The sequence below is a fragment of the Paenibacillus sp. OV219 genome, from assembly GCF_900110075.1.
Classification (GTDB): domain Bacteria; phylum Bacillota; class Bacilli; order Paenibacillales; family Paenibacillaceae; genus Paenibacillus_Z.
The window spans coordinates 1-115343 of sequence record NZ_FOCJ01000009.1; the positions used below are offsets into that span (position 1 = coordinate 1).

At 48.7% G+C, this 115343-nt stretch carries 115 protein-coding genes and 1 other annotated feature (1 of these 116 running past the window's edge); of the genes, 93 read left to right on the top strand and 22 right to left on the bottom strand.

All coding sequences use genetic code 11. From position 1 onward, the window contains the following. Positions 1–141: 141 nt before the first annotated feature. Together BMY11_RS20770 and BMY11_RS20775 are read right to left on the bottom strand one after the other, a co-directional pair. Positions 142–369, bottom strand: coding sequence for a small acid-soluble spore protein H (locus BMY11_RS20770; RefSeq protein WP_090580717.1), 228 nt, complete (start codon positions 367–369; stop codon positions 142–144). A 104-nt stretch (positions 370–473) separates the two neighbouring features. Then, positions 474–1355 carry a LysR family transcriptional regulator gene (locus BMY11_RS20775; protein ID WP_090580720.1) on the bottom strand — a complete coding sequence of 294 codons (882 nt, stop codon included), beginning with the start codon at positions 1353–1355 and terminating at the stop codon, positions 474–476. A gap of 125 nt (positions 1356–1480) precedes the next feature. Here BMY11_RS20775 and BMY11_RS20780 point away from each other — a divergent pair, with 125 nt between their 5' ends. Next, on the top strand, positions 1481–2431 hold the full coding sequence (locus tag BMY11_RS20780) for an NADP-dependent oxidoreductase (RefSeq protein WP_090580723.1): 951 nt from the start codon (positions 1481–1483) through the stop codon (positions 2429–2431). Between the two features lie 86 nt (positions 2432–2517). Here the strand turns inward: BMY11_RS20780 and BMY11_RS20785 are convergent, their stop codons facing one another. Then, positions 2518–3441 (bottom strand): GH25 family lysozyme, encoded by a 924-nt coding sequence (locus BMY11_RS20785; RefSeq protein WP_090580726.1) that lies wholly within the window; start codon positions 3439–3441, stop codon positions 2518–2520. Positions 3442–3535: 94 nt separating this feature from the next. After that, complete coding sequence (locus tag BMY11_RS20790; protein WP_090580729.1) at positions 3536–4477, bottom strand: GH25 family lysozyme; 942 nt, start codon at positions 4475–4477, stop codon at positions 3536–3538. Positions 4478–4687: 210 nt separating this feature from the next. On the opposite strand from BMY11_RS20790, the gene BMY11_RS20795 reads away from it, so the two are divergent. The 12 genes from BMY11_RS20795 to BMY11_RS20850 all read left to right on the top strand — a co-directional run bounded on the left by BMY11_RS20795 (position 4688) and on the right by BMY11_RS20850 (position 15531). Further along, positions 4688–5242 carry a hypothetical protein gene (locus BMY11_RS20795; RefSeq protein ID WP_090580732.1) on the top strand — a complete coding sequence of 185 codons (555 nt, stop codon included), beginning with the start codon at positions 4688–4690 and terminating at the stop codon, positions 5240–5242. Positions 5243–5271: 29 nt separating this feature from the next. After that, on the top strand, positions 5272–6195 hold the full coding sequence (locus BMY11_RS20800) for a 5'-nucleotidase (RefSeq protein WP_090580734.1): 924 nt from the start codon (positions 5272–5274) through the stop codon (positions 6193–6195). A gap of 22 nt (positions 6196–6217) precedes the next feature. Beyond that, positions 6218–7072: an aminoglycoside 6-adenylyltransferase gene (locus tag BMY11_RS20805; protein WP_177182744.1), complete on the top strand. Its 855-nt coding sequence runs from the start codon at positions 6218–6220 to the stop codon at positions 7070–7072. A gap of 647 nt (positions 7073–7719) precedes the next feature. After that, positions 7720–8199 (top strand): DinB family protein, encoded by a 480-nt coding sequence (locus BMY11_RS20810; RefSeq protein WP_090580739.1) that lies wholly within the window; start codon positions 7720–7722, stop codon positions 8197–8199. 184 nt (positions 8200–8383) lie between these two features. Further along, complete coding sequence (locus BMY11_RS20815) at positions 8384–9499, top strand: ABC transporter ATP-binding protein (RefSeq protein ID WP_256217672.1); 1116 nt, start codon at positions 8384–8386, stop codon at positions 9497–9499. Then, the gene (locus BMY11_RS20820; protein ID WP_090580745.1) at positions 9496–10332 is read left to right on the top strand and encodes an ABC transporter permease; all 837 of its coding nucleotides are present in this window, start codon (positions 9496–9498) and stop codon (positions 10330–10332) included. Before BMY11_RS20815 ends, BMY11_RS20820 begins: the two co-directional genes overlap by 4 nt. A 9-nt stretch (positions 10333–10341) precedes the next feature. After that, positions 10342–11172 (top strand): ABC transporter permease, encoded by an 831-nt coding sequence (locus tag BMY11_RS20825; RefSeq protein WP_090580748.1) that lies wholly within the window; start codon positions 10342–10344, stop codon positions 11170–11172. Next, positions 11169–12242 (top strand): ABC transporter substrate-binding protein, encoded by a 1074-nt coding sequence (locus BMY11_RS20830; protein ID WP_090580751.1) that lies wholly within the window; start codon positions 11169–11171, stop codon positions 12240–12242. Before BMY11_RS20825 ends, BMY11_RS20830 begins: the two co-directional genes overlap by 4 nt. A gap of 93 nt (positions 12243–12335) precedes the next feature. Next, positions 12336–12815 carry a hypothetical protein gene (locus BMY11_RS20835; protein WP_090580755.1) on the top strand — a complete coding sequence of 160 codons (480 nt, stop codon included), beginning with the start codon at positions 12336–12338 and terminating at the stop codon, positions 12813–12815. Between the two features lie 143 nt (positions 12816–12958). Then, positions 12959–13936, top strand: coding sequence for an ABC transporter ATP-binding protein (locus tag BMY11_RS20840; RefSeq protein ID WP_090580758.1), 978 nt, complete (start codon positions 12959–12961; stop codon positions 13934–13936). Next, positions 13933–14739 carry an ABC transporter permease gene (locus tag BMY11_RS20845; protein ID WP_371262904.1) on the top strand — a complete coding sequence of 269 codons (807 nt, stop codon included), beginning with the start codon at positions 13933–13935 and terminating at the stop codon, positions 14737–14739. The genes BMY11_RS20840 and BMY11_RS20845 overlap by 4 nt, the downstream gene beginning before the upstream one ends. Before the next feature lie 9 nt (positions 14740–14748). Then, positions 14749–15531, top strand: coding sequence for an ABC transporter permease (locus BMY11_RS20850; RefSeq protein WP_090580761.1), 783 nt, complete (start codon positions 14749–14751; stop codon positions 15529–15531). Positions 15532–16317: 786 nt separating this feature from the next. On the opposite strand, the gene BMY11_RS20855 is transcribed toward BMY11_RS20850, so the two are convergent. Both BMY11_RS20855 and BMY11_RS20860 read right to left on the bottom strand, forming a co-directional pair. Further along, positions 16318–17127, bottom strand: a complete 810-nt coding sequence (locus tag BMY11_RS20855) for a MerR family transcriptional regulator (RefSeq protein ID WP_090580764.1) — start codon at positions 17125–17127, stop codon at positions 16318–16320. Between the two features lie 65 nt (positions 17128–17192). Further along, a complete protein-coding gene (locus BMY11_RS20860; RefSeq protein ID WP_090580767.1) occupies positions 17193–17969 on the bottom strand; it encodes an MOSC domain-containing protein in 777 nt (258 codons plus the stop codon). 146 nt (positions 17970–18115) lie between these two features. Between BMY11_RS20860 and BMY11_RS20865 the strand changes: the two genes are divergently transcribed. Further along, on the top strand, positions 18116–18571 hold the full coding sequence (locus BMY11_RS20865) for a hypothetical protein (protein ID WP_090580770.1): 456 nt from the start codon (positions 18116–18118) through the stop codon (positions 18569–18571). Between the two features lie 5 nt (positions 18572–18576). Next, a complete protein-coding gene (locus BMY11_RS20870) occupies positions 18577–19197 on the top strand; it encodes a TetR/AcrR family transcriptional regulator (protein ID WP_090580773.1) in 621 nt (206 codons plus the stop codon). Between the two features lie 65 nt (positions 19198–19262). Here BMY11_RS20870 and BMY11_RS20875 read toward each other — a convergent pair whose 3' ends face one another. Both BMY11_RS20875 and BMY11_RS20880 read right to left on the bottom strand, forming a co-directional pair. After that, positions 19263–19619: a YmaF family protein gene (locus tag BMY11_RS20875; RefSeq protein WP_090580776.1), complete on the bottom strand. Its 357-nt coding sequence runs from the start codon at positions 19617–19619 to the stop codon at positions 19263–19265. Positions 19620–19710: 91 nt separating this feature from the next. Beyond that, complete coding sequence (locus BMY11_RS20880; RefSeq protein WP_090580779.1) at positions 19711–20127, bottom strand: hypothetical protein; 417 nt, start codon at positions 20125–20127, stop codon at positions 19711–19713. Positions 20128–20313: 186 nt separating this feature from the next. Between BMY11_RS20880 and BMY11_RS20885 the strand changes: the two genes are divergently transcribed. From BMY11_RS20885 to BMY11_RS20900, 4 genes are all read left to right on the top strand, one after another. Then, positions 20314–21825 carry an alpha-N-arabinofuranosidase gene (locus BMY11_RS20885; protein ID WP_090580783.1) on the top strand — a complete coding sequence of 504 codons (1512 nt, stop codon included), beginning with the start codon at positions 20314–20316 and terminating at the stop codon, positions 21823–21825. After that, the gene (locus BMY11_RS20890) at positions 21825–22139 is read left to right on the top strand and encodes a DUF6171 family protein (RefSeq protein ID WP_090580787.1); all 315 of its coding nucleotides are present in this window, start codon (positions 21825–21827) and stop codon (positions 22137–22139) included. Before BMY11_RS20885 ends, BMY11_RS20890 begins: the two co-directional genes overlap by 1 nt. 486 nt (positions 22140–22625) lie before the next feature. Next, a complete protein-coding gene (locus BMY11_RS20895; protein WP_090580790.1) occupies positions 22626–23360 on the top strand; it encodes a glycoside hydrolase family protein in 735 nt (244 codons plus the stop codon). Between the two features lie 54 nt (positions 23361–23414). Next, a complete protein-coding gene (locus BMY11_RS20900) occupies positions 23415–24269 on the top strand; it encodes a protein phosphatase 2C domain-containing protein (protein ID WP_177182745.1) in 855 nt (284 codons plus the stop codon). Positions 24270–24282: 13 nt separating this feature from the next. Here the strand turns inward: BMY11_RS20900 and BMY11_RS20905 are convergent, their stop codons facing one another. Next, entirely contained in the window at positions 24283–25152 is an 870-nt protein-coding gene (locus BMY11_RS20905; RefSeq protein ID WP_090581360.1) for an SDR family oxidoreductase, read from the bottom strand. Between the two features lie 138 nt (positions 25153–25290). Between BMY11_RS20905 and BMY11_RS20910 the strand changes: the two genes are divergently transcribed. The 5 genes from BMY11_RS20910 (at position 25291) to BMY11_RS20930 (ending at position 30416) form a co-directional block, all read left to right on the top strand. Beyond that, entirely contained in the window at positions 25291–25905 is a 615-nt protein-coding gene (locus BMY11_RS20910) for a phosphatase PAP2 family protein (RefSeq protein ID WP_090580795.1), read from the top strand. 121 nt (positions 25906–26026) lie between these two features. Beyond that, positions 26027–27232 carry a stalk domain-containing protein gene (locus BMY11_RS20915; RefSeq protein WP_177182746.1) on the top strand — a complete coding sequence of 402 codons (1206 nt, stop codon included), beginning with the start codon at positions 26027–26029 and terminating at the stop codon, positions 27230–27232. A gap of 130 nt (positions 27233–27362) precedes the next feature. Beyond that, on the top strand, positions 27363–28496 hold the full coding sequence (locus tag BMY11_RS20920; protein ID WP_090581363.1) for a glycerate kinase: 1134 nt from the start codon (positions 27363–27365) through the stop codon (positions 28494–28496). Between the two features lie 93 nt (positions 28497–28589). After that, positions 28590–29171 (top strand): RNA polymerase sigma factor, encoded by a 582-nt coding sequence (locus BMY11_RS20925; protein WP_177182747.1) that lies wholly within the window; start codon positions 28590–28592, stop codon positions 29169–29171. A gap of 222 nt (positions 29172–29393) precedes the next feature. Continuing rightward, positions 29394–30416, top strand: coding sequence for an HD-GYP domain-containing protein (locus tag BMY11_RS20930; protein WP_090580803.1), 1023 nt, complete (start codon positions 29394–29396; stop codon positions 30414–30416). A gap of 87 nt (positions 30417–30503) precedes the next feature. On the opposite strand, the gene BMY11_RS20935 is transcribed toward BMY11_RS20930, so the two are convergent. Then, the gene (locus tag BMY11_RS20935; protein ID WP_090580808.1) at positions 30504–30836 is read right to left on the bottom strand and encodes a winged helix-turn-helix transcriptional regulator; all 333 of its coding nucleotides are present in this window, start codon (positions 30834–30836) and stop codon (positions 30504–30506) included. A gap of 156 nt (positions 30837–30992) precedes the next feature. Between BMY11_RS20935 and BMY11_RS20940 the strand changes: the two genes are divergently transcribed. Further along, a complete protein-coding gene (locus tag BMY11_RS20940) occupies positions 30993–31931 on the top strand; it encodes an aldo/keto reductase family protein (RefSeq protein WP_090580811.1) in 939 nt (312 codons plus the stop codon). An 86-nt stretch (positions 31932–32017) separates the two neighbouring features. Here the strand turns inward: BMY11_RS20940 and BMY11_RS20945 are convergent, their stop codons facing one another. From BMY11_RS20945 to BMY11_RS20960, 4 genes are all read right to left on the bottom strand, one after another. Continuing rightward, entirely contained in the window at positions 32018–32212 is a 195-nt protein-coding gene (locus BMY11_RS20945; protein WP_090580813.1) for a hypothetical protein, read from the bottom strand. Positions 32213–32494: 282 nt separating this feature from the next. Next, on the bottom strand, positions 32495–33397 hold the full coding sequence (gene ligD, locus BMY11_RS20950; RefSeq protein WP_090580818.1) for a non-homologous end-joining DNA ligase: 903 nt from the start codon (positions 33395–33397) through the stop codon (positions 32495–32497). After that, positions 33394–34425 carry an ATP-dependent DNA ligase gene (locus tag BMY11_RS20955; RefSeq protein WP_090580821.1) on the bottom strand — a complete coding sequence of 344 codons (1032 nt, stop codon included), beginning with the start codon at positions 34423–34425 and terminating at the stop codon, positions 33394–33396. Before BMY11_RS20955 ends, ligD begins: the two co-directional genes overlap by 4 nt. Beyond that, positions 34426–35364 carry a non-homologous end joining protein Ku gene (locus BMY11_RS20960; RefSeq protein ID WP_090580824.1) on the bottom strand — a complete coding sequence of 313 codons (939 nt, stop codon included), beginning with the start codon at positions 35362–35364 and terminating at the stop codon, positions 34426–34428. A 129-nt stretch (positions 35365–35493) separates the two neighbouring features. Between BMY11_RS20960 and BMY11_RS28970 the strand changes: the two genes are divergently transcribed. Both BMY11_RS28970 and BMY11_RS20965 read left to right on the top strand, forming a co-directional pair. Continuing rightward, positions 35494–35661, top strand: coding sequence for a hypothetical protein (locus tag BMY11_RS28970; protein WP_177182748.1), 168 nt, complete (start codon positions 35494–35496; stop codon positions 35659–35661). Positions 35662–35667: 6 nt separating this feature from the next. Then, positions 35668–35856, top strand: coding sequence for an H-type small acid-soluble spore protein (locus BMY11_RS20965; RefSeq protein ID WP_090580826.1), 189 nt, complete (start codon positions 35668–35670; stop codon positions 35854–35856). Between the two features lie 64 nt (positions 35857–35920). On the opposite strand, the gene BMY11_RS20970 is transcribed toward BMY11_RS20965, so the two are convergent. Together BMY11_RS20970 and BMY11_RS20975 are read right to left on the bottom strand one after the other, a co-directional pair. Next, positions 35921–36457: a chromate efflux transporter ChrA gene (locus tag BMY11_RS20970; RefSeq protein ID WP_090580829.1), complete on the bottom strand. Its 537-nt coding sequence runs from the start codon at positions 36455–36457 to the stop codon at positions 35921–35923. A gap of 14 nt (positions 36458–36471) precedes the next feature. Further along, positions 36472–37077 carry a chromate efflux transporter ChrB gene (locus BMY11_RS20975; RefSeq protein ID WP_090580831.1) on the bottom strand — a complete coding sequence of 202 codons (606 nt, stop codon included), beginning with the start codon at positions 37075–37077 and terminating at the stop codon, positions 36472–36474. Positions 37078–37244: 167 nt separating this feature from the next. On the opposite strand from BMY11_RS20975, the gene BMY11_RS20980 reads away from it, so the two are divergent. The 10 genes from BMY11_RS20980 to BMY11_RS21030 all read left to right on the top strand — a co-directional run bounded on the left by BMY11_RS20980 (position 37245) and on the right by BMY11_RS21030 (position 49503). Then, positions 37245–38144: a nucleoside hydrolase gene (locus tag BMY11_RS20980; protein ID WP_090580834.1), complete on the top strand. Its 900-nt coding sequence runs from the start codon at positions 37245–37247 to the stop codon at positions 38142–38144. A 586-nt stretch (positions 38145–38730) separates the two neighbouring features. Then, positions 38731–39597: a YitT family protein gene (locus BMY11_RS20985; RefSeq protein WP_090580837.1), complete on the top strand. Its 867-nt coding sequence runs from the start codon at positions 38731–38733 to the stop codon at positions 39595–39597. 218 nt (positions 39598–39815) lie between these two features. Next, positions 39816–40892, top strand: a complete 1077-nt coding sequence (gene thiL / locus BMY11_RS20990; RefSeq protein WP_090580840.1) for a thiamine-phosphate kinase — start codon at positions 39816–39818, stop codon at positions 40890–40892. 17 nt (positions 40893–40909) lie between these two features. Then, positions 40910–41398 (top strand): tRNA (adenosine(37)-N6)-threonylcarbamoyltransferase complex ATPase subunit type 1 TsaE, encoded by a 489-nt coding sequence (gene tsaE, locus BMY11_RS20995; RefSeq protein ID WP_090580843.1) that lies wholly within the window; start codon positions 40910–40912, stop codon positions 41396–41398. Next, a complete protein-coding gene (gene tsaB / locus BMY11_RS21000; protein ID WP_090580846.1) occupies positions 41395–42270 on the top strand; it encodes a tRNA (adenosine(37)-N6)-threonylcarbamoyltransferase complex dimerization subunit type 1 TsaB in 876 nt (291 codons plus the stop codon). Before tsaE ends, tsaB begins: the two co-directional genes overlap by 4 nt. Then, positions 42267–42767 (top strand): ribosomal protein S18-alanine N-acetyltransferase, encoded by a 501-nt coding sequence (rimI, locus tag BMY11_RS21005; RefSeq protein ID WP_256217673.1) that lies wholly within the window; start codon positions 42267–42269, stop codon positions 42765–42767. The genes tsaB and rimI overlap by 4 nt, the downstream gene beginning before the upstream one ends. Further along, the gene (gene tsaD, locus BMY11_RS21010) at positions 42754–43782 is read left to right on the top strand and encodes a tRNA (adenosine(37)-N6)-threonylcarbamoyltransferase complex transferase subunit TsaD (RefSeq protein ID WP_090580849.1); all 1029 of its coding nucleotides are present in this window, start codon (positions 42754–42756) and stop codon (positions 43780–43782) included. The genes rimI and tsaD overlap by 14 nt, the downstream gene beginning before the upstream one ends. 84 nt (positions 43783–43866) lie before the next feature. Then, positions 43867–44176: a binding site (T-box leader), on the top strand. A gap of 583 nt (positions 44177–44759) precedes the next feature. After that, positions 44760–46349 (top strand): 2-isopropylmalate synthase, encoded by a 1590-nt coding sequence (locus BMY11_RS21020; protein ID WP_256217674.1) that lies wholly within the window; start codon positions 44760–44762, stop codon positions 46347–46349. A gap of 47 nt (positions 46350–46396) precedes the next feature. After that, complete coding sequence (locus BMY11_RS21025) at positions 46397–46849, top strand: HIT family protein (RefSeq protein ID WP_090580855.1); 453 nt, start codon at positions 46397–46399, stop codon at positions 46847–46849. 410 nt (positions 46850–47259) lie between these two features. Continuing rightward, complete coding sequence (locus tag BMY11_RS21030; protein WP_177182749.1) at positions 47260–49503, top strand: YhgE/Pip domain-containing protein; 2244 nt, start codon at positions 47260–47262, stop codon at positions 49501–49503. Here BMY11_RS21030 and BMY11_RS21035 read toward each other — a convergent pair. Beyond that, the gene (locus tag BMY11_RS21035) at positions 49500–51440 is read right to left on the bottom strand and encodes an ABC-F family ATP-binding cassette domain-containing protein (protein ID WP_090580861.1); all 1941 of its coding nucleotides are present in this window, start codon (positions 51438–51440) and stop codon (positions 49500–49502) included. The genes BMY11_RS21030 and BMY11_RS21035 overlap by 4 nt on opposite strands. A 132-nt stretch (positions 51441–51572) precedes the next feature. Between BMY11_RS21035 and BMY11_RS21040 the strand changes: the two genes are divergently transcribed. The 31 genes from BMY11_RS21040 (at position 51573) to BMY11_RS21185 (ending at position 82342) form a co-directional block, all read left to right on the top strand. Further along, positions 51573–52229: a 5-formyltetrahydrofolate cyclo-ligase gene (locus BMY11_RS21040; protein ID WP_256217675.1), complete on the top strand. Its 657-nt coding sequence runs from the start codon at positions 51573–51575 to the stop codon at positions 52227–52229. Further along, a complete protein-coding gene (gene moaC / locus BMY11_RS21045) occupies positions 52220–52693 on the top strand; it encodes a cyclic pyranopterin monophosphate synthase MoaC (RefSeq protein ID WP_090580865.1) in 474 nt (157 codons plus the stop codon). The genes BMY11_RS21040 and moaC overlap by 10 nt, the downstream gene beginning before the upstream one ends. 40 nt (positions 52694–52733) lie before the next feature. After that, positions 52734–53228 (top strand): MogA/MoaB family molybdenum cofactor biosynthesis protein, encoded by a 495-nt coding sequence (locus BMY11_RS21050; RefSeq protein WP_090580868.1) that lies wholly within the window; start codon positions 52734–52736, stop codon positions 53226–53228. Beyond that, positions 53225–54253: a molybdopterin-binding protein gene (locus BMY11_RS21055; protein WP_090580870.1), complete on the top strand. Its 1029-nt coding sequence runs from the start codon at positions 53225–53227 to the stop codon at positions 54251–54253. Before BMY11_RS21050 ends, BMY11_RS21055 begins: the two co-directional genes overlap by 4 nt. A 111-nt stretch (positions 54254–54364) precedes the next feature. Beyond that, positions 54365–54616, top strand: a complete 252-nt coding sequence (gene tatA, locus BMY11_RS21060) for a twin-arginine translocase TatA/TatE family subunit (protein ID WP_090580873.1) — start codon at positions 54365–54367, stop codon at positions 54614–54616. Positions 54617–54731: 115 nt separating this feature from the next. Then, complete coding sequence (gene tatC, locus BMY11_RS21065) at positions 54732–55502, top strand: twin-arginine translocase subunit TatC (protein ID WP_090580876.1); 771 nt, start codon at positions 54732–54734, stop codon at positions 55500–55502. 202 nt (positions 55503–55704) lie between these two features. Beyond that, positions 55705–55986: a co-chaperone GroES gene (gene groES, locus BMY11_RS21070; RefSeq protein ID WP_090580879.1), complete on the top strand. Its 282-nt coding sequence runs from the start codon at positions 55705–55707 to the stop codon at positions 55984–55986. 83 nt (positions 55987–56069) lie between these two features. Beyond that, the gene (gene groL / locus BMY11_RS21075; protein WP_090580882.1) at positions 56070–57707 is read left to right on the top strand and encodes a chaperonin GroEL; all 1638 of its coding nucleotides are present in this window, start codon (positions 56070–56072) and stop codon (positions 57705–57707) included. Between the two features lie 253 nt (positions 57708–57960). After that, positions 57961–59127, top strand: coding sequence for an acyltransferase family protein (locus BMY11_RS21080; protein ID WP_090580884.1), 1167 nt, complete (start codon positions 57961–57963; stop codon positions 59125–59127). Positions 59128–59468: 341 nt separating this feature from the next. After that, positions 59469–60440, top strand: a complete 972-nt coding sequence (locus BMY11_RS21085) for a Gfo/Idh/MocA family protein (protein ID WP_177182750.1) — start codon at positions 59469–59471, stop codon at positions 60438–60440. 9 nt (positions 60441–60449) lie between these two features. Then, on the top strand, positions 60450–61358 hold the full coding sequence (iolE, locus tag BMY11_RS21090) for a myo-inosose-2 dehydratase (RefSeq protein ID WP_090580889.1): 909 nt from the start codon (positions 60450–60452) through the stop codon (positions 61356–61358). Positions 61359–61395: 37 nt separating this feature from the next. Then, entirely contained in the window at positions 61396–62394 is a 999-nt protein-coding gene (locus tag BMY11_RS21095; RefSeq protein ID WP_090580892.1) for a LacI family DNA-binding transcriptional regulator, read from the top strand. A gap of 454 nt (positions 62395–62848) precedes the next feature. Then, the gene (locus tag BMY11_RS21100) at positions 62849–64501 is read left to right on the top strand and encodes an extracellular solute-binding protein (RefSeq protein WP_177182751.1); all 1653 of its coding nucleotides are present in this window, start codon (positions 62849–62851) and stop codon (positions 64499–64501) included. 99 nt (positions 64502–64600) lie between these two features. Continuing rightward, positions 64601–65491, top strand: a complete 891-nt coding sequence (locus BMY11_RS21105; RefSeq protein WP_090580898.1) for an ABC transporter permease — start codon at positions 64601–64603, stop codon at positions 65489–65491. 20 nt (positions 65492–65511) lie between these two features. Then, a complete protein-coding gene (locus tag BMY11_RS21110) occupies positions 65512–66405 on the top strand; it encodes a carbohydrate ABC transporter permease (RefSeq protein ID WP_090580901.1) in 894 nt (297 codons plus the stop codon). Positions 66406–66427: 22 nt separating this feature from the next. Further along, on the top strand, positions 66428–67810 hold the full coding sequence (locus BMY11_RS21115; protein ID WP_090580904.1) for a hypothetical protein: 1383 nt from the start codon (positions 66428–66430) through the stop codon (positions 67808–67810). Between the two features lie 16 nt (positions 67811–67826). Then, positions 67827–68987, top strand: a complete 1161-nt coding sequence (gene dgoD, locus BMY11_RS21120) for a galactonate dehydratase (protein WP_090580907.1) — start codon at positions 67827–67829, stop codon at positions 68985–68987. A gap of 26 nt (positions 68988–69013) precedes the next feature. Then, complete coding sequence (locus BMY11_RS21125) at positions 69014–69901, top strand: dihydrodipicolinate synthase family protein (RefSeq protein WP_090580910.1); 888 nt, start codon at positions 69014–69016, stop codon at positions 69899–69901. 14 nt (positions 69902–69915) lie between these two features. Further along, positions 69916–70797, top strand: a complete 882-nt coding sequence (locus tag BMY11_RS21130) for a phytanoyl-CoA dioxygenase family protein (RefSeq protein WP_090580913.1) — start codon at positions 69916–69918, stop codon at positions 70795–70797. 39 nt (positions 70798–70836) lie between these two features. Continuing rightward, the gene (locus BMY11_RS21135; protein ID WP_090580916.1) at positions 70837–71709 is read left to right on the top strand and encodes a phytanoyl-CoA dioxygenase family protein; all 873 of its coding nucleotides are present in this window, start codon (positions 70837–70839) and stop codon (positions 71707–71709) included. 170 nt (positions 71710–71879) lie between these two features. Then, entirely contained in the window at positions 71880–72929 is a 1050-nt protein-coding gene (locus tag BMY11_RS21140; protein ID WP_256217676.1) for a LacI family DNA-binding transcriptional regulator, read from the top strand. A gap of 33 nt (positions 72930–72962) precedes the next feature. Continuing rightward, positions 72963–73826, top strand: a complete 864-nt coding sequence (locus BMY11_RS21145; RefSeq protein WP_090580921.1) for a phytanoyl-CoA dioxygenase family protein — start codon at positions 72963–72965, stop codon at positions 73824–73826. 235 nt (positions 73827–74061) lie between these two features. Next, a complete protein-coding gene (locus BMY11_RS21150) occupies positions 74062–74322 on the top strand; it encodes a hypothetical protein (RefSeq protein ID WP_090580924.1) in 261 nt (86 codons plus the stop codon). Between the two features lie 478 nt (positions 74323–74800). Beyond that, positions 74801–76021, top strand: coding sequence for an MFS transporter (locus BMY11_RS21155; RefSeq protein WP_256217693.1), 1221 nt, complete (start codon positions 74801–74803; stop codon positions 76019–76021). A gap of 192 nt (positions 76022–76213) precedes the next feature. Further along, entirely contained in the window at positions 76214–76336 is a 123-nt protein-coding gene (locus BMY11_RS29405) for a hypothetical protein (RefSeq protein WP_256217677.1), read from the top strand. Positions 76337–76356: 20 nt separating this feature from the next. After that, positions 76357–77943, top strand: coding sequence for a hypothetical protein (locus BMY11_RS21160; protein ID WP_177182753.1), 1587 nt, complete (start codon positions 76357–76359; stop codon positions 77941–77943). Between the two features lie 613 nt (positions 77944–78556). After that, positions 78557–79165, top strand: coding sequence for an MSMEG_1061 family FMN-dependent PPOX-type flavoprotein (locus BMY11_RS21165; RefSeq protein ID WP_090580930.1), 609 nt, complete (start codon positions 78557–78559; stop codon positions 79163–79165). Positions 79166–79216: 51 nt separating this feature from the next. Next, complete coding sequence (locus tag BMY11_RS21170) at positions 79217–79843, top strand: hypothetical protein (RefSeq protein WP_090580933.1); 627 nt, start codon at positions 79217–79219, stop codon at positions 79841–79843. 40 nt (positions 79844–79883) lie between these two features. Continuing rightward, a complete protein-coding gene (locus BMY11_RS21175; protein WP_090580936.1) occupies positions 79884–80801 on the top strand; it encodes an ATP-dependent DNA ligase in 918 nt (305 codons plus the stop codon). A gap of 27 nt (positions 80802–80828) precedes the next feature. After that, positions 80829–81140, top strand: coding sequence for an antibiotic biosynthesis monooxygenase (locus BMY11_RS21180; RefSeq protein WP_090580938.1), 312 nt, complete (start codon positions 80829–80831; stop codon positions 81138–81140). Further along, positions 81131–82342, top strand: a complete 1212-nt coding sequence (locus BMY11_RS21185) for an iron-containing alcohol dehydrogenase (RefSeq protein ID WP_177182754.1) — start codon at positions 81131–81133, stop codon at positions 82340–82342. The genes BMY11_RS21180 and BMY11_RS21185 overlap by 10 nt, the downstream gene beginning before the upstream one ends. Positions 82343–82453: 111 nt before the next feature. On the opposite strand, the gene BMY11_RS21190 is transcribed toward BMY11_RS21185, so the two are convergent. Next, complete coding sequence (locus tag BMY11_RS21190) at positions 82454–82909, bottom strand: hypothetical protein (protein ID WP_256217678.1); 456 nt, start codon at positions 82907–82909, stop codon at positions 82454–82456. A gap of 131 nt (positions 82910–83040) precedes the next feature. On the opposite strand from BMY11_RS21190, the gene BMY11_RS29410 reads away from it, so the two are divergent. Next, complete coding sequence (locus tag BMY11_RS29410; protein WP_256217679.1) at positions 83041–83172, top strand: hypothetical protein; 132 nt, start codon at positions 83041–83043, stop codon at positions 83170–83172. On the opposite strand, the gene BMY11_RS21195 is transcribed toward BMY11_RS29410, so the two are convergent. After that, complete coding sequence (locus BMY11_RS21195; RefSeq protein ID WP_090580948.1) at positions 83141–83485, bottom strand: helix-turn-helix domain-containing protein; 345 nt, start codon at positions 83483–83485, stop codon at positions 83141–83143. The two genes, BMY11_RS29410 and BMY11_RS21195, sit on opposite strands and share 32 nt — an antisense overlap. A gap of 172 nt (positions 83486–83657) precedes the next feature. On the opposite strand from BMY11_RS21195, the gene BMY11_RS21200 reads away from it, so the two are divergent. The 3 genes from BMY11_RS21200 to BMY11_RS21210 all read left to right on the top strand — a co-directional run bounded on the left by BMY11_RS21200 (position 83658) and on the right by BMY11_RS21210 (position 87565). Continuing rightward, the gene (locus BMY11_RS21200; protein ID WP_090580951.1) at positions 83658–84104 is read left to right on the top strand and encodes a LytTR family transcriptional regulator DNA-binding domain-containing protein; all 447 of its coding nucleotides are present in this window, start codon (positions 83658–83660) and stop codon (positions 84102–84104) included. A gap of 78 nt (positions 84105–84182) precedes the next feature. Continuing rightward, positions 84183–85289 (top strand): glycoside hydrolase family 172 protein, encoded by a 1107-nt coding sequence (locus tag BMY11_RS21205; protein WP_256217694.1) that lies wholly within the window; start codon positions 84183–84185, stop codon positions 85287–85289. A 413-nt stretch (positions 85290–85702) separates the two neighbouring features. Further along, a complete protein-coding gene (locus tag BMY11_RS21210; RefSeq protein ID WP_090580956.1) occupies positions 85703–87565 on the top strand; it encodes a stalk domain-containing protein in 1863 nt (620 codons plus the stop codon). 203 nt (positions 87566–87768) lie between these two features. Here BMY11_RS21210 and BMY11_RS21215 read toward each other — a convergent pair whose 3' ends face one another. From BMY11_RS21215 to BMY11_RS21225, 3 genes are all read right to left on the bottom strand, one after another. Continuing rightward, positions 87769–88029, bottom strand: coding sequence for a hypothetical protein (locus BMY11_RS21215; protein WP_090580957.1), 261 nt, complete (start codon positions 88027–88029; stop codon positions 87769–87771). 60 nt (positions 88030–88089) lie between these two features. Further along, positions 88090–88992 carry a hypothetical protein gene (locus tag BMY11_RS21220; RefSeq protein WP_090580960.1) on the bottom strand — a complete coding sequence of 301 codons (903 nt, stop codon included), beginning with the start codon at positions 88990–88992 and terminating at the stop codon, positions 88090–88092. Between the two features lie 83 nt (positions 88993–89075). After that, positions 89076–89522, bottom strand: coding sequence for a Calx-beta domain-containing protein (locus BMY11_RS21225; protein WP_090580963.1), 447 nt, complete (start codon positions 89520–89522; stop codon positions 89076–89078). 288 nt (positions 89523–89810) lie between these two features. On the opposite strand from BMY11_RS21225, the gene BMY11_RS21230 reads away from it, so the two are divergent. From BMY11_RS21230 to BMY11_RS21330, 21 genes are all read left to right on the top strand, one after another. Then, positions 89811–90914: an acyltransferase family protein gene (locus BMY11_RS21230; RefSeq protein ID WP_090580965.1), complete on the top strand. Its 1104-nt coding sequence runs from the start codon at positions 89811–89813 to the stop codon at positions 90912–90914. Positions 90915–91097: 183 nt separating this feature from the next. Continuing rightward, positions 91098–94226 (top strand): right-handed parallel beta-helix repeat-containing protein, encoded by a 3129-nt coding sequence (locus tag BMY11_RS21235; protein WP_143069322.1) that lies wholly within the window; start codon positions 91098–91100, stop codon positions 94224–94226. Between the two features lie 333 nt (positions 94227–94559). Next, entirely contained in the window at positions 94560–95318 is a 759-nt protein-coding gene (locus tag BMY11_RS21240; RefSeq protein ID WP_090580971.1) for a tyrosine-protein phosphatase, read from the top strand. Positions 95319–95342: 24 nt separating this feature from the next. Then, complete coding sequence (locus tag BMY11_RS21245) at positions 95343–96092, top strand: YveK family protein (RefSeq protein WP_090580974.1); 750 nt, start codon at positions 95343–95345, stop codon at positions 96090–96092. Next, complete coding sequence (locus BMY11_RS21250) at positions 96073–96765, top strand: CpsD/CapB family tyrosine-protein kinase (RefSeq protein ID WP_090580977.1); 693 nt, start codon at positions 96073–96075, stop codon at positions 96763–96765. Before BMY11_RS21245 ends, BMY11_RS21250 begins: the two co-directional genes overlap by 20 nt. A 263-nt stretch (positions 96766–97028) precedes the next feature. Beyond that, positions 97029–97919 (top strand): UTP--glucose-1-phosphate uridylyltransferase GalU, encoded by an 891-nt coding sequence (gene galU / locus BMY11_RS21255; protein ID WP_090580980.1) that lies wholly within the window; start codon positions 97029–97031, stop codon positions 97917–97919. A 16-nt stretch (positions 97920–97935) separates the two neighbouring features. Beyond that, positions 97936–98634, top strand: a complete 699-nt coding sequence (locus BMY11_RS21260) for a sugar transferase (protein ID WP_090580983.1) — start codon at positions 97936–97938, stop codon at positions 98632–98634. 30 nt (positions 98635–98664) lie between these two features. Continuing rightward, the gene (locus tag BMY11_RS21265; RefSeq protein WP_090580986.1) at positions 98665–99603 is read left to right on the top strand and encodes a GDP-L-fucose synthase family protein; all 939 of its coding nucleotides are present in this window, start codon (positions 98665–98667) and stop codon (positions 99601–99603) included. 25 nt (positions 99604–99628) lie between these two features. Continuing rightward, positions 99629–100624 (top strand): GDP-mannose 4,6-dehydratase, encoded by a 996-nt coding sequence (gene gmd, locus BMY11_RS21270; protein WP_090580989.1) that lies wholly within the window; start codon positions 99629–99631, stop codon positions 100622–100624. An 86-nt stretch (positions 100625–100710) separates the two neighbouring features. Further along, positions 100711–101805, top strand: coding sequence for a glycosyltransferase (locus BMY11_RS21275; RefSeq protein ID WP_090580992.1), 1095 nt, complete (start codon positions 100711–100713; stop codon positions 101803–101805). 1 nt (position 101806) lies between these two features. After that, a complete protein-coding gene (locus BMY11_RS21280; RefSeq protein ID WP_090580995.1) occupies positions 101807–103111 on the top strand; it encodes a hypothetical protein in 1305 nt (434 codons plus the stop codon). An 18-nt stretch (positions 103112–103129) separates the two neighbouring features. After that, complete coding sequence (locus tag BMY11_RS21285; protein ID WP_090580997.1) at positions 103130–104290, top strand: glycosyltransferase; 1161 nt, start codon at positions 103130–103132, stop codon at positions 104288–104290. Between the two features lie 59 nt (positions 104291–104349). Then, complete coding sequence (locus BMY11_RS21290; RefSeq protein WP_090581000.1) at positions 104350–105279, top strand: ATP-grasp fold amidoligase family protein; 930 nt, start codon at positions 104350–104352, stop codon at positions 105277–105279. A 32-nt stretch (positions 105280–105311) separates the two neighbouring features. Continuing rightward, a complete protein-coding gene (locus tag BMY11_RS21295) occupies positions 105312–106532 on the top strand; it encodes a glycosyltransferase family 4 protein (protein WP_090581004.1) in 1221 nt (406 codons plus the stop codon). Then, positions 106529–107632: a glycosyltransferase family 4 protein gene (locus tag BMY11_RS21300; RefSeq protein ID WP_090581007.1), complete on the top strand. Its 1104-nt coding sequence runs from the start codon at positions 106529–106531 to the stop codon at positions 107630–107632. Before BMY11_RS21295 ends, BMY11_RS21300 begins: the two co-directional genes overlap by 4 nt. 75 nt (positions 107633–107707) lie before the next feature. Beyond that, positions 107708–108319 carry a serine O-acetyltransferase gene (locus BMY11_RS21305; protein WP_256217680.1) on the top strand — a complete coding sequence of 204 codons (612 nt, stop codon included), beginning with the start codon at positions 107708–107710 and terminating at the stop codon, positions 108317–108319. Positions 108320–108454: 135 nt separating this feature from the next. Continuing rightward, positions 108455–109939, top strand: a complete 1485-nt coding sequence (locus BMY11_RS21310) for a lipopolysaccharide biosynthesis protein (protein WP_090581010.1) — start codon at positions 108455–108457, stop codon at positions 109937–109939. Between the two features lie 100 nt (positions 109940–110039). Further along, on the top strand, positions 110040–111212 hold the full coding sequence (locus BMY11_RS21315; protein WP_090581014.1) for a glycosyltransferase: 1173 nt from the start codon (positions 110040–110042) through the stop codon (positions 111210–111212). A gap of 72 nt (positions 111213–111284) precedes the next feature. Next, positions 111285–113252 (top strand): asparagine synthase (glutamine-hydrolyzing), encoded by a 1968-nt coding sequence (gene asnB / locus BMY11_RS21320; protein ID WP_090581017.1) that lies wholly within the window; start codon positions 111285–111287, stop codon positions 113250–113252. A 100-nt stretch (positions 113253–113352) separates the two neighbouring features. Then, a complete protein-coding gene (locus BMY11_RS21325) occupies positions 113353–114720 on the top strand; it encodes a UDP-glucose dehydrogenase family protein (RefSeq protein ID WP_090581022.1) in 1368 nt (455 codons plus the stop codon). Further along, on the top strand, positions 114701–115343 hold the 5' portion of the coding sequence (locus BMY11_RS21330; RefSeq protein WP_090581025.1) for an SDR family NAD(P)-dependent oxidoreductase. The gene runs 389 nt beyond the window's last position; the window shows 643 of its 1032 coding nt (coding positions 1–643); its start codon is at positions 114701–114703; its stop codon lies off the right edge, out of view. The genes BMY11_RS21325 and BMY11_RS21330 overlap by 20 nt, the downstream gene beginning before the upstream one ends.

Sequence of the window (115343 nt, forward strand, 5' to 3'; positions counted from 1 at the left end):
AAAAGCTAAACGGCCTCAGTCCAATGGAATTCCGGACGAAGGCCGCTTGATTGTTTTTAATTATTTGTACTGTCTACTTGACGGGGTGCTGTTCAGGGTGGAGGCAGCCTATAGTCGTGCTTTCTAAATACGCGACAAGGGCTAATCGCGCCTGTCACAAACCATATGGATGCCATCCGATTGGAACGGTGACGCTTCGGTCAAACTATTTAGCGAAATGGTAATCTCCTGATTGGGCTGATCGAGCGGGTAAATCCGAGCTGTCTCATTCTCAGCATCGACATGCTGAATATAGATGGGCTTGCCGTCATAGGTGACATCCACCATCGTGGCGGATTCGGCGATTTCTTGGGCGCGCTGTGCGTTCATTGTAAGTGAATTCCTCCTGCCTTTTGCTATATGCGATTCGTTATATTGCATTTTCGCGTACGTATTACATTGTTTGCGATAGCAGGCAGTGATATGCAGGGCAGTTAATTTTCGGTATCACTCGTAAAATAATGCTTAACATAATCGCGGAATGTGTGGGCAGCCTGCGATAAGTAACGCTTCTCCAGCCATGCCAGCTGGATCGTACGCTTGCTGCTCCCATCATGAATCGGCAGCAGCACAAGCGGCTTCGCATCCGACTTCTTGCATGCGGACAAGAAGGCGATGCCAAGGCCGCTACTAACGAAGCTGCGCATCGCGGCAGGATCGTCTACTTCACAGACAACTCGCGGTGTAAGTCCGCGGCGGCTGCAGAACTGGTCCATCATGGTGCGGATGCGCGAGCCTTCCTTCATGCTGACGAACGGCTCATCCCGGATCTCGTCAATCGTGACGTGCTCACGATCCGCAAGCCGGTGACCGGGAGGGACGGCGATGAAGATCTCCTCGTGCAGCAGCGAAATGCCGCTTATGCCGGGGCGGTCAATCGGCGGCGTCGTGTAGCAGAAGTCGATGTCGCCTGCTTCGATGAGCGGGATTATCTCTTCCGGAGACACCTGCGTGATGCGTAAATTCGTATCGGGATAGTCCACGAGATAGGCGCGGATCATCTCGGAGAACCGCGCCATCGTCGTCGTCGCGATATGAATCCGTCCACGTTCGGTGCCGTTCATATCCGCAATTTCACGGCGTCCTTCCTCAAGCGCATGGAGCGCAACCTCGACCTTGGCGAGGAACGCTTCTCCGAAACTATTCAGCCGGATTTGCCGGCCCTGCCGGTGGAAGAGCGGCACACCGAGATCCTGCTCTAACCTAGCGATGCTCTGGCTAAGTGCCGGCTGGGCGATGTGCAGCTCCTGCGCCGCCTTCGTCATATGTTCAAGCTTTGCCACCTTCTGAAAATATTTCAGCTGCAGCAGTTCCATCCCCTGACACCTCTCTATTCATAATGTTTATATTATAGATTGATTAGTAAATATGTATTATACATGATGGATTGAACAGCGTACACTTAGACAACAAGAGAAGGTGAAGAGGAGGCAGGGGCACAATGTCGACAATGATAAAAGCAATTCGTGTGCATCAATATGGCGGCTCGGAGGAGCTGAAGCTAGAAGAAATCCTATGCCCGCAGCCCGGCGCAGGGGAGGTGCTTGTCCGTGTCCATGCGGCAGCTGTTCTGCCGATTGAGTGGAAGGTGAGACAAGGGATGTTTAAACAATTCAGACCGTTAACTTTCCCGTATACGCCAGGCTCCTCACTTGCCGGCGTGATAGAAGCCGTCGGTCCTGGAGTAACGAAGCTAAAGGTAGGCGATGCCGTCTTCGGCCGAAGCGCGATTGGCGGAACCTATGCTGAATATACAGTCGCAGCTGAAGATTACCTGGCTGTGAAGCCGGATACGCTCAGCTTCGATGAAGCGGCTACCATCTCCGGAGGCGCACTTACGGCGTGGTCGGCATTATTCGACAGCGGCGAGCTGCAACCGGGGCAGCGCGTCCTCATTCATGGCGCAGCCGGGGGCGTAGGCTTGTTCGCCGTGCAGCTGGCGAAGTGGAGAGGGGCGGAAGTGATCGGGACATGCGGCACGGACAATGCCGCCTTCGTTTCTTCGCTCGGCGCGGATCATGTGGTGGACTATACGAAGGAGCGGTTCGAGGACGTCGCCGGACAAGGCTCGCAAGGCGTAGATTTGGTGCTTGATACGGTCGGCGGCGAGACGCAGAGCCGGTCATTCACTGTACTGAAGCCAGGCGGACGAATGATCTCGCTAGTCGGTCAGCCATCCCAAGAGAAGGCGGAAGAACAAGGCGTGAAGGCAATCTTCTCGAATAAGCTGCCAGCAGCCGAGGCGCTGGGCCAGATCGCAGGGCTGATCGACGAGGGGCATTTGAAGGCGGTTGTCGGCGCAGCTTTCCCGCTCGCCGAGGCGGCGCAGGCGCAGGATCGCAGCCAAACTGGCCACGGCCGCGGACGTATTGTGCTGCACATCGCAGACTAAGCGAACGAGAAACAAGAGTAACCCCCGTGAGCAGATGGCGGGGGTTACTCTTGCTTAATAACTCAATAACTCAATAACTCAATAACTCAATAGTAAATATAAACCTTCCTGTTCACGCTATCCCATTTTATCGTTGTCGCTCCAAGCATCTCGCCTGCGAGCCGTACACCAATATAGGTGCGGCTATCGATCAGCTTAAAGTTCGTGACTGGCTTGCCGTCGAAGTACGGCGTCGATGTCGAGGAATCCCACGACACAGGTATGCCGAGCGAGTCGCCAAGCTGGCGAAGCGGCGCAAACGTGCTGCCGTCAATGATTCGCCCGAACGCAGACAATTGATCGTTAACGACGACTTTGACGTCATCCTCCGGGCTTAGCGGCTGTGGCACATTCGGATTCGCGTATTTGTTCCAGAACGCTTGCTCCATCGCATTCATATCGACATCGCCGCCGATACCGCTCACCCGCTCGTTCTCGGAGAATTGGAACACCGACCATTCACTCCAAGTGTCGTTAGCGAGTGGAGTCGTAACGCCGTAATGGGCAATCCACAGCGGCCACTGACCGAGCGGCTGCGTCAAGTTATCTCTGGCAAAGTATGCCCCGGTGTACAGCATAGTAGGGTGATTCGTCAGCTGCTCCACTTCCTGAAGCCAATCTACGCACCACTGCGTCAGCTTGCTTACCGATACTTGCTCCGCATCTCCCTCTACATCAAGCACATGCGGGAAGTCCGTCTTCACTCCGCTCACAACGCTTGCAAAATGCGCCGCTTCCGACTTGGCATTATTCGACTCGGGATGCACGTAATGATAGAACCCGACTTTGATGCCTGCCGCCGTAGCTTCGTTCGCATTTGTCTTGAATTTATCGTCAACAAACGTAGTTCCTTCGCTAGCTTTAATGAAGACGCCCATTACTCCGTCCGCTTTAACCTTCTTCCAGTCAATTATGCCATTATGATGCGAGACGTCGATGACTTTCACATTGCTTGCACTCCTAGCTTGCATCACACTCAGCTCCTTTTCCGTAAGACGGATGTTGTACTAACCACTGTATGAACGAATGACGCTCGTTGCCCGTTTCTTCGCCCATATCGATCCGTCACTTATAGACATCCAATTGCCGCATATCCTTGTCCCATGTCACTTTGCCGCCGAGCGCTTCGACTGCCGCCCTTAAGCTGATGTACGTTTTTCCGCTGACCAGCTTGAAGTTCGTAATTGGCTTGCCGTCTACGTAAGGCGTTGCTGCCGCAGCATCCCACCTGACGGTTACTTGAAGCGCGTCGCCGAGCTGGCGGAGTGGCACATAGGCTTGACTGTCGATTATTCGCCCGAATGCTATCGTCTTACCATCCACCGCCACTTTAACCGTATCAAGCGGGTTTATGGGCTGGGGACCGACTGCTATGGGTGCTTCTACCGCTTTTACAGCGTATTTTTCAAAAAATGATTGCTCCATCGCATCGAGATCCACATTGCCATTAATTCCATTAATTCGTCCGCTCGACGTATATTGGAAGACTGCCCATGTGCTCCATATATGGTTGTCCATTGGTGTGAGGACGCCGTAATGAGCAATCCAGAGCGGCCAGCGGCCCAGATCTTTACCAAGATTGCTCCGTGCGAAGCTGGCTGAAGTGTAGATCATCACCGGATGGCTAGTTAACCGCTGCACCTCTGTAAACCATGTGATGCACCATTTGGTCAGTTCAGCGGATTTGATTTTGCTGGCATCGCCTTCTACATCGAGTACATGCGGAAACTGCGACTCATACTCTTTCACTACCTCGGCAAAATGCTTCGCTTCCGCAATCGCGTTATTTACCTCTGGATGTGCATAATGGTAGAACCCGATAGGGAGGCCGGCTGCACGCGCAGCGGTCGCATTGCGGCTGAAATTGGAATCGACGCCGAGCCGTCCATCCGTCGCCTTGATAAAAGCGCCCGCTATGCCGCTCGCACTAACCTTCACCCAATCAATCTCGTCTTGATGATGGGAGACGTCGATGATTTTGATATGGGCCGAACCTCTTGCTTGCATTGACGCACACGACTCCTCTCTTTACATTTTTAGTTCGTAATAGTTTATGAGAGTCGGGAGAGAGATGCATCCTGCAAGCGCCTAGCGGCCGACCGTAACGATTGGCAAACGGATTGATTATTCGGAAGGTGTTGTGCCTGGCGATCGCCTTGCCTTATGATGGGAAGAAGATAATGGAAACACCCAATATCTACTAACGGAGGTGGGGATATGGCTGTTTTAAGATCGAAGCGGCGGAGGAAGATTCTGCTGCTTGCTGTAGCTGTTCTGCTTATTGTTTATTATTTGTTCCATATATCTGGTTACTCGTTGAGTGCGAGAGGAGCGCTGCGCCATTCGTTCCCGCCATCAGACGGAGCGCCGCTTTATATAAAGAGCTTCGGAGACTACTCGGTTGGCATTACAGGGGAGGGAAAACAGCAGACCGCCAAGCTGATCTACAAAAAATGGGGCTTTCTCTATCAGGTGCGGTCGAGTGCAGCGTTATATAATCCTGGGGATAAAGAGCCGATGGGTATTACATGGCTTGCACACTTGGCGAATGAGCGTGAGTATAACGTGCTGCTAGCAGCCAAAGTGGAGAATCCGGCCATTCATATTGTACGGTTTAGCCACGAGGGAGATCTGGCGGACTCCTATATTGAGGTTAAAGTTGAGAACGGCTACGCGGTAACCTATCAGAGGCTGCCGATTGCGAAGGCTGGCAATTTTGTGTTTCGCGGGTTGAATGATGAGGGGAAAGTGCTTGCTGAAGTGAAAGCTTAACGAGATGTAGTGGAGGAGCAGCGAACCGTATGCCATATCCCATTGAAAATAAATTTGTCATCGCAGTCGCATCCAGCGCGCTGTTCGATCTGACGGAGTCCGACCTTGTGTTTCAGAAAAAAGGGGAGGACGAGTATCGGAGCTTTCAGCGAGCGAACGAGACCAATATTTTGCGGCCAGGCGTTGCATTCCCGCTGATCAAGCGTTTGCTGCGGGTTAACGGCGACTCTCGCGATCAACCGGTCGAGGTCGTTCTGCTGTCCCGTAACGACCCGGATACGGGCCTCCGTGTGTTCAAGTCAATTGAGCATTACAAGCTGCCGATTAGCCGTGCAGTGTTTGTGGCTGGCAGTAACCCTTTTCAATATTTAGAGGCGTTTAACGCCTCGCTGTTTCTGTCTGGCAATGCGGATGATGTGAAGGAAGCGGTCCAGCATGGCTATCCGGCCGGCTGCATCTATCCGACCGATTATATCGATGATGATGAGGACGAGGAGCTGCGGATTGCATTCGACTTCGACGGTATTATTGCCGATGACTCGGCGGAGTCGGTGTTTCAGCGGGATGGCTTTCTACCTGCTTTTCACGATCATGAGCGTCGTAAAGCGGGGGAGCCGCTGCCAGGCGGACCGCTCATCCGGTTCTTCACCGAAATCGCCAAGCTGCAGAAACGGCTTAGCGAGGAGAGTGACTCGGCGAAGAAGCCAGGCATTCGCGTTGCGATTGCGACTGCACGAAATGCGCCTGCTCATGAGCGAGTCATAACGACGCTGCGGCAGCATGACATCCGCATCGATGAAGCGTTCTTCCTCGGCGGGATTGATAAGAGCAGGGTGCTGAATATTTTTAAGCCGCATATCTTTTTCGACGATCAGGTGGGACATATTGAGGGCATTGCGCGGAGCTTCCCTTCGGTGCATGTGCCGTTCGGCATTACGAATGCGAAGCAATGATGATAAGGAGCGGGATGGTAAGATGCGAGGACAAGAAGAACTATTGCGTCAGCTGCTTGCGTGGACAGAGCGGCACAGCTTAATCCGGGCGGTCATTATGACCAGCTCTCGCGTCAATCCGAATGCGCCGGTCGATGAGCTATCGGATTACGATATCGAGCTTGTCGTGACGGACACGACGCCGTTCCGTGAGAGCGACGCATGGATTACGCAGTTCGGTACTGTGATGACCGAATACCGCGAGAATCATGAGCAGTCCATTACGCGGCTCGTTCTGTTCGATGACGGGGTACGGATTGATTTTCAAGTTTATGTGGTGAAGAAGCTGGAAGAGAAGCTCGAGCTGCCGCTGCTGCCTGAGGAGCTGGATATCGGCTACAGCGTGCTGATGGATAAGGATGGCTTGACGAAGGGGCTGAAGCCGCCGCGGCATACCGGCTATCTGATCGAGAAGCCGACCCGCGAGGCATATAACATGGCGGTGAAGGAGTTCTGGTGGGACATTACCTATGTGGCGAAGAGCTTATGGCGGGATGAGCTGCATCTTGCCAAGTATATGTTCGAGAGTATAATTCGCTTCAATTACTTCATGCCTGTGATCGAATGGCATATCGGAGAGCGCCACGACTGGGCCGTCAACCCCGGCAAACAAGGCCGATGGTTCAAGCGCTACTTGGACGAGGAAACGTGGGCAGAGCTCGAACAGACGTATGCAGGTGCGAGCCTGGAGGACAACTGGCGCGCGCTGTTCGCGATGACAGCCTTGTTCGGTAGACTCGCCTCGGACGTTGCGACGAAGCTCGGCTACGACTATCCGCATGCGCTGGATGAGCGCGTGACCGCGTATATGGAGCGCGTTCAGCGGTTGGAGCGCTGAAGGGAAGAGCGGCGGCGGGGTGGGGAGAACGGAGAACGGAGAGCTGAGTGCTGAGAGTTGGGAGCGGAAAATTCTCATCGCCAAATCGGGAGAACTACCCCGCCTTCGGAATCCGAGGGAGCAGTCAGCATTGAAATCAGGAGAACCCTGTCGCCTTCAAATGCCGATTTCGATTGTATCTGAGAGTGCTGAATCTGCACGCTCAGAGCATCAATCGGCTGATTATAGTACTGAGAGTACTAATTACGCACTCTCAGCTTCGCCAAGCTGCCGCAATCGGCAGTTTCCGTATCTGAGAGTGCTGAATCTGTACTCTCGAAGCCTCAATCGGCCGATTTTCGCGCTGAGAGCTCATATTACGCACTCTCAACATCCAATCTGTATATAGTTAGCGCAAGAAGCTGGTCTAGTGGACTACATCGACGGAAACTCGGCAGAATGAGCGTAAGAAGCTGGTCTAGTGGACTACATTGGCGGAAACCCCGCAGAATGTGAGAAACAAGCTGGTCTAGTGGACTACATCGACGGAAATTCGGCGAAATGAGCGCAACAAGCTGGTCTAGTGGACTACATTGGCGGAAACCCCGCAGAATGTGAGAAACAAGCTGTTCTAGTGGACTACTTTACCAAGAGGAGTGGGGTCGACGATGGGGCATTATCTATTCACGCAGCTGAAGTTTGTGAGGAGTCAGACGCTGAAGCTGATGGACGGCGTGACGGAAGAGATGGCGGACAGCGTACCGGAGGGCTTCCGCAATACGATTCGCTGGAACCTCGGGCATGTGTACGTCGTGCTGGAAAGGTATATTTTCCAATACCTGAACTTGCCGCAGCAGCTGCCTGCGGGATTTAAAGAGCTGTTCGAGTTCAAGACTACGCCTCTGAACTGGCCAAGTGATGCGAATATCCCGACGCTCGCGGAGCTGGAGCAGCTGCTTGCTGGTCAGCTGGAGCGGGTCGAAGCGGCGATTGCGCATCGTCTTCACGAGACGCTGCAGCAGCCTTACACCACATCGACGGGACTCACGATTGAATCTCCAGAGCAATTTTGCAGCATGAATCTCTTCCATGAGGGGATGCACCTGAGCGTCATTAAGCTGTACAAATCACTGCTAGCGCGCAACTAGCGGAATCCAAGCAACTACGACTGTCCGGGATTACCAGCCCGGATGGTTTTTTTTATGTAAACAGATCCGTACACGCTCAAAAAATACTTCATGTACTAGCCATGTTTGGTTATACTATCCAAAGGAATATACGAATAAAAATCGACATTTTTCATCTCTATCCGAAAGGGGTGTGCTAGGGCGCATGAGTCTAAACACCAATATGAACGCCAACAAGGCAGAGGCGATCATTCGCTTTGACGGCGTGACCAAGCAGTACGAGAGCGATCCCGCGGTACTGAAGCACGTCAGCTTCGAAATTGAGCGAGGTAAATTTTATACGCTGCTTGGTCCGTCAGGCTGCGGCAAAACGACGATTCTGCGTCTCATTGCCGGGTTCACGGCTCCGTCGAAGGGTAGCATTTATTTTAACGGGCAAATCATTAACCATATTCCGGCGAACAAGCGCCAAGTGAATACGGTGTTCCAGGATTACGCGCTGTTCCCGCATCTCAACGTGTTCGAGAACGTGGCATTCGGCCTGCGCATTAAAAAGCTGAAGCAGTCTGAGATAAAAGACAAGGTGCAGGAGGCGCTTCGTTTCGTTAATCTTAGCGGCTACGAGAACCGTGAGATTACTGAGATGTCGGGCGGCCAGCGGCAGCGGGTTGCGATTGCGCGGGCGATTGTGAATCGGCCGGAAATTATTTTGCTGGACGAGCCGCTCTCTGCGCTCGATCTGAAGCTTCGCACCGAAATGCAAGTGGAGCTGCGCGAGCTGCAGCGGCGCCTTGGCATTACGTTTATTTTCGTTACGCATGACCAAGAAGAGGCGCTCGCGATGTCAGATGAAATCTTCGTTCTAAGCGAAGGCCGCATTCAACAAAGTGGAACGCCAATGGACATCTATGATGAGCCGATCAACCGGTTCGTAGCTGATTTTATCGGGGAATCGAACATCGTAGACGGACGGATGAAGGCGGACTACGTCGTCGAATTCGCAGGCAAAACCTTCGAGTGTGTGGACAAAGGCTTGCAGCCAAACGAGCCGATCGACATCGTCATTCGCCCGGAGGATCTGGAGATTACGCGGCCGGAGGACGGCAAGCTGAAGGTGCGCGTGGAGGCGCAGCTGTTCCGAGGGGTTCACTTCGAGATTCAATGCGCTGATGAAGCCGGCAACAAATGGCTTGTCCACTCGACACGCAAAACGGAGGTTGGCGTGTCGATCGGGCTGACCTTTGACCCCGAGGCGATTCACGTTATGCGGTTTAACGAAACGGAAGAAGAATTCGACAGAAGGCTGGAGTCGTACTCATGAGGACGGCCGATACATACTCTTCCCAAGCTGCCGCTCCGCGCGCTCGAAATTTGTATCTGATTCCCTATATGCTATGGATGCTGCTATTCGTAGCGGCACCGATCATCCTCATCATCTATGACTCGCTGTTCGATGTGGATGGTAAGTTCACATTCGCCAACTACGGGCATTTCTTCACGCCGGTCTATATGAAGATGACGTTCAGCTCGTTCTGGTACGCCTTCCTCATTACGGCGTTCTCGCTATTGGTTAGTTACCCAGCGGCGTATTTGCTGACAAGGACGAAGCATAAGCAGCTCTGGCTGCTGCTTATCATCCTGCCAAGCTGGATCAACCTGCTACTGAAAACCTACGCGTTTATCGGATTATTCGGCACGTATGGGGCGGCGAATGCTATTCTCGAGACGATTGGGATCGGCAAGCAGCAGATATTATTTACGGATTTCAGCTTTATTTTCGTATCGGTCTATATCTTCATTCCGTTTATGATTCTACCGATCTTTAACGCGATTGAAGAGCTAAACCCGTCGCTCATCGACGCTGCGCGTGATCTTGGCGCTTCGCCATGGACGACGTTCCGCCGCGTCATCTTCCCGCTTACGATTAGTGGCGTGAAATCCGGCTGCCAAGCGGTATTTATACCAGCGCTCTCGCTGTTTATGATTACACGGCTTATTGCGGGCAACCGGGTGATTACGCTCGGCACGGCGATTGAGCAGCATTTTCTTGTCACGCAGGATTGGGGTATGGGCGCGACAATTGCGGTGTTCCTCATTATTGCGATGGCGATCATTATGATACTGACCGGCAATCGCACGAGAGGAAGGAGGTAACGGCAGCCTATGAAACGTTCACTCAAATGGTCCAATATGTATCTCTGGGTCGTATTTATTATTCTGTACGCGCCAATTCTTTACTTGTCGTATTACTCGTTCAACAGCGGCGGCAGCATGCATGGCTTTGAAGGCTTTACGCTGGAGTGGTATAAGGAAGTGTTCGCGGATACGCGGCTGCTCATTATCCTGCTGAACACGCTCGTCATTGCGCTGTTCGCGTCGGTTATCTCGACCATTCTCGGCGTCATTGGCGCCATCGCGATTCATCACGTCCGCAAGCGGTCGAATCAGAACACGCTGCTGTCGCTCAACAACGTGCTGATCGTCAGCCCAGACGTCATCATCGGGGCATCATTCCTTATTCTGTTTACGATGATTGGCATCAAGCTGGGCTTCGCTTCGGTGCTGATCTCTCATATCGCGTTCAGTGTTCCGATCGTCGTCATTATGGTGCTCCCGAGGCTGGAGGAAATGAGCCCGACGCTGCTGGATGCGGCGCGCGATCTTGGTGCGACGGAATGGGATGTACTGACTAAGGTTATGCTTCCCTTCATCAAATCAGGCATTTTTGCAGGATTCTTCATGGCGTTAACCTACTCGCTGGACGACTTCGCCGTTACGTTCTTCGTGACGGGTAACGGTTTCACGACATTATCCGTTGAGATCTACTCTAGAGCACGACAAGGTGTATCATTGTCTATTAACGCGCTATCGACTCTCATCTTTGTCTTCACGATGCTGCTCGTTGTCGGTTACTACTTCATTAACCGGCGCAGCCGGGGACAAGTATCTGGACGGCGTGGCAGCGGCAAGGAATGGGGGCTAGTGAACAAATGAACCAGCTGATGCGAATGATGGTTCTCGTCGTTCTGCTTGCTTTTGCCCTGATGTATGGTGCCTCTGCGCTTAATTCGTCACAAGGCTACTCCGGTGCCAATACGCTGACCATCTATAACTGGGGCGATTATATCGATCCTGAGCTGATCACTGAATTTGAGAAGGAGAGCGGCCTCAAGGTCATCTACTCAACCTTCGATTCCAACGAAGCGATGATGACGAAGATCGAGCAAGGGGGCACAACCTACGACATAAGCGTTCCTTCCGAATATGCGATTAGCAAAATGAAAGAGGAAAATCTGCTGCTGCCAATCGACAAATCGAAGCTGCCGAATCTCAAATATATCGATCCGCGCTACATGAATTTGTCCTTTGATCCAAATAATGAGTACTCGATCCCGTATTTCTGGGGCACGGTCGGTATCGTTTACAATCCGGAGCTTGTTAAAGGAATCGACTTCAAGAGCTGGAACGATCTTTGGAACACTAGCTTGCACAATCAAATTCTTCTCGTGGACGGCGCGCGCGAAGTCATCGGCTTCGGGCTGAACAGCCTCCATTATTCGCTTAACGATACGAACGAAGAGCACTTGCAGCAGGCGAAAAACAAGCTCAAGGAGCTGACGCCGAACGTCAAAGCGATCGTCGGTGACGAGATCAAGCTGCTGCTTGCGAACGAAGAGGCCGCGGTTGGTGTCGTCTGGTCGGGCGATGCTGCGGAGATTATCGACGAGAACGACAAGCTGACCTATGTGGTGCCGGAGGAAGGCTCGAACCTGTGGTTCGATAATATCGTCATTCCGAAGACGGCGAAGAACGTGGAAGGTGCGCACAAGTTCATCAACTTCATGCTTGATCCCGAGCATGCAGCGCAAAACGCCGAATATGTCGGCTACGCGACGCCGAACAAGAGGGCGCTCGAGCTGCTCCCGGAAGACATTTCGAGTGACGAGCGGTTCTACCCGAGCCCGGAAGTGACAGCCAAGCTAGAGGTTTACCGCAACTTGGGCAAGAGGATGCTCTCCCACTATAACGACTTGTTCCTGGAGTTCAAAATGCACCGCAAATAATATTGATGTCGGCAGGTGTACAAACCCTCTGCAGCCAAGGTCCATATACTAGTTAGCAAGTAGAGTAGAGGATTGAAAGGTGGGGTTGCAGCGATGAGTGTGCTGGTGTTCGACATGAAGGTAAGTGTGCCAAGCTCCGGACAAGGCCCAGGTGTGCCGATTCCCGTTGGTTTTATATCGACGACGCCTACGGATGATAAGTACACGATTGCGGATGGCTTCTTTCAAGCGGATGTTGGCTTATATGCTGAATTCTTTCCTCTGAATAATCGGATCGTTCTGACGGCGATGCTTGGCGTGCTCGGAACGGGCGGGAACGGGGAGATTATCGTGAAGCTGTTCAAATCGCTCGATTCAACGTCTATTGGCGTGGAGATTGCTGATACGCGAATCGGCTTTGAGTCGGGGCTTGAGCGGTATTATACGATTGAGCTTCAGACGGCGGATTTCAATACGGACAGCTCGTTTAACGTCTACAATTTGACTGCTGAGCTGGAGCCGATTGAAGAAACAAGCGCCTCTGTCATCGGTCCAATCTCACTCGTTGGCGTGTTCTATGGGCCAGTTTTATAGCTTTTGCAGAAGTCCGTTCGAAAAGGTCTGTTCATGATTTCAATGAACGGGCTTTTTTTTGTGATTGACAGCTTCAGGTAAGGGATGCTATTATCTTCTCCCTGTCATTTACTAAAATTATGTAAATATGGAGGTACAGGAAATTGATAACCGTTGAAGGTATCAGCAAAACCTTCCTGGTCGCGAAGCGCGAGCCAGGTATTAAGCATGCGATCAAATCGTTGTTCCATCGTGAGTACACCGCTGTGGAGGCGCTCAAGGACGTATCGTTCTCGATTGCACCGGGCGAAATTGTCGGCTACATCGGTCCGAATGGCGCTGGAAAATCGACCACGATCAAAGTGATGAGCGGTATCCTCGTCCCGGATCGCGGAACCTGCAAGATCAAGGGATATACCCCTTGGCTCGATCGCGTCCAGTACGTGAAGCATATCGGTGTCGTCTTCGGGCAGCGCTCACAGCTATGGTGGGACGTTCCCGTGGTTGAATCCTTCGAGCTGCTGCGCGACATCTACAACGTTCCGCAGGAGGAATACAAGAAGACGTTGACTTTGCTCGTCGAAACGCTTGACCTCAGCAATATCATGTACACGCCGGTTCGGCAGCTTAGTCTAGGACAGCGGATGCGCTGTGAAATCGCTGCCTCACTGCTGCACAGTCCGAGTATTCTGTTCCTCGATGAACCGACGATTGGACTCGATGCTGTATCGAAGATTGCGGTGCGCCATTTTATTAAGGAGATCAACAAAGAGAGAGGCGTCACAGTCATTCTGACCACGCATGACATGAATGACATTGAGGCGCTGGCAGATCGGATTCTTCTCATTGGCAAAGGCAAGCTTCTCTACGATGGCAGTGTTGCTGGGCTGAGAGGCCGGTTCGGTACACGAAGGACGATAACGGCGGATTACCACGAGAACGCGAAGCCGATTGAAATTCCAGGCGCATCGCTGCTGTCCTGGACGCCGGAGCGGGCGATCATCAGTGTCGATACCGAGCAGGTTATGATCTCCGAAGCGATCACGAGCCTCTCTTCGCAGGTCGAGCTGCTGGATGTGACCATTGATACGCAGCCAATCGAGGACATCATCGTGCAAATGTATAAGGAGTACGAGATATGATGAAGGCGTATCTGTCCGTATTCAGGCTGCGCATCAGCATAGGGCTGCAGTATCGTGCGGCGGCGCTGGCCGGCATAGCGACACAGTTTTTCTTCGGCTTTATGTTTATTATGATTTTTCAGGCGTTCTATGCGCATTCCGTTTCAACTCCCCCGATGACACTTTCTGCAGTGATCACCTACACCTGGCTCAAGCAAGCTTTTCTCGTATTTATCATGCTGTGGCTCAGGGATAATGAATTGTTTGGACTCATCACAAGCGGCAACATCGCCTACGAATTGTGCAGGCCGAGCGAGATTTACGGACTCTGGTACGCTAAGCTTCTTGCGACCCGACTATCGAGTGCTCTGCTTCGCTGCTTCCCATTACTCCTAGTTACCTTATTTCTGCCGAGACCGTATCGGCTCGAATTGCCTCCCGACCTGCTCACCCTTGTGCTCTTCGTTGTCGTGCTGCTTGTCGGGCTGCTCTTGGTCGTTGCGATCTCTATGCTGATCTACATATCCGTCTTCGTCACGATGTCGCCGGGCGGATCACTCATGCTATTCAGTATCTTCGGGGAATTTCTCGCAGGGCTCATCATTCCTGTGCCGCTGATGCCGGGCTGGATGCAAAATATCGTTTATATGCTTCCGTTCCACTGGACAGCTGATTTTCCATTCCGGGTATTCACGGGCGAGCTGTCTAAGACTGAGACGTTGTCGGGGCTGGCGGCACAAGCGGCTTGGCTGGTTGGATTGATTGCACTCGGCAAAATATTAATGAACAAAGCGCTGCGGGGTGTCGTTGTGCAGGGAGGGTGAGGTTCGAGGATGAAGCTATATTTTAAATACATGCTGCTGCTGCTGCGCTCTGAGATGCAGTACCGCGGCTCCTTTCTGCTGCTTACGCTCGGTCAGTGCTTAACGCCGTTTACAGCGTTTGCGAGCGTGTACTTTATGTTCGAACGGTTCGGGGATTTGAAGGGCTGGAGCTTCTACGAGGTGGTGTTATGTTTTGCGGTGACGCAGATGGCGTTCTCGTTCACCGAATGTTTTGCGAGGGGGTTCGATGTATTCTCGAGCCTCGTCGTGAGCGGCAACTTCGACCGGCTGCTCGTACGCCCGCGCAGCACAGCCTTGCAGGTATTCGGCTCCAAGTTCGAGTTCGCCCGTATCGGGCGGCTCCTGCTGAGCGCCGGTGTATTGGTATGGGCGACTAACCATATTGAGGCAAGCTGGACCCCACTGAAGATAGTGGCGCTCGTGCTCATGGTGGGGAGCGGAGTTGTGATCTTCACGGGCATCTTCATTCTCGCGGCGTCGATTAGCTTCTGGACCGTGCAGGGGCTCGAAGTAGCGAACATCTTCACCGACGGCGGACGGGAGATGACTCAGTATCCTCTGAACATTTATCATCGCTGGGTGAAGCGGTTCTTCACCTTCATCATCCCATTCGGATGCGTCAACTACTTGCCGCTGCTGTACATCCTCGGCCGTGACGGCGCAGATAACCCGCTGTACGCCTTGCTGCCGCTGCTCGGCTTCGTATTCCTCGCGCCATGCCTGCTCGTCTGGCGCATCGGAGTGCGGCATTACCGCTCAACCGGGTCATAATTGGGCGGGGAGGCTCTCTCACCGTAGCAACCGACCAAAATAACCAACCATTGCAGCTGAGAGAACGCATATGTTCTCTCAGCATCCAAGATGATCCGAAAGTTAGGTGAGAGAACCTATATGTGCTCTCACTGCCGAAATCCATCGCACTAACCAACATTCTGCAGCTGAGAGAACGCATACGTTCTCTCAGCATCCAAAACGTGCGGAAAGTTGGCTGAGAGAACCTATATGTGCTCTCACCGCCGAAATCCATCAAACTAACTAACAATCTGCAGCTGAGAGAACGCATATGTTCTCTCATTATCCCAAATGCGCCGAAAGTTAGGTGAGAGAACCTATATGTGCTCTCACCGCCGAAATTCATCAAGCTAACCAACAATCTGCAACTGAGAGAACGCTATGTTCTCTCAGCATCCAAAACATGCGGATAGTTGGCTGAGAGAACCTATATGTGCTCTTGTGTGGGCATAAGTGGAAGGATACCAACAAGTAGTTGGACTGAGAGAGGTGCCCCCTACTCACAACGGGGCGAAAGAGCAAATTTAATAGAGGGGGCTGCGCTCGGTGAGCACAGCTAGTGGTAATATGACAGCCTTGCGAGCCGAGAGTCGTGAAATCCGACTCTCAGGAGTGAAGAGGCGAGTGTGAGACCTCTGAGAGACGGAAAAACCGACTCTCAACAAGCAAAGTCGAGCGAATCGACTAGATTGGTGAGCTGAGAGTCGGGAAACCTAACTCTCAGCCAACAATCTCGGTTCACCAAACATCGCCCACCGCACTATGCTAGCGGCGATCTCTATACATGATCATGCTCGCCTCGCGGATGAACGACTGCTCCTCCGTGCTCATGGCGTACATCGCGGGCTGCTGCGCCGCGGGCAGCGCATTGAGTGCGGTCCATGCTCGCTTCATGCCCGCGGTGATTTCGGGATCGCCCTGCGAACGCCGGGCGTTCAGCTCCATCAGCTGCCGCGCGAGGCTTTGCGCCTCCGGGCTGCCCGGGTCGACGCCTGCTTCGCAGAGGCGCTTAAGCTCCTCTCGAAACTGCCGATACAAGCGGCCAGTTTCCTCGACGAAGGGCTGCTTCACCAGCGTCTGCAGTGCTTGCGGCGAGTAAGACTCAGTGGCAATTTGCCGCATGGTTTGCCGCTCATCTGGGGTCAAGTAAGCTGCTACCCAGCTCGGTTTCAGTTCCATATGCATCACCTCAATTAGATTCGTGAGCGCATCCGCCAGAGCTGGTCCGTCATTCGACGGGACCAGCTTTTCTGCTTTCTCAATTGCATGCAGAACTGCGTCTAGATGGGCACGCCGCTCAAGCAGCATCTGCTTCTGCACAACCAGAGCGGCGCCGAATTGTTGCGGCTCCATCTGGCGGAGCGACTTCAGTTCAGCCAACGAAAAGCCTAGAAACTTAAGCGCCAAAATATGCTGCAATTTGGCCAAATCGGCTTCACGATACAGCCGGTGTCCCGAAGCGGTGCGCGATGATGGAGACAGCACGCCAGACTTGTCGTAGAACTGCAGCGTTCGGACGGACACGCCGGCTTTCTTCGCAAAAGCACTCGAGCGATACAACTGCTCTCCGTTCATCGCCACACCTCCTTTCTACTTGAGACAAGCTTAACTTATGACGCAGCGTCATAAGCAAGAGGCAGCTACTCCGCCCAATAAACCCCATCCCCAACCTTCACATGCCCCGGCTTCACGACCGATGCATACATGCCGAAACTCAAATTCAGTTCCTCATTCACTTTGCGCAGCAGTGATGGATCGCGTTCGAGCGTCTCGGGATCAATGGTAATCATCGAACAGCGCTCGCAATATTCATCGACGTGCAGCTCAGCTGTGCCAACGGTTAGCCGCTTGCCGAGCCAGCTGTCTTCGTCGCCGTCTTCATCACTAAGCGTAACGAGTAGGTTTGCACGGAATCGAAGCGGATCGAGCGGTTTGCCCCACAAGGCTTCCAGCTTCCGCACCGACTTATAGGTTACGATGAGTATGCTTGATGCATCAACGGCGAGCAGCTCCGGGGAGGAAGGTTTATGTTCGAGCAGGGAGAGTTCTGGCTGAGCGAACTGCTGGATCTCCTGCAGCAATTCCTCATTCCATTGCAGCTGCCTCCCATCGGGAGCAGTAACCGCTACAGGCGGAAACTTGTCCGCCGCCTCTGCACTTGCCTCTGCCTTTGCACTTACCGCCGCCTCATCCTCCGCAACGCCGCCTAGAGAAGCTTGATAACCTAACAGCATGGAAGCATTCCGTGCCGTAAAATACCGATTCCAGCCTTCCTTCGTCTCATCAATAAACGCATGGGAGCGGTCGCCGTACAAGCCGTAGCTTTCAATGCGGCTGCTCTGAAGCACTTCTCCTGCCATGGATTTTACCGGATAACGGCGAATCGTGGTGATAGTGCCAATCGTAGATACAGACATCCATAAGCCTCTTTTCGTCAAAATAAAATCAGATGGCTCTATTATACGCATTTATCCTCCTTGACTGCCAAATTTCTCCGTGCTAAAATCTGATCGAGTAATCAGAAATTTATTTGATCAACCAAATCGCCCAAGGAGGACTCCGAATGAACGACACCAAGCTGAACGAACAAACACCGAAGTGGCTGCTCTCACTCGCGCCTTTTCTAAGCGCTCTTCTCGGAGCAGGCGCACTATGGTACACATGGACGAAATATCATGAGATTGTCGACCCGCCAAGCTTCGAGTGGTATGGCTGGATACGTCCCGCACTCATTACGCTGGTCGGCATGTTCTTTCTACTCTCGACGCTATTGTTCATTGCTGGCAAGGCTGGAGCTGGTTGGTCGCTATTTGTGGGTAGTATCTCGGCCATTCCGCTCATCCTATTCGTTAATCTCATCGTCCTGCTCGTACGTGTTGTAATCGGCTTGTTCCAGGGAGAAGCAAGCGATCTATTCTCCAAACTATTCGCTACGCCTTTCAACAAGGCACTCCTTGTCGTCGCCATTATCTTCGCAGTAAGAACCGCACTTCATCAATTTAAGAAATATTCGAGGTAGCGTAAATGAAGGAAACGAGCAAAGAGAGCAAGCAATCGTTCATCGCGGAAGCGCGGCGGGAACAAATCGTCGAGGCTGCGATCAAGACGCTAGACGAGATTGGCTACGTAAGCGCAAGTCTGTCGCAAATTGCGAAGCGGGCGGGTATTAGCACAGCGCTCATTTCGTACCATTTTGCCGACAAGAACGATCTGATGAACGACTTGATTATGAGGCTGCTTGAGCAGTCGTCTTCCTATATTCTGGAGCGGGTCAGCAGAGCGGACACGGCGCGGGAGAAGCTGAGGCTGTTCATTGAAGCGAGTCTGGCTTACCAGGGAACGCATCCGGCGAGGAACGCTGCGCTGCTCGAGATCATTTTCAACGGGCGCACACCGGACAATATTCCGTATTACAAAATAGGCGATGATGACGAAGAAGATCTTGTCGTTACAGAGCTGAAGCGGATACTAGGCGAAGGCCAGCAGAACGGGGAGTTCGGCGCATTCCATGTTGATGTCATGGCGAGCGTCATCCAAGGTGCCATCGGCGAGTACATGTCGTACACGGGAATCACGAAGCGGGTCGACTTGGAAACCTACGCGAACGAACTAGTTGAGATTGTTAGCAAAGCGGTGCGAGAATAAACAGCACGCACGACATAATAAAAGGTACAGCGTCTCTAATGAGAGAAGCCGTACCTTTTTTTGTGTTATGTGAGTGGCGAATCGATTAACGTGGCGAAATTGAACTGATGCTTATGGCCGTCGACCCGCGTCGTCCTGCCAGATACGAAATGCACATGCTTGCCGTTGCCAACCGGGATCGCTGGACCTGTCGTGATTTTCTTCAGCTGATGGAAATGATCGAAGAAGTCCGTATTCGATATATCAATTTCATGCACATGACTGTTGCCGACTCGAATCGCTTGGCCGGTAACACCTGCAAAACGGTGATTATGGCGTTCATTGCCTTCTTCCGCTAGCTTTGTGCTGCCCTCGAATTCATGGTCATGCCTTTGCCGGCGGCAGAGCGTAGTAGGCTTGAAGGTACGCCGTTTCCTTTGCATGCAATTTTTCCTCCTTTTGGAAGGTAAGGTTAACTTCACCACATGCTATTAAATCGTACGCAGTGTTGTGCTAGGCGAATGGTGGGATGGCTTAACGATCATCTTCGGAGAGTGGGCGTTTCCTTCGCATGAAGATGAGATCGAAGAAGCTAAGACCGAGCGCGATCCCAATAGGCCTAAGCAGAAGCCGGCTAAGATTGACGCTAGAAGGGTGAGAAAAGTACGTGAATATAAGATTGATAATGACGAATGAGCTATATGTAACGAGGAAAGTGAGCAATCTGCGACGCAGATCTGGCCATGGGAGCTTGACGGCTCTCATGATAACGACGACAACGGAATAGAGCAGGGATAGCAGCAGCACAGCAAAATAGCTAACCGCATAGATGATCGCCCAGCGGCTGCCGACATCCAAGTACACAAGGACGAGCAGCAAAATAAGCCCAGCCAGCAGCAGAAGGAAGTAAATAGTTAGGAGTGAAATTCGGGATCGCCGGATTCGGTTCATTGGTTTATCGCCCGTTTCTATCGCTATTTCTAATTAGTCTCTCCAATAAAAGCGTTGAAAAGTAGGGCGGTCTGTAGTTTAATAAAAGTATAAGTATCTATTATATTTATTAATTAATATTTATATTAATCCAATTCCCATTGCATATTCCAATTCCGCCATCTAAAAAGGAGCTGCAAAACCTATATGTCAAACCGCGTCGTCATTCATACTGATCGTACAAATGGCAGCATCAACCGCAATATTTACGGACATTTCGCCGAGCACTTGGGCCGCTGTATCTATGAAGGCATCTGGGTTGGAGAGGACTCCAACATTCCGAATACGAAGGGGATCCGTAATGATGTGCTCGAAGCGCTGCGCGGGCTGCATATTCCGGTGCTGCGCTGGCCGGGTGGCTGCTTCGCCGATGAATATCATTGGAAGGACGGCATCGGCCCGAGGCAGGCGCGCAAGCGGATGATTAATACGCATTGGGGCGGCGTGGTAGAGAACAATCATTTTGGCACGCATGAGTTTCTGATGCTGTGCGAGCTGCTCGGGAGCGAGCCTTACATTAACGGCAACGTCGGCAGTGGCACAGTCCAGGAGATGCAGGAATGGGTCGAATATATGACGTTTGACGGCGAGTCTCCAATGGCGTCGGAGCGTGCGGCTAACGGACGTGAAGAGCCGTGGAGGGTCAGCTACTTCGGGGTCGGTAACGAGAACTGGGGCTGCGGCGGGAATATGCGTCCGGAATATTACGCGGATCTCTATCGTCGGTATCAGACGTATGTGCGCAACTACGGTGACAACAAGATATTCCGAATCGCTTGCGGAGCGAATGACTTCAATTATGAGTGGACCGAGGTGCTCATGCGCGAAGCGGCGCGGTATATGGACGGCTTAACGCTGCATTATTACACGGTTCCGCATACGTGGGCGGAGAAAGGGTCTGCGACGGGTTTCGAGACGGGCGAATGGTTCTTGACGCTGCGCAAGGCGCTCGTAATGGACGAATTGGTAACGAAGCATAAGACGATTATGGACAAATATGATCCACAGAAGCGAATCAGTCTTATCGTCGACGAGTGGGGAACGTGGTACGATGTGGAGCCAGGCACGAATCCGGGCTTCCTCTATCAGCAAAATACGATGCGCGACGCGCTTGTCGCCGCTGCAACGCTGCATATTTTCCAGAAGCATCATGATCGTGTGCGGATGGCGAATATAGCTCAGACGGTTAATGTGCTGCAATCGGTCGTCCTGACGGAGGGCGCTCGCATGACGGTGACGCCGACCTATCACGTCTTCGAAATGTTCAAGGTGCATCAGGATGCGGAAGCGCTTGATGTTGATCATCGCCCTGCGTCGTATACGCAAGGCGGCGAATCCATTCCACAAACCAGCGTCTCGGCTACTCGCGATCAGGAGGGACGCATACATGTGAGCCTATGCAATCTTAGCCATGATGAAGAAGCGGTCGTGACAATTGAGCTGCGAGGCTTGGCGGACGGAAATGGCGGTGCGAATGGCGGGGAGCAGCTTCCGATTAGTGGCAGGCTGCTGCAAGGCGATACCATTAATGCGCATAACACGATAGAGGAGCCGCAGCAAGTACAGCCTGTGGAGCTGAAGAACATTACGCGAAGTGCGGACGGTCGCATTCAGGTGACACTGCCGCCAGCCTCTGTTGCTGTGCTGCAGGCAGGATAATGAAGCCAGCTTTCGGCGCTAGCGCTGAGCCAAGAGAGGGCTGCAAAGGGTGCAGCGCCTCCGTGCATGTAACGGATGAGCAGCTCGAACGCGTCCTGCGCAAGCTGGCGCTGCACCAAGGCAGCTGTGTAAGCGATTCGCAATATGAGACGCGCCTTAGCAATTGTGCAGCGTGTCCGTCGCTCCAATATGGCACCACTTGCGCGCATTGCGGATGTTTTGTCCAGGTCAGGGCGAAGATAGCGGCCAAGGATTGCCCGCACCCGAGCGGTTCGAAGTGGGTGCGAAGTCCGATTTCGAGATCATCTAGATAGCCATATCATATAATGGCGGTTACATGGGAGCTCATGTACCGCCATTTTGTGTTTCTACTACCAGCCTGATGCGACTTTGGTTTTTCCGATATTTTATGAATGATTGAACTGATGAACGGGAAAATCGATTATAATAAAACGAATTCCGAAGACGTAGAAATTGTGCTAGAGTTTCCTTAAGTGCAATCGGCGGCAAGTCTAAGTAAGTAGCGGCTCACCATATTCGGAAGCGATATGTACTCATTCTAAACTTAAGGGGCCCTGGAAATGATCTCAACACTTTGGAATCTCTTTACGAACGACTATCGTCAAAACTGCCTTCGTTGGAGCCATTCGGCGAACAATCCAGTTATTCCGGCAAGCGGACAGACATGGAAAAGCATTTGGGTCGCAAACCCGGATTTTTTGGAATTTCAGGGTAAGCAGCTTCTCTATTAACGCGGAAATGGCATTCAACCGGGTACGGACGGTAAGCGGCATGACCGTTTGGCTGTCGCAGAAGTGATTCACTTGTCGGCAGACAATATTGAGATTCTAGACTTAAACGGTGGAGAACCTATCGTGGACGCAGGCGCGCCGGGTGAGTTCGACAGCTTGGACGTGCTGGACCTGGCATCGGTCGTGTGGCAGGACCAAGTGTTCGTTTATTACTCTGCAGTCGGAGATGGCCCAGATTCGGTTGGACTTGCGATCAGCAGCGACGGCGAACATTTCACAAAGTACGGCAAAATTATGGATGGACGAGCGCCCGAGGTAATTGTGAAGGACGGCAAAATCCATATGATCTACCAAATGTTCAGCAACGAAGGCTATCAGCTTCATCTAGCAAGCTCAGAGGATGGCATTCATTTTACGCCTGTATCTGACAAGCCGATCTTTCAAGATCGTACGGGCGGCTGGGACAGCCTGTCCATCGTGACAGCCAGATTGATGAAGGATGAAGATTATTACTATATGATTTACGGGGCTAGCGCCTATTTGGCTGATGAGCCGGACTTCTTCGGTCTTGCGCGTTCCCGTGATTTGCTCCAATGGGAGTCGCATCCCGGCAACCCGATCTTCGGATGCGGGCCTAAGGGATCGGAGGATGGCGGCGCAATCTGGTTCCCTGCCATTGTGGAGACGGAGGAGCACTTCGTCATGATTTATGAAGGCAGCCGTGGCAAGTATACGTGGGACCTCTCTTCGCAAATTTGCCTTTCCTCGATTCGTAAAGCGTAAAGGCTTTTATCTTAATAAATGGAATTCAATCGTAAAGGGGGGCAATTGACGATCTTGAAACCGACGACAATTACGCAGCGAGGGGTAGGCGCATGGAACGAGGACGCGCTCATCAGCAACGCTTCGGCCCGCATTTACGGCGTCATCGACGGCGCGACCTCGATTGTTCCATACACCGGACTAGGTGGAGAAACCGGTGGCTACCTAGCCTCGCAGCTCATTGCGCGAATCTGCGGCGAGTCTGCGGACGCGGAGCTCAGCCTCATGGAATTGCTCGCGCAGGCGAATAACGCGCTGCGCCAAACGATGGCGGAAGCTGGCATCCAGATGGAGCGCAAGGAGGAAGTGTGGAGTGCTTGCTCTGTGCTTGTGCGGATTGCGCCCAAGTGGATCGAGTTTGCTCAGACGGGCGACTGTATGCTGGCGGTCTACTATACTGACGGCACGATTCGGATCGTGACGAACGATCAGCTCGCTCACGTCGATGACCGGACGAAGGCTGTCTGGGCAGCGGGCATCGAAGCTGGCCTGACAACACGGGCCGAGCTGTGGGAGCATAGCAAAGCTCAGATCGCTGAGGGCAGGGCGTTCGCAAATGCAGACGGCGGCTACAGCGTCATTAACGGCGATCCGGCATTCGCCGACTATGCCGAGTTCGGGCGCTTTAGCCGCACGAATGTGCAGGCGCTGCTGCTGTTCTCTGACGGCTTGTACATCCCGAAGCCGCTGGGTGAATCGGACAAGGAAAGCGCCATCGGAATCGCTTCGCTCGTTCGGGAGATGGGGCTGCCACGTTATATCGAATGGCTGACAGCACTCGAAGAGTCGGACCCGGACTGCACGCAATTCCCGCGGATGAAGAAGTCCGATGACAAGACGGCGATTTGGATCAACTTATCCGAATTCTAGTCGCCAAGCAGCTTTAGAAGCCGTGCTTCGCGGCATAGCGGCCCCAATGCGGACTTCTGCCATCTGCATCTATAAAGCCATACTCATCGGATAAGTCCCATGAGGTGAAGGCTTTGCCGCTCTTCTTGAACACTTCCGGATCGGCAGCTAGACTTGCGGCAGCTTGGCCGACGAAAGCAGGCGTCTCCGATTCGATAAAGTGCTCGTCCTGCTGCGTCGCATCCCGCCAATTGGCTTCCGTTACGCCGAAGTGATCGAGCATTGCCTCTGACCGGAGGAAGCCCGGTGTCAGTGCCAAGGCAGTCACCCCATGCGGCTTCAGATCCGCCGCCATTGCCTCCGCCAAATGAATAACGGATACTTTGGCTAGGCTATAGTATAAGTTGCCGCGGTACCGGTAATCGTACCCGTCGGTAATTTCAATAATAAGCCCGGCGCTGCGGGCGATCATGAGCGGCGCGGCATAATAGCTCGCCATCATATGCGTATGAACGCCGCGCTTCTGAATGAGCAGGCCGTTATGCAGCGAATGCTGCCAGAATGGCTCCGTCCAGACCGTGAGCGGGTCGCCGCCCCATATATCATTCACTTGAATATCGAGTCGTCCGTCCTGCTCCTGCGCAACGCGCTCGTACAGCTGACGGACGTCTTCTTCTACTGTATAATCTGTGCGTACAGCAATGCCTTTGCCGCCAGCGGCAGTGACGAGCTCCGCCGTGTCCTCAATCGTCTCGCTGCGTCCCATGTCGGACAAGTTGCCACGAGTGCTGCGGCCAGTTACGTATACGGTTGCGCCCAGCTTGCCGAGGGCGATGGAGATGCCTCGTCCGGCGCCGCGGGTAGCTCCTGCGACGACGGCTACTCGGCCTTCTAATGGTTTAATATTCTTATTCATGTGCAACACTGCTCCTATCTTCATCTTCATTACTCTCTCACGTTCTTCAGTGTAACCGATGTTCACTGACAGGAACGGTCACGATAAGCAAAACTAAAACGTAGATAAAGGGGTACATTCCAATTGATGTGGCTCGTATTCTTCCTTCTCGCCATTGCGGGATTCCAAGTGCTGTCGATGCTCGTTGAGCGCGATCAGCTAAAGCAGTTTGACCATGCAATCATCTCCACCGTTCAAGGGTGGGAGAACGATACACTGACGAAGATCGCGAAGTTCCTCGAGTTGATCGGTTCGTCCGCGGTGCTCATTCCGGGACTGCTTGTGCTTTCCATCATTTTGTTTATTTATCTGAAGCACCGCAAGGAGCTTGTGCTCTTAATCGGCGGCATGCTCGGCTCGACACTGCTTAATCATGCGCTAAAGGACATTTACAAGCGCGCCCGTCCGGACATCCACCGGCTAGCGGAACAGGCGGGCTACAGCTATCCAAGCGGACACTCGATGGCGGCGTTTACGTTTTATTTTCTCATCACCTACCTGCTCTGGCGACATATTCATCTGAGAAGATGGCGCATCGTTCTGCTGCTCTTCAGTGCTTGTATGATTGTCTGTATCGGCCTTTCCCGCGTCTATCTCGGTGTGCACTATCCGTCGGATGTGCTTGCAGGCTATTGGGTTAGCGCTTGCTGGGTAGCATTGTGCATTCGTCTGTTTCGGGCTTTCGCGCGAACGCGTAAGTGAATGCGTCTCAAACGAACGAAAACACAAACACAAATGTAACATTTGGAGTATTGTAAAATGCTGTAATTGTCTATAAAATAATGCTGTTATAAATCTGTTATTAATGAAAGAGAGGTTTACTATGAAACGCTTGATGGGGTTTGTTCTTGCCTTGCTCGTCGTCTTGACGATGGCAGCTGGCACCGCTTCTGCTGCAACTCAGCAGACAGACATTAAAGTGAAGCTGAACGGGGAGTGGGTTATTTTCCCTGCGCCGCCTGTTCTATTAAACAGCAAAACTTACGTAGAGTTCCGCACGCTGTTCACGAAACTCGGCTACAAAATCGACTATACTGCTGCGACGAAGACGATTAAAGCAACGTCGGCTGTACGCAGCATTCAAATGCAGCCTACAGGTACAACTGCACTTGTTGACGGCAAGAAGGTGCCAGTGAATGGCGAGATGAAGCTGATTAGTGGCCGCACGATGGTTGGCGTTCGTTTCATCGCAACATTGTCAGACAAGACAGTGAACTGGGATGGCACGAAGAAGCTCGTGACGATTGCCGATAAAGGGCCGACTGCTGCGCAGAAGGCTGAAGTGGTTGCGGTATTGAACCAATTGGCTGCAGCTGAGGACAAGCAGGATGCAGATGCATTTATGGCACTTATTCATTCGGCATCACCATACCGCAGCGACATTAACGACGCGATTCGCGGCCAGTTCGCACACATGCATACGAAGACGGAATACGACGAGATTACGCTTGAGTCGTACTCGGCGACGGAAGCGGTTGTTTCGACAGTGGAGCGTACGTACAAAGTAAGCGGCGACGGCTTCTACCCAAGCACAGAGAACGAAATCGTCTATACACTGCGCAAAGACAATGGCAAATGGGCGATTTACGATATCGAGCAGATGTCAGCCGAAGTGAAAGATTTCGATGCGCTTTGGAAGCAAGAAATTACGGTAGCGGATGCGGACAAAGCTGCTATCAATACCGTGCTGAATGCGCAAACGGCAGCTACGAACGCGAAGGATATCGCTGCGTACACCGCAACGCTCGTGCCGGACGCTGAAGGCTTCCAGGACGATGTAGATTCCGCTAAAGAAATGTTCGAGGATACAGATACAGAAGTGAAAATGACACTCGAGCGCAGTGCGGTAGTGGAAATGCACGATACGGAAGCTCTGCTGCTCGTGTCGTACAAGATGGATCTTACGATGGAAGGCGAGTCGATGCCGGTACGTTCCGTGTTCATCTTCCATGTGCAGAAGCAACAGGATGGCAAGTGGCTGCTTATGCCAGGTCCTGAAGAGCTGAGCACGGAGTTCCTTGAATCGTAGTAAGGAATAGAAGTTCTGCCTTTGTCCCATTTGGGATGGGGGCAGAGCTTTTTTTTATAGGTGGATGTCGAGCAGCTTGGCGTATAATGGAGGTATCAACCTTACATGGCATGAAAGGGGCGAGCATCGGATGAAGATCGTCATTGCACCGGATTCGTTTAAAGGCTCAGCATCAGCGCGTGACTTATGTGACGCCATCGCGCGAGGCATCCGCAGCGTGATGCCGAAAGCAGAACTTGTGGAGCTGCCACTGGCAGACGGCGGAGAGGGCATTATGGATAATCTTGTCCATGCTACGGGAGGCAGCCGGATTGAGGTTGTCGTATCTGACCCGCTGGGACGAACAATTACGGCTCATTATGGTGTGCTCGGCGATGGGAGCACTGCGGTCATTGAGATGGCGCAGGCTTCCGGCCTGCCGCTGCTTCAGCCGGAGGAACGGCAGCCCCTGCTTACTTCGACGCGCGGCACGGGGGAGCTGATCAAGCATGCGCTGGACCGCGGCTATCGCAAGTTCATCGTCGGCCTCGGCGGCAGTGCGACGAATGATGGCGGCGCCGGAATGCTGCAGGCGCTTGGCTTGCAGCTTCTCGATGCGGCGGGGCAGCCGCTCGCAGTCGGCGGAGGCGCGCTCGCACAGCTCGGGGCGCTCGACGCCGCCGCGCTCGATCCGCGTCTAGCGGCGTCGCAGTTCACGATCGCGTGCGATGTGACGAACACGCTATGCGGCCTTGAAGGTGCATCGGCGGTGTTCGGCCCGCAGAAAGGGGCGACGCCAGAGATGGTCGCGCAGCTCGATGCAGGGCTGCGCCGCTTTGCGGAGCAGATCCAGGCGCTTCGCGGCATTGATGTGCTCAGCGTCCCTGGCGGCGGCGCAGCCGGAGGAATGGGCGCTGGCTTGCTCGGCTTTATGAATGCGTCGATTCGTCCCGGCATCGACGTTGTGATGGAGGCATCCGGCTTCGCGGAGGCGGTGAAGGATGCGGACTGCATCATCACAGGCGAAGGGAAGCTTGATGAGCAGACGCTGGCTGGCAAGGTAGCGGCAGGCGTATGCCAGGCGGCGCTGCCACTGGATATTCCGGTTATTATCCTGTGTGGCACGAGGAGCTTGCCTGGCGAAGCGCTGCGCCAGCTCGGGAAAGTGAGCGCATTCTCCATCGTCCCTGGCCCTTGCAGCCTTGAGGAAGCGATGGCACAGACACTTAGCTTCGCCGAAGCCTGTGCAGCGCAGATCTTTGCTTTATTAGAATATTCCTTCTGAATCTTAAGCTTATTTTCACATCATGTTCATAATGGGCTGTTAGACTAAGGTCACTGAATGAAGATGAATGTAAAGTAAGGAGGGATGAGAAGCATGAAGCCGTGGACCGAGTTCGAAGAAGACGTGAAGCCTCATCTGCCCCATGTGCGGGCTTATTGCTACTATTTAACCGCTTCGAAATGGGAGTCGGAGGATCTATTGCAGGAGACGCTGCTTCGGGCATTCAAGCATTACCGGGATACAGGCAAGCTTCGCCATCCGCGCTCCTTGCTGAACAAGATCGCTCGCAATTTGCACATCGATGCGCATCGCAGGCGGCGCGGCATCATGGTTCCTATCGACGAAGCGCTGCTGCAGCCACATTACGATCCGAACTATGCTTCCGTGCGCGGCACGCTGGAATGGGTGACTGAGCATCTGTCCGCGCGCGAGATGGAGATGCTGCTGCTTGCCGAGGTGTTTGACTACTCGTATCAAGACATCGCTGAAGAGATGAATTGCTCGGTTCCCGCTGTGAAGATGGTGCTGCACCGCTCCAAGTTGACGCTTCGCAATCGCGTTCGTGCCCAGGAATCTGGCATAAAGCGTAAACGCGCGGCAAAACGCAAGCTGTCACCGCCGCTGCCCTATGCCGTCGACCGCTGGACGACTGCGCTTATGACGGGAGAGCTATAATCTTGGGCTGAATAGCCGCTAAACCAAAAGACAGTGGTCTCCGCTGCCTTTTTTTGTTATTTTCGACAGGAGACCTGACATGGGCGTAGTGCTTTTGTCTCATTTTGCAGACTGTAAATCAATACCATAGGACATTAGCTACATGGTCATGGTACATTATTAATAACATACAAGTTTTACCTCCTGTGGAGAGAGAATTCATGAGTTCGTTGGAGGCGCTAAATGCGACAATTTATTGGAAAAACGTTAAAACATGACGTCGTCAACCATTTTGGCGTTACGATCCTTCCGGCACGCAGCGTGCTTCAGGAAGAGCATTTGGCGCTGCTAGAGAAGCATAATATCGACAATGTCTCCATTCTCTTCGATCTGGTTGAGCCTGAGCGGAATTCAGCGAAATCGGAGACGGCTCGCGAGGCGGTGGGGCAAGTGATGAACCGTGCCAAAGCGATGTATGAATCCATTCGCGAGTCGGGCCAAGTACCGATGAATGAGCTTCAGAATGATATCATTCCAGCGGTGAAGAACATTGCTGGACATCCGAATATCTTCGGACTCTTCGAAGCGGTTAAGGCACAAGGGGATTATACATATCAGCATAATATCGGCGTTGGCATACTCTCCACGATGATCGGCAAGTGGCTGCAATTAAGTGACGCAGATTTGACAGCGCTTACTCTTGGAGCGACGCTGCTTGATATCGGCAAGGTGAAGATTCCGGCGGAGATTATTAATAAACCAGGCAAGCTGACCGAAGAAGAGTTCGAGCTTGTGAAGAAGCACACCGTTCTTGGCTACGACATCCTGAAGAAGACTGAAGGGATCGGCTACCGTTCGGCGCTTATCGCGCTGCAGCATCATGAACGGGAAGACGGCGGAGGCTATCCGCTTGGTTTGCCATCTGACAAGATCGATCTATTCAGCAAAATCGTAGCGGTTGCAGATATCTTCCATGCGATGTCGTCGGAGCGTCCATACCAGAAGGCGTTGCCGTTCTATGAAGTGGTCCGCCAGCTGCGCGAAGGCTATTTCGGCAAGCTCGATCCTCGTATCGTCTCTGTGTTCCTGGAGAATATAACGACGAAGATGATCGGCCAGAAGGTCGTGCTCACGGATGACCGAGAAGGGGAGATCGTCTATATTAACCCGCATGATGAAGAGGCGCCGCTAATTAAAGTAGGCGAGAGCTTCATTGATTTGTCATGCGAGCGCAAGCTGCAAATTAAACAGATTATTGGGCTGTAATTAGGTTTGGTTAGGAAAAAGAGCAGGATGAACAGGACAGCATGTCCTTTCTCCTGCTCTTTTTATTGTTTCTGCTAGAAACGACGATTAGGTCCACTTTGCGGCCCACAGCTTCATTTCATGAAGAATCTGATGTAGATCGACGCCTTTCGGCGTTAAAGAATATTCAACCGTAACAGGAACGGTAGGGAAAACATGCCGCTCTAGCACGCCTTGGCTCTCGAGATGGCGCAGCGTACTTGTCAGCGCCCGTGGGCTAACGGACGGGATCAGCCGCTGCAGCTCGCCGAACCGGCGCTTCTCGCTGAAGAGCTCGCGGAGCACGAGAAATGCCCATTTGCCGCCGATGACGTCAAGCGTTTTCTCGATATTGCACGCGATGAAAGCAGGCTCCTTCGGAACATAATTATTGGCAGACATCGACTCAATCCTCTCCGAGAAGTTAGTAACAAGAAGTATAGTATATATAATTAGTATAATATATTGATGTTTTTTTCACTACTTTAAATTTGATATTGATAACTGTAGAATAGGTTTGCGCGGGTTGCGCGTAAATGGATGCAGGAGGGATATAGGATGAATTACAGAAAGCTTGGTGGAAGTGGACTTAAAGTAAGTGAGATCAGCTTGGGAAGCTGGCTTACATATGGTGGTTATGTCGAACGTGAAAATGCGGTGAAAGCGATTGAAACCGCATACGATCTCGGCGTTAATTTCTTCGATACAGCCAATGTGTACGAGCGCGGCGCGGCAGAGGTGCTGCTCGGCGAAACGATCAAGGCGTATCCGCGTGAATCGTATGTGCTCGCGACGAAAGCGTTCTGGCCGATGGGCGATGGCCCGAATGACCGCGGTCTCTCCCGCAAGCATGTCATTGAACAAGCAAACGCGAGCTTGAAGCGGCTTAACACGGACTATGTCGATATTTTCTATTGCCACCGTTACGATCAAGAAACACCGCTGCAGGAGACGCTTCGTGCGATCGACGATCTGATCCGTTCGGGCAAAGTGCTTTATGCAGGCGTCAGCGAGTGGACTGCATCCCAAATGGCGGATGCGCTTGCGACAGCAGACCGTTATTTGCTGGACCGCATCGTCGTCAGCCAGCCGGTGTACAACATGTTTGAGCGTTACATTGAGAAGGAAGTCATCCCGTATGGAGAGAAGAACGGTATTGGACAAGTCGTATTCTCGCCACTTGCGCAAGGCCTTCTGACTGGAAAATACGCATCTTTGGCAGATATCCCAGAGGGCAGCCGTGCAGCGAAGCTCGAGTGGGTGCGCAAAGGCATCACCGAGGAGAAAATCGCGAAGGTCGGCGCGTTGTCCACGATTGCGAAGGAGCTCGAGATCACGACAGGCCAACTGGCTCTTGCTTGGATCCTGCGCCAATCGAACGTAGCAAGCGCACTAGTCGGCGCAAGCCGTCCGGAGCAGGTTGTCGAGAACGTGAACGCATCCGGCATTACGTTGCCAGACGATGTGCTGACGCGTATCGCAGCGATCTTGGGATAGATTTTGGAATAATAGAAGAAAGCCGGGCCCTAGTGGGTCCGGCTTTTTGTTTACTGCTTACGGGTACGGTTGGGGCGAGTATTCAGCTACTTAATCATTTTCTTGATTAATCGCTGTCCTCTCGTGTAAACGAAACGTTCCCATCTCGCTAACCAGCTCGTCCCGTTCGTTCCTTGCTCAAGCTGCTCCATGTGGAGCTTATGATATTCAGCCACACGTGAGTTGTGCTTGTGGTGCCCAGTATTGGTGTGTTTGTGCAGACGCGATGCTCCGTACTTCATGAACGGACACCTCTTTCGACTATTGTTTTGTTACTCTAATAATACGCCTAAGCATAGAAAGGGACAACGAAAATAAAACTACATTAACTATGAAAATGCGAGTGCTCTCTTCAACAATTGAGGAGTGTTGCCGGAAAAACCGCTATTGTGCAACGTATTCCATAAGCCATGAATCTCTTCGCTCGGTCTCTGTGAATACCTCCCACGGAAATGGATGTCTAATTTTACCACGTAAAAAAGAGCCCTCCAAGAAGGCTCTCATTCCGCTAGTTTTATTCGTCTCTACCGACCCTTCCCACCAATAAACTGCAGAATCGACCGAAGTGATTGCGGTGCGATTTTGTCCAATAGATCGCCTTCCTGCAAAAGCCTTTCTTCGATGTTTAGCAAATTGTAGTCCGTTATTGCGACACCGCGGCGCACTTCGTCCCAGTAGAGAGGCGTGGAGACGCTGGCGGCTCGGCGGGCTCGCGGGGAGTAAGGGGCGATGATCGTTTTGCCTTGGTAATGCTGCAAGTAGTCGATGTAGATCAGATCGCCACGATTCCGCTTGAACCGTTCGATCGTGAACAGCTGAGGATGCTTGTCCGACAAATAGTTGCCGACAAACTCCCCGATGGCGCGTAATTCGTCGAAGGTCAGCTCTGGAATGAGCGGCACAATGACCTGCACACCGGTAGCGCCAGACGTCTTCGGCGTCGATTCAATCCCTAGCGAGCGCAGCAAATCACCCACTAACATCGTTGCCTCCATAATCCGCGGCTCCTCGGGAAGTGTTGGGTCGAGATCGAGAATCCACTCCGTCGGATATTCGGGATTGCTGATGCGATCGAACGAGGCGTGATATTCGATGCATGCCAAATTACCGAGCCAGAGAAGAACCGGCAGCGAACTTAGCTTCACATAGGCGATGCTCTCATGTTCGTGCGTTTCGACGAAGGGGGGAGCGGGAGTTGGGCAGTTCTTCTGATAGAACGATTTGCCCTCCACGCCATCGGGAAAACGGATCGTCGTCAGCATCCGGTCTTGGCAGTGCTTGATTAGCCATGGCGACAACGCAGCCAGCCGCTGCAAGAAAATCGCCTTCGTGATGTCCATATCCGGGAAGAGCAGCTTCTCGGGATTGCTGATCGTCAGCTCCTGTCCTTCGACGACGATCGTCCCTTTAACCGAACGGGCACTCATGACAGTGGCTCCTTCGGCAGGAAGGTGACGAGCTTCGGATGACGCAGCTGTCCGGCGGAAGTGAACTCAAGTCCGGTCACGCGGCATTTGAACGGTAGCGTTAGCCACTGAATCTCTTCCTTGCGCAGATCCTCTGGTGTAACCGGAAAAGGACAGGTGACAACAGCGAGCTGTGAGTTCTGCGGCCGAAACGTTGATGCAATTACACGGCGAAGCGCATCGTTAAGTCCAAGAGAGACGCTGCCAAGATAGCTGCCTTCATGCTCCATAATGAGACTCGCCACAATGCCATTTCGCCACTTGAGTCCTACAATATCGACATCGAGCACAAGCGCGATCTTCTTCTTCAGCCAGTCGCGGTGCTTCTTGTCCTCCCGATAGGGGCTGCTGAGCCGCTTGCTCACGACGCCTTCCCAATTGTTCGTCTGCACCCACTCCCACAGCGCCGCCCCATCCTTGAACAGCTCCGTCACGAACATGCGCGGATCGTCGGCAGGGCATAGCTCCATCAGCTTGCGGTGCCGCTCCTCATAGGGAAGCTGCCGAAGATCGCCGCTCTCATCAGCGAGCAGATCAAACAGCACATAGACAAGCCCGCCATTCAGCTGCGCTCTTGTATCCGTGGCAGGTTGAAGGAGAGGGGAACGTGATCGCTCCCTCTTGAGGACATGCTGGAAGTTCGGGCGAACGCCGTCAAACCAGACAACCTCGCCATCGAGCAGACAACGACCAAGCTTCTCCGTCTTGGAGGTGATCAATGAAACAATTTCCGGATAAATGCCATTCTTCAAATACAGCTTTCGCGAAAAGATCTCCACATCCCCGTTTCCGTCCAAACGAGCAAGCATGCGGACGCCGTCCCACTTGAGCTGGTAGCCCCAATCGCTCCCGATTGGCAGCTCGTCGTCCGATATCGGAGCCATTGGCTCATTCGGAAGAGCGAGCGGCTGAACGCCGCTGCTGCTTAAATTTGCCGCAAGTAGCGAAGCATCGTCTGCCCACGGCTGCTCCTGATTGTGCGCAGACATCTAGGACACCGTTTCCTTCTTCGCCGTTTTGCGTGCACGCGGCTTCGTCACCTTGGCGACGACTTCGCTTTCGCCGGTTGTGCCTGCTTCTGTGGAAGCAATCGGTTCGCTGGCAGTGGTCGGCGTCATGCCTGCAGCGCCTGTATCGATGCCGCCAGGAGCGGTCGGCGGCAGCTTCACGGCCTCAAGGCTCGCTTGCAGCGCAGCCATGAGATCAAGCACATTCGTGCGCTGCTGCTCAGGAGCGACACGAACGTCTTCACCGGCGATTTTGTGCTGAATGAGATCCATCAGACGAGAGCGGTAGTCATCTGTATATTTTGCCGGCTCAAAAGGGGTCGACAGCTGCTCGATCAGCATCCGCGCCATCATCAGCTCTTTCTCATTGACGTTCACCGTCTCAGGAAGGCCGGGCACTTGGTCGATTGACCGGATCTCATCTGGATAGAATATCGTCTCCATCGCCAGGCAGTCGTCGATAATCCGAATTGCAGCGAGCGAGCTCTTCGACCGGATAGATACCTTCGCGATGCCGATACGGCCTGATTGCCGCATGGCCTCCATCAATAGATTGTACGCATTGCCGCCCGCCTGATCGGGGGAGAGGTAATACGTCTTCTGAAAATAAATCGGGTCGATCTCCTCCAACGCGACAAAATCGAGAATTGTAATCGTCTTCGTCGCATCGCTCGAAAGAGCCTCCAGCTCGTCCTTTTCTAATATGACGTAGCGGCCCTTCTCATACTCGTAGCCTTTTACAATATCATCCCACTCGACATCGACGTCGCAGGTGGGACATTTGCGAATATAGCTAATATTGCTCCCGCATTCACGGTGGATCATTTTGAGTGAAATATCTTTATCCTCGGTAGCTGAAAACATTTTGACAGGCACATGTACGAGGCCGAAACTAATAGCCCCTTTCCAAACCGTATGCATTTTATTTCCCCCTCACCCTGTAATTGAACACTAGTACCAGTGTTCCCTCAAATGCATGAAAGTAAGCCGGATCGGGCATATTTTTGGAGTAGCAAGAGCCAACATCATCATCTGAAGGAGGACATTGGAATGGCGGATACTGATAGCAACGACAAAACCCATGAAGGCCGCGAAGATTATTTTATGGACATTGACCGGATGGTGAATGAAGGATTAGGCGGCGGGCAAGTGACCTTGAACAATGGGCTTATCGCCGAATCGACCACGGATACCATGGAGCAAGAAGCGAGGGAATAGCGAACAATGGATACGAAGCGTGCAGTGGAAATTTACAGCTCGAAGGATACATTCTCCGTTCAACTGAGCGGGGAGCCGGTATGGATCGAAAATGTGGATGAAGTGAATGGGATGGCAACCGTGCAGGTTGGCTCCGATCCGCTGAATACGCAGACGGTTTCGGTCGATCGGCTGAAAGAGGAAGGCGAGGAGTAGAAGAAAAGAAGAGCGCCCTGGCTTCGGATTGACCGAGGCTTGGGCGCTCTTTGCTGTGCGGCGGCTAGAGCATGGGGAGGACAAGTCCTCCGTAAGCGAATGCCGCGAGGATGACGAAGGCCGGATGGATGCGGCGGATCTGCATCGCCCAGAAGGCGACGGCGGCAATAATTAGTCCTTGCCAGATGCCGATGTCTTGGACCGAAGTCCTGCCCATCTGCCAGGTGAGCAGCACCATCATAATCGCGATGACAGGCTGTACCAGCAGCGTCATTCCTTTGACGACTGGCGAAGCGCGGTGTTTCTTGAGCACCTTTAGCAGGATGATTAACGCGAGAGCGGATGGAACGATTGTCGCGATCAGCGCTATGGCGATGCCCAGCCAGCCTGCGGCTTCATAGCCGACATAGGTCGCGATCTTCGTCGCAATCGGGCCGGGCAGCGCGTTGCCGAGCGCAAGAATGTTCGAGAATTCCGCGTCGTTCGTCCAGTGATAATGCGTCACAATCTCTTGATACATAAGCGGGATCGAGGAAGGGCCGCCGCCATAGCCGAGCACATTGGCGATGAAGAAGCCGAATAATAGTTTGAGCCATTCCATTAGTTAAACGAGCCTCATTTCTGCTCTGAATTATTGGTTGATTTGGTGCGCTGCAGACGGCTGAGCAGCTTGAAATGCATCGCTCCGTACGTGAGGAACAGCACGATCACAATCGCGGGATGGACGCCGAGTAATTGGAGCAGCGCGAAGGAGACAAGCAGCATGATGATGCCGAGCTTGCGGCCAAGCCCCTTCATGGCGCGTTCGCCGAACTCATACGCCATGACGCCGAGCATGACGGCGATGACTGGAGCGACGGCGCTGATCATGCCGCGTACAATGGCGGAATGGCTGAGATAGTTCACCGCCGAGAGCAGCGACAGCATCGCGATTGACGAGGGCAGGATGTGGGCGAGCACCGAGAGGATCGCGCCTAGCGCGCCCTTCAATCGGTAGCCAAGATAAGCGGCGAGCTTGGTCGCGATCGGGCCGGGCAGTGCATTGGCGAGCGCGAGGATCTCGCCGAACTCTTCATCCGCCAGCCAGCGGTTCTTTGTTACCGCTTCGTAGCGGATGAGCGGGATAATCGACGGCCCGCCGCCGTAGCCGAGGATACCGGTTTTCATCATCGCCCAGCAGAGCTGCACGTACGGTTTTATAGTTGGGGCAGCAGTATTCATTGCTTGTAAGAACCTCATTCCTATACGGTGTTTGGTTGAACGCTTCTCTCATTATGAGGGATGAGTGAGATAACTGTACATTGTATTCTTCCTGATCCAGCGCATAATATGAAACTATGTAATTGATCTAACCTGATTGTTAATAACCTATTATATGGAGGGTAACAATGGACAGGACGAAGATAATCATAGACACGGATATTGGCGACGACATTGATGATGCGCTCGCGATTGCGTTTGCTCTTGAGTCGCCTGAGCTAGAGGTAATAGGCATCACGACGGTCTTCAAAAATGTGACGGCCCGGGCAAAGCTAGCGGTTAACCTGCTTCGGATGGCCGGTCGCGCAGATATTCCCGTATTCGCTGGCATAGGCAGTCCGATTCTAAACAAGGTGGACGTGAAGGAGATTCCGAACCAGTACGCTGAAGAGAAGGATGGACATGTGGACGGGTTCGGTACGAAGGCGATTGATTTCATTATCGATACGGTCATGAGCTCAGATGGGGATATTACAATAGTTCCGATCGGTCCCTTGACCAATATCGCGATAGCGATCCTCAAAGAGCCGGAGCTCAAACATAAGGTGAAAGAAATCGTAATGATGGGAGGTTGTTTCTACAGCCATTTAAGCGAATGGAATATAAGGTGCGACCCGGAAGCCGCAAGGGTTGTGTTCGAATCAGGCATACCGATCAAGGCTGTCGGATTGGACGTTACGGTGGAATGCGTTCTGACCAAGGAAGACGTAGACCGCTTGCTGACCTCTCCGAAAAAATCGGCGAGCTATCTCCCGGAAGTACTTACGCGGTGGCAACAAGTCGTAACGGACCATTATCCGATGATGCACGATCCGCTGGCCATCTGCGCAATATTCGATGACAACCTATTGGAATGGCAGCAGGATGACATTGTGGTGGAGACGCAGGGCGAGTTTACACGCGGGGCGACGTATAACAAGAGCGCGCTCTATTGGCGCGGAGATGCGGACAAGTCCGTCATCCGAGCTGCCAAAAAAGTCGATGCGGAAGCGTTTATTAAGTTGTATATGGACAGGGTTTGCTTGTAAGAAATGTCTCATTGAATCTCATTGAACTCCGATTTGCAAGGCAGAGCAGCGAACGATGGCTGCCTCTCTCGCAGGTAGGAGTTTTTTTACTTTATAGAATTTATAAGTTTCACTTGTGCAAATTTCTATATTGTCGCCGTGAAACGTAAGCTTTTGCCGAAAGGACGGCGACAGCCGTTTATCTCCATTCAGAAACATCGTATATTTTTACTTGAAATCATATTTTTGTTTATATTATCCCGTTTGGCGGTGTACTAAAATTAGTTTTGTAAGCGTTTTCGAAAGTTATCACTCCCGATCATCCAGTTATCTCGTCAAACCAAAACTTAAAAAGGTGTCGTATACCAATGTAACACCACAAATAACGGTCTGAGTAGGAGGATAAAAGTACGCAAGTCATGTCATGTACGCGTGAACGGATAGGTAGGTCGGGTTACAAGAAGTAGCGAAAGATGACGATTGGAAGATATAAATAATTAAAAGATGAAGATAACTTGGGTTTATATTTGGATTTTGGCTCAAAAAAGGGTATAATGGATAAATAAGCTTATTTTTAGCGTTTTTGTTAAGCTTAAGGGGGGATCATATGGCTAAACAGCATTATCGGTTGACGAAACTTGAACTGCTCTCTAGACTGGTGTTTCTTACTATTGGCGCTGCGCTTGTAGCTGTCGCGCTTGAGATTTTTCTTGTGCCGAACAACATTATTGATGGTGGAATTGTCGGTATCTCAATTATTATTTCTCATTTAACAGGCTTGCCTCTCGGTATTTTTCTATTCTTGCTGAACGTGCCTTTTCTTATCATCGGATACAAACAAATAGGTAAAACGTTCGCACTTTCCACGTTATACGGGGTCGTGGTCATGTCTATCGGTACAACGCTGCTGCACCCCGTGAAGGCTCTGACGTATAGCACATTCCTCGCTCCGGTTATCGGCGGGGTCATTCTCGGCATCGGGGTCGGTCTCGTCATAAGGTTCGGGGGATCGCTCGATGGGACGGAGATCATAGCGATTCTGTTTACGAAAAAGACACCTTTCTCTGTTGGTGAGATCGTAATGTTCTTCAATCTGTTCATTCTCGGCAGCGCGGGCTTTGTCTTCTCTTGGGATAGCGCGATGTACTCGCTTATTGCCTACTACATTGCCTTCAAGGTCATAGACGTGACGCTGGAGGGGATCGATCAGTCGAAGTCGGTCTGGATTATTAGCCAGGAGTGGAAAGAAATCGGCGATGCCATCATCAGCCGTTTAGGCCGTGGCGTGACGTATTTGCACGGGGAAGGGGCGTTCTCCGGCGGCTCGAAACGGGTTATCTTCTGTGTCATTACGCGTCTGGAAGAAGCGAAGATGAAGTCGATTGTGCAGGAGCTGGATCCGGCTGCTTTTCTCGCGGTAGGCAACATACACGACGTGAAGGGCGGCCGCTTCAAGAAGCGGGCAATCCACTAGTGTTAATGGGATAGGTTTCCCGAAAAAGGCAAGGCTGCGCGCTGGCGTGGTCTTGCCTGTTTTGTTGCGGGTAGCGTGGTTGACCGATATAATAAGGTAAATTAAACGAATCCGATACACCGCTTCGAATGGCGGTGGGTTTTGTGCGGACAAGCAAGAACGACTGGCATAAGTAGAGAAAAGACTAGTGTGCGGCGCGTAGCAGGAGGTGGCCGAAAATGGATGAGTTTGCGCGGATACGCTACTGGACAGAAGGCCGCCAAAGCACGGCGCTGCTTCAGGCGCAAGGTGTTGTGCTCGGCATCGGCGACGATGCTGCTATTGTAGAGTCGCCGGTAGGTGCTGCCGGCGGCGAGCTGCAGTGGCTGATGGCGGTCGACACGATGGTCGAGACCGTCCATTTCAGTGATGCGACGATGGAGGCCTTCGACATCGGCTGGAAGGCGCTTGCCGCCAATATTAGCGATATTGCGGCAATGGGCGGCGAGCCCCGGCATGCGCTGGTATCCATCAGCGCGCCACCAGCTTGGGAGCCGGCACGTATAAGCCGGCTCTATGACGGGCTGTTCGCGTGCGCCAATGCCTACGGCGTCGCGATCGTTGGCGGCGACACGACATCGGCGCCGCTGCACATGGTTGTGTCCGTGACGTTGATGGGAACCGTCACGGCAGGAGCGGCGATCCGCCGGGCAGGCGCAGCACCCGGCGACGCCGTGTTCGTGACCGGCCCCGCGGGAATGGCCGCGGCCGGTCTTCACGCTTTGCTCGCCGCGGCAGCTGCCCGCGGCGGTGCAGCGGCTGGCGGCGGCACGGGCACGCCGCCGCTGCCGCCGGGCGCCTCGGCGCTGGTGCAAGCACACCAGCGCCCGGCGCCTTCGGTGCGCGCGGCGCGGATGCTCGCCGCGCGCGGAACCGTCACGTCGCTGAATGACATCAGCGACGGACTCGCCAGCGAAGCCTGGGAAATCGCCGAGGCTTCGGGCGTCACGCTCGCGCTGCGCGAGTCACTGCTGCCGCGCAGCGGCAGCATGACCGCCTACGCGCACAGCTGCGGCGAGGATCCGCTGACCTGGATCCTCTACGGCGGCGAAGACTACATGCTGCTCGGCACGATTGCAGCAGCAGATGCACAGGCGGCGAAGGCTGATCTCGCCGCGGCCGGCCTGCCGATGTACCTCATCGGCGAGGTCGAAGCAGGACCTGCCGGAGTTGCCCTTATTCGCGATTTTGATGTTCGCAGCGAGCCGCAGCGGGAAGCGATTGCGAAGCGCGGCTATAATCATTTTGGAAATTAGGAGCTGAGATACGCTTCATGAGTGAGCAAATGGAAGTCATATGGATGACGGAGAACGAAGGGGATACCGTCCGTTTGGCGCAGCTCCTGGCGAGCTGGGCGGTGCAGGGAACGGTGCTGGCGCTTGACGGCGATCTTGGCGCGGGCAAAACTAGGTTCTCGCAAGCTTTTGCAGCCGGAATCGGTGTGCCTGGCGTCGTGAACAGCCCGACGTTTACGATTATTAAAGAATATAAGGGCGCGCAGCTGCCGCTTTATCATATGGATGTTTATCGGTTGTCCGAGGACGAGGCGGACGAGCTTGGGCTTGACGACTATTTCTTCGGCGACGGCGTCACGATAGTCGAATGGGCAAGCTTGATTGAAGCGCTGCTTCCGCCGGATCGGCTGCAGATGTACATCACGCACTTAGGCGACGAAGCGCGGCGGATTACGATAACCGGCATCGGCGCGCAGTACGTGGCATGGTGCCAACAATTACAGGCGATAGGAGCACAAAGCGAATGAGTGAACATACACAATCGCCGGAGAAACAGAACGGGCAACAGCAACAACAGCTCGTGCTCGCACTAGATACATCAACAGCCTCTTTGGCCTGCGCGCTCGTACGCGGGCAAGAAGTGCTTAAGGATATACAGTCGCTTGCGGAGCGCAATCATTCAGTCCATACAGTTTCTATTGTGCAACAGATTTTGGCGGACTGCGGTGTAAAACCAGAAGAGCTGGACGGTATCGCGATTGGTCGAGGTCCTGGATCTTACACGGGCATGCGGATCGCCGTTTCTGTGGGCAAAACGCTGTCGTGGGTATGGAATAAGCCGCTCGTCGGCGTGTCCAGCATCGAAGCGCTCGGCTATGGCGCGTGGCAATCCCATGCTTCTGCAGAGCTGTCGCAGGCGGCGGCTCCTTTGTGGATCGTCCCGATTATGGACGCAAGACGCGGACAGGTGTACACGGCTTTGTTCGAGGCGGCAGCACATGACGGCGAAGGCGGGAATTGGACGCGTGTGTCCAAAGACGGCATTCGTCTCATGCATGACTGGGTAGATCGGCTTGTTGCGAAGCTAGCTGAGTTACCTTCAGAATCGCGCCCATCTGCCATCTGGATCGTTGGCGAGCTGGAAAAGCATGAAGAAGAAGCGGATCGTCTGCAGCAATTGTGTTCGGAATCTGGTCGTAACGTAGAAGTACGCAAGCAGGAGTACATTTTGGAAGGACGCTCGGTTGCTTCGCTTGGCCTTCACCGCCTCGCTGCCGGCGAGCAGGACGATGCGCATACGTTCATCCCGAACTATACGCAGCTGACGGAAGCGGAAGTAAAGCTTCAGGAGAAAACAGCCCAGCAAGCGGCTGACGGAAAGGGCGGCGGGTCACAGTGAAAGTAATCGAGGATGTGAGCCGTCTTGTTTTTCGGATGATGACGCTTGATGATGTGCCTACGATTGTAGCCATCGAGCAGGAAAGCTTCACGAGTCCGTGGACCGAGGAAGCATTCGTGAACGAGCTGACGAACAATCATTTTGCCCGTTATATGGTGATGGATTACGAAGGTGAAGTGATCGGTTATGGCGGCATGTGGACCATTATGGATGAAGCGCATGTGACGAATGTGGCTGTTCGCGAGCAGTATCGCGGTTTTGGGCTCGGCACGAAGCTGATGGTGGAGCTGCAGCGGACTGCGGTCATGTTCGGCGCGAAGCGCATGACTCTTGAGGTGCGAGTGTCCAATGAGGTGGCTCAGCGGCTGTACAGCAAGCTGGGATTTGAGCCGTCCGGCATTCGCCCCGGCTATTATTCAGACAATATGGAGGATGCGCTCATCATGTGGGCGGAGCTGAATTCCTCGGGTGTGGGGCTTACAGATGACGACGAATGAACTTATTCTCGCTGTGGAGACGAGCTGCGATGAGACGAGCGTAGCGGTTATCCGCGGCGGTAAACATATTTTATCCAACATTGTTTCGAGCCAAATTGAAACGCACAAAAGATTCGGAGGCGTTGTTCCAGAGATCGCATCGCGCAAGCATGTCGAGTCGATTTCGCTCATAATGGAACAGGCGCTGTTAGAGGCAGGCGTGACGTTTCGCGATCTGTCGGCCATTGCGGTTACACAGGGCCCCGGGCTAGTTGGGGCACTGCTTGTCGGAATCGTTGCAGCCAAAAGCTTATCGATGGCGCTAGGTCTCCCCTTAATCGGTACGCATCATATCGCCGGACATATTTATGCGAATGAGCTTGTCGCGGAGATGCAGTATCCGTGTCTGGCGCTCGTTGCCTCGGGCGGTCATACGGAGCTTGTGCTGATGGAGAGCGAAGGCATGTTCAAGATTCTTGGACGAACTCGCGACGATGCAGTAGGTGAGGCTTATGACAAAGTGGCGCGGACCCTCCAATTCCCTTATCCGGGCGGACCTCATATTGACAAGCTGGCTCAGGGTGCTGAAGAGGAGATTGTGATGCCTCGCGCGTGGCTGGAGCCGGATTCGTATGATTTTAGCTTTAGTGGGTTGAAATCGGCCGTTCTAGCTGCAATCAACTCTGCCAAAATGAAAGGTGAACCGCTTCGTGAAGCTGCCCTCGCCCGCGGATTCCAAGCCTCTGTCATCGATGTGCTCGTGACAAAAGCGCTCCGCGCGGTGCGCGAAACAGGCGCGAAGCAGCTGCTGCTCTGCGGCGGCGTTGCCGCCAATGGCGGGCTGCGCGCGGCATTGACCGCACGCTGTGAAGAAGCTGGCATTCCGCTGCTTATTCCGCCGCTTAAGCTATGCACGGATAATGCCGCGATGATTGGCGCGGCTGCGCATCTCAAGTGGACGCGTGGCGAATTCACGCCGCTCGACATGAAAGCAGAACCGGGACTGTCCCTGGAAGAATGGTCGGTGCGGAGTTAAATTATTTTTGCTTAGCACAATATCTGAATTGACAGACGATTTGGGGAAGCATATAATAGGCAACAACACTTCACATTCATTATGCGAAACGCGTTGAACAGGAATAGTAGAGCTTACGTACCGTGATCAGAGAGCTGCGGGTTGGTGCAACGCAGACGGGTAACAGCTTGAAACTCGCCTGGGAGCGGAATAGCGGAAACGAGCCCATGTTTTGTTGGCCGAAGGCCAAGGCTGATGGAGCAGCTCGCGTACGTTGTTACGGTTAACCGCCGTGATCCGGTGCATCGCTGACGACTTCTAGAATCGTTAGCATGCTTAAGTGGACGTTATGCTCTCATGGGCAGCGTCAACAAGGGTGGTACCGCGCTGGACTAACAAGTCTGTCGTCTCTTGATTCGAAAGTATTCGAATCGGAGATGGCAGGCTTTTTTTGATGCTATTACGACTGAAGTGAACATAAATCGTCAAACGCAATGATCAGGAGCAGTAGGAATCGAATCCGGGAAAAGCAGAGAGCTGCGGGGTGGTGCGACGCAGTCGAAGGATGATCCGAACTCGCCTGGGAGCGGAACGGTGGAACACGGCGGCAATGCTTTGGGGCGTTAAGCACGAAGCGCTCGTTGCCGGCAGTACACCAGTTACGGCTAACCCCCGTGATCGGGTGCAGCATATTGAAGGTGAGTTATGGCAAGCAAGTTGCGCCATGCTCGCCGAGAGTATAGCTGCTTAAGCGGGTCCGGACTTTGAGTGTTCGGGCAACGAGAGTGGTACCGCGGCAAGCTCATGAAGCCTGTCGTCTCTTGATTACACAAGAGACGATGGGCTTTTTTTGTTGGGCAGCAGCTCAAGAGATCCAGCAAACCAGCTACATCGAGCAAAAGTTGGCTAAACGAACCCAAGAGGTCCAGCAAACCAGCTCTACCAACCAGCTAACGATCTAAACCAAATCCCATAAACCATTTAGGAGGTTAACCCTTATGTCTATGAATCAATCTCAATCTCAACCCCAATCCAATAACCGCATCATCCGCATCTTTGACACAACACTGCGTGACGGAGAGCAGTCGCCGGGCGCGACGCTGCGCCCGGAGCAGAAGATCGTTCTAGCCCGCCAGCTGGCGAGGCTGGGCGTCGACATTATCGAGCCGGGCTTCCCCGTATCGAGCCCAGGCGAGTTCGCGGCGGTGCAACAGATTTCCCGCGAGCTGCAAGGCGTGGAAATCGTCGGCTTCGCCCGCGCGATCAAAGGCGACATTGACGCCGCGGTCCGCTCCACAATGGATGCTGCTCGCCGCCGTCTACACCTGTTCATCTCCTCCTCGGATATCCATCTGGATTTCCAACTGAAGAAATCCCGCGAGGAGGTACTTGAGATCGCACGTCAGATGGTCGCCTACGGCAAGCAATTCGTCGATGAAATCGAGTTCTCGCCGATGGATGCGAGCCGCACAGGCCGTGAGTTCGTCATCGAGATGGTCGAAGCGGTCATCGCAGAAGGCGCAACGGTCATTAACCTGCCGGATACGCTTGGCTACGCGCTGCCAGAGGAGTACGGTAATTTGTTCCGCACGGTACGGGCAGGAGCAAGAGGTGCGGATAAAGTGCAGTTCAGCGCACACTGCCATAATGACCTTGGCCTTGCAGTAGCGAACAGCCTTGCTGCTATCCAAGCTGGTGCGAACCAGGTAGAAGTGACGATTAACGGCATCGGCGAACGCGCGGGTAACTGCTCGCTGGAGGAGCTGGTGATGGCGATCGAGACGCGCAAATCGGCCATCAGGGCAGAGACTGGCATCGTGATGAGTGAAATCTTCGAGACATCACGGATGGTCAGCCGGGCGATGAACTTCCCGATTGCGTACAATAAGCCAATCGTAGGTCGGAACGCTTTTCAGCATGAGTCGGGCATTCACCAAGATGGCCTCTTGAAGAACCGTAACACCTACGAGATTATGGACCCTGAAGCGATGGGCATTCCACGCAGCATGATCGTACTTGGCAAGCATTCCGGCCGTCACGCGATTAAGCATAGACTGGCTGATTTCGGCATCGAGCTGACTGACGAGCAATTGCTTGATGTGTATAACCGCTTCAAAGAGAAAGCCGACGAGATGAAAATCGTACCCGACGACGTCCTCGTCCGTCTGGCTAGCGAATCGACAGCGACGCAGCATGATCCATACACGCTGATCGACCTGCAGGTGCTTGCTGGCACGCAGCGTTCCCGCATCGCTTCTGTAACGATCCGCGAGCGCGACTCCCAAGAGGAACGGACGCTGACAGGCACTGGCACAGGTCCGCTTGAAGCAGTTATTCACTGCTTGCAGCAAGCGATTCCGGTGTCCGCAGAGTTCGAGGATCTGGAGATCCACTCGTTATCTACAGGCGAAGATGCACATGGCGAAGCGAATGTCAGCATTGTGCATAACAATCGGCGGTATACGGGGACGGCTGTGCATAACGATATTATTTTGGCGGCGGCACAGGCTTACGTGGGAGCATGCAATCAGATGCTAGTGAGCATGCAGGATAGTGAATCAGAAGAAGATATGGAACAACTGGCCTAAGCCTGAAGCGAGTCAGCTGATTTGCCCAAAAGGAGGCGCCTAACCGTATGGACATCCAGCCGTGTTTCATATGCAGCAAGCACCGCGGAGACATTAAGTCAGCAGGAGGCGTCATCTATGAGAACGAGCATCTATCCGTATCACATATGGGGATTGGCGGCGAGAACCAAAGTGTGTATCTCGGCTATCTGATCGTCGAAGCGAAGCGGCATGCGCGAGGGCTTGGCGATCTGACGGACGAGGAGGCAGGCGCAGTCTTCGTCGCCACGAACCGAATGAGCCGCGCACTCCGAGAAAAGCTGCAAGCGGAGCATGTGTACAGCTATGTGCGAGGTGATGCTGTGCCGCACTTTCATATGCATCTTATTCCGCGCTATGCCGGGACACCGGAGCCGTTCTGGCATCCGATGCAGCTTGCCGAGTGGCCGGATGCGCCGCGTGGCAACGCCCACCTTATCGAGCGAATCTGCTCGCAGCTACGTGCTGCAATCACCAATTAACAGAGCCAAACAGAGGGTTATCCAGCCCTCTGTTTTTCTTTTTCCACGGCTACGCAACAGTTATCCACAGACTTACTCACAACATTACCTTCCAATGTGAACAAGTGCGTGAAAGCCGCATAAAATGGGCGTTTACATTGTGAACAAATGTCGGATAAGTTTTTCACAACCAAACTGTGGACAATGTGGATAAAGTGGATAATAACAGCTCTCATAATTCTCAGGAACTTCTAATATTAAAGAAACGTTAAATTTATTCATGTTTAACCTCGTTAATAGTGCCAGAATTGCCGCACAATTCATCCATAGCTGTGGATAATTCTGTGGACAAGGGGGATAGATTGAAAAACCGCATGTGCGGCCGCCTTCGTGCAAATGCTACTTATACAGACGATAGGGAGGAACATGCAATGCAGGAAACGACGAGTCCGACGAGTGCGGCAAGTACAATCAGTGGATGGAGGTTGGCTATTCTCGATATCAAATCCATGTGGGGATCCCGTGCCGTGCGTAAATCGCTGCTGGGCCTCATGGTCCTTCCGCTCATATACAGTTTCATTTACTTGTGGGCATTCTGGGATCCGACGGCAAGGCTGAACAAGCTCCCCCTTGCGATCGTTAATGAAGATACAGGCGCGAAACGCGGAGGTGAGCAGCACAATCTGGGCAGTGAGCTTGTAGCGAAGTTGATCGCGGATACCGATACCCACTGGACGGAGGTGAGTAGGGAGCAAGCCCGCAAAGGGATCAAGAAAGAGAGCTATGCGCTTGCTCTCTATCTTCCGCCTGAATTCTCGACACAAGCATACAGCGTCAGCAGCGATCATCCACAGCCGACTCGCTTGAACATGGAGTTAAGCGAAGGGAGCAACATGCTGCAGGCCAAGATTGTGCGTGCCGTAGCAGACCGTGTGAATGATAAGCTGCGCAAGGAGCTGCAGGAAAACTATTTAAGCGTTATTTTCGACCAGGTGCTTAATGGAGCAAAAGGGCTGCAGGACGCAGCGGACGGCGCTGCCAAGCTGTCTGCTGCATCGGAGCAAGCGTATAAGGGTGCAGGCGAGTTAGCAAACGGATTAACCCAAAGCGGAGGCGGTATGACGAAGCTGTCCACAGGCTTGCAAACCATAACAAGCGGAGCAAACGAGTTGGAGAATGGGCTCGTGAAGCTGAATGCATGGGCGGAGCTGGCTTCTGCCGGCATTGATCAGTGGAATGGCGTTCGCGCTGCTTCGATCACACAGACTGCACTCGACCCTGCCAAGCAGTTAGCCGCTTCACAATCCAACTTGCTCACATCGTTAACAGGAGTAAGCCATGATATGACCATGCTTCGGGGTGAGCTAGCAAACGTCAAGAGTGCGGCCTCAGATTTAAACACATTGAATACGCTCGTTCGCCCGGTGCAGACGCAAGTCTCCGATATGAATAATCGGGCACAGACCGGGCAGCAGCTGCTTCAAGACTTAGGGCAGCTTAATGCAGATCTCACCAGCAATACGAACTATAAGCAGTTGGCGGAGCAGCTTGGCAGTATCCAGTCGACAGGGGCAGACGCGGCCGGCACTCTGCAGGCAGTGACACAATCGATTGACCATCTTAAATCATCGCTCGATCAATCCATCGGACAAATCGCTAGCGAAGCAGCTGCATTGACGCCGAAGTTGGATCAGCTAGCAGGGCAAATGGATCAGTTCCGCACGGCGGCAGATAACGTATCCTCGTTGCTAGGCAAGCAGCAATCGGCTGCGCAAAACATTGCCGAACGGGTAAGAGATGTGGCGAGTGGCGTGGGTCAATTGCAGCAAGGAAGCAGTAAGCTGATGAACGGGCTGCTGCAGCTTGGCAGCGGAGTGGAGGCGCTTCGCATCGGCAACGCGAAGCTTGGCGATGGGACTGCTTCGCTTCAAGACGGCCTTGCACAGATGAATAGAGGGCAGGGCGAACTGGCGGACAAATTAGCGGACGCCGCGGGTATGGCGTCCACAGACGGACAAGCCGCCAACCGCCAAGCGGTTATCGCGGATCCGGTCATGCTGGAGGAGACGAATTTGCATCCAGTGCCGAGCAACGGCGTAGGGTTTGCGCCTTATTTTATCGCGCTGTCGCTGTGGGTGGGTTCTCTTGTGCTGTTCTTTGTAATCGACATTTGGCGGGTGCTTGCTCTGCCTCACGGCCCTCTCGCGTACCTCGGAAGCAAATACGTCGCGCTAGCTTCGGTTAGCATCTGTCAGGCGTTGCTGTCGGTGTTTATTTTGCATACGGGGCTGGGTATCCCGACGGTGCTGCCGCCGCTTGCGATGTATATCTACGCGATGCTGGTTGGGCTTGTGTTTACGGCGATTCTATTCATGCTGATCGCGGTGCTTGGCAGTGATACGGGAAGATTCGTCGCGGTGCTGATCTTGATGCTGCAGCTCACCTCGAGCTCCGGATCGTATCCGGTGGTGCTGGAGCCGGGGCTGTTCCGGTTCATTCATCCTTTTCTGCCAATGACTTACGCAGTTGAAGGTCTGCGGCAGCTGATCTCGCTCGGGGAGTGGACAGCAATAATCCGGACTGCAGGGCTGCTGTCCGGATTCGGGTTGTGTTCGCTATTGCTGCTCTATGTGTTCAAACGTCGCTCAATTATGAAAGAAGTGAAGCTGGCTTAAGCGAGCAGCAGATCCCATGCATCATAAACATCTTGGAGCTGTCCTTTGAGTGCCTCCAGATCGGACTGGATTTGCTGTACTCGCACATAGTCATTGTACACGTCTGGATCGGTGAGCTGCTCTTCAAGAACGGCAATCTCGCCTTCCAAGCGGGCAATGTCGTTCTCAAGCTGTTCCTGCTTGCGCTGCCGATTTCGTTCGTCACGCTTCGCTTGTTTGTCGGCTTCGTACGAAGAAACGGGGGCCGTTTCCTGCGCGGCTGCGGCTTTGCTCGGTTTTCCTTGCAGAGTTGACAGCGTTTCCAGCTGGAGCTCCTCGGTTTCACGCTTTTTCTGGATCATTTCGTCATAATTTCCCAGGAAATGCTGAGTGCCTTCCGGTCCAAGTTCGACAATGCGCTCCGCCATCTTGTTAAGGAAATAACGGTCATGGGAAATGAATAAAAGGGTACCGTCATAATCAATTAGCGCGGATTCCAGCACCTCTTTGCTGTACAAGTCGAGATGGTTGGTAGGCTCATCGAGAATGAGCATATTCGCATGGGCAAGCATCAGCTTCGAGAGGGAGACACGTGCCCGTTCGCCTCCGCTAAGCGTGCTGATCTTCTTCTTCACGTCATCGCCGCTGAACAAGAAATTGCCGAGTACGGTACGAATTCGCGCTTCTTCGATTCCCGGATAGGTGTTCCAAAGCTCTTCTAGCACGGTATTCGATTTGTTCAGCCCCGTGTGCTCCTGGTCGTAATAGCCAATCTTCACATTCGTTCCCCAGCGAATAGTGCCTTGCTCGTATGGCTGCTGATCGACAAGCGCCTTGAGCAGCGTTGATTTGCCGATCCCGTTCGGACCGATCAGTGCCACATTTTCACCGCGCTCTAATCGGAAAGAAACATGCTCGAAGAGAGACGTTTGTTTTTCCGGGAAGCGAATGGAGACGTCATTCACGTCCAACACATCGTTACCGCTTTGGCGTTCAATCTCGAAGGAGAAGCTCGCTTTCTTCAGATCGCCATGCGGCTTGTCGAGCCGATCCATCTTCTCAAGCGCCTTTCGACGGCTTTGTGCGCGCTTTGTTGTCGATGCACGGACGATGTTACGCTGGATGAAGTCCTCGAGTTTTGCGATTTCATCCTGCTGCTTGTCGAACTGCTTCATCTGTGCTTCATATTCGGCCGCTTTAATATCGATAAAACGGGAATAATTGCCCGTATAGCGTCTTGCCGCATGCCGCTCGATCTCGACAATCGTCTGGACGACAGCGTCGAGGAAGTAACGGTCATGAGAGACGACAAGAATGCCGCCGTCATAGCCGCGCAGGTAGTCTTCGAGCCAAGTGAGCGTCTCAATATCGAGATAGTTGGTCGGCTCATCGAGCATGAGCAGATCCGGCGCTTGCAGCAGAATTCGCGCCAGCGCGAGGCGGGTCTTCTGGCCACCGCTCAGTGTGGAGATGATCGTATCCGGAGGGAACTGGCCGAAGCCCATCCCGTGCAAAATCATTCGAATACGGGTTTCCACCTCGAACCCGCCGTTCTCCCGGAACCAGTCGGACAGTTTCGAATATCGGTCAAGTATAGATTGATACTGCTTTTCATCAGCGTGGAGATTCGGATCAGCGATTTGCTGCTCGAGCGTGCGAAGCTCTTTCTCCGCTTCAAGCAGGTGAGCAAAGACAGCGCGCATCTCCTCGTCAATTGTCTTATCCGATTGCAGGCCGCTCGATTGCGCCAAGTAGCCGATCGTCGTTTCCTTCGATTTATAGATGGTGCCGGAGTCGGCAGACATTTCTCCGGCGATAATCCGCAGCAGTGTCGATTTGCCGGCGCCGTTCACGCCGACAAGTCCAACTCGCTCACGCGGCTGCACTTGGAATGTAATGGACGAGAGCACCTTGCTTACCCCGTAGCTTTTGGATACATCAGAAACTTGAAGAAGCATGATTGTTGAAACCTCCGCTTGAAAAATTCCTATGCCCTTCAGTTTACATGAAAAATGGTTATTGTGCGACATGCATATGGCTGTCCGCTTATTGGCGAAAATTGGGCAATAGTGATAAACTATGGAGTAACTATGACCAGCAAAGCGGTGAATCGGATGAGGCATGCGGAGGAGAAGAAGACGGCCCGGCTTCTTGCCGCGAAGCGGCGGGACAGCTTCCCGGAGCAGCAGCGGCTCGCTTGGTCGGATACGGCCTGCCAGCAGACAGTCGATTGGCTGCAGCACCTTGCAGGACCGATGGTGAGCAGCGTTATGATCTATATCCCATTTCGTTCGGAGCTCGATACGACACTCTTGATTGAGTGGTGCTGGCGCAAAGGCATTTCAGTCATTGTGCCGCGCTGCGTGAAGGAAAACCGTGCCATGGAGCTGTATTTGCTTCAGGCTTGGGACGAACTAGTGCCTGGCGCTTATGGCATTAGAGAACCGGATTCTACGACGGTGCAACGATGGGATTTGGCCGTTCAGCTGCCGGACGTCATCTTCGTGCCGGGGTTATCGTTCGATACGAGCGGCGGCAGGCTGGGCTACGGAGGCGGTTATTATGACCGGTTTCATGAGGTGCTGAGTCGTATCTCTGCTGAGCAGAAGCGGAAGTTCCCGCTCTGGGTAGGCCTTGGCTACGAAGCGCAGTGGGTCGATAGCGTGCCAATGGACGAACATGATGCGGCCGTCGATGCGGTCATTACGGAACATGGAGTGACAAGGGGGCGCGCAGGATGGATTTGACACATTTTAATGAACAGGGTAGAGCTCGCATGGTGGACATCTCCGACAAAGAGGTGACCTCACGCATTGCAGTTGCGCGTACGACTGTGACGATGGCAGAAGATACATTGTTACGGATCAAAGCGGGCACCATTGGCAAAGGAGATGTGCTCGCGGTTGCGCAAGTGGCGGGCATTATGGCGGCGAAGAACACGTCGAACTGGATTCCGATGTGCCATCCGCTTCCGCTGACTGGCGTGAATTTGGCTTTTGCTGATAATGGCAAGGATGAGCTATATATAGAAGGCACTGTGAAGACGACCGGTAAGACCGGCGTTGAGATGGAGGCACTAACAGCAGTCTCCGCGGCTGCGCTGACCGTGTACGATATGTGCAAGGCGCTGCAGAAGGACATGGGTATCGGACCGACCTATCTGAGCGCGAAGAGCGGCGGAAAAAACGGTGATTATACAGTTGATCGTTAATGGCATATCTTTCTGAAAAAGCGATTGGGGGAAGAAGCTCATGCGGTGGAAAGTAGCGTTATTAACAGCGAGCGACAAAGGATCGCGAGGCGAGCGCGAGGATACAAGCGCACAAGTTATCCGGGAGCTGGTAGAAGAAGAGCTCAGCGGAGAAATCGTCGATTACCGGATAGTACCCGACGAGCAGGATGAAATTATGGCGGCACTTATTGAGATGACCGACTACTATCAAGCGGACCTTGTCATTACGACGGGCGGCACAGGACTTGCGCCACGTGATTTGACACCGGAAGCGACGCTGAAAGTCATCGATCGCGAAGTGCCTGGACTTGCAGAAGCGATGCGCGTTGGCGCTATGCAGCGCACACGCAGAGCGATGCTATCGCGCGGTGTATGCGGCATTCGCGGCCGGTCACTGATTATTAACTTGCCTGGCAGCCCGAAGGGTGTACATGAAAATTTATTGGCCATTATGGATCAGCTCCCGCATGCACTTAGCATCCTCTCCGGCCGGATAGGAGAGCATACAGAGTGAGTGAGAGCAAACGTACGGTATTGAAGGAAGTGCCCGTGCAGGAAGCGATCGGCCTTCGGCTCGCGCATGATCTGACTCAGATCATCCCCGGGCAGTTTAAGGGACGACTGTTTAAGAAAGGCCATTTGATTACAGAAGCAGATATACCTAAGCTCCTTGATATTGGCAAGGAGCATATTTACATTATGGAGCTTGCCGAAGGCGATCTGCATGAGGATGACGCGGCCCGCCGTATGGCAAGTGCGCTCTGGTGCGAGAGCCTTCAGCTGTCTGAGCCGCATGAGGGCAAGGTGGCGATCAAGTCGGCGCTGGACGTTCCAGCCATAGCCGAGATCGACCCGGCTGTCGTTCATGCCGTTAACGAGCTAGGCGAGATTGCGCTTGCGACGGTGCTGACGAACGCAGTGATAATGCCCGGCGGACAGCTGGCTGCGACGCGGGTCATTCCGCTAGTTGTGCCAGAGGCTAAAGTGCACGCGGTGGAAGAGCTAATTGTCAGCTATAAGGAACTGCACGAAGGCGCGTCTCCGCTTCGCTTGAAGCCACTTCGCAAATTCCGGATCGGCCTGCTGACGACGGGTGGAGAAGTATTTTCTGGAAGGATTCAGGATAAGTTCGGTCCAGCCGTTACACGTATCGTAGAGTCGCTCGGTTCGGAGATTGCAGAGCAGCGTTTCTCGCCGGATGACCGCCATACAATTGTCAAGGAAATACACTATTTACGCGATCAGTCGTATGATATGATACTTGTAACAGGCGGGATGTCGGTAGACCCCGATGACCGCACGCCAGCTGCGATTGCCGAGGCCGGCGCGCAAATTGTTAGCTATGGAACACCGATGCTTCCAGGCTCGATGCTGCTTATGGGCTATATCGGCGATGTACCGATTATGGGACTCCCAGGCTGTGTCATGCATGACCCGTACACCGCGTTCAATGTGCTGCTGCCGCGGATTCTCGCAGGCGACACCATTACAAGAGCGGACATTGTCGGGATGGGCTATGGCGGGCTGCATGGTTGTTAATGATCATCATGGTTAATGATTAATGAAGTGAACTGACTACTTCCTCTGCCCTACTAGGCAGATTACTCGTTGCATAAGCTTTACAAGTCAATAGAAGGAGGTCATTTAAAGATGTTTAATGGTATTGGCGTAACAGGTTTTCTACTTATTGCACTTGTCGCATTGCTGCTGTTCGGACCGAACAAGCTGCCCGAGCTCGGCCGCGCATTCGGCCGCACGCTGAAGGAATTCAAGGCAGGCGCGAAAGACATAATGGACGATAACGACGATCGTGATCGCAATCAGGCGAATCGGGTTGAAGTGAACCGTACGGATCGTACGGCTACTGAAGATCAAAGCACGAACAAGCGGCTCCCAGAATAACTGGGGCCCGCTTTTTTTAGTCAAGGCACAAAATCGATTTGTGTTCTTACATAGTGGCATCAATGTCGTTTTTGCTTGGAAGGAGTTGTAAGCAGTGGCAGATAGGAAAGAACCCATGACTGCGGATGCGGCACGCGGCGATCAGCTTATGTCGCTGTTTGATCATATTGGCGAGCTTCGCAAGCGTTTGATCATCATCATCATTGTCCTCGTGATCGGAATGATTATCGGCCTTGTGTGCGCGGACCCGGTATATAATTTCCTCATTAACCAGGAGCCGGTTAAGGGCATGGAGCTTCACGCATTCTCCTTGTGGGATGCGATTGGCATTTATATGAAATTTGCGCTTGTTATCGCGCTTATTCTGGTGCTGCCTGTAGCAGCGTATCAGATTTGGTCGTTCGTTAAGCCGGCGCTTCGCGTGCAGGAGCAGCGGGCAACGTTGATGTTTATCCCGTTCGTGCTCTTTATGTTTCTGGTCGGATTGGCCTTCTCGTACTTGGTTGTGTTCCCGATGGCGTTTAATTTCACGACGAAGGTTGCAAGACATTTAAACTTGATCGAAACATACGGTATTTATCAGTACTTCTCGTTTATGTTCAATATTATTCTGCCAATCTCGCTCCTCTTCGAGCTGCCGATTGCGATTATGTTTCTGACGAAGCTGCGCATTCTGAATCCGAAGCGACTGCGGAAGATGCGCCGTCTGGCGTATTTCATCCTCATCATCATCGGTGTCATCGTAACGCCGCCGGACTTTATATCCGATTCACTAGTAGCAGCCCCGCTCATTCTGTTGTATGAACTGAGTGTGCTGCTGTCGAGCGTCGTGTACCGGAAACAGCTTAAGGCTGATAAGGCTTGGGAAGCAGAATATGGGAATTAATAGGTAAGGTCGACCTTTTGGTCGGCTTTTTTTATTTGCAGCAGGGCAGCTTCGGTTGATTGTAAAATTCATTTGAATTCGTGATCGTAAGACTTGAAATTTGTCGGTAAAATCGGTATTATAAAACTTGTTATTAGCACTTGATGATTGCGAGTGCTAACAGTAAAAATTTGCAGCACCAAATCAGGAGGAGGCTATTTTCATGATCAGACCTTTAGGTGAACGCGTATTGATCGAACCAATCGCGAAAGAAGAAACGACTGCTAGCGGCATTTTGTTGCCGGAAACAGCGAAAGAGAAGCCGCAAGAAGGCAAAGTTATCGCTGTAGGCAGCGGCGCGGTTAAAGACGGCGTACGTATTGCGCTTGAAGTTAAGGAAGGCGACCGCGTGTTGTTCTCCAAATATGCTGGTACAGAAGTGAAGTTCGAAGGCAAAGAGCTTTTGATTATGAAAGAAAGCGACATTCACGCGATCTTGGGCTAAGCCTTCCGGCTTGACTCCACATACATGGCAACAAACAGATACGTCTTACTTATTTTTTACAAGACATTAGGAGGTTATTAACGATGGCGAAGGAAATTAAATTCGGCGAAGACGCTCGTCGCGCAATGCTGCGCGGTGTAGATGCACTGGCTAATGCCGTTAAAGTTACACTTGGTCCTAAGGGCCGCAACGTGGTGCTTGAGAAGAAATTCGGCAGCCCACTAATCACGAACGATGGCGTGTCCATCGCGAAAGAAATCGAGCTTGACGATGCATTCGAGAACATGGGTGCACAGCTCGTTAAAGAAGTAGCTACGAAGACTAATGATGTTGCTGGTGACGGTACGACAACTGCAACGGTTCTTGCGCAAGCGATGATCCGCGAAGGTCTGAAGAACGTTACTGCAGGCGCTAACCCAATGGTTATCCGCAAAGGTATCGAAAAAGCGGTTCGTGCAGCTATTGAAGAGCTGAAAGTAATCGCGAAGCCAATCGAAGGCAAGCAATCTATTGCACAAGTTGCTTCGATCTCTTCCGCTGACGATGAAGTTGGCCAACTGATCGCTGAAGCGATGGAGAAAGTCGGCAACGACGGCGTTATCACAGTTGAGGAATCCAAAGGCTTCGTAACGGAGCTTGAAGTGGTTGAAGGTATGCAATTCGACCGCGGTTACCTCTCCCCATACATGATCACTGATACAGACAAAATGGAAGCTGTCCTCGACAATCCATTCATTCTGATCACAGACAAGAAGATCTCCAACATTCAAGAGATCCTTCCTGTTCTGGAGAAAGTGGTTCAATCCGGCAAGCAATTGCTTATCATCGCTGAAGACGTTGAAGGCGAAGCACTGGCAACATTGCTCGTTAACCGTCTGCGCGGTACATTCACTTGCGTAGCTGTTAAAGCTCCTGGCTTCGGCGACCGCCGCAAAGCTATGCTTGGCGACATCGCTGCTCTGACAGGCGGCCAAGTGATCACAGAAGAGCTCGGCCTTGAGCTGAAAGCAACAACTGTTGATCAACTGGGTACAGCTCGTCAAATCCGCGTAACGAAAGAAAACACAATCGTTGTTGACGGCGCTGGCAACAAGCAAGACATCAATGTTCGCATCGGCCAAATCCGTGCGCAGCTGGAAGAAACAACTTCCGACTTCGACCGTGAGAAGCTGCAAGAGCGTCTTGCTAAGCTTGCTGGCGGCGTAGCGGTAATCAAAGTTGGCGCAGCAACTGAAACAGAACTGAAAGAGCGCAAACTGCGCATCGAAGATGCTCTGAACTCCACTCGCGCAGCAGTGGAAGAAGGTATCGTATCCGGTGGCGGTACAGCACTCGTGAACGTATACGCAGCTGTAGCAGCAGTTAACGCTACTGGCGACGAGAAAACAGGCGTAAACATCGTACTTCGTGCGTTGGAAGAGCCAGTTCGTACAATCGCAGCTAACGCGGGTCAAGAAGGCTCCGTTATCGTTGAGCGTCTGAAAAAAGAAGCAATCGGCGTAGGCTACAACGCAGCTACTGGCGAGTGGGTAAACATGTTCGAAGCAGGTATCGTTGACCCTGCGAAAGTAACACGTTCCGCACTGCAAAACGCGGCATCCGTTGCAGCTATGTTCCTGACAACTGAAGCAGTTGTTGCTGACAAGCCAGAAGCTAACAAATCAGGCATGCCTGATATGGGCGGCATGGGTGGCATGGGCGGTATGGGCGGCATGATGTAATATGCGCCCTTAGCCCTTGATTTATAAGGGTTTTAAGGTGTCGGGGTATCCTAAGGGTAACTAAAGGGTAACATCGGCAGAAAACGAGAGGCTTCTCATGAGTTCACTGAACTTGTGGGACGCCTCTTTTTTCATGCCCAGCTGATGTTAATCATTTCAATGATTGACAATCCGTATACTCTATGTGATATTTTAGCTAAACTAAGTTGCCCTATTAAAATGATCGCTTTTAATATAAGGGGGAGAATATCGGATGGCTGAAAATGGGCGGCTGGGTGAATTAGACTCTCTTCGTGGAATCGCTTCCATGAGTGTGGTGCTCTATCATTCCGCCTCGCTTCTTGGAATAATGGCTGCTTTGCCATGGCTGTATCATTCACCGCTTCAGATCTTGCTGGCCGGCCATCAGGCCGTAATTTTCTTCTTTCTCTTAAGTGGATTTGTGTTGGCTTTGCCGTTTGCCGAGGGGAAATCACGTGGTTATGGCAACTTCATGCTTCGGCGTCTGATCCGGCTGTACCCGCCTTATATCGTCTCTCTCGCATTTGGGCTCATCCTGCGCCTTCTATGCTATCGTGTTCCGATTAACGATCTTTGGTCCAGGCCGATCGGCTGGGTTCCGATTTTACAGCACGTTTTCATGATTGATCAATTCCATCAGCAGTATTTCAATCCGGTCGTTTGGTCACTTGTCATGGAGATGCGCATAGCGCTTCTATTTCCTTTCATTATTTGGTTCGTCATGAGGGCGAACTGGATGTGGAGCTGCTTGATCGGTTTCGTTCTATCGATCTGCGGGATTCTCCTACATGTGCGCTATCAAGAAAGCATCGATTTCTTCACGAATTATTACGATACAGCGCATTACGTATTCATGTTTGTTGTAGGCGCAATTATGGCGAAGCACCGCCATCGCCTGGTGGATTATTTCAAAAGCCTTCGAATCGTTACTCGACTTGTGCTTGGTATTGTTGCTTTCATCGTATATACGTGGGGAAACAATCTGGGTTGGGATCACTGGGGACTTGAAGGGAACCTTGTGTCGGACTGGTTTACAATGTTAACCTCGAGCTTCTTTATTATCGCGGCTTTAGCATCGGTAAGGTTTAAAAGCGTTCTCCATTGGCGGCCGATCGCGTTTGTCGGACGTGTCTCGTACAGCTTATACCTCGTACACCTTGTCGTATTGATCGCATTGATGAACTTGTTCACCAATCAATCATCAATCCTATACCCGGACGATTATGAGAAATACTATATCTCGCCTTATTTGCTGCTAGTTGGCACCGTTGGCCTCAGCCTGGCACTCGCTGCACTGTCTTATCGTTATGTCGAGCTGCCATCCATACGTCTTGGACGTTACCTGATGGGCGGCAGAGTAAAACGCCAAAACTATCAAGGTGAAATGTCAGCAAAATAAAAGCAATTAGGCGGCCTTATCCTGAATTCTATAGGACTGAGGCCGTTTAGCTTTGCTCATAGCATCAGTTTTTTTATTTGTGCGAAAGACCAAAAGATAGGTATTGCCACAATATTGAAAGTAAGCTATATTTAAAAATCTAAGCGCTTAGATTTATTTTACCAACTTAAATAGCGTCAACTAGAAAAGAAATACTTAGTGGTGACTTTTTTTTTAATCAAAAATCTAACCGCTTACATTTTTTACGAAACAATTACGTGTAGGGACAGCGCCTAATTTCAAGCAAGTGGATTATCGATGAAGAATGTAGCTATCAAATCAACCTTTGAGGTGGAATGATCATGAAAATTGGAGTAGTCGGTGCAGGGAATATGGGGGGATTGCATACCTCCTTACTTAAGAATCGTCAAGATGTTGAGTTTGTAGGGGTTACTGATATTGATCTGGAGCGCTGTACTAAATTTTGTGATATTCATGGAGGAAGAGCATACAGAAATGTGCAGGAAATGATTCAAAGCGGCGGAGCCGAAATCGTATTTGTAACGGTACCGAATACGAAGCACAAACAGGTGATCATTGATGGTTTAAGAGAGGGCGCAATCGTTTTCGGTGAGAAGCCTTTCGTTACGAGCCTTGCCGATGCGGATGAAATTATGACAGAGCTGGCAGGAACAGAGAATCGTCTCTATGTCGGGTTTAACCGCCGTTTCGCGCCTGTATATGCAAGGGCTAAAGACTGGATTCGGCAAGGCTTTGAGGTTCAATCTGCTAATTTCATAATGAACGACGGGGATATGACTTCTCCCCCATGGGTCATCAATACAGCATTGACCGGCGGATTTCTATATGACACAACGATCCATATGTTTGATATGATTCGATTCCTGATTGGGGAAATCGCTGAGGTGCAGTGTATTGCTCAGCAAAGCTATTATCCTTTGCAAGACAACTTCTCGTTTATATTTACGACCAAGAATGGGAAATCCATAGTCATGAGCTCAAACGGTCATGCGTCGTGGGCCTATCCTTCCGAGCGTGTCCAGCTTTGGGGCAATCATGCTACGATCGTAACCGAAGAACTGGACAAAGTTCTGCACTGTGGTTCCAATCAAGCAACTCTCGATATTACGGATGTGAAGAACCTGGAACGTAACCAAAAATGGGGATATGCGCAAATGCATGAAGACTTCCTGGGTGCGATTGCATCAAACAAACCATTTAGTGTCACTCCCGAAGATGGTTATAAGTCGGTACTCATTACAGAAGCTTGCTATCAAAGCGCTGCCCAAGGTGGTAAAGCCGTTCACGTATAGGAGGGTTTCATGATGACTATTTTTTATAACTGCGAGCTGGGTATTCAGCCGATTAACTGGGCAAATGACGATTTGACGGATTTAGGTGATCATTACTCCTTCGAGCAAATTGTGGACGAGATGCAAGCTCTAGGCTTCAGAGGTACGGAAATCGGTCGAAAATATCCGAAGGATCCGAGCAAGCTCCGCAAGGAGCTTGGTGCGAGAGGCCTTGTTGTCACATCGGGCTGGTGCGACATTCTGTTCTCCGATCCTACGGCGGCAGATGAAGAAGCGATGGATAAATTCCAGAAGCACGTATTGTTCTTGAAGGAAATGGGCGCCCGCTATGTGGTTACGGCTGACGGCGGAGGCTCTGTGCACTGGGATCCGAGGGAGGACCGATCGCATAAAGGGGTCCGCAAATACAGTGACGAGCATTGGGCTTCACTGTGCGAGAACTTGAACGCTGCTGGCGAGTTTTGCCGCGCTCACCGTATGACGCTCGTATATCACATCCATGCAGGCACAGGTGTGGAAACAATGGAAGAAACCGATCGCCTATGCGCCGGAACGAATCCGGAAATCGTCTCCCTGCTTGTTGATACGGGCCACCTGCATTATTGCGGTGTAGATCCAGTTGCCGTTGTCCGCAAATACGGTAACAGAGTCAAATACATTCACTTGAAGGACGTTAGACAAGAAGTCCTTGACCGCGTCAAGCAAGAAGGCATCCATTTTAACGATTCCGTGCGCATGGGCGTGTTCACCGTTCCGGGCGATGGTTCGCTGGATTTCAGGCCGTTCTTTGAAGCGCTCGCGGACGTGGAGTACCAGGGTTGGCTAATCATTGAGGCCGAGCAGGATTCGCTTACGGCGAACCCCGTTGAATATGCACAAAAAGCGTTAGGCTACATACGCTCATTAACAAATTTATAAGCTACCTTAAATACGAAATTGGACGGGGTTGTGCGAAATGTCTGTAACCATCTACGATGTGGCAAAAGAAGCTGGGGTTTCTGTTGCTACAGTGTCCAGGGTCATTAATCAGCAACCTGGTGTAAAGACACATACGAAACAACGGGTCATGAATGCAGTGGAGAAATTGAAATATCAATACAATCATGCTGCAGTCGCATTAGCTACTGGAAAGAGCAATGTGATCGGACTCATGCTGCCTAATCTCCAGAATCCTTTTTATGCCGAAGTGGCAGAGGGGATTTATCAGGAGGCCATGAATAGAGGCGTAAATGTGATTACATTAAATCTTATGGACGGCAAAAATATGGACGCCGGGCTTCGGCTTCTGAACCAATTCTCTATGGATGGATTGCTGGCCATGGATATCTCTAAGGATCTGCTCAGCAAGGTGGAAAATCTGATTGAGCATGTGGTATTGGTTGGAAACGATTATCTTGACGGCAGAACAACTTGTATCGTAACCGATAATTTTAGCGGCATTCAAATGGTGATGCGTCATCTCTTGTCATTAGGGCATACGCGCATTGCATTACTGTCGGAAAAATCGGAGTACAACGACGTGAAAGACCGTATTCGCGCCTATTATCATTGCATGGAAGAGGCAGGTCTGTCAGAAGTCAGACAGGTCATTTATACGGACGGATCGCTAATTGAAGATGGAGAAAAAGAAGGGGAGAAATGGGTTAGGCAAGGCTTGGATCACACAGCGATTCTAGTAACCAACGATATGATGGCCATTGGACTAATTAAAGCGTTGAAATCTGCTGGAAAGAAAATTCCGGAAGATATTTCAGTCGCTGGATTCGACGGCACATGGGTGTCTGCCATTGTAGACCCGCCATTAACTAGCGTTGCCCAACCTAAGTTTGAGATGGGGACTTCTGCAATTTCGCTTATTATGGAAATGTTCCAGTCCCCACTCTCAACGCCACGTAAAATCGTATTAAGTCCAAGGCTTCAGATTGGTGGCACAACGGCCGCAATCCAATCATAGAACAGGCGATACACAATTCGCCAAACGATGTCGCAGCGCTCGTTCCGAGAGGCAATCGGGCGAGTGCTGATCTCAGGCAACATGTTGTTAATAAATGATTGACAAACAAATAAACGGTGACCTATTATAGTCACATAATCGATTTAGTAAATCGATTTAGCAAATCAATCTCACCATCAACATCCAGATATGAACCTCATTTTTCCCACCTAGAACCTTCCCACCTGTAACCTTCCTACTGGACATTCTGATCATCCATCACGAGTCTAAGCTTGTAACTTCTTGAGTACGTTGCGATTACACATTTCCAAGCCCCATGATACGGCATTTAGGAGCAATCAGTTGTTTATCTGATTTGTACAGCGTTGACAGAAGAGTTATGTAAGCGGTACCACGTTGAAGTTACATACCTTGATGACCATGTAGCTTTAAATTTGAAGCTGGGGGAATGAAGATGAAGGTTTATCGAATGAAAGGTATTGTGGTGATGTTAATCTGTTTTCTACTGGTTGCTTCGGCTTGCAGCAAGGACAACAGCTCAGATCAAGATAATGCAGCTGCAGCAAAGGGCTTGGGACCGTATGGCAAATTTGACAGTGTAGTTGATTTATCCATTGGTAGAAACAATGGTACTCTTGCTGATTCAAGGCTCCCCGAAGGAGAAACATTTACAAATAACTTATATGTCAAACATTTGCTCGATAAGCTGAATGTAAAGATCTCCTATGCTTTTGAAACCCAAACGGATGAAGCTTATCAGCAAAAAATAAACCTCGCGATTACGAGCAGGGATCTACCAGATGCATTTTTTGTAAACGAGCTGCAGCTGCATCAATTGGTTGATGCGAATCTCATCCAAGACCTAACGGATATCTACGATAACACTGCAAGTCCTCTGCTGAAAGAAATGTATGACAGCTACGATGGACGTGCTTTGAACAGGGCAACGATTGACGGTAAATTATATGGTCTTCCGGGAACCAATTACGGTGGCCAACAAACGATGATGTGGATCAGACAGGACTGGTTGGATAAACTGGGCCTTAAGATTCCGAGAACACTTGATGAATTGGAAAAAGTCGCTAAGGCCTTTATCGAACAAGACCCGGACGGTAACGGTGAAGCGGATACATTGGGGCTAACCGGATCGACAAGACTTGGAGGCGACTGGAACGGCGGGATGGATTTCAATCCAATCTTCGGGGTTTATAAATCGTTTCCACGGCAATGGATTAAGGATAAAGACGGTAATATCGTATATGGCGGTACACAACCAGAGACGAAAGCGGCATTAGGGAAGCTTCGTGACTTATACGCCTCGGGTATTATCGATAAACAATTTGCTACCCGTGAAGAAACCGAGGAGGTTGTTGCCAGTGGAAAAGCCGGAATTATATCCGGTCCCTGGTGGTATGGTTATTGGCCGCTCCCCGATAGCATAAAGCTTAATCCGAAAGCAGAATGGACACCTTTCACGGGTATCACTGATAGTGAAGGTACTATCAATATATTTGACCAGGACCCTAGCTCCGACGAATTTTTGGTCGTGAAAAAAGGTTATAAATACCCGGATGCTGTTATTAATGTATTTAATGTGTTTTACGACAGCGTGATGTTTGCGGACCCAGAAGCAAAAGATTACTATCGGGGGAAAAACGTGCAAGTATGGCTTTCATGGCCGGTCGGAATGGTGGTTGGAAACAATGATACCGTTTTCAATGAACATACGAATCTCAAAACTTGCTGGGATGCTCAAGACGAATCGAAGTGCAGCGAAAGTACCAAGCCTATGTACGAAAGTATGTTGAAAGAAAAGACGAATCCGAAGCAGGATCAGAACGCATGGGGTGAAAAGAAGTCGAGATATGAAGCGTCTGCGTTAATTACGGATAAGAGCTTCAAAGTCACACGAAACGAGTTTTTTGGTAAAACAAAGACGATGATTGATAAAATGGAGATTCTGAATAAGCTCCAGGATGAAACGTTCTTAAACATCGTGTTAGGCCGGCAATCACTGGACAGCTTCGATGATTTCGCGAAGGAATGGAATAAAATCGGCGGCGCTCAAATTCTAAAGGAAATCAACGAATCGAAAAATGCTAAGTAAGCGATTACAATGTCATTGCTAAAAGAAATGGAGGTTATTGGGCGCATAGCTGTTTGGGTATGCGCCTCCTACCTTCAATGACTCTATGGAGGAACGGTAATGAAAAATAAAGCCTTTATCATGCACTATCATTTGATGCTGCTTCCCGGAGTTATTCTATTGACTATTTTCTCAGCGATCCCTGTTGCCGGAATCGTCATTGCCTTTGAGAATTTCATCCCTGGGAAAGAACTATTGAAACAGGAATGGATCGGATGGGGTAATTTTGAGTTTATGTTCTCAATCCCGGACATTAAACAAGTATTTTTCAATACGATTCTGATCGCTGTTCTGAAAATCATTGCGAGTACAATCGTTCCCGTTGTCTTCGCGCTTCTGATTAATGAGGTGCGGTCAAGTGGGTTCAAACGTATGGCGCAAACGATCGTTTATCTTCCGCATTTTTTTTCTTGGGTCATATTAGCGGGTATTTTTATTACTATGTTTTCCCTGGACGGTATGATCAATCAAATCATTATGTTCTTCGGCGGAGAGCCGGTCATGTTTATGGCCAGTAATATTTGGTTCAGGTTCATTATTATTGCGACCGATACCTGGAAGGAATTTGGTTTTGACGCCATTGTTTATTTAGCAGCGTTAACTGGAATTAATCCTGTCTTATACGAAGCGGCAGAGATTGATGGGGCTAAACGATTTCATCAGCTCATTCATATTACGCTTCCGGGCATTACACCAACCATCCTATTGCTGTTGACGCTTAGTCTTGGAAACGTTCTCAATGCTGGTTTCGATCAGATCTTTACGATGTATAATCCATTGGTCTACCATAGCGGGGATATTATCGATACCTATGTATACAGGCTCGGCATTTTGCAAGCGAAGTATGGCCTTGCTACTGCGACCGGGTTGCTCAAATCGGTCGTTGCGATTATTTTGATTATTATCTCCTACAGGTTGGCTGCGAAATATGCCAATTATCGTATATTTTAACAGCAAGGGGGTGTTCATAAATGGTAAGGAACAAATCGTTTACCAATCGACTTATTAATTTTTCCCTGATCTCAATATTAATCTTGATCTGCTGCTTATGCTTGATTCCAGTACTGAATGCCATTGCCTTGTCTTTCAGTGGAAGAGCTGCAGCGAATGCGGGAAGGGTCTATCTGCTCCCCATAGATTTCAATTTGACCTCTTACCGTAAAATTATCGAGGACAATGGATTTATGGATGCCTTTCTTATTTCTGTGAAGAGAGTATTGCTCGGATGCTCCGTCCAGTTTGTGCTGACTACCATGATGGCTTATCCATTATCGAAGGATGCCAAACATTTTCCATCAAGAAATATATACATGTGGTACATGATTTTTTTCATGCTGTTCTCCGGCGGGCTTATCCCTCTTTATATCCTTGTTACATCACTTGGACTGGGGAATTCGATTTGGTCGCTGATCTTGCCCGGAGCTGTACCCATATTCTCCGTCATTCTTCTCATGAATTTCTTCCGCAGTCTGCCTAAAGAAATGGATGAAGCCGCTATGATGGACGGCGCCGGACCTTGGAATACACTTCTGTTTATTTATGTTCCCTTGTCCTTGCCTGCCGTAGCGACAGTTACATTGTTCAGTATTGTAGGGCATTGGAATGCATTCTTTGACGGATTGATCTATATGAGCAGGCCTGAGCTTTATCCATTGCAGACCTATATTCAACAGCTAGTGTTTAAGATTGATATGGAGAGTCTAAGCAAAATGTCAACGGAGCAGGTCAAAGAATACATGCAGACATCCGATCGAACATTGAATTCAGCCAAACTAATTGTCGCCATGCTGCCTATATTGATCATTTATCCTTTTCTGCAAAGATATTTCGTCAAAGGTATCGTTCTAGGATCGGTGAAAGAATAATCAACGGTGGGAGGTGTTTCGAATGGAAAGAGTGCAAATCAACAATTTGGGGATTCCCCCATTGGCCGGTCTGAGCAGTTATGAGGATGCATGCAAACCGGGTTACAGCGTGGATCATAACGTGGAATTGCTTAAGCGCTATAATTACGCGGAATCAAGGCTGAATCAGATTTTCGCAGCACATCTGCCCAGCACACCGGAATGGGAAGTGAAATGCGCCTTCAGCTTGTATATGTGGCAGGATGCCGACCATAGTGCTCAGCTTCGCAAGCGGGTATCGGAAATGCGTGAACCTCCTTTACAGCTTGATAGGGTGCCAGATCCGAAACTTCAAAAGTTCTTTGATGAAGTCATTCGTGCGGAGAACACCGTGGAACTTCTAGTCGGCATATTTCGGGTCGTTAAACCTGAATTGATACGTTCATTTCAGAAGCACCTTTCGGAAACGAACCCGATTATTGATCATCCGACCTGCCGTGTGTTAAAAAACCTATTGCGCGAAGAGGAAGAAATGGTCGCGTGGGGAGAAGCGGCGATTGAGGCGCTGACCGAAACTGAATATAGTCGAAGAAATGCAGTCGAATGGGAGGCGCATCTACGCTCATTTCTTCATCATTGTTCAGGAATTAGCGGCGACTTAGCTGCGCCTGAAGGTTTTGCATTGCCTCAAGCTCGTTCAGATGGATCAGAGTATATCATGGATCTTATCCCTCAGCGCGATAGCCGGTTTATCGATCAATTTAACCAGTCGGCATTAATCGATCAATATTATCGGGATGAAACACTAGATTATGATGAGAGGACGTACGCCCTGCTCTATAAACGGCTTCGCGAAATGGATGTACCGGAGTACATGGCTCCATTTATCTATAATGTCAAAGACAAGCCATGGGACTATTATGTGGATCAGAGTCGGCAGCTTTGGGATGAATGCCGACATTCCATGATGGGGGAAATCGGACTTTACCGGGATGGAGTACCTTTCTACAAGTATCCGATTGATATAAAAACGTCTTATAATGCCGCGACGAAATTGACCCAATCCGAAGCACATCTCAACCTGCTCGGTGTTGAGCTCGGACTGATGGCCAAAGAAACAGGCAAAAGGTACGAATGGATCATAGCTCAGGGCTCCTGCAACGATTTTGGCGTAGCCTGTCAGGATTATGATTGGGCAGATGAAGTGTTACATACCCAGATCGGTCGAAAATGGTTGACACCGGTTTACGGTTCGCTGGAAAACATTCAAACGATGTATGACCAGATAAGGCCTAAGGTGCTGGAGTTTTATAAGGATGCAAGCGCATTGTCAGATCAACAGGAATGGTGGTCCGACTTTATTCAAGAAATCCGTGAGAATCGCGACAAATTAAAAACGGCGTTCACGAACGTCCACAATAACTAATTAGGAGGATTTGCAGATGAAAATTACAGCTATAAAAACGATTGTTGTAAATGCGAATACGAAGAACTGGATTTTTGTAAAGGTTGAAACCGATGAAGGACTAGTCGGATGGGGAGAAGCTTCTCTAGAGCATAGAGTTAAGAGTGTAGTAGGCTGTATCGAGGATTTATCCCATTATATTATTGGCCAAGACCCGACACGCATTGAGTATCTTTATCAAATCATGTACCGTCAACCTTTCTGGCGTGCCGGCGTTATTGGAATGAGTGCACTCAGCGGAATTGAAATGGCTTGTTGGGATATATTCGGGAAGAGTCTAAATATGCCTGTCTATAAGCTGCTTGGAGGTAAAGTCCGAGACAAAATTCGGATGTATGATCACCCAGGCGGCGGAAACGCCGATATTGTCTATTTTAAAGAAACAGTAGAATCGATGACGGAGAACGCCATTAAGTCTGTTGAAGATGGCTATACAGCGATTAAGATTATGGTTGTCCCGAGAACCGAGCTGCTCGATGGACATAAAGTGCTCAATCACGCGCAAACACTGATGGAATCCATTCGTAACGCTGTTGGGGATGACATCGATATTATGGTCGATTTTCATGGTAGGACTACTCCCGATATGGCTATACAATATGCGAAAGTATTGGCGCCCTACAGACCGTTCTTTATTGAGGAGCCCTGCCTGCCAGACAATGTGTTAGGCATGGTAAAGGTATCCGAAAACACGGATATCCCGATTGCGACAGGCGAACGGTTGGTGACGCGCTTTCAATTCCGGGAGCTGCTTGAGAAGGGTGCTGTAGCGGTAATTCAACCGAATATTAGCCATTGTGGCGGTTTGTGGGAAGCGAAAAAAATAGCGGCGATGGCGGAAACCTACTACGTCAGTGTCGCGCCGCATAATCCACTCGGACCGGTTACAACAGCAGCCTCCATTGCCTTTGCCACAAGTACGCCGAATTGGCTTATCCAGGAATCCTTCCGCAAGGACGTGCCTTGGAGAGATGAGGTTGTAATTAACCCGGTCCAAATAGAGAAGGGTTATGTCATTCCATCAGAACGTCCAGGGTTAGGGGTCGAAGTTGATGAGAAGGCAGCGGCTAAATACCCATTCAAACAAGATGCATTCATGAGGTATTTTAACGATGACGGTTCAGTTGGCGATTTTTAAGATAATAACCAAAAGGGGATATCAAGATGAAGCATGAAGGCGTATATACTGCATTAATAACACCTTTCCATGAGGATGGACGAATAGATTTTGAAGCTATGGAGAATCATGTCGATTTTCTTGTGCGCAAAGGAGTTAACGGGATTTTTCCGAATGGAACAACTGGAGAAATGCCTTTGCTTTCAATAGAAGAAAGAAAACAAGTGGCGGAGCTTGTCGTTCGTGTTGTTGATAAACGTGTACCGGTGGTTGTCCATGTAGGGGATATATCGACTCAGCGTACGATAGAATTGGCACAGCATGCTGAGAAAATTGGTGCGAACGGCATCTCTGCTATATGTCCGTACTTCTATGGCGTTGATGACAAGGAGATTATCGGACATTATCACCAGATTTCGAAAGCGGTTTCAGATGATTTCTTCATATTTGCCTATACGATCCCAAGCAACGGCCGGAATCACATTACTCCTCAAACGATGCTGGAGCTGTGGAACTCAACTCCGAATATTCGTGGACTCAAAAACAGCTCGGATAACTTCTCGGAAATGCAGCGCTTATTGAATCTTGCTCCTGAAGGTTTTTCATTAATGATGGGTCCGGATCACCTCTTTCTTGCCGGTCTTCATATTGGGGCAGCAGGTAATGTATCGGGACTTTCCAATGCTTTCCCGGAATTTTACGTCAGATTATTCGAGTTATTCAAGCAGGGGAACTATGCAGAGGCGAAAAAAGAGCAGCGTAAAATTGAAGAGCTGGTACATGTCCTCCGTTCCGGCGCAAAGCCTTCTCTAATTAAACGCAGTGTCGATTATCGTGGATTAGTAGGCGGTTATGTAAGAGCACCGCTTAGTAATATCTCGCAAGATGAAGTTACACAATTGTATAAACAACTGGAAAAAATAGAAGCCATGTAAAGGAGAGACAGCAAATGACCGTTCAAAGTATTGATTTATCATTGCATATCGCTGAGTTTAAACAAAATGGGTTTACGGTTTTTAAGCAGCTTATCGATCAGAAGCAAGTTTCAATTTGGAAAGAGAAAATTCCTCAAATCCGGGAAGAAATCTTCGGCGAGCAAGTCAAAAGTCATTATACGGTTTCAGATATGGTGGAACGATATCCGACGATGATGCTCCCTCTAACGGCGAACCCTGTCATTCTCGATTTTATGGAATCGGTTATGGGGCCTTTCATTCAAATTGGCGATAATAATTTAAACATGTTCGCTCCAGTAGCCAAAGAGGATGTATTGAATGAAGTAAACGGTTGGCACCGGGATATGTACGCATTTGTACCTACAGGTACAGATTATCAAATCCCGCGGCAAGTGTTGGCATTAACTTATCTTGAAGATATGACTGAGGAAACTGGACCCCTCCGTGTCCTCGCGGGCACCCATAGGAAAGAAACGGTTATGACTGCGGAAGAAAAGAGTAAACCTCATCCAGATGAGGAGCTTCTTTCCTTAAAGTCCGGTGATGTCATTGTATTCTCAGGTCTGTTGCATTCAGGAACCGTTAATACTTCCGATCGGTATCGCTTACTGATGGGTGGCATGTACACCTACTCTTGGTATAAACATGATTGTAATTTTAACGGGCCTAATATACAGCGATTAATTGAGCAAGCGACAGAACGAAATGATCGTCGGATGCTGCGTTTGCTAGGTGGTTATGGTGAAGTGGAGCAACGAAGAACGAACTCCGGATTTACCTTAGCGGATGAAACACAATGGAAGAAATGGATTGCTGAGGATAAAGCTGCCCTTAAGGGTCCGGGGGATTGGTGGAGAACCCCTCAAGGTACCTAACTGTAGTTACCACAAAACTGGAAATGGGGGAAATGGGAAATGAAAAAAGTAATGGTTGGAGAGTGTGAATTTGAACTTGGTGGTAAATATATAACTGAAATGAGAGACTCAAACGATATTCTAGACGATACCGAAGCACTTCGGGAACGGATGCAGGAAGACGGGTATTTGCTCATTCGCGGGCTGCATGACCGAAATGAGGTTCTTGAAGCACGTTTGGAAGGTCTGCATATTCTGAACGATAGAGGCGAGCTTGATCCAAATTACCCGGTTGAAGAGGCTGTAATCGGTGCTGGCAGTAGAGGCGGCATGTACACAAACGAGAAATTGCCCAAGTTGCAAAAAGTCGTTGAAGGCCACCGCATCATGGAGTTTTTCGACCGATTCCTAGGTGGAGAATCAATGACATTTGATTTCAAGTGGGCTCGGAATGTGGGCAAAGGGGAAAGTTCAGCCGCTCACTACGATATCGTTTACATGGGCCGCGGGACAAAGAACCTGTATACAGCTTGGACACCGCTCTGCGATATCAGTTACGAGATGGGTGGCGTATGTGTTTGTCTCGGTTCGCAGAATTTAGAAAAGATCAAACAAACGTATGGACAAATGGATGTGGACCGTGATGATATTTCCGGCGAAGGCTTCTCTAAAGATCCAATTGAGATGGTGGATAAATTCGGCTGCAAGTGGGCTACAACCGAATATCGAGCCGGTGATGTACTCATTTTCGGCATGTACCTCATGCACGGTTCTTTGACAAATACGACAAACCAGTTTAGAACCAGCGTCGATACCCGCTTTCAGCTCCGCTCGGAGCCGGTGGATGAAAGATGGGTAGGTGCAAAACCGCGGGGACATTACCAATCGGGTAAAGGAAGTATGGAAGAAGCTAGAGCCAAATGGGGAGTTTAGGCTAATTTCTGCTGAGAACATAGTGAGGGAATATGGGCAGGAGACTCTATTTGACAGTCTTCTGCCTCTATTTTATCGTTGGGAGCAGTGGCCTTATCGGGTGATTCTCAAATTGAATGTGATTGTAATAGATTGACACAATAATTTTGTGAAAGATACAATTATAAATAATGAATAATCGATTTACTAAGAAAGGTGTTTATATGTCCGGAATAAAAGAAATTGCCGAACTTGCACAGGTCTCAGAGGCAACAACTTCACTCGTTCTTAATGGTAAAGGTGATGCATCACGCATTTCTTCCGCTACACAACAAAAAGTATTTGAAGCCGCAAAAACATTAAATTATAGGCCAAACATCTCGGCTCGACGTCTACGTAACGGTGGGGAGAAAGTTCTGCCTGTTATTGCTCTGTTGTGGACGTTAGATTCTCGTGCTTCTTTGGTAGGTCCCTTCCTCAAAGGAATTCAAACTACAATTTCCAATTATAATGAAGAATTTGATCTAATGATTCAACCGTTTTTGGGATCTCAATTAAGTGAGATACGCAGCCTTATAACAGGAACGCGTTTCAACGGAGCTATTATTGTAAATCCAACGGAGCAAGATGAACAATTTCTTGAGGCGGCCAATCCTAGCATCCCAATTGTCTTATACCAAAGAAGTTCACAGAAATATTCGTGCGTTAATGTGGACAACTTTAAGAGTGGGCAAGAAGTTGCAACTTTATTTGCAAATCGAGGGCATCGCGAAGTTGGAATAGTTCTGCCTAACGTTTCCTCTACTGCAATACGGAAACGAAAAGAAGGCTTCCTCACCATGGCAGATGAGCTTGGATTACATGTACGACTAGAAAATATTATATTTAATGACTTTAATGAAACCGGCGGTTACAACGCTTTTCAAAAATTAATGCAATCTTCTATTCTGCCGTCCGCAGTGTTTGTTGCAAGCGATCAAATGTCTGTCGGAGCACTGTCGGCATTGAATGAACAAGGGATACAAGTCCCTCATGATATTGAAATTGTCAGCCACGATAACTACGAAGTTTCAAAGTTCACAATTCCCCCTTTAACAACAATGCATATACCACTTGATGAGATGGCCACTGCTTGTGTGCAAATATTAGTCGATTTAATGCATCATCAAGTAACCGCTCCTATCCATAAAAATTTTGAGACCCATTTAGTCGTACGTGAAACATGCGGTGGATTTAAATAGAGTATGATCAAATGACCATGGGAGGTATGCGACGTGGAGACGAATTTGAAGGATCCTTATCAATTGTTAGATGAAAACGGTTATGTCGTTTTGAAGGGTGTTCTTTCGGAAGTAGAAACGGATTCCGTTTTGAATGTCGTTGCACAGGTTGTCGATCGGAAAACGGAAGAATTGTTCAAGCAAGGATTGATATCCGATAAATACGAGGAATTGCCGGTACAGACAAGGTGGGTAAAGATTTGCGAAATGTACCCGCAGGAAGATAGGCAATGGAACGAGGAAGTATTCAGCGAAGCGCTTTATCATCTTTGCTCCAATCCTAAGCTGCTGGATGTGGTTGAACATTATGTGGGCTCTGAAATCAACGTGAACGGCGACTATTGGTTGCGACCCAAATTGCCTCACGAAGAGAAGACAACGATTCCATGGCATCAAGACAGTTTCTATTATAACGGCGTGCAGAGCGGCAATCTGGCTTACAAAATATTGAGCATTTGGATTCCGCTTGTCGCTGTAGACGAGAACAATGGCTGCATGCAAATCATTACCGGCAGTCACAAATGGGGGCTCCTAGACTATCAGGATACAGGAAACCAGACAAGAGTGCCTGTAGAGGATGTTGAACAACGCGGAGAAGTGATTACGGTGAGGATGAACAAGGGGGATATTCTGCTCTTTAACCAGTTGACCTTGCACCGTTCCTTGCCGAACATATCCGATGGCGTCCGCTGGAGCATTGATTTGCGTTACACGCCCGCGGATCAGTCGTTCGATTGGCATTCCTTGTCTGACGCTTTTTTCGACAAAGCGCATCCCTGCTTCGTGGCGCGAAGCCAAGATCAAGGCAGGGTGATGGGCTGGGAAGATTGGAAAGCCAAAAAGCTAGCGCAGGCGTAGAAAAAGACGTAGGGGCTAGAGCATGAATCCGAACAGGTGCCATGTAAAAACGGATATCTAAAGAATAGACTACTTCCTAATTTCGAGGAGGTAGTCTTTTTATGTTGTTAAAGTTTGCTTAGCTTCAATGAGAAAGGATTGTAAGGACTAATCTTGATAACCTTGCCTGTCGACAAACTGTATCTTATGTGATACAATATGTATCACAATTACAATGAAAGGAGCGCGATAATAAATGATACCTTCCTTTATTAAAGCTTTGGCATTGTTAATCGGTATTTTGAGTAACACCCCCACTGAAGTTTCCGAATACACAATAATAGAATGTCCTCATGAGCATTGCTATGAAGCAACAAATGGTTCAGATAATCTTTGTTTGTTCAACGAAACAAATATTCAGCAAGATACACCCATGTATGCAGGTGACAAAGTATATGTTATTTTCCTTCTCAATGAAGAACATAGGGTGGTACGAGTTATCAAAGCCGAGCAATGATTGTATTGGTCCCGTCTAATTGGGGCAACGTCGGCGGGAAACTAGAGGATTCTCCTTAGTTCACCGAACTTGTGGAAGTCCTCTTTCCTTATGGACATGGTTCAACGCTTATTGACAGCCAAAGGATAAATCTGCTACTATCATCAATGTAAGCGAATTCATTACGAGGAGGTCCAACAATGGGAGCCAGCAAAGTCATGGAAACAATTGCACATGAATATTTTGCGCGGCCTCGCATGGACTTCAAGTAAGAATAATCGTTTCTACGATTGTTACGAAACCAATGTCCACTGGTGCATGCCAGTGGTTTTATATTGTTCTCGTACAATTCGTCCTTAGGGATACGATTCTTTTTATCTGCAGCCAGAGGCCAGCGCGGTCTGTGGTTTTTTGCGTTCTCCGCAGACGATAAATCGAATATAGCCCAGAGAGGGAGATTCATCTGAACAATCGTCAATCCGAAAAAGTATTCTATATGATGAGCGCTATCATGGCGCTCGCGAATTCCATCATGTTCACCACTTACGCTTTGTATTATGTAAACGAACTAGGACTCAATCCTTTCCAGCTTGTATTGGTCGGGACGTTTCTGGAGCTCGTTATTTTCTTGCTTGAGATTCCTACTGGAGTATTCGCAGACACCTATAGCCGACGACTCTCGGTCATCATTGCATTTTTCATCATGGGGGCTGCCTATATTCTTGAAGGTAATGTTGTGCTGATCTCGGAGAGCCTTCTGCAAGGCGCCGTTTCGCTGTTCGTCCTAGTCGTATTAGCAGAAATGATCCGAGGAGTCGGTGAGACCTTCCTAAGCGGCGCACAGCAGTCATGGATAACGGACGAGGTTGGTGAAGAGAGAATAGGCAGGCTATTCGTACGTGCTGGTCAATTTCAGCAAATCGCTTCGATTACAGGAATTATCCTCAGTGTCGTCTTGTCTACGATCGCACTAAACCTGCCTTATGTAATAGGTGGGGGGCTGTATGTTGGGCTGGCTGTCTATCTGCTTATTGCGATGAAAGAAACAAACTTTCGCGCAGCTGCCCGGGACGATCTCAATTCTTGGAGCCAGATGCGGGCCACTTTCAAAGAAGGTTCAAGCTTCGTTAACAAATCACCAGTCCTCCTTCTTATTCTGATCGTAAGCCTATTCTCTGGCGCATCGTCAGAAGGATTTGATCGATTATGGGAAGCGCATTTCATTACCGATATTGGACTTCCTACTTTCAATGATTGGAATAGTGCGGTATGGTTTGGTATTTTTGGCATTTGCGGTATGCTACTTGGCTTATTGACCAATGAGGTCGTCATTCGAAGAATAAACCTGGAGAATCGTTCTGTTGTCCGGAATCTGATGCTGATACTGGTCATATTGAAAATCATTTGTGTGATCGCGTTTGGCCTTGCTCCCAATCTTGTTTGGGCGCTTGCAAGCTTTTGGTTGCTCGGTATGTTCAATTCGGTCTTTTACCCGCTGTATTCGGCCTGGCTCAATCAACATATCGAATCGGGCACACGTTCAACTGTGTTGTCTTTCTTGAGTCAAGCTAACGCTATCGGTCAAACTGCAGGCGGACCAGTCATAGGCTGGGCTGGCGTGCGTTATACGATTAGAGTGTCCATTGTATTATCGGCGGTTATGTTGGTCCCACTCGTATTCGTCTTTCAAAAGCTGCGTAGGCAGAAGGAGAACGGCTGATCAACGGTTAAGTGGTTAAGGTGGTTAGTGGCTTCATGGAAGTTCGTATATGAACTTCTGTGAAGCTTTTTTTTTGAACTTCCGCTCCCAAACAATATCTGATAAACTAGCATAATATTCTGGGTATTGCTTTCAGGTAACCCAAAACGTTATTGACCGCAAGCTTAGATTGGAAGCGCTTTAGGAAGAAAAGTGGAATTCAACAAAGAGTATAAAGCGTACAGCGAGACGCCAGCAGGCAAAATCACGATTACGGTCAAGCGGAATCTGGATCGTAACGTCTATAACGACAAGCCTGTTATCGTCGGAGAATAATACAATTGGAGCGTGAAACTTTGAGTAACTTATCGCCTGTCTATCCGAATCATGTCAATATCATTAACTTCATTCGCGGTGTTGAGCCCCGGGAGCCAATTGATCTAATCGAGCCGGTAAGAGAACAGCTAGCGCTTGTGCAGAAGCACGGTCTTCGGGCAACGTGGCTGCTTCAGTACGATGCGCTGATTAATCCCGATTTTACGGATTTGCTAGTGCGCGAAGCGGATGCGGGGCAGGAGATTGGCGTATGGTTTGAAATTGTGCAGCCGCTAACGGAGAAGGCCGGCATCCCTTGGCGCGGCCGATTCCCTTGGGATTGGCACTCGCATATCGCTTTCTCGGTCGGATACACGCCAGAGGAACGGGAGCGACTAGCGGATGTGCTTATGGATGATTTCCGCACGAAGTTCGGTCATTATCCACAATCCGTTGGCTCGTGGTTTATGGATGCGCATTTGCTTGGGTATCTCTCGGACCGCTATCATATCGTAGCTTCCTGTAACTGCAAAGACCAATGGGGAACGGATGGCTATACGCTATGGGGCGGTTATTACAACCAAGCTTACTATCCGAGCCGCCTGAACGGGTTTATGCCTGCACAGACAGAGGCGAATCAGATTCCGGTTCCCGTGTTCCGTATGCTGGGAAGCGATCCAATCTATCAATATGACGCCAAGCTAGGCGGTAACGGTCAGGCCGTTATTACTTTGGAGCCGGTCTATTCGGGCAAAGAGGGCGGAGGCGGTATTCCGGAGTGGGTAGAATGGTTCTATGACGTCAACTTCCGCCAGGAGCAGGTATCATTCGGCTATACGCAGGTTGGTCAGGAAAACTCCTTCGGTTGGGCCGCGATGAAAGACGGCCTTATCCAACAGGTCGACTTGCTTGCCGCTAAACAAGCGGAAGGCGTGCTGAAGGTGGAAACGCTGGCGGAATCAGGTCGCTGGTTCAGACGCCAATATCCGGTCACGCCAGCTGCCTCCATATGCGCACTGACGGATTGGCGGAACGAAGGCCGTCAATCGGTATGGTATAACAATCGGAATTACAGGCTTAACCTGCTGAATAACGACGGCGAGCTCTGGATCCGCGATATTCACCGGTTTGATGAGCGGTACGAGGAGCGGTATTTGGACGCTACATGCCCGGATAAGAATGCTCATTACGATACGCTTCCTGTTGTAGACAGTGCCCGTTGGAGCAACGAGCAGACGTCTGCAGGACTTCGTCCTGTTATCTATGACAACGAAGGAAATGCTGTACTGGTTAAGGTGCAATCGCTCATCACCGATGAAACAGTGGAAGGCGAGCTTACGATCCTTGTTCGCTTGGAAGGCGAGCATGAACTGCGCATTCGCTGCACAGAGCAGGCAATTACTATCTCCGCTGATATGCCGAACTGGGGACTCCTGATGGAATGGGGAGACGTCGAAGACTTGCCGGAGATTCGTCTCGAGCCGGAAACGATCGGGTATACGTTTAATGGTCACCTGTATAAGCTCGGACTGTCCGGCGTGCGGCAGGCTGATCGAAGCAGCGATGATAATGGTGCGAGTCGCATTGAACTGCGCGCTGCAGGTAAGGAAATGCTGTTGCAGCTTTAAGATAACGTTTCAAAGAGAGCAGAGCTTCTCATGAGTTCAATCGAACTTGTGGGAAGCTTTTTTTTGCCTATTGTGTTAGTGCTGGAGGTTGCTGCAATTTGTGCGAGGAAGCAAGAGGTTGTAGATGCTGTTGCGCGAAGTCTTAGCGTACCGTTTCTGTCGATCCGCCAAGGATAACCCAGGATCCGTTACTGGAGGATGATCGAAGGGATGATGAATATGATCATTAGCCAATCCAGTTCTGTTGCAATAGCCGCTATACTTTTGACGCTAACTGCAAGTTGTGAAGCGATCGCGAACGCGTGTAAAAGAACGATACTTATGAAGGAAGTTCCCTCTCATATGCAAGGTTAATTTTTTGGGATATTGGCGACGCTTCAAAATACGAATAATGGGATCTCTATGTTTGCAGCCGGGTTCCTGCTCGAAGTTATTGCATCACGAACATTTGGTTTAACAGGAGGAATTCTGTTCCTTGTGGTAGCAGCTGGTTTTGCGCTTTTATTCTTCATCAGACCAGGCATTTCTCATCCAGCTTAATCTTGTCATTACCCCCATCAAAGGGTAGGATGAAAGCATCTCTATTTCAAGAAAGAAAGGAAGTATTCCGACGATGAAATACAATCCCGAAGAAGACGAAATTATTGATTCTGCTGAGCGATTGCGGGAGCTAGTTGGCGTACCGCATGAGGCGGTTGTGAAGAAGACAATTGACCATATCGACGATCATGTTCGAGGCTATTTGGCGAAGTGTCCGCTGTTCTTCCTAGCAACTGCGAGTGCAGAGGGACAATGCGACGTATCGCCTCGCGGTGACGGACCGGGGTTCGTGCAGGTGCTCGATGATCATACGCTGGCATTCCCTGAACGCATGGGGAACAGAAGAGTTGATTCGATGATCAACCTGCTGTCCAACCCAAGACTTGGCATGATCTGCATTTTGCCTGGGATGAATGAGGTGCTCCGTATTAATGGCCGCGCCCAAATGATCCTCAATGAATCGCTGCTGGAAAGCATGGCGCTAAATGGTAGGAAGCCGAATTTGGCAATCAAAGTTACGGTAGAAGAATGCTTCATTCATTGCCCGCGGGCGCTCAAAACTTCCGATGTATGGGATGCTGAGACGTGGCTGAGCCGCGAGGAGTTCCCTAACATTCAGCGCATCTTCGAGGATCATATTACGAAAAACGGATATGTGATCGCAAGCGAGTCGAAGGAGTAGAAGAGCTCTAAGGAAGCTCTATTATCGTATATAAAGGAGAATTTTCTACCGATGAGTGAATTTACAGCAGGCAATCTTGTTTCCATCCAACATTTGGAGCAGCTTGAACGGTTTAACCCTACCTATAAAGGACCATTAAACGAGAAATGGGCTGTGTTTTTTACACCGAATCCGGATATAAGCGAATCACCACCTGATGATATCTTTGCAGGGTCGAATGAGATTCCGATTCTTTACTTTTTTAATGCGGAGGATCATGGCTGGGGCTATTCGATTGTTCATGAGCAGCAGGTTAAAGCAACATTCGAGCTCTCTTATGAAATGGAAGAGCTGTTTCTGATGAACATGGTCCAGGAGCGGTATCCGGATGAAGATCCGATCGAGCTGCTGTATCTGGGCGAGAACTCCGATCGGCTTAGAGAAGAACTGATGGAAGAGCTGCAGCAAGATCAAGAGTTTAATCAGCGTCTGAGCCGTATATTCGACAACTGTCAGGTGGAGCAGTTCCGTTTATTTGATATTGGTGATGAGTCAATTGCGGGGCTTACGGAAATGATGACCTTCAGTTATTTGGAGGGGTTAGAGAGCCCGCATGACTTGGTTGATCAATTCAAGCAACTATTGCAGATTGATGATATGAGCTGGGTTCGGCCTGATCGTACTTCGGATTATCTCTAAAGTATTGCGGCGACAATGGTGATAGGGAGGGATGTTCAAGATGCTCTTTACAACATTGAAGCCGATGCTTGCAGGCAGAGGCAAGGAAGTGTTCGATGATGATAGATTCATCTTCGAGCCGCAATATGACGGCGGGCGTCTTCTACTTCATAAGCAGCGCGAGCGTGTAGAAGCGTATACGCGATATGGGCATATCGTCACGAGCAAGTTTCCGGAGCTTCTTGAAGCGGTCCATGCAATTAAAGCGGATACGGTGATTCTGGACTGTGAAGGCATCTGCTTGCGAGACGGGCGGCCCATATTCGATGACTTCAATCATCGTGGACGGCTTGGCAAAGCAGCTACAATTGCACAAGCAGCTAAGTTGCATCCGGCGACCTTCGTTGCCTTCGATGTGCTTTATTCAGGAGAACGGTCGCATATGGATGAGCCGCTCATGCAGAGGAAGGAACGGTTGGCCAGCATTGTAGCGGATTCGCCTGTGCTTTCGAAGACGCTGTATATAGAAGGGAAAGGCGTGGCACTCTTCGCCCTGACCAAGGAGAAAGGCATGGAAGGGATTGTCGCAAAACGGCGCGATTCTGTCTACCGGCTGGACCGGCGATCACCTGATTGGCTGTCGATTAAGCATGTCCGGACGATTGATGCTGTTATTGTCGGGTACAAGACGAATCCATTCGCGCTTGTAATTGGACTGCATTTTCGCACAATGAAGAATAAGCCTGTCGGCACTGTGGAAGAAGGCATCAGCCCGGAGGATAGGCAGGCGTTCTTGGCTATTGCGGAGCAGCTCCACACGCAGAAGGAACGCCAAACGGGGACGCAGTGGATTGTGCCGAGACTGTGCTGCCGGATCGATTACCTCGATCGGACGGAGATGCATCAGCTACATACGACCTACTTTCGAGGCTTCTTGCCTCATCAGCGGCCGGAGGATTGTGTCTGGTCTTATAACTAATCTTAAGGTGAGAGGAGTTGCCTGCCAATGATTGTAACTATTGTAAACGTATTCGTGTTGCAGGAGCATGTCGAGGCATTCATAGCCGCGACGCTGGATAATCACCTTGGTTCCGTGCAAGAGGACGGCAATCTACGGTTTGATATTTTGCAACACCGGGATGATCCGACCGTGTTCACGCTGTATGAGGCGTATGAATCGGACGAAGCGGCAGCGAAGCATAAGGAAACGAGCCATTATTTGAAATGGCGGGATACGGTAGCACCTTGGATGGCGAAAGCACGTGTTGGTACGCCGCACCGGGTCATAGCGCCTGCGGAGGCTTCGCAATGGCGGTAAATTGGCAAACGGCTCCATTCACATTTACTGGAACACCTCAAATCATATTCGGTATTGGTACGCTTCATAAGCTGGTTGATGTGCTGCCAGAGGGAACGCGGCGCGTTCTGTTTGTAATGGGCGGCTTTGGACAGTCGAACGCGGATAAGTGGAAGCGTGTTGCAGATTCGCTTGCTGCCGCAAGCATCGCCTATGATATCGTCTCTATCCGCCATGAGCCTACGGTGGAATGGGTGGATGAGGCGGTGGAACGCTGCCGCAGTGGAGCTCCGGTGGATGCGGTTATCGCCATTGGCGGCGGGAGCGCGATGGATGCGGGTAAAGCGGTATCCGCGATGCTGACGACAGAGCCAGGCGATACGGTGCTGCATTATTTGGAAGGGCAGCCGTCATTCCGAGCGCATAAGGGGAGCAAAGTCTTCTTCGTCGCCGTCCCGACAACGTCCGGAACCGGCAGCGAAATGACGAAGAATGCCGTGATCTCCATCAAAGGTGGTTTCAAGCGTTCATTGCGGCATGACCGGTTTATTCCCGATGTCGCCATCGTGGATGGCAGCCTCACCATGAGTTGCAAGGCATCGGTGAAGGCCGCGAGCGGTCTCGATGCGCTAACGCAATTGATCGAATCGTATGTATCGACGAAGGCTTCGCCGATGACAGATGCGCTTGCTTTATCCGGTATCGAAGCTGCTGCGGGTAGCTTGCTGCCGATCTGTACCAGCGATGCCGAGAATGTGGAGCTGCACGAGCGGATGGCTTACGCCTCCATGATGTCAGGCATTACGCTGGCGCATGCGGGGCTTGGGCTTGTTCACGGTTTTGCTGCGCCGCTCGGCGGTCAATTCCCGATTCCGCATGGCGTCATCTGCGGAACGCTGCTGGCGGAAGTGACGAGGCGCAACATTGAACATTTGCGTCTAGCAGAAGGGGAAGCAGCTGCTGTTGCCGCTATAGGCTTGGCGAAGTACGCTGCTGTCGGCGCACTCGTAACTGGTCATCCGAAGGAAGATGTGGAGGGCTGCCGCGTGCGGTTAGTTGAGACGTTAGAGGCATGGACGGAGTCGCTGCAAATCCAGAGGCTTGGCGCATATGGCGTCCATGCGGAGAATCTGGATGCAGTGCTTGCTGCGTCAGATAATAAGCAGAGTCCGATTCAGCTGGACAAAGCTGTGATGCGGGAGGTATTGCTGGCGCGGATCTAGTTAGCATCTAGCGGAGTGTGGCCTGTGGCGAATAGAAAAGAAGACTGTTTCCTTGAATGAGGAAGCAGTCTTCTTCTCGTTGGAGTGAATATTCGGATCTGTAAAGCTGGCCTACCGGATTGTAATTGAAGCTAAATCCCGGATGACCCAGCTCTTGCTCTCGGTGTCCGCAACTTGATCCGCATAATGCGTCGCTGTCTTAGCGGCTTTTTTCATGTTCTCCGCTTGCTTCAGCACAGCATAAGCTCTAGCGGCGGCCTCGTAGCCGTAAGCGATATAGAATGGTTCGAGCTCCGCAGCCTCGCTGACCTCGATGCAGCGGTTCGAATAGGCCAGCGCTTGCTCGCCGCTTTGGGTAACAGCATATACGCGCGCAAGCTGCCAATAGCCGATCGAGAGATTTCGCTGCGTATGCTCCGACGCCTGCGTCCAGTGCCAGAACGAGCTGTGGCACAGATGCACCATCATTTCATCGTCGATGGTAGTGCGGTCCTTCTTATCTAGCAAATCCCAAACTTGATTGAAGCAGGAGGAAGCAAGTGCTTTATGTGTCAACGTTGACGTCAATTGGATCAGCTCCTGTAGCATTTCAGTTTGTCAAGCATTTTCCAAAGATTTAAAACGGTATATCAAATCTCGTTCCTCATTCTTATACTGGTCATAGATAATAAAATTCCGGTTAGGGGACGAGCGAGAAGATGGATGAACTTCGCAGAGCCGTTGAAGAGTTAATGAAGGAAATTCCTGAATTGCGCGATGTGTCAAGCGATGAGTTGATTCAGCTCATTCAGGCGCTCCTTATTGCAGCTCGTCAAAAACAAGCTGAATGATCGTCTCCAGCTTCTCTCTCGTGCGCTGGTTCGCAAGATTAATGTTGTAACGTGCAACGAGATCTTTAATAATCATTTCTTCCCGTGTGGCCGACATCGGTCTGTGCTTGAACTCCTTGCCTGTCGTTAACCAATCCACGCTCACCTCGAAGTAAGCGGCGATCTGGGCCGTCATTTCGTGGCCGGGTTCACGCTTGTTCGTCTCGTACATGCCTAAGGTGCTTTTCCCAATGTTAAGCCGTTTCGCAAACTCCTCTTGGGACATATCTTTTCTGTACCTCAAATATGCGAGTCGTTCTCCGAATGTATGCAAAGTGCACCTCCATCAGCAAAGCGCTAATCAACTGATATTATATCTTACAACAGAAGGACGGGTTTTTGGCCGAGCTCTTAATGTGATCATTAACTATTTACAATCACTATACGTGACTATATACTAAAAAATGATCTGTACAGCTATTAGCTCGTGGAGGTGAACATACGAATTGACTCTTAACGGATGCCCAATCGCAAGTCGCTCGCCGATCTATGTCTACTGCGTGAAGACGGAGCCCCAGAATGATCGCGTCATATGCAGAAGCTTGAACATCACAACAGAGGTTTTGTATATGGGTGTAACGCCGCGCCTAGATGGAAGGTCAAGCTATAAGGCGGGTATTCCGATGTTCGTTACGAAGGATGGGACGTATTTGCAGCTCGGTAACCTCACCGCCTATAAGGATGTGCTGTCACCACTTGGGTTCGATCGGTTCCATCCGTCCTGCTTGGTGAATGTGCGTCTTATCGACCGGATTGAAGCGGGACCGTATGGTAATGAAGCGTATTTCAAGGGAGCGGACAATATCTCTGTGCCGATCTCTAAGGCGCGGACCGTAAAGTACAAGCATTTGGTTGTGAAGGTAGGCTCAGACAACATTCCTCCGTTAAGATGACAATGATCCTAGTACCAACATTTCTCTGAATCTATTATGATAGCGGTGAAGCGCTTTTATAGGGAGGATGCCGAAGTGATGTATCAGTTGAAGAAGGCGAGCAGCAGAGCGTTTACGGCAGAGAACAGATCAGGGGCTGTAGGAAGCGGGGGGCAAGCGAACAATGGACGCAAAGGAGCGCCGTGTATCGTGGGCTTTAATCAGGGGCAGACGATAGAACTGCTCAATTGTGAGGGTGCTGGTGTCATAAGGCATATCTGGATGACGCTGCCGCCTGGCAATGTCGATCATATGCGGAACGTTATTCTGCGCATGTACTGGGATGGGCAGGAGCATCCAAGTGTAGAGGCGCCAATCGGCGACTTCTTCGGCGTCGCTCACGGACGACAGCGCAAGATGCAATCGGACTGTGTCTCCATGCAAGCTGGTAAAGGCTTCAACTGCTGGATTCCAATGCCGTTCCAGAAGAAGGCGGTCATTACAATCGAGAACGATTCCAACTCCAATGTCGCCATGCTGTTCTACCAGATTGATGCGACAGTTGGCGACGAGCTGAACGATCAAGCCGGTTACTTCCATGCGCGGTTCCGGCGCAGCAATCCATGCCCGATACACGAGGATTTCGTCATTGCCGACAATATCAAAGGACAAGGCGTATATCTCGGCACGACGCTCGGGGTGCGCAGCATCTACCGCGATTGTTGGTGGGGCGAGGGCGAAGTGAAATTTTATATCGATGGGGACGCTGACTATCCAACAATATGTGGTACCGGCGCCGAGGATTATATGGGCTCCGCTTGGGGACTGGAAGAGGTGCTGACGCCTTATCAAGGTGCTCCGCTCGTAGATGGCGAGAACGGGCTGTATTCGATCTATCGGTTCCATGTGCGAGATCCGATTTACTTCCAGGACAGTCTCAAAGTGACGGTTCAACAGATCGGCTATGGGCCAATCGACAAGGCCGAGCGTTATTTCGGCGACAGCCTCGTTCATTATCGTGCCGCCGGCGCCTCTGAGGAAGATGACCACCGGTATTTCGAGCTGAGTGACGACTATTGCGCAGTCGCCTACTGGTACCAGACTCTGCCATCGCAGCCGTTCGATCATTTCCCGAATAGGGAGGAGCGGAGCAAGGATCTACTGGACAGCGAAGGCGAGGAAGGTCCGACGCGAAGCGATGTTTAGAGTCTTGAGGCAATATTGAGGAAGTATTAATCCAATCAGAGGTTTTTCATGAGTTTATCAAACTTGTGGATAGCCTCTTTTTTCATATTATCTATGGTATAGCGCTAATAATATACCAGTAATTGGATTTTTATTCATATTCATGCTCTTTGACCTCATATTGACATTCCCGTCTGAAACAATTATAATATTTGAGATAAATTGCTTCTGTGGGATATCAGGAGCAACGTTGCTCGTTTCAAATCTCGTTGTGTAACCGCGCACCTAAGAGCTCTAATCAAGCAAGAAGGCCTATGTTGCCGGCTTGCTTTTTCTTTTCTAAACGTTGGTCGGAATGATTAATTTACGGCGCACATGGTGCTTGTCCTCGTATGAAATGAGAGAATCTAAGTTTATTATATATTAGGAGGGTCATGATGAAAAAACGAAGTTTAAGACTGCTCCTCTGCACGGCAGCGCTGCTCACATTGATCTGGAGCGAAAGGGGAGCGAGCTTTTACAAACAGGCAGATGGAGCTGTCGGATCCATTACGGTCAAATTGACCGAAACACCGGAAGCTTTCAAAAATCCGATTATGGGCTTTAGACCATCGCGTGGTATAAACGATAGTTCTTTCCCGAAGAGGGAATATGCAGATATTTATAAACATTATATCAAGTACACCGATTTGGAGTTTAGTGCAACGGACTCCGTTCAGAAGATCGTGGATTGGAGCAATAAAGCTTGGGTGGGCATTGAGAAGAAAAATATTAAGGTTGTTCCACGAGTTGTCATTGTATATCCAGGCGCAGGGGAGTTTTGGCCAAACGGAATCGCGCATGGCGATCCAGTCAATGAATGGCTGTCAGAAGACTTGAAATCCCGGCTTGTAGCGTTTATCGGAAAGCTTGGACAAGCTTGGGATAATGACCCGCGAGTAGCTTTTGTGGAGCTTGGATTATATGGGAACTGGGGTGAGCACCATATTTATCCAGATCAGTTTGATGACCGCACAAACCGCATTCCGCTCAGTTTCCAAACGGCGCTAGGTGACGCGTATACAGCAGCGTTTCATAATAAGAAAGTACTTGTGCGCTATCCAGAAACGTTCGCGGATTATGATTTCGGTGTTCAATGGGATTCATTCGCGCTGTCAGATGATGCTGCTAGCGGGAAAGGAGAAATTTCACGAGATAGTTGGAGGACGCAGATCAACAGCGGTGAAGTTGCCTATAATTGGGGCAATCAGTCCAATTTGGGTGGAAGTCCGAATGGAACGCTCAGCAGTACGTCAAATACGAACCATGTCATTGACTGGATTATGAACACGCATACCTCGAGCTTAGGCTGGATTTCCGACTATACAGCAAGCAATCCTGCTGTCGAAGCCGGTGCAACTGCCATGCAGAAGATGCTTGGCTATCGCTTCGTGTTGAATCAGGCAACGTTTACCGGCAATGTGTCGCCCGGCGGGACGATGAACGTGTCGTTTCAAGTGACTAACAAAGGTTCTTCGCCGTTCTATTATAACTGGCCGGTTGAGGCGAGTCTGCTGAAGAGTGATGGAACAGTTGCTTGGAAAGGGGTGTTCCAAGATGATATTCGGAATTGGCTGCCCGGGACGGGATGGAACGAGACGACTCGTGCATACGACCAAGCTCCGGCTGTCAACATGGTTAACGGAATGTTTGTGATTCCGAAGTCTGTGCCGAACGGAACCTATATACTGTCGCTATCCATTCTGGATCCGGCCGGTTGGAAACCAAGCGTTCGTTTTGCTAATACCAATTATTATACCGGTGGTAGTACACCGATTGGTAAAGTCGGCATCGGCAACAATCCTACAGATCAAAATCTCGGTTCGTTCGCAAGCTTGAAATCGGATACGACTCTTGGTTATAGCCTACAGAGCAGTGCGTATAGCGGATCTATCGGCAGTGGAAACAGCACAGTAATCGTAAACGGAAAAGCTCTTAGTTTTGAAGCAAAACCAATCATAATAAATGGAAATATCATGGTTCCATTTCGTCAAATTTTCGAGTCATTGGATATGAAGGTTAAATGGGACAATGCTACAAAATCGGTAATAGCTTCAAAAGAAAATTTAATCATTAAAATGGCTAACGGTAGTGCTAAAGCAAGTGTTAATAACAAGGAATTTATATTGACCCCAACCCCATTTGTTTCACCAGAGAGCATGTTTTATGTGAATCTTAGATTTGTTAGTGAAGCTTCCGGAGCTACTGTGGCCTGGGATAACGTGAAAAAAACAGCTTCGATTACAACTGACAAATAATAGAATGTTTTCATAATAAGCCAACATTATGGTGGCTTATTATGTTTTTAAGGGCGGGGTGATCCGCATGTGTAAGAGGCCCGTGCAAATGTACAAGGGCCTACTCAATACATGTTTGTGGAACATTGTATTAATCATGAGGTTGTAAGGGGAGCGAGGGAATAAAGCGGGTTATATTCATACTAACTCAAGGAGAGAAAGTCTTATTGCATTCTCTGAACGATCTTAGGTGCCAGATTAAATTGAAGATCATTTCGCTCGCAGATAATCAAATATTTAAAGCGTAAATATCTGAGATAGGAGTGCATTTCTGCTTCATATTGTTCGTAATTAATCGTTCCTTTTTCGAGTAGCCGCTCCATCGTCCACATCGTTACCTTGACTGATTGGGTATCAAGCTCCGATAGTTCGCCGTCAATCACAATTCGCAGCTTCTCCATTCGTATTTCGTTATTTTGGATCATGGAAATATCACTCCTCCGAATTGGTGGTGCAACACCCATATCACTCATGTACTATTCATCTTATTGGAATCTTACCTGAGTGTAGCCATATACTTTGTGCCCCTTTGCTCCAGCTATTATTATTTTAAAATAGTCAGTCGCTGCCAAATCCGTCACCGGGGAAAAAGTAATAACACCGTCTTTATACGTCACATGCTGCAGCTCGAACCGACTTCCGTTCCGTTCAGCTGTAACAATGAAATCCTCCAGTGTGAGCTCGCGATCCTCTTCCATAGTCAGTTTTAATGTAACGCTGCTTCCTTGTTTATCCAATAAACTATCAGTTATAGTAACTGGGGCTAATTTCCACATATATTTAGTGTCTGATAAAACAACCGGCTTAGAGAAGCTGATCACATAGTTCACATCAGACTTTGCATCCGGTACTGTTAGAATCCAATTCATTCCGTCATTTTCAGGACCTGGTCCAACAATTACGGATACGCCGTTTGCTTTGATATGGTTCTTCAATTGATCAACACTGACTTTCGTGTATGTCGTTATTGCGAATTTTCCGATCTCCGGGTAGAAGCCCAACTCTCCGAATATGTAATCTTTGCTCCATAGCAAGTTTGCATCTGTTTTTTTTCCGAGAACAAGGGAACCTCCTAGTTTAACCTTATAACTCGAACCTCTTGCGACGTTCTTCATTACTCCATAATAGTACTTGTTGGTGCCTCCGTAATATTCCGTATACCAAGTAATTTTCTTATTCGGTATCGAAAAGTTTGCCTCAAGTTGTTTGATCGTAATCGGCGAGGAGAGCTTCAGTGTGAATTCACCTGTATTTAGCTCTTCATCCAGTGACAAGATGAATGAGGGATTGCTGCTAACGGCTGTATTGTTGCTTTGTGCAGAAGCCACTGTCCCGGTAGTCAAGGCAATCAATAATGAGAGCAGCACGATAAAATGGTTCTTAAACATATTAATCTCCTTTCAATTTAGGGAAGTAGTGGGTTGACGACTCAGCCCATTTAATTGAGCATAGCCGTCTCTGCACCAAGAAGTTAATCGTTATCGATAATTTCTACATAGTCTGAATAATGTGGATCCAACGTTGCACCACCAGTTGGGTTTTTCAGGCGAATCAGGAAAGCTTCTTTGGATTCTTTAATTTTGTCGTCGATGATTGGAACCGTGAAGGATTTCTCTGTTTCACCATCGCGGAATACGAGCGTACCGGAAACATGGATGAAGTCGATTCCGGCAGCAGCTGAATAGCTGCAGTTGCAGTAATCGACACTAACTTCGCCGTCTTTGCCGGAAATACGGCGAACGGTAATTGTAATCGTTTCAGCGTTCTCCTTAACTTTGAGATGGTCTTGTGCAAACGTAAACTTTCCAGGTTTAATCGCCTTTGCCGATGCTTGAAACGGAAGCAGCAGCGCAAAAGCCGTACAGAAAACGAGAAACAAGAAAGAGACCTTACGAATACTTCGTGTTGATCTGACCATGTCGAAACAACCTCCAATAGTTATTTTTTTTGATACGTATTGTATCTAAATCTATTCTATGACACGATTTGTGTCTCGTCAATTAGATTTTAAAAGATTCGTAAACCTGTAAGAATCAGACGGTTTTGGCCACTTTTCTACAAAATCTACATGTTAGCTATTCTATCCTGTTGTTTACATCATCAAGTTGATTTGATACAATTCGTATACACCGGTGTTGCAAGTACGGAGGCAGATATGAAGTAACGGTAAGGACTCTAAAAAAGTGTTTGGAGGGGATCTGAAGTAATGGCAAGGGCTACTTTAAAAGAAGTGTTTCTGCTTCGTGCGGTCGCATGTTTAAGCATCGTATTTTTACACACCTTTTCTCAGGTCTACGACGGCGACGATGGTTGGGTCGGTAGATTAAGGTTGCTTCTTACATTTGGTACACCTGCATTTATCCTAATTTCCGAGATTGTTTTGGCAAATGCCTATCCATCTCATACTCCTAATGGATTCTTGAAAAAAAGACTTCGTTATATTGCAATACCTTATATATGTTTTGTAATTATTTATTATTTGCAGACCATGTTCTCTTCAGATGGAGAACGGGGAGCCTCTAGTATAGTCATTCAATTTTTTTATAGTTTATTTCTTGGTGAAACTCCAGCTTATTTTGTTATTATTATTTTCCAATTCTATCTTCTGCATATATTTTTTGTTCGGCATGTTTTCAATCGTTTCCGTCCGCAATGGATATTAATTATAGCCGGTATGGTGAACATTCTTTATTTGGCTTTCTTTAACTTAGTAAGTGCTCCTGATAATTCAATTGGGGAATTTATTTGGCTTCGGTTTTACAGGATGCCGTTTCTCGGATGGATATTCTATTTCGTGGCTGCTTATTATTTGGGTAAAAATTATAGTGCTTATCTAAAAAGATTGAACCAATATCGATATTACATCTACGCGTTAGTCCTTCTGTCAGGTATAGCTTCGAACTATCTTTATGAACGAGGTATTATTCCTGTTATAACCTCCAAGCGCTTTGATATGATATTTTTTACAATTAGCACCGTGCTCATGCTGCTAATCGTCGCATCTAAATTAAGAACAATACCATCCTTTATCGTGAAAATAAGCCAATATTCTTTTGGCATCTATTTAGTCCATCCGTTAGTGCTTTCTATATTTGATCATTTTATTACGTTTCACAACAGTATAATTGGCGCAATCATTACCTTTGCTGTCGTATTAGGGGGTTCAATAGGTGCAATAGTCCTTCTTAACCGCTTTCCATGGGGTAGCTACGTCATAGGGCGAATTGGAATAGGCTTAGAAATGAAGCGTTCAAACGATAAAAAAACGAATGAGAAGACACAGACCACAATCCCGCTAAAAGTGAATTGAAGTAGTCTGTTTGCCACAATCTAAAAAGGAATGACTCTCTGAGATTACTCAGAGAGTCATTCCTTTTTTATGAGCATCGAAGCTTTGCGAGATAGGTGGAACCAACCAGACACAGATACCTGTAATCTAGCATACGATAATTTGATAGATTCATATTTTCATATAATGTTGGAGGTAGATAAAATGGGGGTTACTCAAATATATGCGGGACCCACACTTCCGGACGAAGGATTGAAACAATTCGATGTATTTATGGATGGCATTATTCCAGCTTATCTGCAACCGCTTATGTCAGAGAATAACGACGTCGATTTGTTGACGGTTGCGATGGAACAATTCTCAAATGTCTATGTAGCTGCAGGAACGCCGGGGACACCCGAGAATGCCGCTTATCTGCGACTTTCAAACAATATTGCTCCGCCAACTGAAGACGGGGACATGCTTAAATCGGTATACGATCTGAATAATGACGGTATTGTCGATCAAGCGGCCAAGCTGCAAGTTGCTAGAACGATTTCGTTAACAGGTGATGCGACAGGAAGCGCAGCTTTTGACGGCTCCGCGAACATTTCAATCCAGTCGACCATTCCCACCGCAACTCCAACTGTGAAGGGGCTATTAAGTGCTGCGGATAAAACAAAGTTGGATGGGGTTGCAACGGGTGCCACCAATTACACACATCCTGCAACACATCCAGCTGCAATGATTACCGATGATGCTGGACATCGCTTCGTATCAGATTCGGAGAAAGCGATATGGAATGCTAAGGGTGATATGCAGCGCTCCGTTTATGATACGAATACTGACGGCATCGTCGATCAAGCAGAGAAACTGCAAACGGCAAGGACGATCGCGATCAACGGTGATGTTACAGGTACGACGACCTTTGACGGCTCCGCTAATGTCGCCATCAACGCGGCTATACCTACAGCTTCACCAAACGCGAAAGGGCTAATGACCGCATTGGACAAAGTGAAATTAGATGGCATTGCGACGGGAGCAACCAATTATGTGCATCCTGCAACGCACCCGGCTACGATGATAACTGATGATGCAGGGCATCGCTTCGTATCGGATTCAGAGAAAACTACGTGGAACGCTAAAGGTGATATGCAGCGTTCTTTTTATGACACGGATAATGATGGCATTATCGATCAGGCAGAGAAACTGCAAACGGCAAGGACGATCGCAATTAATGGTGATGTTACAGGTACGACTATATTTGATGGTTCCGCAAATGTCACGATTAACGCGGCTATACCGACAGTTACACCAAACGCGAAGGGGCTTATGAATGCTTCGGACAAAGCAAAATTAGATGGAGTTGCAACTGGAGCGAACAACTATACGCATCCAGCCACACATCCAGCGACAATGATAACGGAAGATACCACGCACCGCTTTGTGACTGATACCGAGAAAGCGACTTGGAACGCCGCAGCGAGCGGACCTATCTATGACACCAACAATGACGGCATTGTTGACAAGTCGGAAAAACTCGCTACAGCTCGCAACATTACTCTATCGGGGACTATAAACGGTTCGGCCGCATTCGATGGTTCCTCTAATGTTACCATCACGACAACGGGCGGCGGCGATATGTTGAGGTCCACGTATGACACCAACAATGATGGAACAGTGGATAAAGCAGCGAAACTTGCTATAGCCCGCACGATTTCGATGACTGGTAGCGTAGCAGGTTCAGCGTCTTTCGATGGTTCTGCAAATATTTCGATAGTGACTACTGGCAGCAGTGTGGTCGGAAACGTAAAGGGTTATGGCGCAGTAGGGAATGGTGTAACCGACGATACAGCGGCCATTCAAGCATGTTTGAACGCGACTAAGGTCGCTTACTTCCCGCCTGGAACCTATGTTATGAGTACAGTAACAGTCCCTGCTTACTCGACGGTCTACGGTGACGGCAGAGGTTCTGTAATACTCAAACCAAAGACGGGCATGACAGGTAATATGTTCTCCGTCAATGGCGGGTACAGCACGTTTAAAGACTTCCAAATACTTGGGAACGACAACCCCAATGTTACAGCTATCGGAGACGTTGATCCTGCACGGACTGCGGTATACCACTCTATCCAGTGCATGAACTTGATCATCTGGCATGTGGGCAATGCGATTAAGCTCACAGGACGTGGCGAAGATTACCTATTCGAGAAACTCTATACGTTCTCGAACAGTGGCTACGGCGTTTATATGGAAAATATTTCTGACAGCGCGATGATTAACTGTCAAATTGGTGGTTCAGGCGCATGCGGCGTTCGCTTGTTCAACGGCGGTTCATTCCGCTTCGTGGGTATTAAGTTCCTTATGAACGGCACAGATATGACAGGTAAAGCCGGGGTTGAAGTATACAACACGCTCAGTGTCACGTTTACAGGGTGCGAGATTCAGCAGAACGTGTACGATGGTATGTTGCTCAGAACGGTTCACGGCGTCTGCATCGCGGGAACGCTCTTCGACAGCAACAACCAAAAGGACATAGTTGGCTTATACGGTCAGCTTAACTTGCAGGACTGTGAGAACGCTCATGTCACAGGCGTTATGACTGGTGGTCGATTTGAAAACTTTGACCCGCCTCCGTGGAACACTCCCGGTATGTACGGAATTGTCCAAGATGACAAGTGCGCATACAACTACTTCAACATGCAATATCTCGTTTATGACAAGAACTGGACGAAACATAAGCAGTTTATTGCGCCGTTCTATACGCCTGTAAACGACATCTCAAGCAAGTTCATATGCAACAACGTGGATTACTTCAACTTCCCTTCCACAGCGCTTGTATTCGGTACAAATGCGGCATTAAGTTCTTCTTCAAACACAGGCGGAACATTCAACGTTGCCACAAGTTCAGTGAATAGCGGAAATCAGATCAACTTCACTCAACAATCGGCGGGTACTCTTCCGAATGGCGCGTGGTACTTGAACAGAAGTCCACTGACTATGGCGCAATTCACTGGAACGAACAGCCCAACAGGGAAGGCATTCGTATATGTGTCGTATGAATCGAAAGTAATGAGTCGAAGCGACATTGGACTACAGATTAATATGTCTCTGACAGAATCCAGTACCACACATTCCACAGCATCCAGCACAGGAATAGTCAAAGTAACAGGTACTAACAAGAATGAAATCTGGGTGCAGCATTCCTGCTATAAGCCGCTGTCGTACAGCAATGAAGCAGGATTCCAAGTGAATCTCGATTTCAACATCACTTACGACATCTCTACAGGAGGCGCTATTAGTAACGGCGATGTCTTGGCTTCCGTTCGCAACATCAGAGTCGGTTTCTACTAAACGAGTTAAACCGTGGCAGGGAATGCGTCAGTGCGAATTACAATCCGATACGCTGCTGCGGGTGCTTAACCATGAGCTGTAATTCGCAGCAAATAGGTTGGGATAATGGTAACCTTAGTCCGGTATTCCCCGGACTAAGGTTTAATTTTACCTGTGGAAAATATATGAAACGCTTACATGAAATCTTAAATTCGAAGCCGTAGCTTTTCTTATTTGAAGATGAAAAAACTATTGACATGTTACGTTTTGTATCGTAAAGTTAGACGTATCAAAGGATACGTTTCGTATCATTTTTATACAAATTGCTACAAATTTCTACGTTAGGTGAGAGCTATGATCGAGATACATTCGCACATTTTGCCTGGTTTGGACGATGGTGCTTTAAGCACTGACGAAGCGCTGGAGATGGCGCGTCAAGCAGTAAGTCAAGGGATCACGCATATCATTGCAACACCGCATCATGGGGATGGCGCATACGAAACACCAAGAAGCGTCGTTGTGGAAGCAACTTGGAGATTGAATGAGATATGTAAGCAGCATGAAGTTCCAGTAACAATCTGCGAAGGACAAGAGATTCGGGTTCATGCGGAATTAATTGATGAGTACGAGCAGAACCAACTTGTGACACTGGCAGGCAGCCGCTACCTACTGCTTGAGCTTCCGCCAAATCATATACCAAGCTATCTGGGCATTCTAATCTATGAGCTCATTATTCAAGGCTTGGTTCCCGTTATTGCACACCCCGAACGGAACAAAGAGATAAGTACTACGCCTGCCAAACTTGGTTCATTCATTGAACAAGGTGCTTTGTGTCAGTTGACTTCGCAATCATTAACAGGAGCCTTCGGCAGAAAGGTTCAGAAGCTTGCGTTTCAATTATGCAAAAGTAGAATGATACATTTTGTTTCGTCTGATGCCCATGATTGTAAAGTGAGACCATTTGCCCTGCAGGAGGCTTACCGAACGGTTTGTCGAGTATTAGGAGAAGAAGATGTGCGCCGTTATCAGGAGAATGGATTACGATTGCTGCGTAACGAGGAAATTGGCTATGAGGAACCGGTTATGCGTACACGCAGAAAGTTGTTTTGGTAAATAAACCAACTGGAGGTAGCGCTCGTGGAACTTAAAGAGTTACTAAGCATGGTGAGAAAAAGACTACTCCTTATCTCGCTTTTTGTTATTGTCGCTTGTGGATTAATGGGAGTTAAGAGCTATTTGTACACGGTTCCTGTTTATAAAGCGTCAGCGAAATTGATTGTGAGTCAGTCCTTTGAAGTTAACGGAACACGAGCGATCGACTGGAATGTGATGCAATCCAATATCAAGCTCATAAGCTCCTATAAAGAAATTATAGATTCCTCGACCATCTTGAACAAAGTAATCAGTAACTATCCAGAATTGAAAGCATCGCCATCAGCAATTAGTTCAGTGTTAAAGGTTAGCTCGGCGAGCGATTCTCAGGTCATGAATATTGAAGTAACGGATACCTCCTATAAACGAGCGGCCAATATCGTGAATGCTGTTGCTCATGTATTCAAGAGTGAGATCCCGTCCATTATGAAGGTCGATAACGTTACCATTTTGTCCGATGCGAATGTCGAGGCAGAAGCCTCACCGATTAATAGAAGCCCTATATTTTATATGGTCTTGAGTTTTATTGTATCGCTCATGTTATCTATCGGCTTCGTCTTCTTGCTCGACTACTTCGATGACACGATCAAGAATGAAGAGGATGTTCTCCAGTCGGTTGAACTTCCAATGCTGTCCTATATTACAAAGATCAATAGGTCGGATTTGAAACCCCGTAAATTGCGGGCATCCGAGAAAAAGGTAGGTGATGGGACCTATGTCACAGCCAGACAATAAGCAGCGTCATCTGATTGCAGCGATTAATCCGAAGTCTCCCGTCTCGGAAGCTTATCGTACGCTGCGTACTAACATTCAATTCTCAGCGATTGATCAGCAAATGCAAGTGCTTATGGTTGCTTCTGCAACTGTAGGAGAGGGGAAGACAACTACCCTTACGAATCTTGCAGTGACCTATGCGCAAGAAGGAAAGAAAGTACTTCTAATCGATGCAGATTTGCGCAATCCCTCCTTACATCAAGTATTTCAACAATCAAACCGAGTTGGTCTAACAAGCGCTTTTCTCAATCATCAGCCGATTACGGATGTGATTAGTGAAACGAATATAGACAATCTCTTCATTATCCCTTCCGGACCTATTCCGCCTAACCCTTCCGAGATCTTAGGCTCACAGCGTATGCAAATGCTGATGGATGATCTGAAACGCATATTCGATGTCATTCTCTTGGATACGCCGCCTGTTCTTCCAGTAGCTGATAGTCTTATAGTCTCTTCCTACTGTGACGGTGTCATACTTGTTGTTCATGCAGGCAAAGTGAAAAAAGAACTTGTGAAGAAAGCAAAAGCAAACCTGGATCATGTGAAGGCCCGCATACTCGGTGTCGTTCTCAATAATAATGAGCGCTCTAAGAACGAAGGGCAATATTACTACTATTACGGCAGAAAAAAATAGCGAGCAGCAAGTAAACATTCCTTAGGTAATGTCTACTGGACCTTTATCACATGTAGGCACTCGATCATGCTGTGGGCTGGCTTGCCAGCCTTAGACGTTCATCGTCAAGGGTGTGATGTGAGGAGGGGTTTAATGCCCTTACTATTGCAGTCAGTAACTACTAAAAAAACGAGCTATGTTTTTAATGCGAATGAAAAGTATAGCTGGTTTTTTTAACAGCAAGCTTCCTACTTCAGAATTCAAATCAATAGGGGTGAATGGTGATGAAGAAGGTTAGAAAAGCAATTATTCCAGCCGCTGGTCTAGGAACAAGATTCTTACCAGCTACGAAGGCGATGCCTAAAGAAATGCTTCCCATTGTCGACAAACCTACAATTCAATACATCGTAGAAGAAGCCATTGCATCCGGCATCGAAGACATCATTATCGTTACGGGTAAGGGGAAGCGTGCGATCGAGGACCACTTCGACATTGCTTTCGAGCTGGAATCCAGCCTGATGGAGAAGGGGAAGCTAGAGCTGCTTGGAGAAGTGCGCAAGTCATCAAATGTAGATATTCATTACATCCGCCAGAAGGAACCTAAAGGTTTAGGTCACGCGGTTTGGTGTGCCCGTAAGTTCATCGGGGATGAGCCATTCGCCGTTCTCTTGGGAGACGATATCGTAGTTGCTGATGTGCCATGTACCAAGCAGCTTATTACACAGTATGAGCTTGTACAGCGATCTGTTATTGGTGTCCAAGCTATTTCAATTGAACTGACGGAACGATATGGGGTTGTTGACCCTTTAGAGGCTATCGGCAAGCTTTATTCAGTCAATCGTTTTGTAGAGAAACCAAAGTTTGGTACTGCACCCTCCAATTTGGCAATTATGGGGAGATACATTTTAACACCAGACATATTTGAGTATTTAGAGAGTCAAGAAGCTGGTGCAGGTGGAGAAATACAACTAACGGATGCCATTCAGAAGTTAAATGAGGTTCAAGGTGTCTATGCCTACGACTTTGACGGTAAACGTTATGACGTGGGAGAGAAGCTAGGCTTTATTACGACAATGCTTGATTTTGCGCTGCGGAATAAAGAACTGCGGCTACCTCTGTTAACGGCGATTGAAGAGATGCTTGAAAATGAACGATTAAAGAAATATAACGTATAGGAGCAGGTGAGGGAGAATGAGTTTACCCACACATCGCAATGACGGGGATATCGTACTCAAAACAAACCTTTCTGCTTCAATTCCATCCATAGAAAGATCAAGGGGTCTTGCTCAGTATTTAATGGTGAAACGAGCAATGGATGTTGTTTGTGCGGCACTTGGACTGATCTGCTTGATGCCACTGTTCATTATCGTCGCGATTATGATTAAGATGGAGGACCCGCGTGGTCCTATTTTTTTTCATCAGGTTCGAATTGGTAAGGACGAAAGACCATTCCGCATGTATAAGTTTCGGTCCATGGTTTCCAACGCGGAAGAATTGCTAGGTAAGCTATTGAGTCAGAACGAGATTAGCGGGGCGATGTTTAAGATGAAAGAAGACCCGCGAATTACACGAATTGGAAAGTTAATCAGGAGAACCAGTATCGATGAGTTACCACAGCTATGGAACGTAATTCGAGGGGACATGTCCATTGTAGGTCCCAGACCCCCTCTTCCACGTGAAGTAGCGGAATATACGAGTTATGACAAATTAAGACTTAAAGCAATGCCGGGCTGCACCGGCCTTTGGCAGGTAAGCGGCAGAAATGAATTGAGCTTCGGAGAGATGGTTGAGCTAGATCTGGCATACATAGAGCAGCGGAGCATGTATGTTGATTTTAAGATCATGTTTAAGACCGTACGCGTATTACTTGGAACGAAAGATGCCTTTTAACTTGAAAATCATTGGATTAGAGGTGCGGCTATGGATAAAAGTTCAACCATATATATTGCCGGTCATAGAGGATTGGTTGGTTCTGCGATTCTAAGGGAATTAGAGAAAAGTGGTTACAAGAATCTCATTCATCGTTCTAGTACCGAACTAGATCTAAGGAAGCTTGATCAGGTTCAGGACTTCTTTGAGCATCATCACATTGATTATGTCTTCCTGGCTGCAGCTAAAGTTGGCGGTATCGTCGCAAATAATGATTTCCCAGCAGATTTCATACGTGATAATTTGCTCATTCAAACGAATGTGATTGATTCTGCGTATCGTGCCGGCGTGAAGAAGCTTATGTTTCTGGGCTCCACCTGTATTTATCCTAAATTTGCACCTCAGCCCATGAAAGAAGAATATCTATTAACCGGTGAGCTTGAACCTACGAATAAAGCTTACGCCGTCGCCAAAATTGCCGGAATCACGATGTGCCAATCTTATAATCATCAGTACGGAACAAAGTTTATATCCGTCATGCCTACGAATATGTACGGACCTAATGATAACTTCGATTTGAAAACTTCTCATGTGTTGCCTGCACTTATCCGGAAATTTCATGAGGCTAAAGAAGCCGGTGCCCCATACGTTGAGGTATGGGGAACTGGGCAGCCAAGACGTGAATTTCTACATGCTGACGATCTTGCAGAAGCCTGCATCTTCCTAATGGAAAATTACGAGGATAGTGAGATTGTGAATGTCGGCGTGGGAGAAGATATTGCAATTCGGGAGTTAGCGGAGCTCATTCAGCATATCGTCGGTTATCAAGGCGAGCTTGCATTCAATACTTCAAAGCCAGATGGAACACCAAGGAAATTAGCCGATGTTTCAAAGATTAATACACTAGGGTGGAAAGCTAGAATCTCCTTGGAGGACGGAATTAGGTCAGCATACTTAGCATTTCGGAAGGAATACCTCGTTAACAACTAATATGAGATTATGCGGAGGAATATAAATGCAGAAACGTGCTCTGATTACAGGTGTTACGGGTCAAGATGGATCTTACTTGGCGGAATTGCTGCTTGAAAAAGGTTACGAGGTATATGGACTGAGAAGAAGAACGAGTACCCCAAACTACGAGAATGTCATCCATATTAAAGATAAAATCAAGTGGATTTCTGGAGACCTAACAGACCTCGCTTCTCTAATTGAGGCAGTTAAAACTTCTGATCCGGATGAGGTCTATAACTTGGCTGCTCAATCCTTTGTAGCAGCCTCATGGCCACAACCTTTGTTAACTGGCCAAATCACTGCTTTGTCTGTAACGAATATGTTGGAGGCCGTAAGAATAATCAAGCCTAGTGCAAAATTCTACCAGGCATCGAGCAGTGAAATGTTCGGCAAAGTCGTAGAAACGCCGCAGAAGGAAACAACACCTTTCTATCCACGCAGCCCATATGGCGTAGCAAAAGTGTATGGGCATTGGATCACCGTTAACTATCGTGAAAGCTTTAATATGTTTGCTTGCTCAGGCATTTTATTCAATCATGAATCCCCTCGCCGCGGACTTGAATTTGTGACAAGAAAAGTGACAGATGCTGTTGCGAGAATTAAGTTAGGACTTCAAACGGAGCTTAGAATGGGAAATCTTGATTCTCTGCGTGATTGGGGCTTTGCAGGGGATTACGTGAGAGCGATGTGGCTCATGCTCCAGCAGGATGAGCCCGACGATTATGTAATTTCTACTGGTGAAATGCACACCGTTAAAGAATTGCTAGAAGTCGCATTTTCTTATGTAGGACTTAATTATGAGGATTATGTTGTTATTGATGAAGCATTCGTACGGCCGGCCGAAGTCGATTTATTGCTAGGCGATTGCTCGAAGGCGAAGGAACAACTTGGCTGGGAACTGAGTGTTGATTTTAAACAGTTGGTTCATATAATGGTCGATGAGGATTTGAAACGAGTGAAGGCTGAGGATCGTTACAATCAGCTGATGGTAACGCACTAAGGGCATCCTGAGTAAATCGCGGCAGCACGTACTCTGGACATATCGGCAAAGTTGCTGGAAATCTTGTTCTAAGGAGATTTAGAGATATGGCTGTTAAAAAGTATCTATTTGTAACGAATGCTCTTTCATTCGGAGGAGCAGAGAGAGTTGTATCTATATTAGCAAGCGGAATTGCTGAGCGAGGATATGATGTTCATTTAATCCTCTATGAAAAAGTCAATGAAGAGTACCCGATCTCTGATAAAGTGACCATTCACCTTCTGCCTCGAATTGATGTCGAGAACCGAATCAAGTATTTTGCTAAGATGCTTGCAGCTATGAGACGAAAGATCTCTGAAGTGGACCCCGATGTCATCATTCCTTTTCTGCCCAATCAAGTGATCCACTTCTTTATCGCATCCAGGTTGATGAATATTCCGTTCGTTGCAACCGTTCGAAACAATCCGTTTCTATATCCGGATTCGAAATCGATAAGAACGATTGGAAAGATCGTTGCGTTATTGGCATCAGGGATATTTCTTCAAACGGAAGAGCAAACCGGTTTCTTTCCAAGATTCGCAAAACGTAAAACGTTCGTAATTCCTAATCCGGTTAGCAACGACTTAATCGATTGTAACTATCAGAATAGAGATCATATTCAAGAAATAGCAACATTCGGGAGGCTAAGCACCCAGAAGAACCAACATCTACTGATTGAGGCTTTTGCAATGGTGCATAAAACGAATCCATCTTTAAGATTGAGCCTTTATGGAGCAGGAGAAGAAGAGCAAAATTTGAAGGCACTCGTGGGCAAACTGGGCGTAAAGGATGCTGTAACGTTTAGAGGAAGAGTATCTAACGTTGGTGAGGCGCTGATGTCTACAGATTTGTTTGTATTATCGTCCAACTATGAAGGGATGCCCAATGCATTAATGGAAGCTATGGCAGTCGGGCTACCTTGTATATCGACAGATTGTCCGACTGGCCCAAAGGATTTAATTGATCATATGAAAGACGGTATTTTGGTCAAAAGCAATAATGTCAGTGATTTAGTTTCTGCGATTCATTACTGCATCACGAATCCCGTATTTTGCAATCATGCAGGAAGAGCGGCAAAGAAAAAGATCAAAGAAGAATATCAAGTGGATATCGTCATCGATAAGTTTATTCATGAAATAAACGGGGTTAAAGGGTGTTCCTAATATGAAGCATAACGAGATGAGTATTAATTTGAAAGGAATTCTATTTACCGGCATTGTTGTGCTCATGCTGATCAGTTTAATCCTTCCAGGAATGACGGGGTCATGGACTAGAAATGACGCTTGGAAGGCATATACGTACGTCTTTCATTATTCAACGCTTACAACATTATGCTCATATATGGCGACCTGTTTAATTTATCTACTGCTGCTTGTTTGCATCTGGAGTAATCACGCAAAAGGAAAGGCTCTTTTATTTATCTATTTAAGCACGCTTGTTTTTATTGTATGGACATTATTTACAATCTACGAAGCGAGCTTTCAAGCCATGCTTTTTGATGATGCATCGATCAATATGATTCTGGTTCCTCTCTTCTATTTACTTGGTTATGAGAAGAGTATTTTTGAGAGCGCCAGGAGAATGATGCCATATATCCTCGTCCTCATGTGCGGATTGATTTTATGGAGCTGTGCTTCTTTTATTATGCAATTTGGTGTATCTACGGAAACAATAGACTCCCCTAGCAAAGAAATGTTTGCTGTCGCAATAAGCGCATATTGGTGTTATTCGCTTGGTACGCCTGACAACAATCGTTTCCATAGATCCTTTAAATATGTGCTAGGCATTTGTTTGTTAATTTGTGCGTTTCTGATTCGTTCCAGAAGCTGGGTTATTCAATGTGTGTTACTCCTATATGCTATGTCCACCAATGGTTCTGGAAAAAAGGCTGCACGTCGGAAAGTACTTGCGGTTTTCAGTGTCGTACTCGTGTTTGCCCTCATTATTTATATGCTGCCTAATGTCACAGGGGCTCTATTTGACCGCGCCAATGAAGATACGAGATCCGGGCAGTATGAAATTTTCTTCTCGCAAGTAGAGCCAGCCAGTTTGATATGGGGGCAAGGATATAATGCCAGCTACAGCTATATAGGAAATGAAAACTATAGATACTTTGATAACCAATTTATCTACATGATGTTTCATTATGGAGCTCTTCCCGTTCTTTGTTTGCTTGGTGTGATCAGCGGTCTATTTAGAAAAATAAATAAGGATCATCTTACTGCGGAAGAGAGAGCCTATATAATCGGATGCCGGATGATGAGCTTCTTCTTCTTGGCAGCTTTAGGCGGGTTGTCCGTATATTTCAAATTCGGATGTAATCTTAGTACATTATTGGTATTTATCTTTATTGGGCGAGGGCTTGAAATGATGAGCGAATCAAGGAAGCTTCAGAATCATAACGAGCTGCAAGTTTTAAAGCTACCAGTGGCAAAGAGCGTCATTTATCTTGATAAAATAACGGGCTAATTTATTGGAGGAACTGTAATGAAGAAGAGAGTGTTTCTTCATGGACTATGTAATTATCCTCGCGGTTCAGCCAAGGCTAATTATATGCAATATTTATCCATGGCGTTGAAAGAGGCGGATTATGATGTCTACCTGAATTCAAACTTAAATGATGAATTTAAGCTCCTGGAGCAAGAAGGCATTCTGGAATATAACGGTGTTAAGCTCATTCCATTCAACATGTCGAAGAATAAAATTTTAAACTTCTTAGAACGTTATTTGAGAGGGCATATCGTCGTCAATATGTTGAAGCAGTACAATATTACAAGAGAAGATATTGTAATTCTAATTTCTCCAGATGTACACGTTCATCGCGAGGTATTAAATTACAAAAAGAAAATTGGATTCAAGACCGTTAGCTGCCCCTTAGAGTGGTTCCCTATTAGCCAATTTAAGTCAAGACGTGAATGGAAGGCGAATAACGCATATTTTGATCGTTTTTTACCTCGACATGACTTACTCTTTCCCATCTCAACTTATATTGAAAACCATTTGACGAAGAAGGACTGTAAGACGATGTGCTTGCCGATTATGGCAGATGTGCAGGAACATCCGGTCGGCACGAAGTCATTTGATAAAATCAAATTCGTTTTTCCGGGTAACGGGATGATGAAGGATGCAATTGAAGTTATTCTTAAGAGCTTTAGCCGGCTTGCTTCTGATGACAAGAGGCGGGTGGAATTACATTTATGCGGCATTAAACTGGAGCAAATTGAAGCAATATTGACTTTACAAGAATATGAGAGTCTTAAAAGTGTACTCGTCATACACCAATGGATGCAGTACAAAGAACTTATAACGCTATATCAGGCTATGCATTTCTTAATCCTGGCAAGAGAAGAGAACCAAATGACGCTGGCGAACTTCCCAAGCAAAGTTCCGGAAGTCATGTGCTATGGTGTAATACCGATTGTATCTCGCGTGGGTGATTATACCAAATATTATCTGGAGGATAACGTGAACAGCCTGATCTTTGACGGCTGCGAGATCGACCTGTGTTTGGACAAAATAAATCAAGCGTTGTCGATGACGCAAAGAGAGGTGGCAGAGTTATCTGTTAGGTCAAGGGAATGTGCCGAGAAAAAATTCGATTATCGAAATTGGGTTGGAAAGATTCATCATGCACTTGAAAGCTTATAACGATCATGAAAGAACTCGTCTTCATCGAAGACGGGTTTTTTATTTGGAGGTGAAATGAATTGACGATTAAAGAATTCGTGAAGAGGAGTCCGATCTTATACAACGCGTTTAAAGCAGCACGAAACACAAGGAATTCAATTTCCAATTTAGTGCCTGATGAGCCCTATATCAAAATGCAATACAGAAAGCAAATGGGCAAAAAAATCGATCTGAATAATCCTCAAACATTTAATGAAAAAATTCAATGGATGAAGCTGTATGATCGAAATCCTCTAATGACGAAGTGTGCGGATAAATATGAGGTCCGGAGCTATGTTGAAGAGAAGATCGGTAAAGGAATTTTGAATAAGCTTTATGGCGTATACGAAAAAGTAGAGGATATTGATCTATTGGTGCTACCGAATTCCTTCGTTATTAAGGTTAATCACGGCAGCGGACAAAATATATTATGTCGAGACAAGACCCAAATGGATTTTAATAAAGCCTTCTCTCGAATCAAGGATTATATGAGAACCAATCATTATCATTATGGCAGAGAGTGGGCCTACAAAAATATAAAACCATTAATCATCCTAGAAGAGTACCTCGATGATCATGGTCGTCCGCCAGACGATTACAAGATTTTATGTTTTCATGGTAAACCGGAAATTATCCAAATCGACCTGGATCGTTTTGGAGACCATCGGAGGAATTACTACAACGTCGATTGGACTCAGATGGACTTACAGTTTATTAAAAATAACTCTTCAGAAGAAGTGCCTAAACCGCAGCATTTGGATGAAATGCTAAGCTATGCTGCAGCGCTGGCTGAAGGATTCCATTTTGTAAGGATCGATTTCTATAATTTTGATGGCAAACTTTATTTCGGAGAAATGACCTTCTATCCGAATAACGGCATTGGCACCTTCTACCCTGTGGAGAATAACAATATGATGGGCAACAAACTAAAATTACCTGCTCGCAATGTTACTTCGATTCAGCAAACTTAATCGCAAGTTGACGAAATAGGGAGGAAAATCAGTTGAAAATTTTGCAAGTCAACAAGTTTCTCTACTGGTTCGGCGGCAGCGAGACGTATTGCTTCAAGCTATCGGACCACTTAGTGAAGCAGGGGCATGAGGTGCAGTTTTTCGGCATGGATCATGCTCGCAACGTGAAGGGCAATGCGCTCGGGCTTAACGTTTCCAACGTAGAGTTCAAGAAAATGTCGATTAATAAAATCAGCTATCCTTTTCGCATTATCTATTCATTTGAAGCCAAGAAAAAAATCAGGCAGGTCATTGAAGAGTTCAAGCCGGATATCATTCACCTAAACAATATCAACTTTCAGCTAACGCCTTCGATCTTGTATGAAATCAAGAAGCATAACATACCCGTTGTCATGACGCTGCATGACTTTCAACTCGTATGTCCGAACCACATGTTGTACCTCGAGCATGAGGCACGCATTTGCGAAGATTGCAAAGGCCGCAAATATTTCAGTTGCGTGACGAACAACTGTTTACATGACTCCAAAATAAAAAGCATGCTGGCCGCGTTTGAAGGCTACTTGCATCACAAGCTCAAGTCTTACGACGATGCGATTGACATGTTCATTGCACCGAGTCGGTTTCTACATAATAAGTTTGTCGAATTCGGAGAGTCGGCCAGCCGTATTAAAGTCATCTCAAACTTTATCGATCAGCCGGCGCCGACCGGAGCAACGGTAAAGGGCGACTACATCCTTTATTTCGGTCGGCTCTCCGTGCAAAAAGGAATTCGGACGCTCATGGAAGCGATGAAGCGGTTGCCGCATCTGAAGCTGGTCGTGGCGGGCGAAGGGGATCTGGAGAAGGAAGTGGCCGAAGTACCCAACATTGAATACGTCGGCTTTCGCACGGGGGACGAACTAAACGACTTGATTAAAGGTGCGCTGTTCACGATTTATCCATCGGAATGGTACGAGAATTGCCCGATGTCCGTGCTGGAATCGCAAATGTACGGCACGCCGGTAATCGGCGCCAATATTGGCGGTATCCCGGAGTTGGTCGACGATCGAATCGACGGCTTGCTGTTCTCGCCTGGCGACGTGGGGCAGTTGGTCGATAGCATTCGTTATCTGTACGACAACCGGGACGTGCTCACGGAATACACCCGGCGCTGCGTCGTGAAAGTTCAGAAGTTCTCCATTGATCGGTACTACGCCGAGTTAATGACCGTGTATGAGAGTGTGCTGCGTAAAGTGAAGGAGGCGGGAGCATGAAAGTTGCAATGATCGGACAGAAAGGCATTCCGTCCCGCGCTGGGGGAATCGAAGTGCATGTCGAGGAGCTGGCGAAACGGCTGGCCGGCCAAGGATGCGATTTGATCGTGTATTGCCGGGAAGGCTACAGCGACGCTCTGAACGGCGAACCGATTCAAAGTTTGCGAGTGCAAAAGACGAGTTCGATCAAGTCCAAGCATCTAGACGCCATCTCGCACACACTTTCTTCGACCATTCATGCGTTATTTGCCAAATGCGATATTTTTCACTATCACGCATTAGGACCATCCACCTTATCGTTCATTCCGCGGCTGTTCGGCAAAAAAGTCGTGTGCACCGTTCACGGGCTGGATTGGCAGCGGGCCAAATGGGGCAAGCTCGCAACTACCTACTTGAAATTCGGTGAATACGCCACAGCGAAGTTCTCGCATGAGACCATTACCGTATCTGACGCCTTGGTCGATTATTACAAAAACAAATACACGCGTGAAATTAACTACATTCCTAACGGCGTCGAGAAGCCGACAAACCTTTCGCCAGACATTATCCTCAATAAATACGGGCTGGACAAAGACAGCTATGTGCTTTTCCTAGCTCGCCTTGTCCCCGAGAAGGGAGCGCATTATTTAATCGAAGCGTTCAAGTCGCTGCCTCCGGGCAAGAAGCTCGTTATTGCCGGGGGATCGAGTCATAGCGATGAGTATGCCGAAAGTCTCAGACGGTTGGCAGCAGACCGCGATGATATCGTTTTCACCGGATTCGTAACGGGAGATGAGCTGAAAGAACTGTACAGCAATTGTTACTTGTATGTGCTTCCTTCCGATATTGAAGGTCTCCCCATCAGCTTGCTGGAAGCGATGAGCTACGAGAACTATTGCCTGACCAGCGACATTGCGGAGAACGCCAACATTGTCGGAAAACTCGGTGCTACCTTCGCGGCGTCCAATACGGCAGATCTGGCAAACAAGCTGCGGTATTTGCTTGACCACCCGGACGTTGTACAATCCAGCAGAGCCAAGACCAGGGAATACGTCATACAAAAATACAACTGGGACGATATTTGCCAGTCCACGCTTAACGTGTACAAGAGGTTGGGATAACAGAGTGGCGGCAAATTAGCGGCAATGGGGATGCTTACGCATCCCTTTAAGCCTGTCCATTTAAGGAGAATCTAAATGAAAGAATTTATCGCGGTGATTAAAGAGGATTGCGCGATGTATAAGCGGATCGAGGAGCGAAAGAACACTTTCGCTAAAGTGTTTTTATTCTCCCCAGGCTTTAAATACATTTTCTTTTTGCGCCTGTGCGCGTTCCTCAGACACAAGAAGCCGATGCTTTTCTTCATCCCGCTATACCTCATTACTCGCTTCATTCTCAAACACTACTCTTACAAATTCGGCATTGATGTGCCCTATTACACACGGGTTGGCAAGGGCTTTTATATCGGTCATTTCAGCTGCATCTTTGTTAATCCAGCAGCGGTGATCGGTGAGCATGTGCTAATCAGCCAAGGCGTCACCATTGGTAATACTTCAAAAGGCGTGCCGACCATCGGCAATAACGTGTATATCGGCGCTGGTGCGAAGGTAATCGGCCCCGTGAAGATCGGGAACAATGTGGCTATTGGCGCGAACAGCGTCGTCACGAAAGACGTACCTGATAACTCGGTAGTGGCTGGTGTTCCTGCACGGATTATCAAGTCGAATGAGAAGGTTGTCGCATTGCCTACAAATCCATTGGAGGATGATAAACATGAGCAAAAACTTAGAGCTAATGACATTCGATGATAAGACGCCGGTTGGCGTGAATGGAGCTGGCAGGTCGATACCGACTTCGGTTAGATGACGATGCGGAAAGCAAGCGATGGTGGAAGAAAGTGAATTGATATAGGATTTCCAAAACCAGAAAGTAGTGGGGATAGCATGAGCGATAAAAGTCTTAAAGATAAGGTGTTTTCTGGGGCGCTCTGGGCATTTGGCGAGCGGGTGATTTCACAGGGAGTTTCATTTGTTCTGTCCATCGTGTTAGCACGGTTGCTTATGCCCAGTGAGTACGGCGTAATCGCTTTAGTTCTTGTTTTTACGAATCTAGCCAATGTTTTTGTGGCAAATGGGATGGGTGAAACACTTATCCAAAAGAAAGATGCAGATGAAACAGACTTCTCTTCCCTATTCTACGTCAGCCTGATCCTTTCCATAGGGCTTTATACGATTTTGTTTTTTTTAGCACCATACATAGCCATGTTTTATGATAATTCTAAGTTAGTGCCGGTACTGCAGGTGATTGCACTTATCCTGCCGCTCTCGTCTGTGATTACTATTCAACAAGCCTATGTATCCAAGCAAATGATGTTTAAAAAGATGTTCTTTGCGACAATAGGAGGCACTTTAGCTTCGGGTTTAATTGGTATCTTTATGGCGTACCTCGGATTTGGTGTATGGTCCTTGGTAGCCCAGTACTTATTTAATGCGGTCGTTAATACCATTGTGCTCTTCTTTATTGCACAATGGAGACCGAAGTTGTTATTCTCAATGAACTCCGTTAAGAAACTCGTTGGATTTGGGTGGAAACTTGTAGGTGCTAACTTAATTAATACTTTCTATGGAGAGTTAAGAAGTTTAATGATTGGTAAATTGTATACGACGACTGCTTTGGCTTATTACAATAGAGGTAATCAGTTTCCTAGTCTTCTGATTACTAGTATAGATACAGCGATTGGTAAAGTGTTATTTCCAGCGATGGTGGAAGTAAATAACGATATAGGTCATATAAAAACGGTAACCAGGCGATCTATGAAGATTACAGCTTACTTAATTTTACCGCTTATGATTGGCTTAGTAAGTATCGCCCATTCACTTGTACTGGTCTTATTAACAGAAAAATGGATTGCGTCTGTACCATTCTTACAAATCTGTTGCGTTTACTGGTTATTCCAACCTATGCAAACGGCTAACTGGCAAGCCATTAAGGCCTTGGGAAGAAGCGATATGCTTGTGAAATTGGAGATTTACAAGAAAATTATTGGTGTATGTCTACTTCTAATAAGTATGAATATAAGTGTTTATGCGATCGCAATATCAAATACTGCTTTTGCAGGTATTTCAATGATAATCAATATGCTGCCGAATAAAAAACTGATAAATTACTCGATGGTAGAACAAATTCGCGACTTAGCACCTTCATTATTATTAGCGCTTGTAATGGGAGGGAGTATCTATACGATTTCATGGGTAGCAATTCCAACTATCTCAATTCTGCTGTTACAAATTATATGCGGTGCAGTCATCTATCTCGGGGCTTCACATTTATTTAAAATTGATAGTTATGTCTATTTATCGAGTATAATAACGACAAAGTTACGTAGACGAGGACTAAGAACATTAGCAGAGGGGGCTCCGAATGTTTAAGATCGGAGTAGCAGGAGCACGATATGTTGGTTCTGGTGCGGGTGAAGATAATTTTATATCGCTGAATCGCTATATTTAAGTGAATCATGGGGGGAACATATTGAAAAAAAGAATTTTTCTACATGGAGGATTTTTAAATTATCCTCGCGGATCAGCAGCGTCAAATTATGTGCAATATTTTAGTCAGGCATTAAAAGAAGCGGAATACGATGTATACGTAATAACAAACATAAACGAAGAATTTAAGCTTCAAAAGCAGGAAGGTCATATGTCATATAAAGGAATTAAAATAATTCCATTCAAAATGTCTAAAAATAGAATTCTACGAAAACTAGAATTTCACTATTTACAAGGGCATCTCTTAATCAATATCTTAAAGAAGTATAAGATTACAAGAGAAGATATTGTATTAATATATTCTTCAGATTCAGATTTATTCGTTCATCGTGAGATTTTAAAGTATAAAAAGAAGATTGGCTTTAAGACAGCAAGCGGTGTTGCAGAGTGGTTCCCTAATAGTATATTTAAGTCAAAACGTGATTGGAAGGCATATAATATTTGTTTTGAACAGTATCTACCACAACATGACTTGATTTTCCCCATCTCTACATATATTGATAACTATTTGACTAAGAAAAAATGTAATACAATGTGCTTACCTATTATGGCGGACGTGCATGAATATCCAAAAGAAATTAAATCTTTTGATAAAATCAAGTTTATTTTCCCAGGAAATGGGTTGATGAAGGATGCAATTGAGGTCGTTCTGAAGAGTTTTAGTCAGTTGACTTCGGATGAAAAAGAACGGGTAGAGTTACATTTATGTGGAGTCAAGCGAGAGAAAATTGAAGAGGTATTGACTTTTCAAGAGTACGAGAATCTTAAAGAGATACTCGTAATACACAAATGGATGGAGTACAAAGAACTAATAAAATTGTATCAGGCAATGCATTTCTTAGTGTTGGCTAGAGAAGAAAATCAAATGACCCTAGCTAATTTTCCAAGTAAAGTTCCAGAAGCAATGTGCTATGGTGTAGTACCTATTGTATCTCGCATTGGAGATTACACTAAATATTATTTAGAAGATGATGTTAATAGTCTGATCTTTGATGGGTGTGATATCGATTTATGTTTAGAGAAAATCCATAAAGCCCTGTCTATGACACAACAAGAAATTTTGAAATTATCATTAAAAGCAAGAGAATGTGCTGAGAGCAAATTTGATTATAGAAATTGGGTAGGGAAAATACATCATGCACTTGAGAATATTTAGGTGAGCATACAATGAAGAAGGGTCATTCAACAATTTTCAACAATTAGCTTAGTCAAAAAGGGAGCTATCCTTATGTGCGGTATAATCGGTTTTTTTTTAAAGAACGAAAAGTATTCATCCGAGAAGTTTGCCCACATCTTAAAGAGTATGACGGATCCGATCTATCATAGAGGCCCTGATGGTGAGGGTAGCTGGATTGATGAGGAGGCAGGAATTGCACTGGGTCATCGGCGGCTTTCCATTTTGGATTTATCGCCCGAGGGACACCAACCGATGTTAACAGCGTCCGGGCGATTCTGTATCATTTATAATGGGGAAATTTATAATTTCACCGATATCAGACGTGAGCTGGAGGAATTGGGCTGCAAATTTCGGGGTCATTCGGATACGGAAATTTTGCTTGCAGCTATCGAGCAATGGGGTGTAGTTAACGCTGTAAAAAAAGCTACGGGTATGTTTGCGGCAACTGTGTTCGACAGAAGAGAGAAAAAGATCTATTTGTTTCGGGATCGCATGGGCGAAAAGCCATTATATTACGGATGGATGGGCGATACGTTCCTCTTTGGCTCGGAGCTGAAGTCGTTGCGGAAGCATCCTGCTTTTCGAGGCGATATTGATCGTGACGCGTTGGCCCTTTATCTCAGGTATAGCTACATTCCTGCTCCATACTCCATATACAAGGGCATTTTTAAGTTGCCTCCGGGCACAATCGGCACGTTGGATTTAATGAATCCGGCCAAGGAGATCAATCTAATAGAATACTGGTCAGTCAACGATGCGGTTGTCAAAGGAATGGATGATCCCTTTACAGGCGCAGATGAAGAAGCAGTAGAGGAACTAGATCGTTTGATAAGAAATTCTGTACGACGACAAATGCGGGCAGACGTTCCTTTAGGAGCCTTCCTATCGGGGGGGGTTGATTCTTCCGTCGTTGTCGCCTTAATGCAGCAACAAAGTAAACAGGCCGTCAAAACATTCACCATCGGATTTAATGAAGCTGGGTATAATGAAGCCGAACATGCCATGGCAGTGGCCCGTCATCTTCAAACCGACCATACTGAATTATACGTGACACCGAATGAAGCTTTAGCTGTTATCCCGCACTTGCCTCAAATGTATGATGAACCGTTTGCAGATGCTTCCCAGATTCCGACTTTTTTAGTATCGCAACTAGCTAGACAAAAAGTTACGGTTAGTTTATCAGGTGATGGCGGTGACGAATTGTTCGGAGGGTATTCCCGTTACTTTGAGGCTATGCGGGCATGGGGCAAAATTGAAGTGATCCCTAGGCCAGTTAGAACCATGATAGCATCCTCAATGAAGTCCATTCCTCCGCATCTATGGGATCATACTGGTGTTTTCTTGCCTGGACAAGGAAGAAGACCTGGCGATAAGATTCACAGGATTGCCGATGTGCTGTCGTTAAAAAATGGTCAGGAGCTATATCAGCGATTAATATCCCAATGGAATCCTTACGAGCTAATTATATCTGGCTCGGAAGTCCCGACCTGGCCCTTTAGTTCGCCTCAAATAGCCAATTATACAGAATGGATGATGTATAAAGACAGCGTTAATTATTTGCCTGACGATATACTTGTAAAAGTCGATCGTGCCGGAATGGCGGCTAGTTTAGAATCTAGAGTGCCTATGCTGGATCATCAAATTGTAGAATTTTCATGGCGTCTGCCCTTGTCGATGAAAATAAGAGATGGAAAAGGCAAGTGGTTACTTCGGCAAGTTCTTTATAAATATGTGCCTCCAAGTCTAATTGACAGACCCAAGATGGGATTCGGCGTTCCTATCGATCATTGGCTGAGAGGCCCCCTTAAGGACTGGGCAGAATCTTTATTATCGCAAGATCTTCTTGAGCAACAAGGATTCTTTCAAGCCGAACCTATTCGTAAAAAATGGAATGAGCATCTTTCCGGCCGTAGAAATTGGCAGTACGCGCTTTGGCCAATTCTTATGTTCCAATCGTGGCTAGAAAGTAACGGAAATAAAGGTATTGATGTAGCAGTACCGGAATTATCAATTTATTAGGGATAAGGATAGGTCTTGTTGTGTTACTCTGTGAATAATACCGTAGAAGACACTTTCAACTTAATTATGATGATATCAATTAAAGTGGTGGTGAGGCAAAATGAAAATTGCAGTAGCAGGAACTGGATATGTCGGCCTAGTTGCAGGTGTATGCTTAGCAGAAGTTGGACATCAAGTGACATGTGTAGATATTGATGAAACTAAAGTCAAATTAATGGAAGCCGGGGTTTCCCCGGTTTATGAAGCCGGGTTAGAAGAGATGATGCAGAAGAATTATAATGCAGGGAGATTAGCTTATACTACGGATTACAAAGCGGCATACCGAAATGCAGATGCAATCTTCATCGGTGTAGGAACTCCGGAGCAGCCTGATGGCTCTGCTAATCTTTCTTACATTGCAACGGTCGCCAAGCAAATCGCGGAATCTGTGGAGTCGGATTGCTTGGTTGTCGTGAAGTCAACAGTTCCGGTTGGCACAAATGATAAAGTTGAACAGTTTATCCGGGATTTTCTGGTCAATGATGTTCGAGTTGAAGTCGCATCCAATCCCGAGTTCTTGTCACAAGGCTCAGCGGTACAAGATACGTTGCACGCGGAGAGAATTATAATTGGAGTCGAGAGCAAATGGGCTGAAGAGATGCTGAAGCAGATCTATCAGCCCTTTCAATTGCCTATTGTTTCCGTAAATCGAAGATCGGCTGAGATGATTAAGTATGCCGCTAATAATTTCCTTGCGCTTAAGATATCGTATATGAACGACATTGCCAATTTATGTGAATTGGTAGGCGCCGATATCCAGGATGTTGCAAGAGGCATGAGTTATGATGAGCGGATTGGGGGTAAGTTTCTAAATGCCGGTATTGGTTATGGCGGTTCATGCTTTCCAAAGGATACCAAGGCGCTTGAGTATATAGCCAGACAAAAAGGATATGAGTTAAAGACGGTGAAAGCCGCCATTGATGTCAACAAGGAACAAAAAACGATACTTTATAAGAAAGCTAGTCAAAGACTGATTACCTTTAACGGTCTTAAGGTGGCTGTTCTAGGCTTAACGTTTAAGCCCGGAACAGATGATTTGCGGGAGGCTGCATCACTGGAGAATGTTCCTTTGTTATTAGCGCAAGGTGCTGATATCTATGCATATGATCCCGTGGGCGTGGATAACTTTGCAAAGGTGCACCCTGAAGGCAAGAATGGTAGAGGCAGTATCACTTATGTCGATCATATCGAGCATGCACTAGAGGGTGCGAACGTTTGCTTTATATTTACGGAATGGGGAGAAGTAAAGGCTTTGCTTCCAGAAGCTTATAAGAAGTTGATGCGAACACCGCTTGTCTTTGACGGAAGAAATATGTATAGCGTTGCGCAGATGCAAGAGGCAGGTGTAGAGTATCATTCTATTGGAAGAAAATCTGCAAGTAAAGAGAGAATGAAGGAGTCGAAGAACATTGACTTACAATACTCTTGATAAAGGTAAAACCTACCTAATTACCGGAGCGACAGGGTTTATTGGCTATTATTTATCCAGAAAATTGTTAGAGCAGGGCTGCCGTGTAATTGGAATTGACAATATGAATGAATATTACGATGTAAACCTTAAATATTCTCGCTTAGAGCTGCTGAGGCCTTACAAGAGGTTCACCTTTATTAAAGGTGATATCTCAGATAAAGCTATGATGATGAATGCGTTTGGCGAATATAAGCCTCATGTTGTGGTGAATCTAGCAGCCCAAGCCGGTGTAAGGTACTCCATTGAGAATCCGGATGTTTACATGCAGAGCAATATCATTGGCTTCTTCAACATTTTAGAGGCATGCAGACATCATCCAGTAGAGCATCTCCTATATGCATCTTCAAGCTCTGTCTACGGTGCTAATCAGAAGGTTCCATTTGAGGAATCCGATCCGGTTGATCAGCCGGTATCACTCTATGCGGCAACCAAAAAGTCAAACGAATTAATGGCTCATACGTACAGTCATCTGTATAAGATTCCTGCAACGGGCTTACGTTTCTTTACTGTATATGGTCCATTGGGGCGTCCTGATATGGCGTACTTTGGGTTTACCCAGAAGTATTTCGCAGGCGAGCCAA

What these genes read in the sequence shown, in the direction of transcription:
- BMY11_RS20800 (WP_090580734.1), top strand. Translation starts at nt 5,272, where the DNA reads ATGCCATATCCCATTGAAAATAAATTTGTCATCGCAGTCGCATCCAGC.
- BMY11_RS21170 (WP_090580933.1), top strand. Translation starts at nt 79,217, where the DNA reads ATGAGTGAATTTACAGCAGGCAATCTTGTTTCCATCCAACATTTGGAG.
- BMY11_RS21040 (WP_256217675.1), top strand. Translation starts at nt 51,573, where the DNA reads ATGACCAGCAAAGCGGTGAATCGGATGAGGCATGCGGAGGAGAAGAAG.
- BMY11_RS20855 (WP_090580764.1), bottom strand. Translation starts at nt 17,127, where the DNA reads ATGAACGGAGAGCAGTTGTATCGCTCGAGTGCTTTTGCGAAGAAAGCC.
- BMY11_RS21280 (WP_090580995.1), top strand. Translation starts at nt 101,807, where the DNA reads ATGAAGCATAACGAGATGAGTATTAATTTGAAAGGAATTCTATTTACC.
- BMY11_RS21030 (WP_177182749.1), top strand. Translation starts at nt 47,260, where the DNA reads ATGCAGGAAACGACGAGTCCGACGAGTGCGGCAAGTACAATCAGTGGA.
- BMY11_RS20915 (WP_177182746.1), top strand. Translation starts at nt 26,027, where the DNA reads ATGAAACGCTTGATGGGGTTTGTTCTTGCCTTGCTCGTCGTCTTGACG.
- tsaB (WP_090580846.1), top strand. Translation starts at nt 41,395, where the DNA reads ATGAGTGAACATACACAATCGCCGGAGAAACAGAACGGGCAACAGCAA.
- BMY11_RS20875 (WP_090580776.1), bottom strand. Translation starts at nt 19,619, where the DNA reads ATGCAAAGGAAACGGCGTACCTTCAAGCCTACTACGCTCTGCCGCCGG.
- BMY11_RS20845 (WP_371262904.1), top strand. Translation starts at nt 13,933, where the DNA reads ATGATGAAGGCGTATCTGTCCGTATTCAGGCTGCGCATCAGCATAGGG.
- BMY11_RS20870 (WP_090580773.1), top strand. Translation starts at nt 18,577, where the DNA reads ATGAAGGAAACGAGCAAAGAGAGCAAGCAATCGTTCATCGCGGAAGCG.
- BMY11_RS20890 (WP_090580787.1), top strand. Translation starts at nt 21,825, where the DNA reads ATGAAGCCAGCTTTCGGCGCTAGCGCTGAGCCAAGAGAGGGCTGCAAA.
- BMY11_RS21035 (WP_090580861.1), bottom strand. Translation starts at nt 51,440, where the DNA reads ATGCTTCTTCAAGTTTCTGATGTATCCAAAAGCTACGGGGTAAGCAAG.
- BMY11_RS20980 (WP_090580834.1), top strand. Translation starts at nt 37,245, where the DNA reads ATGGACAGGACGAAGATAATCATAGACACGGATATTGGCGACGACATT.
- BMY11_RS21025 (WP_090580855.1), top strand. Translation starts at nt 46,397, where the DNA reads ATGGACATCCAGCCGTGTTTCATATGCAGCAAGCACCGCGGAGACATT.
- BMY11_RS20925 (WP_177182747.1), top strand. Translation starts at nt 28,590, where the DNA reads ATGAAGCCGTGGACCGAGTTCGAAGAAGACGTGAAGCCTCATCTGCCC.
- BMY11_RS20780 (WP_090580723.1), top strand. Translation starts at nt 1,481, where the DNA reads ATGTCGACAATGATAAAAGCAATTCGTGTGCATCAATATGGCGGCTCG.
- asnB (WP_090581017.1), top strand. Translation starts at nt 111,285, where the DNA reads ATGTGCGGTATAATCGGTTTTTTTTTAAAGAACGAAAAGTATTCATCC.
- BMY11_RS20790 (WP_090580729.1), bottom strand. Translation starts at nt 4,477, where the DNA reads ATGCAAGCAAGAGGTTCGGCCCATATCAAAATCATCGACGTCTCCCAT.
- groES (WP_090580879.1), top strand. Translation starts at nt 55,705, where the DNA reads ATGATCAGACCTTTAGGTGAACGCGTATTGATCGAACCAATCGCGAAA.
- BMY11_RS21225 (WP_090580963.1), bottom strand. Translation starts at nt 89,522, where the DNA reads ATGGTCAGATCAACACGAAGTATTCGTAAGGTCTCTTTCTTGTTTCTC.
- tatC (WP_090580876.1), top strand. Translation starts at nt 54,732, where the DNA reads ATGACTGCGGATGCGGCACGCGGCGATCAGCTTATGTCGCTGTTTGAT.
- BMY11_RS20910 (WP_090580795.1), top strand. Translation starts at nt 25,291, where the DNA reads ATGTGGCTCGTATTCTTCCTTCTCGCCATTGCGGGATTCCAAGTGCTG.
- BMY11_RS20865 (WP_090580770.1), top strand. Translation starts at nt 18,116, where the DNA reads ATGAACGACACCAAGCTGAACGAACAAACACCGAAGTGGCTGCTCTCA.
- BMY11_RS20820 (WP_090580745.1), top strand. Translation starts at nt 9,496, where the DNA reads ATGAGGACGGCCGATACATACTCTTCCCAAGCTGCCGCTCCGCGCGCT.
- moaC (WP_090580865.1), top strand. Translation starts at nt 52,220, where the DNA reads ATGGATTTGACACATTTTAATGAACAGGGTAGAGCTCGCATGGTGGAC.
- BMY11_RS20920 (WP_090581363.1), top strand. Translation starts at nt 27,363, where the DNA reads ATGAAGATCGTCATTGCACCGGATTCGTTTAAAGGCTCAGCATCAGCG.
- BMY11_RS20970 (WP_090580829.1), bottom strand. Translation starts at nt 36,457, where the DNA reads ATGGAATGGCTCAAACTATTATTCGGCTTCTTCATCGCCAATGTGCTC.
- BMY11_RS21100 (WP_177182751.1), top strand. Translation starts at nt 62,849, where the DNA reads ATGAAGGTTTATCGAATGAAAGGTATTGTGGTGATGTTAATCTGTTTT.
- BMY11_RS21310 (WP_090581010.1), top strand. Translation starts at nt 108,455, where the DNA reads ATGAGCGATAAAAGTCTTAAAGATAAGGTGTTTTCTGGGGCGCTCTGG.
- BMY11_RS21250 (WP_090580977.1), top strand. Translation starts at nt 96,073, where the DNA reads ATGTCACAGCCAGACAATAAGCAGCGTCATCTGATTGCAGCGATTAAT.
- BMY11_RS21110 (WP_090580901.1), top strand. Translation starts at nt 65,512, where the DNA reads ATGGTAAGGAACAAATCGTTTACCAATCGACTTATTAATTTTTCCCTG.
- gmd (WP_090580989.1), top strand. Translation starts at nt 99,629, where the DNA reads ATGCAGAAACGTGCTCTGATTACAGGTGTTACGGGTCAAGATGGATCT.
- BMY11_RS20775 (WP_090580720.1), bottom strand. Translation starts at nt 1,355, where the DNA reads ATGGAACTGCTGCAGCTGAAATATTTTCAGAAGGTGGCAAAGCTTGAA.
- galU (WP_090580980.1), top strand. Translation starts at nt 97,029, where the DNA reads ATGAAGAAGGTTAGAAAAGCAATTATTCCAGCCGCTGGTCTAGGAACA.
- iolE (WP_090580889.1), top strand. Translation starts at nt 60,450, where the DNA reads ATGATGACTATTTTTTATAACTGCGAGCTGGGTATTCAGCCGATTAAC.
- BMY11_RS21300 (WP_090581007.1), top strand. Translation starts at nt 106,529, where the DNA reads ATGAAAGTTGCAATGATCGGACAGAAAGGCATTCCGTCCCGCGCTGGG.
- BMY11_RS21230 (WP_090580965.1), top strand. Translation starts at nt 89,811, where the DNA reads ATGGCAAGGGCTACTTTAAAAGAAGTGTTTCTGCTTCGTGCGGTCGCA.
- BMY11_RS21125 (WP_090580910.1), top strand. Translation starts at nt 69,014, where the DNA reads ATGAAGCATGAAGGCGTATATACTGCATTAATAACACCTTTCCATGAG.
- BMY11_RS21095 (WP_090580892.1), top strand. Translation starts at nt 61,396, where the DNA reads ATGTCTGTAACCATCTACGATGTGGCAAAAGAAGCTGGGGTTTCTGTT.
- BMY11_RS20850 (WP_090580761.1), top strand. Translation starts at nt 14,749, where the DNA reads ATGAAGCTATATTTTAAATACATGCTGCTGCTGCTGCGCTCTGAGATG.
- BMY11_RS20810 (WP_090580739.1), top strand. Translation starts at nt 7,720, where the DNA reads ATGGGGCATTATCTATTCACGCAGCTGAAGTTTGTGAGGAGTCAGACG.
- dgoD (WP_090580907.1), top strand. Translation starts at nt 67,827, where the DNA reads ATGAAAATTACAGCTATAAAAACGATTGTTGTAAATGCGAATACGAAG.
- BMY11_RS20955 (WP_090580821.1), bottom strand. Translation starts at nt 34,425, where the DNA reads ATGTCTGCGCACAATCAGGAGCAGCCGTGGGCAGACGATGCTTCGCTA.
- BMY11_RS21220 (WP_090580960.1), bottom strand. Translation starts at nt 88,992, where the DNA reads ATGTTTAAGAACCATTTTATCGTGCTGCTCTCATTATTGATTGCCTTG.
- BMY11_RS21115 (WP_090580904.1), top strand. Translation starts at nt 66,428, where the DNA reads ATGGAAAGAGTGCAAATCAACAATTTGGGGATTCCCCCATTGGCCGGT.
- BMY11_RS20885 (WP_090580783.1), top strand. Translation starts at nt 20,314, where the DNA reads ATGTCAAACCGCGTCGTCATTCATACTGATCGTACAAATGGCAGCATC.
- BMY11_RS21175 (WP_090580936.1), top strand. Translation starts at nt 79,884, where the DNA reads ATGCTCTTTACAACATTGAAGCCGATGCTTGCAGGCAGAGGCAAGGAA.
- BMY11_RS21285 (WP_090580997.1), top strand. Translation starts at nt 103,130, where the DNA reads ATGAAGAAGAGAGTGTTTCTTCATGGACTATGTAATTATCCTCGCGGT.
- ligD (WP_090580818.1), bottom strand. Translation starts at nt 33,397, where the DNA reads ATGAGTGCCCGTTCGGTTAAAGGGACGATCGTCGTCGAAGGACAGGAG.
- BMY11_RS29410 (WP_256217679.1), top strand. Translation starts at nt 83,041, where the DNA reads ATGGATGAACTTCGCAGAGCCGTTGAAGAGTTAATGAAGGAAATTCCT.
- BMY11_RS21240 (WP_090580971.1), top strand. Translation starts at nt 94,560, where the DNA reads ATGATCGAGATACATTCGCACATTTTGCCTGGTTTGGACGATGGTGCT.
- BMY11_RS21130 (WP_090580913.1), top strand. Translation starts at nt 69,916, where the DNA reads ATGACCGTTCAAAGTATTGATTTATCATTGCATATCGCTGAGTTTAAA.
- BMY11_RS21140 (WP_256217676.1), top strand. Translation starts at nt 71,880, where the DNA reads ATGAATAATCGATTTACTAAGAAAGGTGTTTATATGTCCGGAATAAAA.
- BMY11_RS20825 (WP_090580748.1), top strand. Translation starts at nt 10,342, where the DNA reads ATGAAACGTTCACTCAAATGGTCCAATATGTATCTCTGGGTCGTATTT.
- BMY11_RS21205 (WP_256217694.1), top strand. Translation starts at nt 84,183, where the DNA reads ATGTATCAGTTGAAGAAGGCGAGCAGCAGAGCGTTTACGGCAGAGAAC.
- BMY11_RS28970 (WP_177182748.1), top strand. Translation starts at nt 35,494, where the DNA reads ATGGCGGATACTGATAGCAACGACAAAACCCATGAAGGCCGCGAAGAT.
- BMY11_RS21325 (WP_090581022.1), top strand. Translation starts at nt 113,353, where the DNA reads ATGAAAATTGCAGTAGCAGGAACTGGATATGTCGGCCTAGTTGCAGGT.
- BMY11_RS20770 (WP_090580717.1), bottom strand. Translation starts at nt 369, where the DNA reads ATGAACGCACAGCGCGCCCAAGAAATCGCCGAATCCGCCACGATGGTG.
- BMY11_RS21275 (WP_090580992.1), top strand. Translation starts at nt 100,711, where the DNA reads ATGGCTGTTAAAAAGTATCTATTTGTAACGAATGCTCTTTCATTCGGA.
- BMY11_RS20985 (WP_090580837.1), top strand. Translation starts at nt 38,731, where the DNA reads ATGGCTAAACAGCATTATCGGTTGACGAAACTTGAACTGCTCTCTAGA.
- BMY11_RS20860 (WP_090580767.1), bottom strand. Translation starts at nt 17,969, where the DNA reads ATGTCTGTATCTACGATTGGCACTATCACCACGATTCGCCGTTATCCG.
- BMY11_RS20880 (WP_090580779.1), bottom strand. Translation starts at nt 20,127, where the DNA reads ATGAACCGAATCCGGCGATCCCGAATTTCACTCCTAACTATTTACTTC.
- tatA (WP_090580873.1), top strand. Translation starts at nt 54,365, where the DNA reads ATGTTTAATGGTATTGGCGTAACAGGTTTTCTACTTATTGCACTTGTC.
- BMY11_RS21085 (WP_177182750.1), top strand. Translation starts at nt 59,469, where the DNA reads ATGAAAATTGGAGTAGTCGGTGCAGGGAATATGGGGGGATTGCATACC.
- BMY11_RS21150 (WP_090580924.1), top strand. Translation starts at nt 74,062, where the DNA reads ATGATACCTTCCTTTATTAAAGCTTTGGCATTGTTAATCGGTATTTTG.
- BMY11_RS21180 (WP_090580938.1), top strand. Translation starts at nt 80,829, where the DNA reads ATGATTGTAACTATTGTAAACGTATTCGTGTTGCAGGAGCATGTCGAG.
- BMY11_RS20835 (WP_090580755.1), top strand. Translation starts at nt 12,336, where the DNA reads ATGAGTGTGCTGGTGTTCGACATGAAGGTAAGTGTGCCAAGCTCCGGA.
- BMY11_RS20930 (WP_090580803.1), top strand. Translation starts at nt 29,394, where the DNA reads ATGCGACAATTTATTGGAAAAACGTTAAAACATGACGTCGTCAACCAT.
- BMY11_RS21155 (WP_256217693.1), top strand. Translation starts at nt 74,801, where the DNA reads ATGAGCGCTATCATGGCGCTCGCGAATTCCATCATGTTCACCACTTAC.
- BMY11_RS21260 (WP_090580983.1), top strand. Translation starts at nt 97,936, where the DNA reads ATGAGTTTACCCACACATCGCAATGACGGGGATATCGTACTCAAAACA.
- BMY11_RS21135 (WP_090580916.1), top strand. Translation starts at nt 70,837, where the DNA reads ATGAAAAAAGTAATGGTTGGAGAGTGTGAATTTGAACTTGGTGGTAAA.
- BMY11_RS21305 (WP_256217680.1), top strand. Translation starts at nt 107,708, where the DNA reads ATGAAAGAATTTATCGCGGTGATTAAAGAGGATTGCGCGATGTATAAG.
- BMY11_RS21210 (WP_090580956.1), top strand. Translation starts at nt 85,703, where the DNA reads ATGATGAAAAAACGAAGTTTAAGACTGCTCCTCTGCACGGCAGCGCTG.
- BMY11_RS20975 (WP_090580831.1), bottom strand. Translation starts at nt 37,077, where the DNA reads ATGAATACTGCTGCCCCAACTATAAAACCGTACGTGCAGCTCTGCTGG.
- BMY11_RS21265 (WP_090580986.1), top strand. Translation starts at nt 98,665, where the DNA reads ATGGATAAAAGTTCAACCATATATATTGCCGGTCATAGAGGATTGGTT.
- BMY11_RS20785 (WP_090580726.1), bottom strand. Translation starts at nt 3,441, where the DNA reads ATGCAAGCTAGGAGTGCAAGCAATGTGAAAGTCATCGACGTCTCGCAT.
- BMY11_RS21080 (WP_090580884.1), top strand. Translation starts at nt 57,961, where the DNA reads ATGGCTGAAAATGGGCGGCTGGGTGAATTAGACTCTCTTCGTGGAATC.
- BMY11_RS21235 (WP_143069322.1), top strand. Translation starts at nt 91,098, where the DNA reads ATGGGGGTTACTCAAATATATGCGGGACCCACACTTCCGGACGAAGGA.
- tsaD (WP_090580849.1), top strand. Translation starts at nt 42,754, where the DNA reads ATGACGACGAATGAACTTATTCTCGCTGTGGAGACGAGCTGCGATGAG.
- BMY11_RS21050 (WP_090580868.1), top strand. Translation starts at nt 52,734, where the DNA reads ATGCGGTGGAAAGTAGCGTTATTAACAGCGAGCGACAAAGGATCGCGA.
- tsaE (WP_090580843.1), top strand. Translation starts at nt 40,910, where the DNA reads ATGAGTGAGCAAATGGAAGTCATATGGATGACGGAGAACGAAGGGGAT.
- BMY11_RS20940 (WP_090580811.1), top strand. Translation starts at nt 30,993, where the DNA reads ATGAATTACAGAAAGCTTGGTGGAAGTGGACTTAAAGTAAGTGAGATC.
- BMY11_RS20795 (WP_090580732.1), top strand. Translation starts at nt 4,688, where the DNA reads ATGGCTGTTTTAAGATCGAAGCGGCGGAGGAAGATTCTGCTGCTTGCT.
- BMY11_RS21020 (WP_256217674.1), top strand. Translation starts at nt 44,760, where the DNA reads ATGTCTATGAATCAATCTCAATCTCAACCCCAATCCAATAACCGCATC.
- BMY11_RS20830 (WP_090580751.1), top strand. Translation starts at nt 11,169, where the DNA reads ATGAACCAGCTGATGCGAATGATGGTTCTCGTCGTTCTGCTTGCTTTT.
- groL (WP_090580882.1), top strand. Translation starts at nt 56,070, where the DNA reads ATGGCGAAGGAAATTAAATTCGGCGAAGACGCTCGTCGCGCAATGCTG.
- BMY11_RS21215 (WP_090580957.1), bottom strand. Translation starts at nt 88,029, where the DNA reads ATGATCCAAAATAACGAAATACGAATGGAGAAGCTGCGAATTGTGATT.
- BMY11_RS20965 (WP_090580826.1), top strand. Translation starts at nt 35,668, where the DNA reads ATGGATACGAAGCGTGCAGTGGAAATTTACAGCTCGAAGGATACATTC.
- BMY11_RS21165 (WP_090580930.1), top strand. Translation starts at nt 78,557, where the DNA reads ATGAAATACAATCCCGAAGAAGACGAAATTATTGATTCTGCTGAGCGA.
- BMY11_RS20945 (WP_090580813.1), bottom strand. Translation starts at nt 32,212, where the DNA reads ATGAAGTACGGAGCATCGCGTCTGCACAAACACACCAATACTGGGCAC.
- BMY11_RS21185 (WP_177182754.1), top strand. Translation starts at nt 81,131, where the DNA reads ATGGCGGTAAATTGGCAAACGGCTCCATTCACATTTACTGGAACACCT.
- BMY11_RS20815 (WP_256217672.1), top strand. Translation starts at nt 8,384, where the DNA reads ATGAGTCTAAACACCAATATGAACGCCAACAAGGCAGAGGCGATCATT.
- BMY11_RS20805 (WP_177182744.1), top strand. Translation starts at nt 6,218, where the DNA reads ATGCGAGGACAAGAAGAACTATTGCGTCAGCTGCTTGCGTGGACAGAG.
- BMY11_RS20960 (WP_090580824.1), bottom strand. Translation starts at nt 35,364, where the DNA reads ATGCATACGGTTTGGAAAGGGGCTATTAGTTTCGGCCTCGTACATGTG.
- BMY11_RS20935 (WP_090580808.1), bottom strand. Translation starts at nt 30,836, where the DNA reads ATGTCTGCCAATAATTATGTTCCGAAGGAGCCTGCTTTCATCGCGTGC.
- thiL (WP_090580840.1), top strand. Translation starts at nt 39,816, where the DNA reads ATGGATGAGTTTGCGCGGATACGCTACTGGACAGAAGGCCGCCAAAGC.
- BMY11_RS21105 (WP_090580898.1), top strand. Translation starts at nt 64,601, where the DNA reads ATGAAAAATAAAGCCTTTATCATGCACTATCATTTGATGCTGCTTCCC.